This window comes from Micromonospora sp. A202 (assembly GCF_006715105.1).
GTDB lineage: Bacteria > Actinomycetota > Actinomycetes > Mycobacteriales > Micromonosporaceae > Micromonospora > Micromonospora zamorensis.
On sequence record NZ_VFMP01000001.1, the window covers coordinates 2,043,538 to 2,155,164 of the forward strand.

General features: G+C 71.9%; 110 protein-coding genes (2 of these 110 cut by a window edge). 63 read left to right on the forward strand and 47 right to left on the reverse strand.

The window, feature by feature from the left end; translation table 11 throughout:
- From FBZ33_RS09370 to FBZ33_RS09380, 3 genes are all read right to left on the reverse strand, one after another.
- Window positions 1-222, reverse strand: the start of a protein-coding gene (locus FBZ33_RS09370) for a cation:proton antiporter (protein WP_141908736.1). 1,077 nt of this gene lie to the left of the window's left edge; only the first 222 of its 1,299 coding nucleotides appear in the window; it begins with the start codon at window positions 220-222; the stop codon falls past the left edge of the window.
- A 107-nt stretch (window positions 223-329) separates the two neighbouring features.
- Window positions 330-1,007: an HAD family hydrolase gene (locus FBZ33_RS09375; protein ID WP_088947312.1), complete on the reverse strand. Its 678-nt coding sequence runs from the start codon at window positions 1,005-1,007 to the stop codon at window positions 330-332.
- A 10-nt stretch (window positions 1,008-1,017) separates the two neighbouring features.
- Entirely contained in the window at window positions 1,018-3,171 is a 2,154-nt protein-coding gene (locus tag FBZ33_RS09380) for a SpoIIE family protein phosphatase (protein ID WP_141908737.1), read from the reverse strand.
- Window positions 3,172-3,369: 198 nt separating this feature from the next.
- Here FBZ33_RS09380 and FBZ33_RS09385 point away from each other — a divergent pair, with 198 nt between their 5' ends.
- On the forward strand, window positions 3,370-4,179 hold the full coding sequence (locus tag FBZ33_RS09385; protein ID WP_141908738.1) for a hypothetical protein: 810 nt from the start codon (window positions 3,370-3,372) through the stop codon (window positions 4,177-4,179).
- Between the two features lie 67 nt (window positions 4,180-4,246).
- Here FBZ33_RS09385 and FBZ33_RS09390 read toward each other — a convergent pair whose 3' ends face one another.
- A complete protein-coding gene (locus FBZ33_RS09390; RefSeq protein ID WP_141908739.1) occupies window positions 4,247-4,600 on the reverse strand; it encodes a DUF6401 family natural product biosynthesis protein in 354 nt (117 codons plus the stop codon).
- 161 nt (window positions 4,601-4,761) lie between these two features.
- On the opposite strand from FBZ33_RS09390, the gene FBZ33_RS09395 reads away from it, so the two are divergent.
- On the forward strand, window positions 4,762-5,211 hold the full coding sequence (locus FBZ33_RS09395) for a hypothetical protein (RefSeq protein WP_141908740.1): 450 nt from the start codon (window positions 4,762-4,764) through the stop codon (window positions 5,209-5,211).
- Here FBZ33_RS09395 and FBZ33_RS09400 read toward each other — a convergent pair.
- Window positions 5,208-5,411 carry a hypothetical protein gene (locus FBZ33_RS09400; protein WP_099852096.1) on the reverse strand — a complete coding sequence of 68 codons (204 nt, stop codon included), beginning with the start codon at window positions 5,409-5,411 and terminating at the stop codon, window positions 5,208-5,210. The genes FBZ33_RS09395 and FBZ33_RS09400 overlap by 4 nt on opposite strands.
- Window positions 5,412-5,569: 158 nt before the next feature.
- Here FBZ33_RS09400 and FBZ33_RS09405 point away from each other — a divergent pair, with 158 nt between their 5' ends.
- Window positions 5,570-6,817, forward strand: coding sequence for a sugar MFS transporter (locus tag FBZ33_RS09405; protein WP_141908741.1), 1,248 nt, complete (start codon window positions 5,570-5,572; stop codon window positions 6,815-6,817).
- Here FBZ33_RS09405 and FBZ33_RS09410 read toward each other — a convergent pair.
- The 4 genes from FBZ33_RS09410 to FBZ33_RS09425 form a co-directional block, all read right to left on the reverse strand.
- Window positions 6,814-7,077, reverse strand: coding sequence for a hypothetical protein (locus FBZ33_RS09410; protein ID WP_141908742.1), 264 nt, complete (start codon window positions 7,075-7,077; stop codon window positions 6,814-6,816). The genes FBZ33_RS09405 and FBZ33_RS09410 overlap by 4 nt on opposite strands.
- Before the next feature lie 109 nt (window positions 7,078-7,186).
- On the reverse strand, window positions 7,187-7,648 hold the full coding sequence (locus FBZ33_RS09415) for an SRPBCC family protein (RefSeq protein WP_088947319.1): 462 nt from the start codon (window positions 7,646-7,648) through the stop codon (window positions 7,187-7,189).
- 49 nt (window positions 7,649-7,697) lie between these two features.
- Window positions 7,698-8,114: a DUF2795 domain-containing protein gene (locus FBZ33_RS09420; protein WP_141908743.1), complete on the reverse strand. Its 417-nt coding sequence runs from the start codon at window positions 8,112-8,114 to the stop codon at window positions 7,698-7,700.
- A 99-nt stretch (window positions 8,115-8,213) separates the two neighbouring features.
- Entirely contained in the window at window positions 8,214-9,200 is a 987-nt protein-coding gene (locus tag FBZ33_RS09425) for a YihY/virulence factor BrkB family protein (RefSeq protein WP_141908744.1), read from the reverse strand.
- A gap of 176 nt (window positions 9,201-9,376) precedes the next feature.
- Here FBZ33_RS09425 and FBZ33_RS09430 point away from each other — a divergent pair, with 176 nt between their 5' ends.
- Complete coding sequence (locus tag FBZ33_RS09430) at window positions 9,377-9,778, forward strand: ChaB family protein (protein ID WP_141908745.1); 402 nt, start codon at window positions 9,377-9,379, stop codon at window positions 9,776-9,778.
- 57 nt (window positions 9,779-9,835) lie between these two features.
- On the opposite strand, the gene FBZ33_RS09435 is transcribed toward FBZ33_RS09430, so the two are convergent.
- Window positions 9,836-11,269, reverse strand: a complete 1,434-nt coding sequence (locus FBZ33_RS09435) for an aldehyde dehydrogenase (RefSeq protein WP_141908746.1) — start codon at window positions 11,267-11,269, stop codon at window positions 9,836-9,838.
- Between the two features lie 72 nt (window positions 11,270-11,341).
- On the opposite strand from FBZ33_RS09435, the gene FBZ33_RS09440 reads away from it, so the two are divergent.
- Complete coding sequence (locus tag FBZ33_RS09440; RefSeq protein ID WP_141908747.1) at window positions 11,342-12,949, forward strand: NAD(P)/FAD-dependent oxidoreductase; 1,608 nt, start codon at window positions 11,342-11,344, stop codon at window positions 12,947-12,949.
- Window positions 12,950-12,994: 45 nt separating this feature from the next.
- Here the strand turns inward: FBZ33_RS09440 and FBZ33_RS09445 are convergent, their stop codons facing one another.
- From FBZ33_RS09445 to FBZ33_RS09455, 3 genes are all read right to left on the reverse strand, one after another.
- Window positions 12,995-13,762: a polyprenol monophosphomannose synthase gene (locus tag FBZ33_RS09445; RefSeq protein WP_141908748.1), complete on the reverse strand. Its 768-nt coding sequence runs from the start codon at window positions 13,760-13,762 to the stop codon at window positions 12,995-12,997.
- A 185-nt stretch (window positions 13,763-13,947) separates the two neighbouring features.
- A complete protein-coding gene (locus tag FBZ33_RS09450; protein WP_141908749.1) occupies window positions 13,948-14,949 on the reverse strand; it encodes an SDR family oxidoreductase in 1,002 nt (333 codons plus the stop codon).
- Entirely contained in the window at window positions 14,946-15,392 is a 447-nt protein-coding gene (locus FBZ33_RS09455; protein WP_141908750.1) for an SRPBCC family protein, read from the reverse strand. The genes FBZ33_RS09450 and FBZ33_RS09455 overlap by 4 nt, the downstream gene beginning before the upstream one ends.
- A gap of 150 nt (window positions 15,393-15,542) precedes the next feature.
- Here FBZ33_RS09455 and FBZ33_RS09460 point away from each other — a divergent pair, with 150 nt between their 5' ends.
- From FBZ33_RS09460 to FBZ33_RS09495, 8 genes are read left to right on the forward strand one after another with little or no spacing between them, the layout of a single operon-like run.
- Window positions 15,543-17,234: an HAD-IIIA family hydrolase gene (locus FBZ33_RS09460; protein ID WP_141908751.1), complete on the forward strand. Its 1,692-nt coding sequence runs from the start codon at window positions 15,543-15,545 to the stop codon at window positions 17,232-17,234.
- Window positions 17,231-18,205, forward strand: a complete 975-nt coding sequence (locus FBZ33_RS09465; protein ID WP_141908752.1) for a glycosyltransferase — start codon at window positions 17,231-17,233, stop codon at window positions 18,203-18,205. Before FBZ33_RS09460 ends, FBZ33_RS09465 begins: the two co-directional genes overlap by 4 nt.
- On the forward strand, window positions 18,190-19,407 hold the full coding sequence (locus FBZ33_RS09470) for a glycosyltransferase (protein ID WP_141908753.1): 1,218 nt from the start codon (window positions 18,190-18,192) through the stop codon (window positions 19,405-19,407). The genes FBZ33_RS09465 and FBZ33_RS09470 overlap by 16 nt, the downstream gene beginning before the upstream one ends.
- A complete protein-coding gene (locus tag FBZ33_RS09475; protein WP_141912537.1) occupies window positions 19,404-20,108 on the forward strand; it encodes an SIS domain-containing protein in 705 nt (234 codons plus the stop codon). Before FBZ33_RS09470 ends, FBZ33_RS09475 begins: the two co-directional genes overlap by 4 nt.
- 16 nt (window positions 20,109-20,124) lie before the next feature.
- Window positions 20,125-21,597: a PfkB family carbohydrate kinase gene (locus FBZ33_RS09480; protein WP_141908754.1), complete on the forward strand. Its 1,473-nt coding sequence runs from the start codon at window positions 20,125-20,127 to the stop codon at window positions 21,595-21,597.
- Window positions 21,594-22,295, forward strand: a complete 702-nt coding sequence (locus FBZ33_RS09485; RefSeq protein WP_141908755.1) for an SDR family oxidoreductase — start codon at window positions 21,594-21,596, stop codon at window positions 22,293-22,295. The genes FBZ33_RS09480 and FBZ33_RS09485 overlap by 4 nt, the downstream gene beginning before the upstream one ends.
- On the forward strand, window positions 22,292-23,245 hold the full coding sequence (locus tag FBZ33_RS09490; protein WP_141908756.1) for a glycosyltransferase family 9 protein: 954 nt from the start codon (window positions 22,292-22,294) through the stop codon (window positions 23,243-23,245). Before FBZ33_RS09485 ends, FBZ33_RS09490 begins: the two co-directional genes overlap by 4 nt.
- Window positions 23,229-24,212, forward strand: a complete 984-nt coding sequence (locus tag FBZ33_RS09495) for a DNA topoisomerase IB (protein WP_141912539.1) — start codon at window positions 23,229-23,231, stop codon at window positions 24,210-24,212. Before FBZ33_RS09490 ends, FBZ33_RS09495 begins: the two co-directional genes overlap by 17 nt.
- 151 nt (window positions 24,213-24,363) lie before the next feature.
- Here the strand turns inward: FBZ33_RS09495 and FBZ33_RS09500 are convergent, their stop codons facing one another.
- Window positions 24,364-25,398: a helix-turn-helix domain-containing protein gene (locus FBZ33_RS09500; protein WP_141908757.1), complete on the reverse strand. Its 1,035-nt coding sequence runs from the start codon at window positions 25,396-25,398 to the stop codon at window positions 24,364-24,366.
- Between the two features lie 9 nt (window positions 25,399-25,407).
- Window positions 25,408-26,169, reverse strand: a complete 762-nt coding sequence (locus tag FBZ33_RS09505; RefSeq protein WP_141908758.1) for a TetR/AcrR family transcriptional regulator — start codon at window positions 26,167-26,169, stop codon at window positions 25,408-25,410.
- Between the two features lie 82 nt (window positions 26,170-26,251).
- On the opposite strand from FBZ33_RS09505, the gene FBZ33_RS09510 reads away from it, so the two are divergent.
- Window positions 26,252-27,841 carry an MFS transporter gene (locus FBZ33_RS09510; RefSeq protein WP_141908759.1) on the forward strand — a complete coding sequence of 530 codons (1,590 nt, stop codon included), beginning with the start codon at window positions 26,252-26,254 and terminating at the stop codon, window positions 27,839-27,841.
- A 137-nt stretch (window positions 27,842-27,978) separates the two neighbouring features.
- Here the strand turns inward: FBZ33_RS09510 and FBZ33_RS09515 are convergent, their stop codons facing one another.
- The 4 genes from FBZ33_RS09515 to FBZ33_RS33310 form a co-directional block, all read right to left on the reverse strand.
- Entirely contained in the window at window positions 27,979-28,482 is a 504-nt protein-coding gene (locus tag FBZ33_RS09515; protein ID WP_141908760.1) for a hypothetical protein, read from the reverse strand.
- Window positions 28,483-28,570: 88 nt separating this feature from the next.
- Complete coding sequence (locus FBZ33_RS09520) at window positions 28,571-30,202, reverse strand: ATP-dependent DNA helicase RecQ (RefSeq protein WP_141908761.1); 1,632 nt, start codon at window positions 30,200-30,202, stop codon at window positions 28,571-28,573.
- Window positions 30,203-30,295: 93 nt separating this feature from the next.
- Window positions 30,296-31,246 carry a TIGR03557 family F420-dependent LLM class oxidoreductase gene (locus FBZ33_RS09525; RefSeq protein WP_141908762.1) on the reverse strand — a complete coding sequence of 317 codons (951 nt, stop codon included), beginning with the start codon at window positions 31,244-31,246 and terminating at the stop codon, window positions 30,296-30,298.
- Window positions 31,247-31,345: 99 nt separating this feature from the next.
- Complete coding sequence (locus tag FBZ33_RS33310) at window positions 31,346-31,471, reverse strand: hypothetical protein (protein ID WP_255421242.1); 126 nt, start codon at window positions 31,469-31,471, stop codon at window positions 31,346-31,348.
- A gap of 216 nt (window positions 31,472-31,687) precedes the next feature.
- Between FBZ33_RS33310 and FBZ33_RS09530 the strand changes: the two genes are divergently transcribed.
- On the forward strand, window positions 31,688-33,178 hold the full coding sequence (locus FBZ33_RS09530) for a glycoside hydrolase family 3 protein (protein WP_141908763.1): 1,491 nt from the start codon (window positions 31,688-31,690) through the stop codon (window positions 33,176-33,178).
- Between the two features lie 14 nt (window positions 33,179-33,192).
- On the opposite strand, the gene FBZ33_RS09535 is transcribed toward FBZ33_RS09530, so the two are convergent.
- Both FBZ33_RS09535 and FBZ33_RS09540 read right to left on the reverse strand, forming a co-directional pair.
- Entirely contained in the window at window positions 33,193-33,480 is a 288-nt protein-coding gene (locus FBZ33_RS09535) for a GNAT family N-acetyltransferase (protein ID WP_141908764.1), read from the reverse strand.
- On the reverse strand, window positions 33,477-34,703 hold the full coding sequence (locus FBZ33_RS09540) for a cysteine desulfurase-like protein (RefSeq protein WP_141908765.1): 1,227 nt from the start codon (window positions 34,701-34,703) through the stop codon (window positions 33,477-33,479). The genes FBZ33_RS09535 and FBZ33_RS09540 overlap by 4 nt, the downstream gene beginning before the upstream one ends.
- Window positions 34,704-34,799: 96 nt before the next feature.
- Between FBZ33_RS09540 and FBZ33_RS09545 the strand changes: the two genes are divergently transcribed.
- The 7 genes from FBZ33_RS09545 to FBZ33_RS09575 all read left to right on the forward strand — a co-directional run bounded on the left by FBZ33_RS09545 (window position 34,800) and on the right by FBZ33_RS09575 (window position 39,217).
- Complete coding sequence (locus tag FBZ33_RS09545) at window positions 34,800-35,165, forward strand: hypothetical protein (RefSeq protein ID WP_141908766.1); 366 nt, start codon at window positions 34,800-34,802, stop codon at window positions 35,163-35,165.
- Between the two features lie 59 nt (window positions 35,166-35,224).
- Window positions 35,225-36,046, forward strand: a complete 822-nt coding sequence (locus FBZ33_RS09550; RefSeq protein ID WP_088947343.1) for a DUF1206 domain-containing protein — start codon at window positions 35,225-35,227, stop codon at window positions 36,044-36,046.
- Between the two features lie 83 nt (window positions 36,047-36,129).
- On the forward strand, window positions 36,130-37,317 hold the full coding sequence (locus FBZ33_RS09555; RefSeq protein ID WP_141908767.1) for a mechanosensitive ion channel family protein: 1,188 nt from the start codon (window positions 36,130-36,132) through the stop codon (window positions 37,315-37,317).
- 333 nt (window positions 37,318-37,650) lie between these two features.
- Entirely contained in the window at window positions 37,651-38,085 is a 435-nt protein-coding gene (locus tag FBZ33_RS09560) for a phage holin family protein (protein ID WP_141908768.1), read from the forward strand.
- Window positions 38,082-38,456, forward strand: a complete 375-nt coding sequence (locus tag FBZ33_RS09565) for a DUF3618 domain-containing protein (protein WP_141908769.1) — start codon at window positions 38,082-38,084, stop codon at window positions 38,454-38,456. The genes FBZ33_RS09560 and FBZ33_RS09565 overlap by 4 nt, the downstream gene beginning before the upstream one ends.
- A complete protein-coding gene (locus FBZ33_RS09570) occupies window positions 38,453-38,725 on the forward strand; it encodes a DUF4235 domain-containing protein (protein WP_141908770.1) in 273 nt (90 codons plus the stop codon). Before FBZ33_RS09565 ends, FBZ33_RS09570 begins: the two co-directional genes overlap by 4 nt.
- A 288-nt stretch (window positions 38,726-39,013) precedes the next feature.
- Window positions 39,014-39,217 carry a cold-shock protein gene (locus tag FBZ33_RS09575; protein ID WP_030338233.1) on the forward strand — a complete coding sequence of 68 codons (204 nt, stop codon included), beginning with the start codon at window positions 39,014-39,016 and terminating at the stop codon, window positions 39,215-39,217.
- 116 nt (window positions 39,218-39,333) lie between these two features.
- Here FBZ33_RS09575 and FBZ33_RS09580 read toward each other — a convergent pair whose 3' ends face one another.
- Window positions 39,334-39,528: a hypothetical protein gene (locus FBZ33_RS09580; RefSeq protein ID WP_141908771.1), complete on the reverse strand. Its 195-nt coding sequence runs from the start codon at window positions 39,526-39,528 to the stop codon at window positions 39,334-39,336.
- 88 nt (window positions 39,529-39,616) lie between these two features.
- The gene (locus tag FBZ33_RS09585) at window positions 39,617-40,600 is read right to left on the reverse strand and encodes an aldo/keto reductase (RefSeq protein ID WP_141908772.1); all 984 of its coding nucleotides are present in this window, start codon (window positions 40,598-40,600) and stop codon (window positions 39,617-39,619) included.
- Window positions 40,601-40,684: 84 nt separating this feature from the next.
- On the opposite strand from FBZ33_RS09585, the gene FBZ33_RS09590 reads away from it, so the two are divergent.
- Window positions 40,685-41,479, forward strand: a complete 795-nt coding sequence (locus FBZ33_RS09590) for a trans-aconitate 2-methyltransferase (protein WP_141908773.1) — start codon at window positions 40,685-40,687, stop codon at window positions 41,477-41,479.
- A complete protein-coding gene (locus FBZ33_RS09595) occupies window positions 41,476-42,498 on the forward strand; it encodes an adenosine deaminase (RefSeq protein ID WP_141908774.1) in 1,023 nt (340 codons plus the stop codon). Before FBZ33_RS09590 ends, FBZ33_RS09595 begins: the two co-directional genes overlap by 4 nt.
- Before the next feature lie 252 nt (window positions 42,499-42,750).
- Here the strand turns inward: FBZ33_RS09595 and FBZ33_RS09600 are convergent, their stop codons facing one another.
- On the reverse strand, window positions 42,751-44,154 hold the full coding sequence (locus tag FBZ33_RS09600) for a HAMP domain-containing sensor histidine kinase (protein ID WP_172861995.1): 1,404 nt from the start codon (window positions 44,152-44,154) through the stop codon (window positions 42,751-42,753).
- Window positions 44,155-44,183: 29 nt separating this feature from the next.
- Complete coding sequence (locus tag FBZ33_RS09605; RefSeq protein ID WP_099852139.1) at window positions 44,184-44,873, reverse strand: response regulator transcription factor; 690 nt, start codon at window positions 44,871-44,873, stop codon at window positions 44,184-44,186.
- A 73-nt stretch (window positions 44,874-44,946) separates the two neighbouring features.
- Here FBZ33_RS09605 and FBZ33_RS09610 point away from each other — a divergent pair, with 73 nt between their 5' ends.
- Window positions 44,947-45,867, forward strand: coding sequence for an ADP-ribosylglycohydrolase family protein (locus FBZ33_RS09610; RefSeq protein WP_141908775.1), 921 nt, complete (start codon window positions 44,947-44,949; stop codon window positions 45,865-45,867).
- Between the two features lie 116 nt (window positions 45,868-45,983).
- Here the strand turns inward: FBZ33_RS09610 and FBZ33_RS09615 are convergent, their stop codons facing one another.
- Window positions 45,984-46,865, reverse strand: coding sequence for a DUF1775 domain-containing protein (locus FBZ33_RS09615; RefSeq protein ID WP_141908776.1), 882 nt, complete (start codon window positions 46,863-46,865; stop codon window positions 45,984-45,986).
- Window positions 46,866-47,052: 187 nt separating this feature from the next.
- On the opposite strand from FBZ33_RS09615, the gene thrS reads away from it, so the two are divergent.
- The gene (gene thrS, locus FBZ33_RS09620) at window positions 47,053-49,062 is read left to right on the forward strand and encodes a threonine--tRNA ligase (RefSeq protein WP_088947354.1); all 2,010 of its coding nucleotides are present in this window, start codon (window positions 47,053-47,055) and stop codon (window positions 49,060-49,062) included.
- A 210-nt stretch (window positions 49,063-49,272) separates the two neighbouring features.
- Here thrS and FBZ33_RS09625 read toward each other — a convergent pair whose 3' ends face one another.
- Window positions 49,273-50,001, reverse strand: coding sequence for a D-Ala-D-Ala carboxypeptidase family metallohydrolase (locus FBZ33_RS09625; RefSeq protein ID WP_088947355.1), 729 nt, complete (start codon window positions 49,999-50,001; stop codon window positions 49,273-49,275).
- Between the two features lie 176 nt (window positions 50,002-50,177).
- Here FBZ33_RS09625 and FBZ33_RS09630 point away from each other — a divergent pair, with 176 nt between their 5' ends.
- Both FBZ33_RS09630 and FBZ33_RS09635 read left to right on the forward strand, forming a co-directional pair.
- Entirely contained in the window at window positions 50,178-50,690 is a 513-nt protein-coding gene (locus FBZ33_RS09630; RefSeq protein ID WP_172862178.1) for an HIT domain-containing protein, read from the forward strand.
- Window positions 50,691-50,944: 254 nt separating this feature from the next.
- Window positions 50,945-52,003 (forward strand): aldo/keto reductase, encoded by a 1,059-nt coding sequence (locus tag FBZ33_RS09635; protein ID WP_141908777.1) that lies wholly within the window; start codon window positions 50,945-50,947, stop codon window positions 52,001-52,003.
- 251 nt (window positions 52,004-52,254) lie between these two features.
- On the opposite strand, the gene FBZ33_RS09640 is transcribed toward FBZ33_RS09635, so the two are convergent.
- The gene (locus FBZ33_RS09640; RefSeq protein WP_141908778.1) at window positions 52,255-54,408 is read right to left on the reverse strand and encodes an elongation factor G-like protein EF-G2; all 2,154 of its coding nucleotides are present in this window, start codon (window positions 54,406-54,408) and stop codon (window positions 52,255-52,257) included.
- A gap of 251 nt (window positions 54,409-54,659) precedes the next feature.
- Between FBZ33_RS09640 and pgsA the strand changes: the two genes are divergently transcribed.
- The 6 genes from pgsA (at window position 54,660) to pdxT (ending at window position 59,767) form a co-directional block, all read left to right on the forward strand.
- On the forward strand, window positions 54,660-55,289 hold the full coding sequence (gene pgsA / locus FBZ33_RS09645) for a phosphatidylinositol phosphate synthase (protein ID WP_141908779.1): 630 nt from the start codon (window positions 54,660-54,662) through the stop codon (window positions 55,287-55,289).
- Between the two features lie 46 nt (window positions 55,290-55,335).
- Complete coding sequence (locus FBZ33_RS09650; protein ID WP_141908780.1) at window positions 55,336-56,268, forward strand: phosphatidylinositol mannoside acyltransferase; 933 nt, start codon at window positions 55,336-55,338, stop codon at window positions 56,266-56,268.
- Between the two features lie 58 nt (window positions 56,269-56,326).
- The gene (locus FBZ33_RS09655; protein ID WP_141908781.1) at window positions 56,327-57,487 is read left to right on the forward strand and encodes a glycosyltransferase family 4 protein; all 1,161 of its coding nucleotides are present in this window, start codon (window positions 56,327-56,329) and stop codon (window positions 57,485-57,487) included.
- Between the two features lie 81 nt (window positions 57,488-57,568).
- Entirely contained in the window at window positions 57,569-58,072 is a 504-nt protein-coding gene (locus FBZ33_RS09660) for a hypothetical protein (RefSeq protein WP_141908782.1), read from the forward strand.
- Between the two features lie 128 nt (window positions 58,073-58,200).
- Window positions 58,201-59,118: a pyridoxal 5'-phosphate synthase lyase subunit PdxS gene (gene pdxS / locus FBZ33_RS09665; RefSeq protein WP_099852153.1), complete on the forward strand. Its 918-nt coding sequence runs from the start codon at window positions 58,201-58,203 to the stop codon at window positions 59,116-59,118.
- A gap of 43 nt (window positions 59,119-59,161) precedes the next feature.
- Window positions 59,162-59,767: a pyridoxal 5'-phosphate synthase glutaminase subunit PdxT gene (gene pdxT, locus FBZ33_RS09670; RefSeq protein ID WP_141908783.1), complete on the forward strand. Its 606-nt coding sequence runs from the start codon at window positions 59,162-59,164 to the stop codon at window positions 59,765-59,767.
- 16 nt (window positions 59,768-59,783) lie between these two features.
- On the opposite strand, the gene FBZ33_RS09675 is transcribed toward pdxT, so the two are convergent.
- On the reverse strand, window positions 59,784-60,635 hold the full coding sequence (locus tag FBZ33_RS09675; RefSeq protein WP_255509116.1) for a helix-turn-helix transcriptional regulator: 852 nt from the start codon (window positions 60,633-60,635) through the stop codon (window positions 59,784-59,786).
- Window positions 60,636-60,739: 104 nt separating this feature from the next.
- Here FBZ33_RS09675 and FBZ33_RS09680 point away from each other — a divergent pair, with 104 nt between their 5' ends.
- From FBZ33_RS09680 to FBZ33_RS09690, 3 genes are all read left to right on the forward strand, one after another.
- Window positions 60,740-61,378, forward strand: a complete 639-nt coding sequence (locus FBZ33_RS09680; RefSeq protein WP_141908785.1) for an NADPH-dependent FMN reductase — start codon at window positions 60,740-60,742, stop codon at window positions 61,376-61,378.
- Window positions 61,379-61,608: 230 nt separating this feature from the next.
- A complete protein-coding gene (locus tag FBZ33_RS09685; RefSeq protein ID WP_088947365.1) occupies window positions 61,609-62,361 on the forward strand; it encodes a YebC/PmpR family DNA-binding transcriptional regulator in 753 nt (250 codons plus the stop codon).
- 110 nt (window positions 62,362-62,471) lie between these two features.
- A complete protein-coding gene (locus FBZ33_RS09690) occupies window positions 62,472-63,092 on the forward strand; it encodes a DUF402 domain-containing protein (protein ID WP_141908786.1) in 621 nt (206 codons plus the stop codon).
- A gap of 79 nt (window positions 63,093-63,171) precedes the next feature.
- Here FBZ33_RS09690 and FBZ33_RS09695 read toward each other — a convergent pair whose 3' ends face one another.
- The 7 genes from FBZ33_RS09695 to FBZ33_RS09725 all read right to left on the reverse strand — a co-directional run bounded on the left by FBZ33_RS09695 (window position 63,172) and on the right by FBZ33_RS09725 (window position 69,407).
- A complete protein-coding gene (locus tag FBZ33_RS09695) occupies window positions 63,172-64,233 on the reverse strand; it encodes an ABC transporter permease (RefSeq protein ID WP_141908787.1) in 1,062 nt (353 codons plus the stop codon).
- Entirely contained in the window at window positions 64,230-65,123 is an 894-nt protein-coding gene (locus FBZ33_RS09700) for an ABC transporter ATP-binding protein (protein WP_141908788.1), read from the reverse strand. Before FBZ33_RS09700 ends, FBZ33_RS09695 begins: the two co-directional genes overlap by 4 nt.
- Before the next feature lie 81 nt (window positions 65,124-65,204).
- Window positions 65,205-65,924: a response regulator transcription factor gene (locus FBZ33_RS09705; protein WP_141908789.1), complete on the reverse strand. Its 720-nt coding sequence runs from the start codon at window positions 65,922-65,924 to the stop codon at window positions 65,205-65,207.
- Window positions 65,921-67,264, reverse strand: a complete 1,344-nt coding sequence (locus FBZ33_RS09710; protein ID WP_141908790.1) for a sensor histidine kinase — start codon at window positions 67,262-67,264, stop codon at window positions 65,921-65,923. Before FBZ33_RS09710 ends, FBZ33_RS09705 begins: the two co-directional genes overlap by 4 nt.
- A 119-nt stretch (window positions 67,265-67,383) precedes the next feature.
- Window positions 67,384-68,331, reverse strand: coding sequence for a permease prefix domain 1-containing protein (locus FBZ33_RS09715; protein WP_141908791.1), 948 nt, complete (start codon window positions 68,329-68,331; stop codon window positions 67,384-67,386).
- Window positions 68,328-68,669: a PadR family transcriptional regulator gene (locus FBZ33_RS09720; RefSeq protein WP_088947375.1), complete on the reverse strand. Its 342-nt coding sequence runs from the start codon at window positions 68,667-68,669 to the stop codon at window positions 68,328-68,330. The genes FBZ33_RS09715 and FBZ33_RS09720 overlap by 4 nt, the downstream gene beginning before the upstream one ends.
- A 141-nt stretch (window positions 68,670-68,810) precedes the next feature.
- The gene (locus tag FBZ33_RS09725) at window positions 68,811-69,407 is read right to left on the reverse strand and encodes a hypothetical protein (RefSeq protein ID WP_141908792.1); all 597 of its coding nucleotides are present in this window, start codon (window positions 69,405-69,407) and stop codon (window positions 68,811-68,813) included.
- Between the two features lie 133 nt (window positions 69,408-69,540).
- Between FBZ33_RS09725 and FBZ33_RS09730 the strand changes: the two genes are divergently transcribed.
- Window positions 69,541-70,953, forward strand: coding sequence for a serine/threonine-protein kinase (locus tag FBZ33_RS09730; protein ID WP_141908793.1), 1,413 nt, complete (start codon window positions 69,541-69,543; stop codon window positions 70,951-70,953).
- Window positions 70,954-71,007: 54 nt separating this feature from the next.
- Here FBZ33_RS09730 and FBZ33_RS09735 read toward each other — a convergent pair whose 3' ends face one another.
- The 3 genes from FBZ33_RS09735 to FBZ33_RS09745 all read right to left on the reverse strand — a co-directional run bounded on the left by FBZ33_RS09735 (window position 71,008) and on the right by FBZ33_RS09745 (window position 72,807).
- Window positions 71,008-71,562, reverse strand: coding sequence for a hypothetical protein (locus FBZ33_RS09735; protein WP_255508781.1), 555 nt, complete (start codon window positions 71,560-71,562; stop codon window positions 71,008-71,010).
- Window positions 71,559-72,098: an RNA polymerase sigma factor gene (locus FBZ33_RS09740; protein WP_141908794.1), complete on the reverse strand. Its 540-nt coding sequence runs from the start codon at window positions 72,096-72,098 to the stop codon at window positions 71,559-71,561. Before FBZ33_RS09740 ends, FBZ33_RS09735 begins: the two co-directional genes overlap by 4 nt.
- Before the next feature lie 88 nt (window positions 72,099-72,186).
- Window positions 72,187-72,807 carry an L-threonylcarbamoyladenylate synthase gene (locus FBZ33_RS09745; protein ID WP_141908795.1) on the reverse strand — a complete coding sequence of 207 codons (621 nt, stop codon included), beginning with the start codon at window positions 72,805-72,807 and terminating at the stop codon, window positions 72,187-72,189.
- Window positions 72,808-72,955: 148 nt separating this feature from the next.
- Between FBZ33_RS09745 and dnaE the strand changes: the two genes are divergently transcribed.
- Window positions 72,956-76,486 (forward strand): DNA polymerase III subunit alpha, encoded by a 3,531-nt coding sequence (gene dnaE, locus FBZ33_RS09750; RefSeq protein ID WP_141908796.1) that lies wholly within the window; start codon window positions 72,956-72,958, stop codon window positions 76,484-76,486.
- A 52-nt stretch (window positions 76,487-76,538) separates the two neighbouring features.
- Here the strand turns inward: dnaE and abc-f are convergent, their stop codons facing one another.
- Entirely contained in the window at window positions 76,539-78,176 is a 1,638-nt protein-coding gene (gene abc-f / locus FBZ33_RS09755; protein WP_141908797.1) for a ribosomal protection-like ABC-F family protein, read from the reverse strand.
- Window positions 78,177-78,452: 276 nt separating this feature from the next.
- On the opposite strand from abc-f, the gene FBZ33_RS09760 reads away from it, so the two are divergent.
- On the forward strand, window positions 78,453-78,845 hold the full coding sequence (locus tag FBZ33_RS09760; RefSeq protein ID WP_141908798.1) for a type II toxin-antitoxin system RelE/ParE family toxin: 393 nt from the start codon (window positions 78,453-78,455) through the stop codon (window positions 78,843-78,845).
- Complete coding sequence (locus tag FBZ33_RS09765; RefSeq protein WP_141908799.1) at window positions 78,845-79,159, forward strand: transcriptional regulator; 315 nt, start codon at window positions 78,845-78,847, stop codon at window positions 79,157-79,159. Before FBZ33_RS09760 ends, FBZ33_RS09765 begins: the two co-directional genes overlap by 1 nt.
- A gap of 126 nt (window positions 79,160-79,285) precedes the next feature.
- Here the strand turns inward: FBZ33_RS09765 and FBZ33_RS09770 are convergent, their stop codons facing one another.
- Together FBZ33_RS09770 and FBZ33_RS09775 are read right to left on the reverse strand one after the other, a co-directional pair.
- Window positions 79,286-79,981, reverse strand: coding sequence for a response regulator (locus FBZ33_RS09770; protein WP_099852182.1), 696 nt, complete (start codon window positions 79,979-79,981; stop codon window positions 79,286-79,288).
- Window positions 79,978-81,564 carry a sensor histidine kinase gene (locus FBZ33_RS09775; protein WP_141908800.1) on the reverse strand — a complete coding sequence of 529 codons (1,587 nt, stop codon included), beginning with the start codon at window positions 81,562-81,564 and terminating at the stop codon, window positions 79,978-79,980. Before FBZ33_RS09775 ends, FBZ33_RS09770 begins: the two co-directional genes overlap by 4 nt.
- A gap of 100 nt (window positions 81,565-81,664) precedes the next feature.
- Between FBZ33_RS09775 and FBZ33_RS09780 the strand changes: the two genes are divergently transcribed.
- The 4 genes from FBZ33_RS09780 to FBZ33_RS32690 all read left to right on the forward strand — a co-directional run bounded on the left by FBZ33_RS09780 (window position 81,665) and on the right by FBZ33_RS32690 (window position 84,949).
- Entirely contained in the window at window positions 81,665-83,056 is a 1,392-nt protein-coding gene (locus FBZ33_RS09780) for a cation:dicarboxylate symporter family transporter (RefSeq protein WP_141908801.1), read from the forward strand.
- A gap of 171 nt (window positions 83,057-83,227) precedes the next feature.
- The gene (locus tag FBZ33_RS09785; RefSeq protein WP_141908802.1) at window positions 83,228-84,226 is read left to right on the forward strand and encodes an RNA polymerase subunit sigma-70; all 999 of its coding nucleotides are present in this window, start codon (window positions 83,228-83,230) and stop codon (window positions 84,224-84,226) included.
- Window positions 84,227-84,231: 5 nt separating this feature from the next.
- Window positions 84,232-84,510 (forward strand): hypothetical protein, encoded by a 279-nt coding sequence (locus tag FBZ33_RS32685; protein WP_185755260.1) that lies wholly within the window; start codon window positions 84,232-84,234, stop codon window positions 84,508-84,510.
- Entirely contained in the window at window positions 84,494-84,949 is a 456-nt protein-coding gene (locus FBZ33_RS32690) for a DUF6069 family protein (protein WP_185755261.1), read from the forward strand. The genes FBZ33_RS32685 and FBZ33_RS32690 overlap by 17 nt, the downstream gene beginning before the upstream one ends.
- 9 nt (window positions 84,950-84,958) lie before the next feature.
- Here FBZ33_RS32690 and FBZ33_RS09795 read toward each other — a convergent pair whose 3' ends face one another.
- Window positions 84,959-85,954: a helix-turn-helix domain-containing protein gene (locus tag FBZ33_RS09795; RefSeq protein WP_141908803.1), complete on the reverse strand. Its 996-nt coding sequence runs from the start codon at window positions 85,952-85,954 to the stop codon at window positions 84,959-84,961.
- Window positions 85,955-86,032: 78 nt separating this feature from the next.
- Window positions 86,033-86,929, reverse strand: a complete 897-nt coding sequence (locus FBZ33_RS09800) for a DUF4231 domain-containing protein (protein ID WP_141908804.1) — start codon at window positions 86,927-86,929, stop codon at window positions 86,033-86,035.
- 377 nt (window positions 86,930-87,306) lie between these two features.
- Here FBZ33_RS09800 and FBZ33_RS09805 point away from each other — a divergent pair, with 377 nt between their 5' ends.
- The 3 genes from FBZ33_RS09805 to FBZ33_RS09815 all read left to right on the forward strand — a co-directional run bounded on the left by FBZ33_RS09805 (window position 87,307) and on the right by FBZ33_RS09815 (window position 92,107).
- Window positions 87,307-88,719, forward strand: coding sequence for an NAD(P)/FAD-dependent oxidoreductase (locus tag FBZ33_RS09805; protein WP_221629446.1), 1,413 nt, complete (start codon window positions 87,307-87,309; stop codon window positions 88,717-88,719).
- A gap of 88 nt (window positions 88,720-88,807) precedes the next feature.
- Window positions 88,808-90,997 (forward strand): FUSC family protein, encoded by a 2,190-nt coding sequence (locus FBZ33_RS09810; protein WP_141908805.1) that lies wholly within the window; start codon window positions 88,808-88,810, stop codon window positions 90,995-90,997.
- Between the two features lie 72 nt (window positions 90,998-91,069).
- Entirely contained in the window at window positions 91,070-92,107 is a 1,038-nt protein-coding gene (locus FBZ33_RS09815; protein WP_141908806.1) for an aminotransferase class V-fold PLP-dependent enzyme, read from the forward strand.
- Window positions 92,108-92,167: 60 nt separating this feature from the next.
- On the opposite strand, the gene FBZ33_RS09820 is transcribed toward FBZ33_RS09815, so the two are convergent.
- Window positions 92,168-93,340 carry an acyl-CoA dehydrogenase family protein gene (locus tag FBZ33_RS09820; protein ID WP_141908807.1) on the reverse strand — a complete coding sequence of 391 codons (1,173 nt, stop codon included), beginning with the start codon at window positions 93,338-93,340 and terminating at the stop codon, window positions 92,168-92,170.
- 97 nt (window positions 93,341-93,437) lie between these two features.
- Between FBZ33_RS09820 and FBZ33_RS09825 the strand changes: the two genes are divergently transcribed.
- The 5 genes from FBZ33_RS09825 to FBZ33_RS09845 all read left to right on the forward strand — a co-directional run bounded on the left by FBZ33_RS09825 (window position 93,438) and on the right by FBZ33_RS09845 (window position 98,747).
- Window positions 93,438-94,094, forward strand: coding sequence for a TetR/AcrR family transcriptional regulator (locus FBZ33_RS09825; protein WP_088947394.1), 657 nt, complete (start codon window positions 93,438-93,440; stop codon window positions 94,092-94,094).
- 104 nt (window positions 94,095-94,198) lie between these two features.
- Window positions 94,199-95,653 carry an aldehyde dehydrogenase family protein gene (locus tag FBZ33_RS09830; protein ID WP_141908808.1) on the forward strand — a complete coding sequence of 485 codons (1,455 nt, stop codon included), beginning with the start codon at window positions 94,199-94,201 and terminating at the stop codon, window positions 95,651-95,653.
- Window positions 95,650-96,789, forward strand: a complete 1,140-nt coding sequence (locus FBZ33_RS09835) for a zinc-binding dehydrogenase (protein ID WP_255508782.1) — start codon at window positions 95,650-95,652, stop codon at window positions 96,787-96,789. Before FBZ33_RS09830 ends, FBZ33_RS09835 begins: the two co-directional genes overlap by 4 nt.
- 219 nt (window positions 96,790-97,008) lie before the next feature.
- Entirely contained in the window at window positions 97,009-97,374 is a 366-nt protein-coding gene (locus FBZ33_RS09840; RefSeq protein ID WP_099852197.1) for a PadR family transcriptional regulator, read from the forward strand.
- The gene (locus FBZ33_RS09845) at window positions 97,371-98,747 is read left to right on the forward strand and encodes a permease prefix domain 1-containing protein (protein ID WP_141908809.1); all 1,377 of its coding nucleotides are present in this window, start codon (window positions 97,371-97,373) and stop codon (window positions 98,745-98,747) included. Before FBZ33_RS09840 ends, FBZ33_RS09845 begins: the two co-directional genes overlap by 4 nt.
- Window positions 98,748-98,807: 60 nt before the next feature.
- Here FBZ33_RS09845 and FBZ33_RS09850 read toward each other — a convergent pair whose 3' ends face one another.
- Window positions 98,808-99,665, reverse strand: a complete 858-nt coding sequence (locus FBZ33_RS09850) for an SPFH domain-containing protein (RefSeq protein WP_088947400.1) — start codon at window positions 99,663-99,665, stop codon at window positions 98,808-98,810.
- Between the two features lie 224 nt (window positions 99,666-99,889).
- Between FBZ33_RS09850 and FBZ33_RS09855 the strand changes: the two genes are divergently transcribed.
- The 10 genes from FBZ33_RS09855 to FBZ33_RS09900 all read left to right on the forward strand — a co-directional run bounded on the left by FBZ33_RS09855 (window position 99,890) and on the right by FBZ33_RS09900 (window position 110,434).
- Window positions 99,890-100,651 (forward strand): ABC transporter ATP-binding protein, encoded by a 762-nt coding sequence (locus FBZ33_RS09855; RefSeq protein WP_141908810.1) that lies wholly within the window; start codon window positions 99,890-99,892, stop codon window positions 100,649-100,651.
- Window positions 100,638-101,330 (forward strand): ABC transporter ATP-binding protein, encoded by a 693-nt coding sequence (locus FBZ33_RS09860; RefSeq protein ID WP_141908811.1) that lies wholly within the window; start codon window positions 100,638-100,640, stop codon window positions 101,328-101,330. Before FBZ33_RS09855 ends, FBZ33_RS09860 begins: the two co-directional genes overlap by 14 nt.
- A gap of 51 nt (window positions 101,331-101,381) precedes the next feature.
- A complete protein-coding gene (locus FBZ33_RS09865; protein ID WP_185755262.1) occupies window positions 101,382-102,632 on the forward strand; it encodes an ABC transporter substrate-binding protein in 1,251 nt (416 codons plus the stop codon).
- Window positions 102,633-102,642: 10 nt separating this feature from the next.
- Window positions 102,643-103,524, forward strand: coding sequence for a branched-chain amino acid ABC transporter permease (locus tag FBZ33_RS09870; protein WP_099852206.1), 882 nt, complete (start codon window positions 102,643-102,645; stop codon window positions 103,522-103,524).
- Window positions 103,521-104,540 (forward strand): branched-chain amino acid ABC transporter permease, encoded by a 1,020-nt coding sequence (locus FBZ33_RS09875; protein WP_141908812.1) that lies wholly within the window; start codon window positions 103,521-103,523, stop codon window positions 104,538-104,540. The genes FBZ33_RS09870 and FBZ33_RS09875 overlap by 4 nt, the downstream gene beginning before the upstream one ends.
- 209 nt (window positions 104,541-104,749) lie before the next feature.
- Window positions 104,750-106,060: a glycosyltransferase 87 family protein gene (locus tag FBZ33_RS09880; protein WP_141908813.1), complete on the forward strand. Its 1,311-nt coding sequence runs from the start codon at window positions 104,750-104,752 to the stop codon at window positions 106,058-106,060.
- Window positions 106,061-106,115: 55 nt separating this feature from the next.
- Window positions 106,116-107,279, forward strand: a complete 1,164-nt coding sequence (locus FBZ33_RS09885) for an acyltransferase (protein WP_255508783.1) — start codon at window positions 106,116-106,118, stop codon at window positions 107,277-107,279.
- Window positions 107,280-107,492: 213 nt separating this feature from the next.
- On the forward strand, window positions 107,493-108,164 hold the full coding sequence (locus tag FBZ33_RS09890) for a transcriptional regulator (protein ID WP_231927315.1): 672 nt from the start codon (window positions 107,493-107,495) through the stop codon (window positions 108,162-108,164).
- 81 nt (window positions 108,165-108,245) lie between these two features.
- On the forward strand, window positions 108,246-109,814 hold the full coding sequence (locus tag FBZ33_RS09895; protein WP_141908814.1) for a DHA2 family efflux MFS transporter permease subunit: 1,569 nt from the start codon (window positions 108,246-108,248) through the stop codon (window positions 109,812-109,814).
- An 11-nt stretch (window positions 109,815-109,825) separates the two neighbouring features.
- Window positions 109,826-110,434 carry a TetR/AcrR family transcriptional regulator gene (locus FBZ33_RS09900; RefSeq protein WP_141908815.1) on the forward strand — a complete coding sequence of 203 codons (609 nt, stop codon included), beginning with the start codon at window positions 109,826-109,828 and terminating at the stop codon, window positions 110,432-110,434.
- 34 nt (window positions 110,435-110,468) lie between these two features.
- On the opposite strand, the gene FBZ33_RS09905 is transcribed toward FBZ33_RS09900, so the two are convergent.
- Window positions 110,469-111,627: the 3' portion of a helix-turn-helix domain-containing protein gene (locus FBZ33_RS09905; protein ID WP_088947408.1), read on the reverse strand. Its footprint extends 761 nt past the window's final position; only the last 1,159 of its 1,920 coding nucleotides appear in the window; the start codon falls outside the window, past its right edge; the stop codon is at window positions 110,469-110,471.

Here is a 111,627-nt window from a genome sequence, read left to right on the forward strand (position 1 = left end):
CAGCGCGACGATCACCCCGATCTCGGTGAGGTGGGTCGTCAACTCCGGGTGGGCCAGCGGATCCGGTGTCGGTAGCCCCACCGGCAGCAGGAATACCAGCATGCCGAGGGCGAGGAAGGCGATCGGCATGGACAGTGGACGCTGCTCCAACACCCGCGGGAGGATGCCCGCGAGCAGAGCGCCGAGGCCCACCAACGCGAACGCCACATCTACCGGCTCCACGGCACCACCTTTCAGCCCGCACCCGCGAGGCGCGGGCAGGTGGTGACAGACCATGCCCCGCAGGGCCGGTCGCTATGCGCGGACGGGTGGGTGAACCCGAGTGATCCTCACCGGGGTCGGGTGAGCGGCGAGTCCGCCAACTCGCCCAGCAGGGCGGCCGGGTCGTCGTACACCGCCACCGCGCCGGCGCCGGCCAGCTCGCCCCGACTGGTGCCGCCGCAGGTCAACCCCACGCAGGGGATGTTCAACTTGCCGGCCGCGACGACGTCCCACACCGAGTCGCCGACGAAGACCACCCGCTCCGCGGCCAACCCGGACTGCTCCAACGCGGCGACCAGGATGTCCGGTGCGGGCTTGCTCTGCTTCGCGTCCGCCGAGGAGGTGACCGTGTCGATCACGTCGTCAACGCCCAGTGCCCGACGGAGCGCGCCGACCTCGGGCTCCGAGGCGGAGGTGGCGAGCACCACCCGCAGCCCTCGCTCGGCGCAGGCGCGCAGCAGGTCCGCCGCCCCGGGCAGCGGCGTGAGTCGTTCCCAGTACTCGGCATAGAGGGTGTCGTGCGCGTCGCGCAGCTTCGTGTCGGCGTCGCGGTCCCGCTCTGGCCCGAGCAGGTGATCCAGGAGTTTGTCGGAACCCATCCCGATCGACCGGTGCACCATCGCCATCGGCACCGGCTGATCGGTCTGCCGCAGTGCCTCCCACCAGCTCACGGTGTGCAAATAGGTGGTGTCTACCAGGGTGCCATCGACGTCGAAGAAGACTCCGGCGGGCTCGTCGGTACGCATGGGCGTCCTCCTACCCTTCGGGCTCTCGGGAATGCGCGGCTGGCGGCGTGAGGATCTCGAACCAGACCGTGGAGCCGCGGACCGACGGGTCGGTGCCCCAGGCGTCGCTGAGCTCCTCGATCAGGCCGAGCCCGCGCCCACGACTGCTCAACGTGTCGGTGCGGGCCCGGGTCACGGTGCCCCGGGTGCCGGAATCGGCGACCGAGACCAGCAGCCGCTCGGGGCTGAGGTCGATCTCCACCCGGGCGGCGGTGCCGGCGTGCAGCAGCGCGTTGGTCGTCAGCTCGCTGGTGCACAGCACCGCCGCACCGATCACCGACTCGGGCACCTGCCACTCGGTGAGCTGGCCGGTCATCCAGTGCCGGACCCGGCTGGGGGCGGTCGGCTCCGCGGGCACCTCCATGCTCGCCGAGCGACTCGGCTTGAGCGCGTGCTCGACTGCCAGCACGGCCACGTCGTCCTCGGTCCCGCCCGGAACCGCGGCGGTGGCCACCGCGCAGAGGGCGCGTGGGTCGCCACTGCCGGCCTTCGCGACGGCGTCACTGAGGGTGGTCAGCCCGGCGGTCAGGCTCTGCCGGCGACGTTCCACCACCCCGTCGCTGAACAGCAGCAGGGTGTCGCCCGGGCGGAACTCGACAGTCGTGGTGCCCGGCCGGCCGCCCAGACCGAGTGGGGGCCCGGCGGGGACGTCCACGTACTCGGCGTGGGAGCGGCCCTCCGGGTCGCCCCGGCGGATGAGCGGGGCGGGGTGGCCGGCACTGGCCAGGGTCAGCTGCCGCCGCTCCGCGTCGATCACCCCGAACACGACGGTGACGAACAGCTCGTGGGTGCCGGCCTCCACGCCCAGGCTGGTCACCAGCCGGTCCAGCCCGGCCAGCACCGCGTCCGGTGCCGGGTCGGACAGGGCCAGCGCGCGCAGCGCGGCCCGGACCTGCCCCATCCGCGCGGCGGCCTGCACGTCGTGCCCGGCGACGTCGCCCAGCACCACGCCCAGCGTGCCGTCGGGCAGCAGGAACGCGTCGTAGAAGTCGCCGCCGGCCGCGTTGCCGTCGACCCCCGGGTCGTAACGGGCCGCGATCCGCAGCCGGGGCAGGTCTGGCAGGTGCTCCGGCAACATGCTGCGCTGCAACAGCTGGGCCGTGCCGTGCTGGGTCTCGAAGCGGCGGGCCCGCTCCGCGGCCTGGCCGATCAGCTCGGCCGAGGCGGCCAGCAGTGCCCGCTCGGCAGGCGACCAGGTGTGCGGGACCTGGTAGCCGACCGCCAGCCCGCCGCGCACCACCGAGGTGCCCAGGGGCAGGGCCGCCATCGAGCGGATCTTCTGGTCGTGGCGGTCCACAGCGGTCTCCCGCAGCGGTTGCCCGTCCCGAACGAACGACGGGCCGCCGGAACGCGCCGCCTGCACCACCGGGGCCGACCAGTCCGCCGGAGCGCGTCGCCAGAGCGGGGGAAGCCGCTCGTCGGCCTCGTCCAGCAACTCGCCACGGACCCGGCGCACCATGCGCCAACCGCCGCCGCCCTCGTCGACCGCGAACGAGACCTGGTCGGGGTCGAACGTGGTGATCGCGTAGCGCAGCGCCACCCGGGCCACGTCGTCGAGGGTGAGCGTGCCGGCGAGCGCCGCAGCCACCTCGCTGAGGCTCTGCAACTGCTCGGTGACGTGGGTGGTCTCGGCCGCGACCGCCAACACGCCGACGATCTGCCCGGCGCTGTCGCGCACCGGCGAGTAGCCCCGGGTGAAGACCGCCTGCTCCACCGTCGGGGAATACCCACGAACCAACGGCAGGGTGGACTCCTTCTCCAGGAACGGCACGCCCTGCCGGTAGCTGCGTTCGATCACCTCACCGACGCCGGGCAGCGCCCAGATCTCCGCGAACACCTCCGCTGCCGGACGGCCGAGGGCGCTCGGATGCTTGTTGCCCAGCAACTCGGCGTAGCCGGCGTTGTAGAGCAGCACGAGGTCGTCGCCGTACGCGAGGGCCATCGGCATCGGCGAGGTGAGGATCAGCTCGACCGCGGCCCGGATCGCCATGTCCCAACTCTCGGGCGGGCCCAGCGGGGTGCCGGCCCAGTCGTGGGCGAGCACGGCAGCGGCCGCACCGGAGCCGGTGGGTGCGTCCGGGCCCGGGGTTGCTGGCATGGGGACTCGCCCGACCGTTCCTGGCATGTCCGCAGCCTAGTCGGCCGACCGGAAAAGGCATCCGATCATGGCCGTGGGCTGTCGCGGCTCCGGTCGCGGTGGCCGTTCGGGCAGTTCAGGGCCCCTGTTCGGCGGCTTGTCGTAAAAAACGCGGCGCTCTGCGCGGACTGCCGCACCGGTAGCCGGGTATGCGCCCGGCGCAGTCCATGCGACAGGAGGGACATCATGCTGAAAACCCTCGCGGTCCGGCAGGCCGACATCGGCGATGCCATCGCCGACACCTGGAGGTCGGTGCTGCTCTTCATCCCGAAGGCAGTGGCCTTCATCGTCATCCTCGTGGTCGGCTGGCTCATCGCCAGAGCCGTCCTCAAAATCGTGGATACGGTGCTGGAACGGGTGCACTTCGACCAGGCCGTCGAACGTGGCGGCATCAAACGGGCCCTGGAGAGAACGAAGTACGACGCCAGCGACATTCTGGCCAGACTGGCGTACTACGCCGTACTGCTGTTCACGCTGCAGTTCGCCTTCGGAGTCTGGGGGCCGAACGCGATCAGTGACCTGATCAGCGGCGTGGTGTCCTGGCTGCCACGTGCGTTCGTCGCGATCATCATCGTGGTGGTGGCGGCTGCGATCGCCAACGCTGTCCGAGATCTGGTCACCGGGGCGCTGGGCGGGCTCTCGTACGGCAAGGTCCTGGCCGACCTGACGGCGATCTTCATCATCGCTCTCGGCGTGATCGCCGCGCTGAACCAGGTGGGTATCGCCACCACGGTGACCACTCCGGTGCTGATCGCGGTGCTCGCCACTGTGGCTGGCATCCTGATCGTCGGTGTCGGTGGCGGCCTCGTGAAGCCGATGCAGAAGCGCTGGGACGGCTGGCTGGACCGGGCCGCCCAGGAGGCACGGGCGGTGCAGCAGCAGCGTCAGGCCACGGCGGCCGGACGGAGCGACGTGGAGCGGCAGATGGCCGACCGCGGGGGCGACCGCACCCAGGCGATGCCTCGGGTGGACGAAGCCCAGCAGTATCGCTCGTAAGGGTTCGTAACGGTACGGCGGTGGGAGGGTGTTCCGCGTACGACGCGGGGTGCCCTCCCCGCGCGCGTCAGGCCCCGTCGAGCGAGCGGGCCAGCGCGCAGACCGCGAGCAGTCGGGTGAGCAGCCATTCCGGCTCGCTCCAGTCGACCGGCCCACCCGGCGGCGTCCACCCGTGCTCCAGGGCAGCCGCGCGGACCCCCTCGGCATAGCCGGCGAGCGCCGCGGCGGTCAGCGGTTCACGGTCCCCGTCGAGGCTGTCCCGCACGGCGGCCGCGTGCTGGTCGACGAGGGCCAGCAGCCCCGGTCGCGCCGCGGCGGCGGTCAGCCCGACAGTGCCGATGGAGACGGTGAGGGCGGCCAGGGAGGACCGCGCCGAGTCGACGGCGGTCCGGGAGGCGACCCGGTTGAACGGCACACGCATGGTGACCGAGGCTAACCGACGGGTGACCGGGTCGACCTCGGCCGCTCGGCGGATGTCGGCTGTGCCACTGGGTGACCAGTGCTGACCGCGGGGGTTGATCCGGCACAGACGGGGCAGCAGGAGAACACCCGCGGATGACGCGACACGGCACGGAGGCACGGATGGGACAGCAGGTGGACGGACCGGACGAGCAGCACCAGCGGCCACCGGGGGTGAGCGACGAGACGGTCGCCGCGCTCGGCAAGCTCAGCGAGGCGCTGGAGTGTGTGGAGCGGGCCCGGGGGCACCTGTACTCCCTGCACCAGTTGATCGGGCACGCCGACCTGATGCTCGACGACGCGGTGGAGCAGTTTCGCGCCGCCGGGCATCAGCAGCTCGCCGAGCGGATCGACACCGAGTTGCGGGGTCGTAACGTCATCGCCGGGCGGTGGACGTTCCAGATCGTCGAGGACTTCGACGACGGCTACCACGCGCTGTTCCGCGAGGTGGACCAACAGGCCCGTGACGAGCTGGTGGGCGGGCGACGCCACCTCTACGAGGCGGAGATGAAGGAGCGCCGCCGCAGTCGGGGCCGGCCGGGGCACGAGGCCCGACCGGTCAGCGAGGGCTAGTCGCCGGTGGCGGGGCGTCGCCGCGCCGCGTCGTCAGCGATGATCACGATGGCCACCATCAGCGCGACGCAGAGGCTGAACAGCCACGACTCGTCAGCGACGAGCCAGGCGGACACGGGTGCCTGCAGCGCGGCGAGCATGAAGCCGAGCCAGGCGAGCCGGCGCTGACGCGTGGAGAGGATTCCGGAGCCTTGATGCATCCCGAAATTCTTACGCGAACACGCCGGGTTGCCGTCCTCCGATCGGTCGATTCTGGATGAGCTGTCCGCTTTCTCGACCGTCCGGACACGACTTCTTTGCGCCGGGGGCGCTCGGGTGCCCACGGCGCTAAGGTGCCCCTGCGGGAGGATGATGCCTCGTGTCCACCACGCCTCCACGGCCCCATGCCTCGCTGCTCCTGCTGGCCTACCTCGCGTTCGTCAGCCTCGGCCTGCCCGACGGCCTGCTCGGCGTCGCCTGGCCGTCGATCCGGGGCGACTTCGGTGTCCCGACCGAAGCGGTCGGGTGGGTGTTGACCGCCGGCACAGTGGGCTATCTCACCTCCAGCGTCCTTGCCGGGTTCACACTGGCCCGGGTCGGCGTGGGCGCGCTGCTCGCCGGGAGCACAGTGCTGGCCAGCCTGGCGCTGACCGGCTATTCCGTGAGCCCCGTGCTGGCCGTGCTGGTGGGCTGTGCGCTGCTGCTCGGTCTCGGGTCCGGCGCGGTCGACTCCGGGCTCAACGCGTACGCCGCCGGGGCCTTCGGGCCGCGCCACATGAACTGGCTGCACGCCTTCTTCGGCCTGGGCGTGGCGATCGGTCCGCTGATCATGACCGCGGTGCTGAGCGGCGGCTTGGCCTGGCGCTGGGGTTACGGCATCGTGGCCGGAGCCCAGATCCTCCTCGCTATCGCCTTCGCGCTCACCGTGCGAGCCTGGCAACGTCGCGTACCGGCCAGCACGGAGGCGGCCGACGCCACACCCGCCGAGATTCCGGCGGTCGTCCGGCTTCCGGTCCGGGCGACGCTGCGAATGCCGGCGGTCTGGTCGGGGACGGTCGCCTTCGCGCTGTACGTGGCCATCGAGGTGTCCGCCGGCCTCTGGGCGTTCCTGCTGCTCACCGAGGGGCGTGGGCTGAGCGCCGCGGTGGCCGGCGGCTGCGTCTCCGCGTACTGGGGCAGCCTCTTCATCGGCCGGGTCGTGCAGGGGGTGGTGGCCGAGCGGTTGGGGGCCGGCCTGGTGTTACGCGCCAGCCTGGCCGGGATGGCCGTGGGCGCGTTGCTGATCGCCGTTCCCGGGCCGGCCGTGCTGGCGGTGGCCGGCCTGGTCGTGGTCGGGTTCGCCGCCGCGCCGGTGTTCCCGCTGCTCACCCTCACCACCGCCGACCGGGTCGGCGCGGCGCACGCGGACCGGGCCATCGGGCTCCAGATCGGCGCGTCCGGCATCGGCGCCGCGCTCGTCCCGGCCGGCCTCGGTGTCCTGATCGGCAACACGTCGGTGCAGGTGCTGGGCTCGGCCCTGTTGGTGCTCGCGCTGGCGTTGATCGTGCTGTACGAGTGGGGCGCTCGTCGCCCGACCGGCCGGCCGGCCGCACACCCGGTGCCCGCGCAGACCGGAGCGGAGGGTTAGCCGACGTCGGGGCCGGTGCGCCCGGTGGTGGACGGGCGGTAGCGGCGCTCCGGATCGGTGTCCTCCCGGCTGTTGCCCTGGGCCTGTCCCTTACGGTCGTCCGCTGCCGGCCCGTGGCCGAACGTCGCCTCTTCCCCCGCGTCGTTGCCGGTCACGTCGTCAGCCTGCCCGTCGAGGGTGGAGCCGGCCACGGCCTGCTCCAACTCTTCCAACGGAAGCCGTTCCTCGTCCCGCCACACCCTGATGTTGTCGTCGGTCATGTCTTCAGCCGTACCCGGGCGCGATGATCGCAAACGGTGGCGTGCGACAAGGCTCGGACACGGCGATGGCCGCCAGGATTCTGGCGGCCATCGGTGTCACTGCTCACGGTCACGGCTGCGGGCGGTCCACCGACCCACGCCAGGCGCCGGTCTCCTGACCGCGCCGCTCGATGAAGGTCTTGAACCGCTCCAGGTCGCCCTTGGCGCGCCGGTCGACGATGCCGAGTTTGTCACCGGCCTGCTCGACCACCCCGTGCGGCTCGAACTCGAGCTGGAGGGTGACCCGGGTCTTGTCCTCGTCGAGCCGGTGGAAGGTCACCACACCGGCCTGCTGGGTGCCACCGGTTGAGCGCCAGGCGACCCGCTCGTCGGGGAGCTGCTCGGTGATCTCGGCGTCGAACTCACGCTTCACCCCGGCGATGTCCACCGTCCAGTGGGTCATCGTGTCGGAGAGCTGCCGGACCTCCTGCACGCCCTCCATGAACTGCGGGAACTCCTCGAACTGCGTCCACTGGTCGTACGCGGTGCGTACGGGCACTGCAACGTCGACATGTTCGGTTACGCCACTCATCAGAGAACCTCCTTCAGTCGCCAGTGGTCGGATCGGGGGGCGATCCTTCTCACCAGCGAGTCGTCTCGTTCTTGTTGCCAAGCGCGGCCCACACCTCGGAGACCGTCTGGTAAACGGTGCCCTCGGGCAGCCGTTCCAGCGCCGCCACGATGTCGTCGGGCGCCTCGTTCTCCCGGGCGCTGGCGATGAGGACCAGGCGATCGCCCGGCAGTGCGCTCATCGAGATGAACCGGCCGAGCCGGCTGCGCTGCTCGACGTCGGCGGAACTCATCCCCTTCGGGGCGCCGGTGCGCGTCTCGCCGGCCGGCACGGTGGTCACCTCCGGCTGGTCCTCGCCAGCCGGTTCCGGGACCCGCGCCTCATCGACCCGAGAGCCACCGGTCCCCGGCCCCTGCACGAGGCCGCTGACCTCCTGGCTCATCTGTTCGTCGATCCTCGGTCCGTGCTTGCTGTTGCCACGCTCCATGCCTTCTGCGCTACCCGGCACCCCGCCCGCTAAACCGGCACCCGGCCACGAACGGGCCCACGGTCCGACCCCGAACCGGACGACCGGTCCCGAACCCGCTCAGTCCTCGGCCGGCTTGCGGGGCGGCAGCACCGGCTCCTCCGGGTCCTGGTCGCCGGCCTGCAACTGCCGCCCGCGCTGCACCTCGGCGTTGATCTGCACGCCCAGCATCAGCGCGGAGTTGGACAGGTAGAGCCAGACCAGGAACGCGATGGCGGCCCCGAGGCTGCCGTAGGTGGTGCTGTACGAGCCGAAGTTGGCAACGTAGAGGCCGAAACCGAAGGTGGCCACCGCCCAGGAGACCAGCGCCACCGCGCCACCCGGGGTGAGCCAGCGAAACCGGGGCTGGCGCACGTTCGGGGCGATCCAGAACAGCAGCGACAGCAGCGCCATCATGATCATGGCGAGCACCGGCCACTTCGCCACGCTCCATACCGTGCGGGCCAGACCACCGGCGTTGACCAGGTCGCCGACCGCGTCGGTGACCGGCCCGCTGACGATCAAGCCGAGGGCGACCACGGCCAGCAGCACCAGGGTGATGGCGGCCAGGCCGATCTGCAACGGCCGCAGCTTCCAGACCGGCCGGCCCTCGTCCACCCCGTAGATGGCGTTGGAGGCCCGGGTGAACGCGCCGATGAAACCCGACGCGGACCACAGCGCACCGAGCAGGCCGAAGCTCAGCAGCAGCTTGGGGTTGCTCTGGTCGAGCACCACCGTGCGGATCACCCCGACCACGCCGTCCTTGTCGTCGCTGAGCACCGCCCCGGCGCCCACCTGGTTGGCCAGGTCGACGACGGTGTCGACGGTCTGCTCGCCGCTGGAGACCAGACCGACCAGGGCCACGATCACGATGGCGGACGGAAAGACCGCCAGGACCCCGTAGTAGGTCAGCGCGGCGGCCCAGTCGGAGCAGTTGTCGTTGACGAAGTTCTGCACGCTGCGGACCAGCACCCCGCGCCAGGTCCGCCAGCTCAGCTGCCGCATCCGGCGGGGCACACGCGTGCCGTGTGCGCCGTCGCGCGTCGTACCGGGCTCCGTGGTCGTCATGCCCGCTCCCTGCGCCCCGGCCACCGGATGACCGGTCGTCCGGTCGGGCCTGGCCCCCGATACCCGGATCGGGAAATCGAGAAACTCACCCGGCGACCCGCCGGTAGCGCCTAGGGTTTGCCGCCGCGGCACCGGGGAACGGTCAAGGTGACCCTGTCGACACGGAGGAGGACGAGATGCCCGGGCGCGAAGACCTGCCCAGCACGCTGCGGCGCTCCCCGGAGAAGGCGCAGCGCACGTGGGAGAAGACGCACGACTCGGCGGTGGAGACCTACGGCGAGGGGCAGCGGTCGCACCGCACCGCCTTCGCCGCGGTGAAGCACCAGTTCGAGAAGGTGGGCGACCACTGGGAGCCGAAGGGCCGCAAGGGCCCGAGCGACCAGCAGGCCGCCGGCGGCGGGCCGGAACGGCGAGCACCCACCGCCGGTGGGGTGGACGCCAACGCCACCAAGGACCACCTGATGTCGGTGGCCCGCAAACTGGACGTACCCGGTCGGTCCAGCATGACCAAGCCGGACCTGGTCAAGGCCATCGAGAAGGCCAACAACCGGGCCACCCGCAAGGCTCGCGGCGACTGACCGCAGCAGACGACGGTACGGGCGGACACACCACCCCTGCGTCCGTCCGTGCCGTTCTCACCAGTTCCCGCCGCCCGGAGCCTCGATGTGCACCGCCTTCGTGGCGGTGAACTCGTCCAGCAGTTCCGGGCCGTACCCGAAGCCCTGCCCACTGGCCCGGCGCGGATGCGCGGCGCCACCCGGCGCGCCCCCGAACACCGCGTTGACCTTGACCGTGCCCACCGGCAGCTCGCGCCAGGCCCGCTGCGCGTGACTCATCGACGCGGTCAGCACCGTGGCGGCCAGCCCGTACGGGGAGTCCGCGGCGCAGCGCAGCGCCTCGTCGAACGAGTCGACGACCACCACCGGCGCGACCGGCCCGAACGTCTCCTCCCGCACCAGCGGCATGTCGTGGCGGCAGTCCGTGACCACAGTGGCCGGGTAGAACGCGCCCGGCCCGTCCGGCACCTCACCGCCGACCAGCGCCCGCGCGCCGGCCGCCACCGCCGACGCTACCTGCCCGTGCACGTGGTCGCGGTGCCGTCGGTCGACCAGCGGGCCCAGCTCGGTGCCCGGGTCCCGACCCGGCCCGACGCGCAGCGCCTCGGCGTGACGCGCGAGCGCGGCCACGAAGTCCCCGGCCACCTCCCGGTGCACGTAGATCCGCTCCACCGCCACACAGATCTGGCCGGCGTTGGCGAACGCGCCCATCGCGGCCTGACCGGCCGCCCACTCCGGGTCGACGCCCGCGTCAACGATCAACGGGTCGCTGCCCCCGTTCTCCAGGAGCACCTTGGCGCCGGTGCGGGCCGCGGCGGCGGCGATCGCCCGCCCGGTCGCGGTGGACCCGACGTGAGCCACCACGTCGACGTCCTGCGCCGCCAGTGCCGCACCGACCTCCGGGCCGCCGGTGAGCAGTGACAGCACACCGGCCGGCAGCGCCTGGTCCAGCGCACGCGCCAGCAGCCAACCCGTCGCCGGCGTCCGTTCGCTCGGCTTGTACAGCACCACGTTTCCGGTCACCAGGGCCGCGCCGAGCAGCCCACAGGACACCGCCACCGGGTCGTTCCAGGGAGTGATCGCGGCGACCACACCGCGCGGCTGCGGCGCGAGGAAGTCCAGCGCGTCGGCTTCGCCGTTCAGCGTCCGCCCGCCGCGCAGCGGGGCCAGCTCCGCGTACTGTCGCAGGGTGCCGACGCCCGCCTCGACGCCGCCGCGGGCGTCCGCCAACGGCTTGCCCATCTCCGCGGTGACCGCCGCCGCCAACTCCTCGGTCGCCGCCGCCACCGCGTCCGCGGCGCGGTGCAGCGCGGCCGCCCGCTCGGCCGGCGCGGTCGCCGCCCACTGCGCCGCCACGTTGCGGGCCGCCTGGGTCGCCTTGCCGACCTCGTCGGCGGTGGCCACCGGCACGGTGCTGACCGGCGAGTCGTCCGCCGGGTCACGCACCACCAGCTCACCGCCGTCGCCGCCGGCGCCCCACACCCCACCCACCAACTGCGCAACCGTGTACATGCGGCCTTGGATGCCCCGGCCTCGGCGAGGCAAACGCGTTTCGCCCGGTTGCGCGCCGGGTAGGCGGATCGGATGACTACCACCGCCGCGCAGAGCGCGGACGCCGTCGTCGTCGGTGCCGGTCACAACGGCCTGGTGGCGGCCAACCTGCTGGCGGACGCCGGCTGGGAGGTGGTGGTGCTGGAGGCCACCGAGGCACCCGGCGGCGCGGTCCGCTCCGCCGAGGTGACCGCGCCCGGCTATCTGAGCGACCTCTACAGCTCCTTCTACCCCCTCGGGTACGCCTCACCGGTGCTCGCCGGCCTGGACCTGGGTCAGCAGGGGCTGTCCTGGCGGCACTCGCCCGACGTGCTGGCGCACCTGCTGCCGGACGGCCGGGCCGCCGTGATCAACCGGGACCCGGACGTCACGGCAGCCTCGCTGGAGCAGTTCGCCCCGGGTGACGGCAAGCGCTGGCTCAACGCGTACACCGACTGGCTCGACGTGGCCGAGCCGATGCTGGAGACCATCACCACGCCGTTCCCGCCGGTCCGCGGAGGGCTCGGTCTGCTGCGTCAGTTGCGCGTCGCCGGCGCGCTGCGGCTGGCCCGGCGCCTCGTGGTGCCGGTGCGCAAGCTCGGCGACGAACTCTTCGACGGCCCCGGCGGGCCGGCCCTGCTGGCCGGCTGCGCCCTGCACACCGACCTGTCCCCGGAGGAGGCCGGCTCCGGGGTGTACGGCTGGTTGCTGGCCATGCTCGGCCAGCAGGTCGGCTGGCCGGTGCCCGCAGGCGGCGCCCAGCAGATCACGAACGCGCTGGTGGCACGGCTGCAACAGCGCGGCGGCGCGATCCTCTACGGCGCGCACGTCGACCGGGTGCTCACCGCCCGGGGCCGGGCGATGGGCGTACGCACGCGGGGCGGCACGCTGTGGCGGGCCCGCCGAGCCGTGCTCGCCGACGTGCCGGCGCCAGCGCTCTACCTCGACCTCGTCGGCGCGGCAGCGTTGCCGTCGCGGCTGGTGGAGGACTTGGCGCACTTCCGCTGGGACGGTTCGACACTCAAGGTCGACTGGGCGCTGTCCGCGCCGATGCCCTGGACGAACCAGCAGCTGGCCGGGGCCGGAACCGTGCACCTTGGCGCGGACCTGAACGGGCTGACCCACTACGCGGGCGAGCTGGCCCGAGGTGAACTGCCCCGGGACCCGTTTCTGCTGGTCGGGCAGATGTCCGTGGCCGACCCGAGCCACTCCCCGCCGGGCACCGAGTCGCTCTGGTCGTACACCCATCTGCCGTTCCGCCGGGACTGGCGGGCCGAGGACGTCGCCGGGCACGTGCAGCGCATGGAGGACGTGCTGGAGGAGGCGGCCCCGGGCTTCCGGCAGCTCATCGTCGGCCGGCACGTGGCCGGGCCGGCCGACCTGGAGAAGGGAAATCCGAGCCTGGTCGGCGGCACCCTCGGCGGTGGCACCGCTGCCGCGTACCAACAGCTCTTCCTGCGCCCGATCCCCGGCCTGGGCCGGGCGGACACTCCGGTGGACCGGCTCTTCCTGGCCAGCGCGTCGGCGCATCCCGGCGGCGGCGTGCACGGCGCTCCCGGTGCGAACGCCGCCCGCGCGGCGTTGGCCCGCGACCGCGCCCTCACCGGGCGTGCCTACGCCGCGGCCATCGCGACGGCCCACCGCGCCGTCTATCCCGACTAACCCCCCGCCCGGCCCTGCCCACAGGCGGGGTGGGGGTGCCGCGGGTCAGCGGGTGATGTTGCGGTGCTTGCTGCGCAGGCGGAACGGCATCAGGGCGCTCTCCACCTTGGTCGCGGTGGTCATCTTGGAGAGGCCTTCCTGCCGCTCCTCGAAGCGGATCGGCACCTCCAGGATGGTGTGCCCCAGCTTGGTGGCGAGGTAGTGCATCTCCACCTGGAAGCTGTATCCGTTGGACTGCACCCGGTCCAGGCCGATGTCGCGCAGCGCGTCGGCACGCCAGACCTTGAAGCCAGCGGTCAGGTCCCGGATGCGCACCCGCAGCAGGGTGTGCACGTAGAGGTTCGCCCAGCCGCTGAGGGCCCGGCGGTACAACGGCCAGTTCTCGTCCAGCTCGCCACCGGGCACGTAGCGGGAACCGATCACCACGCTGGCCTGGGTGGAGAGCAGCGCGCCCAGCATGCCCGGCAGAGCCTCCGGCGGGTGCGAGAGGTCGGCGTCCATCTGCGCCACGTACTCGGCGCCGCCCTCGATCGCCCGTCCCATCCCGTCGACGTACGCGCGGCCGAGGCCCTCCTTGCCGGCGCGGTGCACGACCTCGATCCGGTCCGGATGCTCGATGGCCAGCTTGTCGGCCACGTCGCCGGTGCCGTCAGGGGAGTTGTCGTCGGCGACGAGGATGCGCAGACCAGGCAGCGGCAGTGCGAGAAGTCGCTCCACCAGCGTGGGGAGGTTGCCCGCCTCGTTGTAGGTGGGCACGACGACGGTCAGACGTGCGTCCTGCCACGGCGACGGCAGCTGCACAGGCTCGATCATGCGGGACATCCTCGGATCGCGGACAGGGCTTACCGCAGAGCCTATCCAGTTGTCACATTCGGTTTGAAGAGGCACCCCGTCCGGGCGTTGCGATGCGCCGTCCTGCCGTGTCCACCAATGGATTCGCCGGTCGCGGCGTTGCCAGGTCAGCGCCCGAGGGGGCCGGCCAGCGCTTCCAGGGTCGGTCAGCGCCAGCGACGCGCCACGGCCGCGAGGGTCAGGCCCGCAGCGGCGAGCGCGACACCGGACAGGGCCGGTTTGTGGGTGCCCACCCAGAGCGCGGCCGAGCGGTCGCGCGCCCGGTCGTGGAACACGCCCGCGGTGCCCCGGTCCGTGTCCTCGTCGCCGGGATGGTCGAGATTGTCCCGCCAGGTGGCCGGGTCGATCTTCTCCCCGGTCTGCTGGCTGTCGTAACCGTCGCGGGCCAACTTCCGGTCCAGCAGGCCGGGGAACAGGATGTCGCCCAGCCGGGCCCGCCACGTCGGGCCGCCCACGTTCAGCTCCCTGGTGCCACGGTCGGCGGCCCACAGGATGGCCCGGGCGGCCAACTCCGGCGTGAAGATCGGCGGCACCGGCTGCGGATGCCGGGGAAGCCGGGTGCGGACCCAGGAGAACTGCGGCGTGTTGACGGCGGGCAGCTGCACCATCGACAGCTTCACCCCCGGGCAGTCGTGCAGCAGCTCGGCGCGTAACGAGTCGTTGAAACCCTGGACGGCGTGCTTGCTCGCGCAGTACGCCGACTGCAACGGGATCCCCCGGTAGGCCAACGCGGAGCCCACCTGCACGATCGTGCCCCGCCCGTGCGCCCGCATGTGCCGCAGCGCCGCCAGGGTGCCGTGCACCGTGCCCAGGTAGGTGACCTCGGTGACCCGGCGGAACTCGCGGGCCGGGATCTCCCAGGCCGGCGCGAACACCGACGCCATGGCGTTGTTGACCCACACGTCGATGCCGCTCCACCGGTGCACCACGTCGTCGGCGGCCTGCTGCACCGCGCCCGCGTCGGCCACGTCGACCCGGTACGCGCGTACGTCGGTCGCACCCCGCAGCCGGCACTCCCGCTCGGCGGCGGCAAGGCCCGCCTCGCCCCGCGCCAGCAGCGCCAGCCGGGCGCCCCGGTCCGCGTACGCGTGGGCGACGGCCCGACCGACGCCGGCGCTCGCCCCGGTCACCACCACGGTCTGGGTCACGGGGACCCCTTCTGCCGGGTGGCGATGTCGGCGAGGCGGTCCAGCGTCTCCCGGTTACGCAGGTGCAGCACCAGATCGTTGACCTTGTTGCGGACCCAGCGCAGCGGGCCGGCGGCGAAGTCCTCCCCGATCCGGATGCGGGTGGCGTTCTCGCCGACCGGCTCCAGCGTGAAGGCCACGATCGCCTCCCCGGCCGGCCAGAGGCCGGCCTTCAGCACGAGCCGGTGCGGCGGTTCGCAGACCAGCACCGTCGACGCGTCCTGCAGGGAGAACGGCCACGGCCCGGCCTTGTGGTGCAGTTGGCTGCCCACCCGGGGCCAGGCGTCGTCCACGTCGCGTACGTGTGTCGTCCCGACCACCCAGTCGCTGTACGTCCACCCGTCGGCGAGCACGTCGAACACCTGCCGCGGGGGAGCGTCGATTACTTTCTCCACAATCGCCACTGGGCTTTCATACCCGCGCTACGGCGGGGCTAACGGCCGGCGGGTTAGCTTCTCCCACGCGGCGGGTAAGGCCGATGCGGGGCACCGCTGGGCGCTGGCCACCCCTCGGCGACGACGTTTACTCCTCGGGGCGCAGGGAACCCGCCGGCTGTGCGACAGGACCAGGAGGATCCGTATCAGCGCAGGTCAGCCCCGGTTTACGCCGCTGCTGACCGCGCCGGTTCCGCCGGGTCCAGTCGCACGACTGTCGGAAGCCCTCGACCCGTCCTGTACGACGCCGTGCTGCTGGACCGCGACGGGACCCTGATCGAGGACGTGCCGTACAACGGCGACCCGGAGAAGGTGCGGCCGGTGCCGGGGGCGCGGGCGGCGCTGGACCGGCTGCGGGCAGCCGGGCTGCGCCTGGCGGTGGTGACGAACCAGTCGGGGCTGGCCCGGGGCTACTTCACCGGGGAGCAGATGCGGGCGGTGCACGCCCGCATCGAGGAGTTGCTGGGTCGGTTCGACGCGTGGCTGGTCTGCCCGCACGACGACGCCGACGGCTGCGACTGCCGCAAGCCGGCGCCCGGCCTTGTGTACGCCGCCGCTGGGGAACTGGGCACCACCGCGTCCAGGTGTGTGCTGGTGGGCGACATCGGGCGGGACGTCGGTGCCGCCCTGGCCGCGGGGGCGGCAGGGGTGCTGGTGCCGACCCCGGTGACCCGACCGGAGGAGATCGCGGCCGCCGGGTGGGTGGCCACCGACCTGCCGGCGGCGGTGGACGAGATCCTGCGCCGCCAACAGGCCGTACGACCGGCGACCCCGACCGGTGACCCGGTGCGCACGGCGCTCGTGGTCCGGTCGGACTCGGCCGGGGACGTGCTGGTCACCGGGCCGGCGATCCGTGCCGTCGCGGCGGGGGCACAGCGGGTGGTGCTGCTGTGCGGGCCGCGTGGCCGCGCCGCCGCCGACCTGCTGCCCGGCGTCGACGAGATCATCGAGCACCCGCTGCCCTGGATCGACCCCACGCCGGGGCCGGTGGACCCGGAGGCGCTGCGGAGCCTCACCGCCCGCCTCAGCGCGATCGGCGCGGACCAGGCGGTGGTGTTCACCTCGTTCCACCAGTCCGCCCTGCCGCTGGCGCTGCTGCTGCGGATGGCGGGTGTCGGCCGGATCGCGGCGATCAGCGACGACTACCCGGGCTCGCTGCTGGACGTCCGGCACCGGGTGCCGGTGGGCGTCCCCGAACCGGAACGTGCCCTCTCCCTCGCCGCCGCCGCCGGTCACCGGCTGCCCGACGGCGACGAACCTGTGCTCCGGCTCCGACGCGACGCCGTGCCGCCGCGCCCGGCCGACCTCGGCGACCCGGGGTACGTGGTGCTGCACCCCGGCTCGGCCGCGTCGAGCCGGGCCTGCCCGCCCGAGGTGGCGACCCGGATCGCCGGGGCGCTGACCGCCGCCGGGCATCGGGTGCTGGTCACCGGCAGCTCCGACGAGCGTGACGTCACCGCCCGGGTCGCGGCGGCCGGCGGCACCGACCTGGGTGGGCGAACCGACCTGGCCGGGCTGGCCGGGATCGTGGCGGACGCCAGCGCGGTAGTGGTCGGCAACACCGGGCCCGCGCACCTGGCCGCCGCGAGCGGAGTGCCGGTGGTGAGTCTCTTCGCGCCGACCGTCCCGTTCGGTCAGTGGGGGCCCTACCGGGTGCCCACCGTTCGGCTCGGCGACGCCGCCGCGCCCTGCCGGGACACCCGTGCCGCCAGCTGCCCGGTCCCCGGGCACCCCTGCCTCAGTGGCATCGACCCGGACGAGGTGGTCGACGCGCTGCGGATGCTCGCCGTCAGTGGTGGTGGCGGCCGATGAACATCCTGCTCTGGCACGTGCACGGCTCGTGGACCACGTCGTTCGTGCACGGCAGCCATCGCTACCTGATCCCCACCACACCCGACCGCGGCCCCTACGGCCTCGGCCGGGCCCGGACCTACCCCTGGCCGGACAGCGCGGTCGAGGTCGCCCCGGAGGACCTGCCGGGCGCCGACATCGACCTGGTCATTCTGCAACGGCCAGAGGAGATCGACCGGGCCGAGGCGTGGCTGCGCCGCCGCCCCGGCCGCGACATCCCGGCGATCTACGTCGAACACAACACCCCGAAGGGCGACGTGCCCAACACACGGCACCCCATGGCCGACCGCGACGACCTGCTCATCGCCCACGTCACCGGGTTCAACCAGATCTTCTGGGACACCGGCGCCACCCGCACCACAGTGGTCGACCACGGCATCGTCGCCCCCACCGTGTCCTACACCGGCGAACTCGACCGGCTCGCCGTGGTGATCAACGAGCCGATCCGGCGAGGACGGGTCACCGGCACCGACCTGCTGGCCCAGTTCGCCGAGATCGCGCCGCTGGACGTTTTCGGCATGGGCGTCGCCGGCCTGGCCGACCACCTCGGGCTGCCCGCCGACCGGCTCACCAGCCACGACGACGTACCTCAGCACCGGATGCACGCCGAACTGGCCCGGCGGCGCGCGTACCTGCACCTGTGCCGGTGGACCTCGCTCGGGCTCAGCCTCATCGAGGCGATGGCGATCGGCATGCCGGTCGTCGCGCTCGCCACCACCGAGGCGGTGATGGCGGTACCCCCGGAGGCGGGCGCCCTCGCCACCCGGACGGACACCCTGCTCGACGCCGCCCGCCGGTTCATCGCCGAACCGGCGATCGCGCGCCAGGCCGGCGCGGCGGCGCGAACGGCCGCACGCGACAGGTACGGCCTCGACCGTTTCCTCGCTGACTGGGACCGGCTGCTGGAGGAGGAAGTATGCGGATCGCGATGATCTCGGAGCACGCCAGCCCGCTCGCCGTCCTCGGAGGGGAGGACGCCGGCGGCCAGAACACGCACGTCGCGGAGCTGTCCGCCGCGCTCGCCGCCGCCGGGCACGAGGTACGGGTCTACACCCGGCGGGACGCGCCCGACCTGCCGGTGACCGTCCGCAGCCCGGACGGGTACGACGTGGTGCACGTCTCCGCCGGGCCGGCCGAGCCGGTGGCCAAGGACGCGCTGCTGCCGCACATGCGGGAGTTCAGTGCCTGGCTGATCGAGCGCTGGCGGGGCGGGGACTGGGTGCCCGAGGTGATCCACGCGCACTTCTGGATGAGCGGCCTGGCGGCGTTGACCGCTGGCCGGCAGACCGGGGTGCCGGTGGTGCAGACGTACCACGCGTTGGGCACTGTGAAGCGCCGCTACCAGGGCGTGCAGGACACCAGCCCGGCCCGCCGGGTGTCCTACGAGCGCGAGCTGGGCCGCTCGGTGGACCGGATCGTCGCCCAGTGCCGTGACGAGGTGGGCGAACTGGTCCGGATGGGCGTGCCCCGGTCCCGGATGACCGTCGTGCCCTCCGGAGTCAACCTCGCCACGTTCGCCCCGCTCGGACCGGCCGCCGACCGCGAGCCGAATCGGGCCCGGATCCTGACCGTGGGCCGACTGGTCGAACGCAAGGGCTTCCAGACCGTGGTCCGTGCGATGGCCCTGGTCCCGGACGCCGAGTGCGTGGTGGTCGGCGGCCCGCCCGAAGGGCTGCTGGAGACCGACCCGTACGCCCGGCGGCTTCGGGCACTGGCCGAGTCGTGCGGGGTGGCCGACCGGGTGCACCTGGTCGGCGCGGTGCCCCGGGAGGAGATGGGCCGCTGGTACCGCTCGGCGGACCTGCTGGTCGCCGCACCCTGGTACGAGCCGTTCGGGTTGACCCCGCTGGAGGCGATGGCCTGTGGGGTGCCGGTTGTCGGCACCGCGGTCGGCGGCATCCGGGACACCGTCGTCGACGGGACGACCGGTGACCTCGTGCCGGCGCGGGACCCGCAGGCGCTGGCCGCCGCGATCCAGGGGTTGCTCGACGACCGGATCAGGCGCTTCGCGTACGCGACGGCGGCGCGCGAGCGGGCCCGGACGCGGTACTCGTGGGCGGCCACCGCCGAGCGGCTGGTCGAGGTCTACAGCGAGGTGGCCGCCGTGCGTCGCCCCACCCGGGTGGTGGCCTGATGCCGGCGGGAAGCCTGCTCGACACCCACCTGACGAACCTCGCCGCGGCGCTGGCGTCGTACCGGCGGTGTGAGTCCCAGCTGGCCCGCTGGGGTGCGGACCTGGCCCACCGGCTGGCCGGCGGGGGTCGTCTGCTGGTCGCCGGCAACGGCGGTAGTGCCGCCGAGGCGCAGCACCTCACCGCCGAGCTGGTCGGCAAGCTGCACCACGACCGGCAGCCGTTGTCCGCGATCGCGCTGCACGCCGAGACGAGCGCGCTCACCGCCATCGCCAACGACTACGGCTACACCGACGTCTACGCCCGCCAGGTGCGCGCACATGGTCGTCCCGGTGACGTCCTGCTGCTGCTGAGCACCAGCGGCAGCAGCGCCAACCTGATCACCGCCGCGCTGGCCGCCCGGGAGGCCGGCCTGACGAGCTGGGCGCTCACCGGGGCGACGCCCAATCCCCTCGCCGACGCCTGTGACGAGGTGCTGGCTGTCGCGTCCCCCGACACCCAGGTCGTCCAGGAGCTGCACCTCGTGACCAGCCACCTGCTGTGTGAGTACCTCGAACAGGAGCTGCCCGCCGCCCTGGCCGCGGTCGCCGACCCGGCGGCGGTCCACCACGACCCGACCGAGCCCGCTCCGCCGGCCCGGTCGGTGCGTACCGGGGTCGAAGTGGTGCTCGACGGTGGGACCGGACAGCAGGTCGACGCGTGAGGATGAGGAGGCAAGCGTGAGAGGACCCGTGGTGGTGCTCGGCGACACCCTGCTCGACCGGGACGTGGAAGGGGTGGTGAACCGGCTCTGCCCGGACTCCCCGGTGCCGGTGCTCGACGAGACCGTGGCCACCGACCGACCCGGTGGCGCCGGTCTGGCGGCGGTGTTCGCCGCCGCGCAGGGCGCCGAGGTGGTGCTGGTGACCGCGCTCGCCGACGACGCTGGCGGAGCCCGACTGAGCACGCTGCTCGCCGCCGCCGGTGTGCAGGTGTATCCCCTGGCTCTCTCCGGCGCGACGCCGGAGAAGATCCGGCTACGCGCTCGGGGCCGGGTGCTGCTGCGCCACGACCGCGGTGGCGCGTCCGGGGAGCCGGGTCAGCCCTCCGACGAGGTGCTGCGGGTGATCGCCGGAGCGTCGGCGGTGCTGGTCAGCGACTACGGCCGGGGGGTGGCCCGGCAGCCCGCGCTGCGTGACGCGTTGGCCGCGACCCGCGCGCCGGTGGTGTGGGACCCGCATCCGCGCGGTCCGGCGGCGGTGCCCGGCGTCCACCTGGCCACCCCGAACGAGGCGGAGGTGCGGGAGCTGGTTCCCGCACTGCCCGGTGCCTCCCGGCTGGCCACCGCTTCGCGTGGTGCGCAGGGGCTCCGCCGGCGCTGGCGGGCCGGCGCGGTCGCGGTGACGCTGGGCGGTGACGGCGCGCTGCTCTGCCACGCCGGGTCGACGCCGCTGGTGGTGCCGACCCCCGGCAGCGCGGAGGGGGACACCTGCGGAGCTGGGGACCGCTTCGCGGCCGCTGCCAGCCTCGCGTTGGCTCAGGGCGCCCTGGTCTCCGAGGCGGTGCAGGCGGCGGTCGCCGAGGCGTCTCGGTTCGTGGCGGGTGGAGGAGTGGCCGCGGCGCTTCCGGCGGCGAACGCGAGGAGGGAGTCCGGGTTGCGATCCGCGCAGTCGCGAACGAGGGGTGGCCCTGCGAACGCCGCTCTGGTCAGCCCCGGTGGGGACCGGGTCGGAGTCGCGGCGGTCGCCACGCTCCTGGGTGAGGTACGGGCCGCAGGTGGCACGGTGGTGGCGACCGGTGGTTGCTTCGACCTGCTGCACGCCGGGCACGTGGCCACCCTGGAGGCCGCCCGGCAACTCGGCGACTGCCTCATCGTCTGCCTGAACTCCGACGCCAGCGTGGCAGGGTTGAAGGGCCCGGAGCGGCCGGTGATGTCCGAGGGTGACCGCAGTCGGCTGCTGGCCGCTCTGAGCTGTGTCGACGCGGTCCTCGTCTTCGACGAGCCGACCCCGGACGCGGCGCTGTCCTGGATACGACCCGACGTCTGGGTCAAGGGTGGCGACTACGCCACCGGCGGCGGTGACGCCTCGGCCACCCTGCCGGAGGCGGAGGTTCTGCGCCGGTGGGGCGGAAACACGGTGGTGGTGCCCTATCTGGACGGTCGTTCCACCACCGACATGATCGTCCGGACGCTCGCGGAGCGGGTCCGATGACCGCCACGCGGCCCGGAGCCGGGCCCACCGTCCTGGTCACCGGCGGCGCGAGCGGGCTCGGCGCGGCGGTGGTCGCGGCGGTGGCCGCGTCCGGTGGCCGACCGATCGTGCTGGACCGGCAGCCGCCGGCCGACGGGGTGTCCTGGACCGAGTGCGACCTGGCCGACACGCGGGCCGCCGAGGTGGCCACCCAGCACCTCGCCGAGCAGGCCGGCGGCCTGGACGCGGTGGTGACCGCGGCCGGTACGGACGTGCCGGGTCGACTCGCCGACGTGCCGGGGGAGACCTGGGACCGGATCGTCGCGGTGGACCTGCTGGCCACGGCGGCGGTGATCCGGGCCGCGCTGCCGTTCCTGCTGACGTCCCGGGGACGCATCGTCACTGTCGCCTCCACCCTGGGCGTCAAGGCGGTCAGCGACGCGACCGCGTACTGCGCGGCCAAGTTCGGCGTGGTCGGCTTCACCCGCGCCCTCGCCGCCGAGCTCGCCGGGCAGGTCGGTGTCACGCTGCTGATCCCGGGCGGGATGCGCACCGCGTTCTTCGACGAGCGCGACCCGCAGTACAAGCCGGGGCCGGACGCGATCCTCAACGATCCCGCCGACACCGCCGCCGCCGTCATGTTCGCGCTCAGCCAGCCGCCCGGCTGCGCGGTTCGCGAGCTGGTGGTCTGCGCCGAGCAGGAGACGTCGTACCCGTGATCCTCGTGCTGCGCGCCCTCGGCGTCGGCGACCTGCTCACCGCCGTGCCCGCGCTGCGGGCGCTGCGGACCGCGTACCCGTCCCGGGAGCTGGCGCTCGCCGCGCCCGCCTGGTTGGCCCCACTGGTCGACCTGGTCGGCGGCGTCGACCGGCTGGTGGACACGGCCGGGCTGGACCGGCCCATCCGGGTCGGGGCGGCCCCGCAGGTCGCGGTCAACCTGCACGGGCGGGGCCCGCAGTCGCATCGGCTGCTCGCGGCCACCCGGCCCGGCCGGCTGTTCGCCTTCGCCAACCCGGAGGCTGGCCACACCGATGGTCCGCGGTGGTCCGCGGACGAGCACGAGGTGGACCGGTGGTGCCGGCTGCTGTCCTGGTACGACATCGCGGCCGACCGCGCCGATCTCGACCTGCGCCGGCCCGGGGCGGCCGGGTTGCCCACGGGTGTGACAGTGCTGCATCCCGGCAGCAAGGTCCCCGCCAAGCGGTGGCCCGCCGAGCGGTTCGCCGCGCTGGCCCGGGCGCTCAGCGAGCAGGGGCACCGGGTGCTGCTCACCGGCTCGGCCGACGAGCGGGCACTGGCAGGGAGGGTGGCCGAGGCGGCCGGCCTGCCGTCCGACGCCGTGCTGGCCGGCCGCACCGACCTCGGCGTGCTCGCCGCGCTGGTGGCGCACGCCCGGCTGGTGGTCAGCGGGGACACCGGGGTCGCCCACCTGGCCACCGCGTACGGCACCGCCTCGGTCGTGCTCTTCGGGCCGGTGCCGCCGGCGCACTGGGGGCCGCCGCCGGACCGGCCCCGGCACCGGGTGCTCTGGGTCGGCGAGGGGGATTGGCCCAGGTGGGACGGGGTAGGAAGCCACCCGACGATGGCGGCCCTGCGTCTCGGCGAGGTGCTGGCCGCCGTGGCTGAGGTGGAGAGGCTGGTGCGTGTCTCCGGTGCGGTTGCGGCGTAGCGACCCGGGTGGACCGGGGTACGGGCGGCGTCGGCGCGGACGGGGCTGGACCTTCGTCGACCCGGCCGGCGATCCGGTCCGTGACCCGGAGGTCCTGGCCCGGCTGCGGGAGCTTGTCATTCCTCCGGCCTGGCAGAACGTCTGGATCTCGCCGCACGCGAACGGGCACATCCAGGCGATCGGGATCGACGCGGCCGGGCGCAAGCAGTACGTCTACCACCCTCGGTGGCGGGAGAAGCAGGACGAGGCGAAGTTCGACCACATGCTGGAGGTGGCACGCCGGCTGCCGGTGCTGCGCGAGCGGGTGGGGCGTGACCTGGACGGTCGAGGGCTGGGCCGGGACCGGGTGCTGGCGACGGTGGCCCGACTGTTGGACATGGGGATGTTCCGGGTCGGCAGCGACCAGTACGCGGCCGGCGACGACCCGACGTACGGGGTGTCCACCCTGCGTCCCGAGCATGCCCGGTCCCGGCGCGGCTGCGTGGTCTTCGAGTTCCCCGCGAAGGGTGGCATCGAGCAGGTACGCCGGATCGAGGACCCCGAGCTGTGCCAGGTGCTGGTCAATCTGCGTCGTCGTCGGCGGTGGGCGGACCGGCTGTTCGGCTACTGGGACGGCCGGGAGTGGCGCGACGTGCGCAGCGACGAGGTCAACGGGTACCTGCGTGACGCCAGTGGCGGGGAGATGACCGCGAAGGACTTCCGCACCTGGCACGCCACAGTGCTCGCCGCCACCGAGTTGGCGACCGTCGGCCCGGCCCGCTCGGTCACCGCCCGGCGCAAGGCGGTGGTCGCGGTGATGCGCGAGGTGGCCGAGCTGCTGGGCAACACCCCGACGGTGGCGCGGACGTCCTACGTGGATCCGCGGGTCGTCGACCTGTACCACGACGGGGTGGTGGCGTCGGTGGACCCGCAGGCGCCACGCGAGGAGGCCGAGCGGGTGGTCCTGGAGCTGCTGGAGAAGACCTGACCGGCCCCGCCAACGATCCTGGGGGGAGGTGGCGGGACCGGGGCCTCAGGCATGAGGGCGCACCGGGCGGCCGCCCGCCGCGTTTTCGCGGCGGGCGCCGCGCCACGGCCCCCGTTGGCGGCCCACCGATCGAACGGTGGACGCGCTGGTGTCAGTCTGCCGGCAGTGAGTTGACCGTTGATGCCGGCCGGTTGACGATCCGCGCCGGATGCGAGCCGCCGTCGCGGTGTTCCTGCGGGCTCACCCCGTATGCCGCCCGGAACGCCCGGCTGAAATGAGCTTTGTCGGAAAACCCCCAACGCGCCGCGATGGTCTGTACGGGTTGGTTGCGCAGCGCCGGGTCGGACAGGTCACGCCGGCACCGGGCCAGTCGCAGGCCCCGGACGTACGACGCCACGGTGCTGTGCTCGGCCTCGAACAGCCGGTGCAGCGACCGCACCGAGATGTGGTGGGCGTCGGCGAGGAACTGTGGGCCGAGCGTCGCGTCACCGAGGTGCCGGTGGACGTACGCCTGCACCTGGGTGAGCAGCGCCCGTCGGCGGACCTCGGTGGGCACGGCGTCCTCGGCGACCAGGTGCCGGCCGAGCATGGTGGTGGCCAGGTCCAGTCCCACGGTGCCGAGCCGGCTGGCGTCGGCGGCATGGTACTGCTCGGGATGCCCCGTCACCTGCAACAGGAACTGCGCCAGCAGCGCCCCGACCCCCTCGCTGCCGGACATCCGACCGCCGTAGAGCGCGGCCATCCGCTGCGGCGGCAACGGCAGCGCGGCGTGCGGGATCAACGTGATGATCGAGCTCGCCTGGTCCCGCTCCGGCTCGGTCGCGTGGTGGCAGACGTCGTGCGGTCGGGACCCGTCGTAGAAGGTGAACTCGCCGGTCAGGATCTCGCTACGGCGACCGTCCTGGCTGGACGTGCCGATGCCGCCGGTGGTGAAGGCGAGGATGTACAGCTCCGGGTCGGACTGGCGGACCAGCTTGCGGGTGCGGGTGGCGTCCAGCGACGGGTACTGGTATTCCACCAGCTGGATCGGGCCCAGCTCGATGAAGTCCGCGCGGGCGGCGAAGTCGTCGGCGTGCGCGGACTGGATGCGCAGCGGCGCGGAGGTGCGCGCGACGAGGTCGAGCCACATCCCGAACCGCTCGCCCGGGGGCAGGACCGTGGTGTCGATGGTGTCTCTCGGCAGCATCCGGTTCCCTCAGCTGGCTCGGCGCTGGATCAGGGCCTCGATGCCGTCGAGGATCCGGTCCAGGCCGAAGGCGAACTCGTCGTCGGGGTCGTCGTCCTGGGTGAGCACGCCGGCGGTCAGCACCCGGTGCAGCGCCGGAAAGCGGGCCGGGTCGATGAGTCGGGCCACCGTCCGACCGTACGCTGGCATCATCTCGCTGGGCGCGACGCCGGCGGCCTTGCTGCCCTCGGCTATCTGGGACGTGAGGGTGGCCTCGTTGCGGACGTACCCGGTGAGCAGCAGCAGCACGGACATCTTCTCGCCCTCACCGAGGGCGGTGCTGTCGAGGCAGCGCAGCCCGTCCTCCATCCAGCCGAGCTGCTGCGGGGTGATCGGCGGGCCGGTGATCGGCACGTGCAGCAACCAGGCGCGGTGCCGCAGCACCCTGTGCTCGGCCCAGGCCCACCGGGTCAGGCCGGCGCGCCAGTCGGTCTCCGGCGGAGGCGGTCCCGGCGACGGGCCGTAGCCGGTGTCCACCATGAGCATCAGCAGCTCGTCCTTCGAGCCGACGTAGCGGTAGAGGGCCATGGTGGCGGCGCCCAGCTCCTTGGCGACCCGGCTCATCGAGACGGCTGCCAGCCCGTCGGCGTCGGCCACCCGTACGGCGGCGTCCACGATGGCGGGCACGCTCATCCCCGGCCGGGGGCCCTTGGGTGGTCGTTCCCGCAGCCCCCAGGCGCTCTCGATGGAGGCCGGGATCGCTGGCCCGCTGTCGTCCGTCTGTGCCGCCACATTTCCTCCTTGCCTCGCCATCCTAGTTCTGCGTATGGTCTACGCATAACAGCGTACGACATACGCAGAAGGGGGACTGCTCATGATGGCGACGACGACCACACCGGCACCACGGGCGGGCCGACGGGAGTGGATCGGGTTCACGGTGCTGATGCTGCCGCTGCTCCTGGTCTCGATGGACGTGTCGGTGCTCTACTTCGCCGTCCCGTTCATCAGCGAGGAGCTGCGCCCCACGGCCACCCAGCAGCTCTGGATCTTCGACATCTACGGCTTCGTGCTGGCCGGGCTGCTCATCACCATGGGTGCGCTGGGCGACCGGATCGGCCGACGCCGGCTCCTGCTGATCGGCGCCGCCGCTTTCGGGGCGGCGTCGCTGCTGGCCGCGTACGCCGACAGCGCCGCGACGCTGATCGCCGCGCGCGCCGTGCTCGGCATCGGTGGGGCCACCCTGATGCCGTCCACGCTCGCCCTGGTGCGCAACCTGTTCCACGACGCCAAGCAGCGGGGCACCGCCATCGGCATCTGGACCGCCACTCTCACCGGCGGCATCGCGCTCGGCCCGGTGCTCAGCGGCATCCTGCTGGAGCACTTCTGGTGGGGCTCGATCTTCCTGATCAACATCCCGGCGATGCTGATGCTGCTCCTGCTCGCCCCGGTCCTCGTGCCGGAGTCGCGCAACCCGGCGACCGGGCGGTTCGACCTGTTCAGCGCCGCGCTGTCCCTCGGCGCGCTGCTGCCGGTGATCTACGGCATCAAGGAGATGGCCCGCGACGGCCTCAGCCCGGCGCGGTTGCTCGCCATCGTCGCCGGCCTGCTGATGGGTGCGCTGTTCCTGCACCGGCAGCGGACCCGGGCGTACCCGATGATCGACCTCGCGTTGTTCCGCCGCCGCGGCTTCGCCGGCTCGCTCGCGGTCAACCTGCTGGCGATGTTCGCGCTGGTCGGCTTCGCCATCTTCACCACCCAGCACCTCCAGCTGGTGCTCGGCCTGAGCCCGCTGCGAGCGGCGCTGTGGAGCCTGGTGCCGTCGCTGGCCGTGGGCGGTGTGGCGCCGGCCGCCGCCGCGCTCGCCCAGCGCGTCGAGCGGGCGTACCTGATCGGAGCGGGGTTCGGGATCGCCGTGCTCGGCTTCGCGGTGCTGACCCGTGTCACGCCGGAGTCGCCGCTGTGGCTGCTGCTCGTCGGCGCCAGTGTCTACGCCGGCGGCCTGGTGATGGTGATGTCGCTCGTCACTGAGTTGGTCCTCGGCGCGGCGCCGCCCGAGCAGGCCGGAGTCGCGTCGGCGCTGACCGAGTCCAGCAGTGAGCTGGGCGGCGCGCTGGGAATGGCGATCCTCGGCAGCGTGGGCGCGGCGGTCTACCGGCGCGAGATCCTCGACGGCCTGCCGGCGGGGTTGCCCGCCGACAGCGGTGACGCTGCCCGGGAGACCCTGGGCGGCGCGCTCGCGGTGGCCCAGGAGTTGCCGGCGGATCTGGCCGACGCGGTGCTGCACGCCGCCCGGGTCGCGTTCACCGACGGGTTGCACCTCGCGGCGGTCGCCGCCATGGTGGCGATGGTGCTGGGCGCGGTCGCCGCGCTGGTCACGCTGCGCGGCGCCCAGCCGGCCGACCCGACCGCGGCCCTCCCGAGCGACCCGAAGCCGACCGCGCTGCCGGCGTCGGCCGAGGCGTAGCCGCCCCAAATGATCGACTCGGTTTCCCGGAAGTCGGGGCGTCCCGAACGCGGGGATGCCACGGTTTCCAGCAAACCGAGTCGATCAACGTGGCGCACCACGGGCGGTCGCGCCACCAGGGTGGCTGCTCGGGGGCGTCAGTCGTTGAGCACGTGCGCGAGCCGGTCGCGGAAGCGCCGCTCGGAGTCGCTGACGGACTCGCCTCCGATGCCCAGCAGCCCACCGCTGGACGCGGCGCCCACGACCTGCTCGGCGATCTTCACGAGCCAGTGCTTGTACGCACCGGCCTCGCCCTCGTCGACCCGGGCGGCCAGCAGCGCGGAGGCCTCGCCGGCGCGCAGCAGCACGTCGTCGATCATGGCCTTCGGGTCGGCGGGCGCGATGACCGGCAGCTCCGCACCGGTCTCCGGGTCACCGACCCGGGTCACGATCTCGCCGGCCACGGCCGCGACCAGCGGGCTGGCCGACTCCCGGCCGGCGGCGATGGTCTCCAGGCCGGCAGCGGTCTCCGCCATGGTCCGGCGGGTGCCGTCGGACTCGGCGGCGCTCGCCGCGGTCAGAACCGACTGCGGCAGGCCGACCAGCAACCCCCACTCCCCGTCGGAGAAACCGAAACCGGTGTACGCCGGCTGCTCGATCACGGCAATGCCCCTTCCGCCCTGCTCTGCTTAGTCACTCGGTGCTTCGCTTGGTCGATCAACGGGCCCGACAACGGGAGCCCGGGTCAGGCTAGTCCAGGGTCAACAGGCCCTGTTCGGACACCACGCGCACCGACAACGTCTTGTACCCGACCTCATCGAAGAGAACCGTCATCTTGTCCTCCTCGTAGGAGAGCACCATGCCGCGCCCCCACTCCGGGTGACGCACCTGGCTGTGCACCGGGAACGGCCCGACCGCACCCTGGTCGGCCACGCTGGTGCCGTTGTGGCAGTTGTCGCAGTGGCCGCACACCTGCGTCATCTGCTCGCCGAAGTAGGCCAGCAGCGTCTGCCCCCGGCAGGCGGTGGTCTCGGCGAAGGCCCGCATCATGTCGGTGCGGGACCGGGTCACCGTCTGCTGGCGTTCCGCCTCGGCCAGTGCCGCCGCGGCGGCGTCCGCCGGGGCGGGGGAGTAGCGGGGAGCGCCGATGCGCTGCCGTGCGCGCGGCTCGGCGGCGCCGATCTGCTCCAGCAGGGAGAGATACTGGCCCAGCTTGCGCGGCCCGAGGCCGGTGGTCTCGCGCAGCTCGGTCTTGGTAGCCGGCTTGCGGCGCAGCAGCGCGGCCAGGTCGCGCAGCTCGTCGACGTCGGGCAGGCCGCCGCTGAAGAACCGCTGCAGGCCCACGTCCTCGGCCTGCCAGAGCAGCAGCACCCGGGCCGGTTGCCCGTCGCGACCTGCCCGGCCGATCTCCTGGAAGTAGCTGTCCGGTGAGTCGGGCAGCGCCATGTGCGCCACCCAGGCGATGTTCGGCTTGTCGATGCCCATGCCGAACGCCGACGTCGCCACCATGATGGGAACCTGGTCGGCGAGGAACGCCTCGTGCAGCTCGGAACGCGCGCCGGCCGCCATTCCACCGTGGTAGAACTGCGCCGGGAAGCCGGCGTCGGTCAACCGGGTGGCCAGTTCCTCGGCGGCGCGGCGGGTCGGGACGTAGATGATCCCCGGCCGCTCGTCGTCGCTCAGCAGCGCGACCAGTCGCCGCCACCGGTAGTCCTCGGTCGGGCAGTGCGCGACCTCGAGGAACAGGTTCGACCGGTCCAGCCCGGAGACCACGACCTCCGGGTCGCGCAGCCGCAGCCGGGCGATGATGTCGTCGCGTACCGGTGGGGAGGCGGTGGCGGTCAGCGCGACCACCGGCGGCCGACCGATGCCGTCGATGAGGTGCCCGAGCGCCAGGTAGTCGGGGCGGAAGTCGTGCCCCCACGCCGAGATGCAGTGCGCCTCGTCGATCGCCACCAGCGCCGGCTTCAGATCGGCGACCTCGGCCATCCGGTCCGGGTTGCTGAGCTGTTCCGGGGTGATGAACAGGAACTCCGCCCGGCCCTCGCGGATCTCGGTGATCGCCTCCGCCTGCTGGGTGGGCGACTCGTTCGAGCTGATCCGCACCGCTCGCAGCTCCGGGCGTTGCCGCTCGTTGAGGGAGGCGATCTGGTCCTGCTGGAGGGCCAGCAGTGGGGAGATCACCACTGTGGGGCCGGGGATCAGGCTGGCCGGAATCTGGTAGATCGCCGACTTGCCGGCCCCGGTGGGCAACACCACCAGGGCGTCACGTCGCTTCATGACCGCGCGCATGGCGGCCAGCTGGTTGGGCCTCAGCGCCTTCCAGCCGAAAAGGCTGCGGGCCGCGCGGCGCAACGTCATCGAATGCGTGGACAGTTTCATCGAGGGCCGGAGGTACCCGGGCCCATGACCGCCGAAACTCATTCGGGCGATCATGGGCGGGGCATCGGGTAGCCGGCTCGTCTGATCCGGGGCTCAGCGCAGGCGGGGCAGGACCTCACGCTGGTACAGGTCGAACAGGCCCTGGTAGTGCGGGCCGGTGTTTGCCACGTACACCTCGTCGAAGCCGGCCTTGGCGTACTTGTCGATCATTTCCAGGTGCGCGTCGACGCTGTTGCCGCAGACGAACGCGTCCCTGACCATCTCCGGCCTGACCAGCTCGGCGGCCTGCTCGAAGTGGCGCGGTGAGGGAAGCACCTGGGACAGCTCGCCCGGCACCCCCGCGTTCGGCCAGCGCTCGTACGCGATGCGCATGCCTTCGTCCTCGCTGTCCGCGTACGCCGCCTTGAAGCCGGCCTGGCACGGCTTGTCGCCGCCGCCGTTCTCACGGAAGCGCCGGACCATCTCGCCGTCGGGCATGGTGCTCACGTAGCCGTCGCCGATCCGGGCGGCCAGGTCGATGGACTTCGGCCCGAAGCCGGAGACGTAGATCGGCGGGGGAGTGTCGGGCAGCGTGTAGATCCGGGCCTGCTCGACGGTGTAGTGCTTGCCGTGGTGGCTGACGAAGCCGCCGGCCCACAGCGCGCGCAGCACCTCGACGGCCTCCTCCAGCATCTCCAGGCGGACGTCGGCCTGCGGCCAGGCGTCACCGAAGATGTGCTCGTTGAGCGCCTCGCCGGTGCCGACGCCGAGCACGAACCGCCCGCCGTGCAGCACCGCGCTGGTCGCCGCCGCCTGCGCGATCACGGCCGGGTGGATCCGCACGGTCGGGCAGGTCACCGCGGTGGTCACCGGGAGCGAGCAGACCTGGCTGAGCGCGCCGATCATCGACCAGACGAACGGGCTCTGGCCCTGCGCGTCCACCCACGGGTGGTAGTGGTCGGAGATCCACAGCGCCTCGAAGCCGGCCCGTTCGGCACCGCGCGCCTGCTCCAGCAGCTCGGCTGGCGTGAACTCCTCACTGGACAGAAAGTATCCGATCTTCATCGTTTCCCCTTCGGCGCGCGAATCTGCTGATGGGGAATGCCGTACCCCGGGCGCGGTCGGCCACACACGGCTCGCCGGGCCCGGATCGGTGTGCGGCGCTCAGCGTCGACCGAACATCGCCCGGATCGCCGCGAGCAGCAGCAGCGCGCCGACCACCAGGCCGAGCAGGCGTACGCCGGGGATGTCGGCCGGGCTCGTCGCGTCGGCCAGCAGGGCGGGGTCCATCCCCGCACTCTCCCGGGGAGCGGGCCGCCAGGCAACTGTAAGGTTTATTGACTATTGAATCGCCCGGTGTGACCATGGCATGACCGCCTGCCGGTGGCGGTGCGCCGAGGGCGCGCGAGAGATGGGGTACGGGGGCCGCATGAGCGAGCGCGACCAGTGGTTTGACGGGGGCGCACCGACGCCGGTGCTGGAGACAGACCGTCCTGAGGGGGCGGCGTGACCGGGTCCGCCGGGCACCTCCCGGCGCTCGCCTCCGCCGTCCTGCAACCCGGGTTCGTCGGCACCACCCCGCCGCCGTGGGTGTGTCGCTGGCTCGGTGAGGGCCTCGGCGCGGTGGTGCTGTTCGCCCGCAACGTCGTCGACCCCGCGCAGGTGGCGGCACTCACCGCGACGCTGCGCGCAGAGCGGCCGGACGTCATCGTGGCGATCGACGAGGAGGCCGGCGACGTCACCCGACTCGAGTCGGTGCACGGCAGCACCCGGCCCGGCAACTTCGCCCTCGGCGCCGTCGACGACCCGGCGCTGACCGAGGCGGTCGCCCGGGACCTCGGCGTCGAGCTGGCCGCCGCGGGGGTCACCCTCAACTACGCCCCGGACGCCGACGTCAACTCCAACCCGGAGAACCCGGTGATCGGCGTGCGGTCCTTCGGCGCCGACCCGGCGCTGGTCGCCCGGCACACCGCCGCCTGGGTACGCGGCCTCCAGGCCGGCGGTGTCGCGGCCTGCGCCAAGCACTTCCCCGGCCACGGCGACACCCGCGTCGACTCACACCATGACCTGCCCCGCATCACCGCCGACCGGGCCCGGCTGGACGCCTGCGAGCTGGCCCCGTTCCGGGCCGCCGTGGCCGCCGGGGTGCAGGCGGTGATGACCGGCCACCTGCTGGTGCCGGCTCTGGATCCGGAGCTGCCTGCCACGCTGAGTCAGCGCATCCTGGGTGGGCTGCTCCGCGACGAGATGGGCTTCTCCGGCGTGGTGGTGACCGACGCGGTGGAGATGCGCGCGGTCGCCGATCGCTACGGCTTCGCCGGGGCGACGGTTCGCGCCCTCGCCGCCGGAGCCGACGCGATCTGCGTCGGTGGCGAACGGGCCGACGAGCAGGCGGTGCGCGAGCTGCGCGACGCCATCGTGGCCGCGGTCGTCTCCGGCGAGCTGCCCGAGGAACGACTCGCCGAGGCCGCCAAGCGGGTCGGGCAACTCGCCGCGTGGACGATGGCCGCCCGCACCGCCGGGCCGGCCGGAGTGCGCGGCGCCGCCGACGTCGGGCTGGTCGCCGCCCGCCGGGCCGTTCGGGTCACCACCGCACGAGCCGCTGCCGGGACGCTGCCGTTGACCCGCGCGGCGCACGTTGTCGAGTTCGAGCCGCTGCGCAACATCGCCATCGGCGCGGAGACCCCGTGGGGCATCGGTGCGCCACTGGGCGAGCTGCTGCCTGGCACCAGCACGGTCCGCTACGCCGAGCCCGACGTGCCGGCCGATCCGGGCGCCGGGGCCGGCACCCGCCCACTGGTCCTGGTGGTCCGCGACCTGCACCGGCACGACTGGATGCGCTCCGCCGTGCAACGCGCGCTGGCCGCCCGCCCCGACGCGGTGGTGGTCGAGCTGGGCGTGCCGGAACTGGTGACCGGGTCGGTGCACCTGGCCACCCACGGCGCGACCCGGGTCAGTGGCTGGGCCGCCGCCGAGGTGCTGACCGGCACCCGCTGAGCCGACCGTCCCGCCTACGGCAGGTCGGCGACCAGGTCGGCGTACTCGGGGTGCTTGTCGATGAACGCGGCCATGAAGGAGCACTGCGGCACCACGGTGCCACCCCGGGCGCGGACCTCGTCCAGGGTGCCCCGGATCAACGCACCGCCCACGCCCTTGCCCTGGAAACCCCGGTCCACCTCGGTGTGGGTGAAGACCAGGACCTCCCCGCGCATCACGTACGCGGTGAAGCCGGCCAACGCGTCGTCGACCAGGATCTCGAAGCGGTGCTTCGCCGGGTTGTCCTCGACCAGGGTGCTCATCCGGCCATTCTCCCCGCGCTGCCGGTCAGCGCGTCGAGTTCGCCGAGCAACCGGTCCACCTCGTCGGCCGTGTTGTAGTGGTAGAGGCTGGCCCGCACCGCGCCGCCGCTGTCCCGCAGACCCATCATCTGGAAGTACTCGTAGGCGTAGTAGTCGCCGACCGACAGGCAGAACCCGGCGGCGCCCAACGCCTCCTGGGTGGCCGCCGGCGACAGCCCGGCGACCCGGAACGACACCGTCGGGCAGCGTCGGGCCGGCGAGCCGTACACGGTGACCGCCGGCCGCTCCGCCAACCCGGCGAGCAACCGGTCCAGCAGCGCCTCCTCGTGCGCCTGGGCGGCGGCCAGACCGGCCCGCAGCCGCGCCCGCCGGTCCCCGACCGCGTCCGGGTCCAGCCCGGCCAGGTGATCGACCGCCGCGGTCACCCCAGCCAGCAGCGGGAAACTCGGGGTGCCGTACTCGAACCGGTCCGGCACCGCGTCGGAGGACGGCACCAGCTTCGCCGGGTGCAGCGCCGTCCAGCGGGCCGGGTCGGCCACCATCGCCGCCAGGTGCGGCCCGGACCACTTGTACGCGCTGGTCACCAGCACGTCGGCGCCGAGTGAGGTCAGGTCGGTCGGCCCGTGCGGAACCGAGTGCACCCCGTCCACGTGTACGAGTGCGCCGACGGCGTGCGCGATCTTGGCGATCGCCGGCACGTCCGGCATGGTGCCGATGGCGTTGCTGCCGGCGGTCACCGCGACCAGCCGGGTCCGCTCGCCGACCAGGTCGGCGTACTGGGCGGCGGGCAGCTCACCGGTGTGCCGGTCGACCTCCGCCCAGCGCACCGTCGCACCGGCCGCCTCGGCGGCCTGCACCCACGGCCGGATGTTGGCGTCGTGGTCGAGCCGGGACACCACCACCTCGTCACCCGGGCGCCAGGTCGCGCCGAGCGTGCGGGCCAGGGTGTACGTCAGCGCCGTGGCACTCGGGCCGAGCACCACCCCGGCCGGGTCGGCGCCGAGCAGGTCGGCCACCGCCGAGCGGGCCTCGGCCACCAGCTCCAACGACCGGCGGCCCGGTACGTTGGCGGCGCTGCGGTTGCCGACCGCCGCGCGCATGGCGTCGGCGACCGCGTCGATCACACCGGCGGCGGTCTGGGTGCCGCCGGCCCCGTCGAAATGGACGAAGCCCTCGGTCAGGGCGGGGTACGCGGCCCGGGTGCGGGCGATGTCGAACGGCATGTCCCGGACCCTAGCCGGTGCTCCCGCGACCCCGTCCGGCCACCGGCTGATCACCGATCGACTGTGACATCGCGGGCGTCTCGTACTCTTGGCGAGGTGACGAACCGACCCGCCACCATGCCCATGCCCACCGTCCGCCGCGCCGCCGGTCTGTTCGCCGGTCTGGCGCTCGGCATCGCCGTGCTCGCCGGCTGCAGCTCCCAGGGCGCCTCCACAGACTGTTCGGTGGACGCCTGCACCGTCACCTTCGATCGAGGTGTCGACGCGAGGACCACCATCCTGGGCGTCGAGGCCAAGCTGGTCGGCGCCGAGGGTGACCAGGTGACCGTCGAGGTCGCCGGCGAACAGCTCACCCTCACCACCGGCCAGCAGGCCGCCGAGGCGGGGGGTTTCGGGGTGACCCTGGACAGCGTGACCGACCAACAGGTCAAGATTCGCGTAGCGCGTAACCCGGGCAGCTGACCTGGGCGGGCGGCGGTGGCCGACGTTTGAGAATCTTCGCAATCGGAGATTGTGACGCCATGTCACTTACCCGTAGCGCCGAAGCCACCGCCTCCCGTACGGCGGACAGCCGGTGGCTGGAACTCCTCGCCCGGGCCGGCTTCATCGGCTACGGCATCGTCCACCTCCTCTTCGCCTGGCTGGCATTGCAGATCGCCTTCGACAAGTCGTCCGACGACGGCGACCAGTCCGGCGCGCTGCGTACCCTCTCCGCACAGCCCCTCGGTAAGTTCCTGGTCATCGCCGTCGCGGTCGGCCTGCTCGCGATGGCGATCTGGCAGGCGCTGGAGGCGGCGGTCGGGCACCGCGCCGAGCGGGGCAAGGAGCAGGTCATCGAACGGCTCGCCTCGGCCGGCCGGACCATCGTCTACCTCTACTTCGCCTGGACCGCGTTCAAGGTCTTCAAGGACGCCGGGTCGAACAGCGCCGACCAGCAGGAGGCGCTGACCGGCAAGCTGATGACCTCCAGCGGTGGTCGCTGGCTCGTCGGCCTGGCCGGGCTGGTGCTCGCCGCGATCGGTGTCGGCCTGGTCATCTACGGCGCCCTCAAGAAGTTCGAGAAGCACCTGAAGACCGGTGAGATGAGCCCGAAGACCCGCCAACTGGCCCGCCGTCTCGGCATGGCCGGATACGTGGCCAAGGGCGTCGCGTACGGCATCGCCGGTCTGCTGGTCATCGTCGCGGCCGTGAACTACGACCCGGAGAAGGCCCGTGGTCTGGACGCCGCGCTGCACACCCTGCGCGAGCAGTCGTACGGCACCTTCCTGCTGACCCTGGTCGCCCTGGGCATCGCCGCCTTCGGCGTCTACTGCTTCCTCCAGTCCCGGTACCGCAAGGTCTGAGCTGGTCGATACCACGGTCGTCGGGCACTCTTGGGCTTTTGCCCGGAGTGCCCGACGCCTGGTCGAAGGGGAGCACTGAAGCCTTGCAGAACTATGTCGAAACGGCCGTCGCCGCGCTCGTCGCGGCGGCGGTCGCCCTGTTCCTGGTCGAGGTCGTCCACCGGCTGACCCGGCGGTTCGGCCGTCGCTCGCTGTTGATGACCGAGCTGACCGACCACGCGCACCGCCCGTTCCAGGTCGCCGGGACGGTCCTCGCCGTGCAGTTCGCCGTCCGTTTCAGCACCGGGTACGCGGTCGGCGAGAGCTGGCGTCGCCTGCTGCTGCACCTGCTCATCCTCGCCGTCATCGCCACCGCGGCCTGGCTGGTGGCCTCGCTGCTGGTCGTCGTGGAGGACACCGCGCTGGCGCGGTTCCGGGTCGACGTGCCGGACAACCGGCACGCCCGGCGGGTTCGGACCCAGGTGGTGATGCTGCGCCGGCTGACCATCGCGGTGATCGTCATCCTGACCATCGGCGTGATGCTGATGACGTTCCCCAGTGTGCGGGGCATCGGCGCCGGTGTGCTGACCTCGGCCGGTGTGGTCGGTGTGGTGGCCGCGCTCGCCGCCCAGAGCCTGCTCGGCAACGTGTTCGCCGGCCTCCAGCTCGCGTTCAGCGACGCCGTCCGGCTCGATGACGTGGTTGTCGTCGAGGGGGAGTGGGGTCGGATCGAGGAGCTGACCCTCAGTTACGTGGTCGTGCAGATCTGGGACGACCGGCGGTTGATCCTGCCCACCTCGTACTTCACCAGCAAGCCGTTCCAGAACTGGACGCGGACCGAGGCGGCGGTGCTCGGCACCGCCGAGTTCGACGTGGACTGGGCGGTGCCGGTGCAGACGATGCGCGAGGAGCTTCGCCGCATGGTCGAGGGCACCGAGCTGTGGGACGGCCGGGTCTGCGTCCTTCAGGTCACCGACGCCACCGGCGGGATGGTACGAATGCGCGCGCTGGTCAGCGCCGCCGACGCGGGCAGCCTGTGGGACCTGCGCTGCCTGGTCCGTGAGCATCTGGTGGCCTGGATCCGGGACAACCGCCCGACCGCGATGCCCCGGATGCGCACCGAGCTGGGCGACTCCAGCAGCAACCTGCCCTGGCAGTGGGTGCAGCCGAGGCGGCCGGCACGCCGCCTGTCGGAGACCGAGGCACCGGACGACGCTCGCGTCTTCGGTGGCAGCGACGACGGCGACGCCCGCAGTGAAGCCTTCGTGGGCCCCGAAGAAACCCGCCCCTGACCCGTCCGCGCCCGGCCGTTGCGCCGCGCCGCCCGAGTGCTGCCCGCAGGACCGTGGCGATCATGGACTTGCCGGGACGGTGTGCCCGGTTTGTCCACGTCAACCTCATGATCACCGCTGCGCGACCGGGTTTGGTGGTCCGTTCCGAGAGGTTTGGTCGGGCTTGGGTGGGGGATGTGCTGCCGGACGTCTCTGGCGTGATCAGGGTGGGACGGTGCGCCGGTCCTCGGCGCGGCGTCCGGACAACGCGGACGGTGAGCTGCTCGGCGCGCTTTAGGATTGACGGGCGGCGACTCCGGGCATACAGCGCGGTGATGAGGAAAGGAGGACAGCATGGCTGACGTGGCGAACGCCCGCACATCCCAGAACGGGAGCGAGCCCTCCACCGCCGAGTTGGTGCAGCGGGCCACCGAGCAGGTCTCCCGTCTCGTACGGGACGAACTGGCGCTGGCCCGAGCGGAGTTGACCGAGAAGGGCAAGCACGCGGGCATTGGCATCGGGCTCTTCGGCGGCGGCGGCGCACTGGCGTTCTACGGCCTGGGCGCGTTGGTCGTCACGGCGATCCTGCTGCTCGACCTGGTGTTGCCCGCCTGGGCCGCCGCGCTGATCGTGGCGGTCGCCTGTTTCCTGGTGGCCGGCATCCTTGCCCTGGTGGGCAAGAAGCAGGTCAGCCGTGCGGTCCCACCGATGCCGGAGGCGACGGTCCGCAGCCTCCGGGCCGACGTGGACACCGTCACCGCCGCGCTGAAGGACAGGGGGCGGCAATGACCGGCAACGGGACCGGCGACACGGAGGCGCTCCGCGAGGAGATCCGCCGCACCCGGGTCGAGTTGGGCGAGACGATGGAGGCGCTGGCCGCCAAGGCCGACGTCAAGGCGCGCCTGAAGGTTTCCGCCGAGCAGGCGAAGGAGCGGATGCGCGAGCAGGCGGCGCAGACCGTCGCCCGGGTTCGCGGGCAGGCCGTGCGTGGTGCCGAAATGGCCCGCGCACAGGCCTACGAGAAGGGCGAGTTGGTGCGCGCACAGGCGCACGACAAGGGCGAGTTGATGCGACGCAACCCGGTGCCGTGGGCGGCGATCGCCGCCGGTGCGGTGGCCACCGTGGTGGTGCTGATGATCGTGCGGGGGAGGCGTAGGTGAGCAAAAACATCGGCAGGGTCGCGTACCGGCCGGTCGGCGTGTTGTTGGGTATCGCCGCGGGCACGGTGGCCGGGGCGATCTTCCGGCAGGTCTGGAAGGTCACCGCGGGCGACGGTGAGGCGCCCAACGCCATCGACGAGGATCGCGGCTGGGGCGAGATCCTGGCCGCGGCGGCGTTGCAGGGGGCCATCTTCGCGGTCGTCCGGGCCGCTGTGGACCGGGGCGGCGCGGTCGGCGTCCGCCGGATGACCGGCAGCTGGCCGGACTGACCACACAGCGACTTCAGCCCCCTTCCCGCATCGATGGGAAGGGGGCTTTCGCATGGCTTCGGACGCCGCCCAGCGGAACCGAGGCATCCGTCAGGTCACATGTCGGAGAAATTCGTCGGAGAGGTCGTGACAGACTTTTTACCTCCGTGATTTGCTGGTCCCCGCTGTTGCGAGATGGCGTGGGTTGAGAGAAGTCTCCTTCGTGGGGCCGCCTCAGGCACCGCTGCTCGAAAACGGCCAATCGGCCGGACGGCGTGCACGGCCGCCAGTTTTTAGAGGGAGATACACATGGCTCAGGGAACCGTGAAGTGGTTCAACGCTGACAAGGGCTTCGGCTTCATCACCGTCGATGGTGGGGGTGCTGACGTGTTCGTCCACTTCTCGGCCATCCAGACCAGCGGCTACCGCTCGCTGGAGGAGAACCAGCGGGTGGAGTTCGAGATCGCTCAGGGTCAGAAGGGCCCGCAGGCTGAGCAGGTCCGTCCCATCTGAGTGAGATGGCCGGCCCCCGCCGGTCAGTGGGACGGTCCGGCACAGGGCCGTTGAAAGGCCCCGCACCCTTCCAGGGATGCGGGGCTTTTCCGTGCCAGGCCACCAGGGCCAGTTGGTCAGCGTCGGCGGCGCGAGCGTAGGCCGAGCCAGAGCACCACCAGCCCGACCAGTGCCACGATCGGACCTATCACCGCCCAGATCTTCTCGTCGGTCATCACGCTGCCGCTGACATAGCCGAGGCCCTGCACCGTCCACACGGCACCGATCACGACGGCCAGCAGGCCGAGGGTGAGCGAGAGCCAGCCCCTCATCGCGTCCCCTCTCCGACACCCGAGGCGGTGCGTCGCCCTCCAGCATGGTCGGCCGGGTGGCGCGACGCGAGCACCCCGGGCGTGCGGGTCACCACCGGTCGTGCACCTGCGGGCGGATCAGCTCGTCGTAGGTCTCGCGTACGGCTGCCAGTTGGTCGTCGCTCAGCGACGACAGGTCCGCCGCAGCGGCGTTGCGCCGGGCCTGGTCAGCGTCGCGGGCACCGGGGATGACCACGGTGACGCCCGCCTGGTCGAGCACCCAGCGCAACGCGAACTGCGCCATCGTGCGGTCCGCGTCGACCAGCGGCGCCAGCCGGCGTACGGCGGCGAGGCCCTGCGCGAAGTCGACGCCGGAGAACGTCTCGCCGACGTCGAAGGCCGCGCCGGTGCGGTTGAAGTTGCGGTGGTCGTCGGCGGCGAACTCGGTGTGCTCGTCGTACCGGCCGGAGAGCAGGCCGCTGGCCAGTGGCACCCGGGCGATGATGCCCACGCCGGCCGCCGCGGCTGCCGGCAGGACGCGCTCCAGCGGCTTGTGGCGGACCGCGTTGATGATGATCTGGACGCTCGCCACGCCCGGCCGGGCGATCGCGGTGAGGGCCTGGTCGCAGGTCTCGACGCTGACCCCGTACCCGGCGATGGCCTTCTCGGCGACGAGGGTGTCGAGGCCGTCGAAGACCTCGTCGGAGGAGAACACGGCGGTGGGCGGGCAGTGCAGCTGGACGAGGTCCAGCGTGTCCATGCCCAGGTTGGCTCGGGAGCGGTCGGTCCACTGCCGGAAGTTGGCCAGGGTGTACGCCTCCGGCCGCTGCTCGACGCGGCGGCCCATCTTGGTGGCGACGGTGAGCCCGGCGTCGGGTCGGGAGCGCAGGAAGCGGCCGATCAGCTGCTCGCTGCGACCGTCGCCGTACACGTCGGCGGTGTCGAGGAAGGTGACTCCGGAGTCCACGGCGGCGGCGAGCACCGCCATCGCGTCGCCCTCGCTGACGGTGCCCCAGTCGGCGCCGAGCTGCCAGGCGCCCAGGCCGACCGCGCCGACGGTCCGGCCAAGCCGGTTGAAGCTGCGCTGTTCCATGCCCCGAGCCTAGTGATCGGGTTGCCGGCCTGCCACGCGAGCCGTATCTTGAAACAAGACGGACGTACGGTTTGGGAGGCTGCGATGTGGGACCCGACAACCTATCTGCGCTTCGGCGACGAGCGGTCCCGGCCGTTCCACGACCTCGTCGCGCGGATCCCCGCCGAGCGGCCCCGGGCCGTGGTCGACCTCGGCTGCGGCCCTGGCCAGCTCACCGCCACCCTCGCCCAGCGCTGGCCGACCAGCCGGGTGCTCGGCCTGGACTCCTCACCCGAGATGATCGACCGGGCCGCCGCCCTCGGCACTCCCGTCGACTTCGCGGTCGCCGACCTGCGCGACTGGCATCCGACCGGCGACGAGGACGTGGTCGTCAGCAACGCCGCGCTCCAGTGGGTGCAGGGTCACCAGGAGCTGCTGCGCCGCTGGGCCAGCGAGCTGCCCGCCGGGGCGTGGCTGGCCATGCAGGTCCCCGGCAACTTCGCCGCCCCGTCGCACCGCGCTCTGCGCGAGGTCGCCGACCAGCTGGCCTGGCGGGCCGAGATCGCTCCGCTGCTGCGCGCGGACCCGGTCGACGACCCGGCCGACTACGCGGCGCTGCTGACCGCCGCCGGCTGCGCCGTGGACGCCTGGGAGACTACCTACGTGCACCTGCTGCCGGCTCGGCCCGCCGCCGCGCACCCGGTGCTGACCTGGATGGAAGGCACCGCGCTGCGCCCGGTCCGGGCCGCGCTGGACGCCGCCGGCTGGTCGGCCTTCCGGGCCGAGCTGGGGGTACGGCTCACCGCGGCGTACCCGGTGCGGCAGGGTCAGGTGTACTTCCCGTTCCGCCGCGTCTTCGTCGTCGCCCGCACCGGCGACCATGCCCAGGAGAACCCGTGACCGACCTGCCCACCTTCATCGCCGGCCTGCCCAAGGTGGAGCTGCACGTGCACCACGTCGGTTCCGCCTCGCCCCGGATCGTCGCCGAGCTGGCAGCCCGCCACGAGGGACGCACCCCCGTGCCGGCCGACCCGGAGGCGCTCGCCGCCTACTTCGAGTTCCGCGACTTCGCGCACTTCATCGAGGTCTACCTGAGCGTGGTGGACCTGATCCGCGACCCGGAGGACGTCTGGATCCTCACCCACGAGGTGGCCCGGGAGCTGGCACGCCAACAGGTCCGGTACGCGGAGCTGACCATCACCCCGTACTCGCACGTGAGCCGGGGCATCCCCGCGCCGGCGTTCTGCGAGGCGATCGAGGACGCCCGCCGGCGCGCCCTGGCCGACTTCGGCCTCGAACTGCGCTGGTGCTTCGACATCCCCGGCGAGGCGGGTCTGCCCTCCGCCGCGGAGACGCTGCGCATCGCCCTGGAGGAACGCCCGGACGGGCTGGTCAGCTTCGGTCTGGGTGGCCCCGAGATCGGCGTACCCCGACCGCAGTTCCGGCCCTACTTCGACCAGGCCCGCGCGGCCGGCCTGCGCTCGGTGCCGCACGCCGGGGAGACCACCGGGCCGCAGACGATCTGGGACGCGCTGAACGAGCTGGGCGCCGAGCGCATCGGGCACGGCATCTCCGCCGCACAGGACCCGGAGCTGCTCACACACCTGGCCGAGCGGCAGATCGGGATGGAGATCTGCCCGACGTCCAACGTACGGACCCGGGCGGTGGCCAGCCTCGACGAGCACCCGCTGCCCCAGCTGGTCGAGGCCGGGCTGCTGGTCACCATCAACTCCGACGACCCGCCGATGTTCGGCACGACCCTCAACGACGAGTACGCGGTGGCGGCCCGTCTGCTCGGGGCCGGTCGCGAGGGTCTGGCCGGGCTGGCCCGCAACGCGGTGACCGCGTCCTTCCTCGACCCCGCCGGCAAGCAGCGGATCAGCGCCGAGATCGACGCGTACCTCGCCGCCGCCGGCTGAGCTGGGCGGCCGGAGCGCGGCTGAGCCGCTGGGCCGTTCGGGGGAGCGGGGCGCGCGGCGGGAGCGTGGGTGTGGGGGGACCTGAGACTCCCGCCGCGCGCGCGGCTTCACCGGCCGGGGGTGCGTGGTGCGCTCGACCGGTGAAACTGGTGGGTTCGTGCACTGATCCTGTCAGCCCGAAGCCGGTCACACGCGATCGTTAACCGCGATCTAAGGAAGACTTGCGCCGGCCCACAACCCGGGCCGTTGCGGTCACTCGTCGGTGGGGCGCTGGCGGGGCCAGCGACGTCCGCTGGACTTCGTGTCCCGGGCGTCGCGGGCCATCCGGCCGACCAGACCGAAGCGGCTCACCTGCCGGGGCGTCGCCTCCGGGTCGGCGAGCAGCATCACTACGCTGGCCCCGCCCAGCCGGGCGCGGTCGATGCTCACCGACCCGTTGGCCTGCAACGCCACCCGCTTGGCGATGTCCAGTCCCAGCCCCGTCGAACCCTGGTCGCTGGTGCCCCGGCGCAGCGCCCGGTCCGGGTTGGTGATGCCGGGACCAGCGTCGTCGATCCGGATCGCCACGTAACCGTCCCGTCGGGACACGGCCACCTCGAACGCGGTGCCCTGCGGCGTGTAACGGAAGACGTTGCCGATGACCGCGTCCAGCGCGGCGGCCAGCTCGGCCCGCGGCACCGGCGCCGGGATGCGCAACTGCGCGCCGTTCACCCGGTGCGGCCGGTTCTGGTCGCCGGCCAGGGCCGCCCAGAACACCATCCGGTCCCGGACCACCTCGCTGACGTCGCACATCGCCGGACCGGCCTCGTGCGCCACCGACTTGCGGGTCGTCTTGATCAGCACGTCGATCTCACCCTCCAGGGTGACGATCGCCTGCCGGATCCGCCGGATGCCCCGGAGCCGGTCCAGCTCCGCCGGGCTGAACGAACCCACGCTGGTGTCGTCGGACTCCAACGCCTCCGCGTCCAACCGCAGCACCGTCAACGGGGTACGCAGACGGTGCGACAGGTCGGCCACCAGCTCCCGCTCATCGGTGCGGGCCGCGTCGAGCCGGTCCGCCATCCGGTTGAAGGCGTACCCGGCCTCGGCCAGCTCGCGGGGACCGGTCGGCTCCACCCGTACGCCCAGGTCGCCGTCGCCGATGGACAGTGCGGCCTTCACCAGACCTCGGGTCGAGTCCACCGCGCGGGCGGCGACCCGGTCGACAACCAGCACCGCCGCGCCGGCCATCGCCGCGCCGACCGCGAACAGCAGCAACCAGGTGCCGCCGGCACCCTCGCCTAGCGTCGAATCCGGGAGGAACACCTCGACCACGGCCGTCCGGTCACCGAGGACCACCGGGTCGAGCCGGACCACGCCGCCGTCGACGTCCACTACCAGCGACCGCCGGTCGGCACGGGCCCGGTCCAGGTCACTGCCACTGGCTCGGCCCGCGGATTCGTCCAGACCCAACCCGTGCACCACCGGCCGGGTCTGGGCGCCCTCGGCGCTGGCCACCACGGCACGCTCGACGACCGTCGGGTCGGTGCTGACCGCCAGCGCGCCGGTCACCAGCGCGCTGCGCCGGGCGGCGTCGGCGATCGCCTCGTCCCGGCTCTGCTCACGCAGGCTGAGGCCGAGCGGGATCAGGAACGCGAGCGCGACGAGACTGCACATGCCGGCCGTGAGCAGGGCCAGCGCCGTCCTCAGTCCGGTGCCACCAGCCGGAACCCGACCCCCCGCACGGTGCGCAGGTAGCGCGGCTTCGCCGCGGACTCGCCCATCTTTCTGCGGAGCCAGTACAGGTGAACGTCGATGGTCTGATCCTCGCCGACCGATGGCTGCCGCCATACCTCCTCCAAGAGTTCCCGGCGGGACACTACCCGCCCAGGTCGCGCGGCGAGATACGCCAGCAGGTCAAATTCCTTGCGGGTCAGCGCCAGTGGCTCCCCGTCGAGCTGGGCACTGCGTTCGCCCACGTCCACCTTGAGCCCGCCGACGCTGTGCACAGCGGGTTGCACCGTCCGGCTGGCCCGCCCGGCCCGGCGTAGCACCGTGGTGATCCGCGCGTCCAGGTGCGCCCCGGTGAACGGTTTGACCATGTAGTCGTCCGCGCCGGCACGCAGCAGCTTGACCACCGACTGCTCGTCGTCGCGGGCGGTGGCGATGATGATCGGGACGTCGGTGATGCCGCGCAGCATCCGCAGCGCGTCCGAGCCGTCCAGGTCCGGCAGACCCAGGTCGAGCACCACCAGGTCGGGTGTCTCCGCGGCGACCCGGCGCAGCGCGTCCAACGCCGTACCCACGGCGTGCACGGCATGCCCCCGGTCGGTGAGGGACCGCAGCATCGCGCCGCGTACGACGTGATCGTCTTCGACCAGGAGCACGGAGGCCACGACAAGACCGTACTGGGCCTGGCAAGTTGATCGCGTTGCGACGTGCCTGGCGAGGGGGCAAGCTGGTACGACGATGCCGTTCACCCTGTTCGCCGATGCCCGCCTGGCGCTCGCCCGGGACAGCCTCGCCGGTCTCTCCACCGGCGACGCGCTCGGCGCTCAGTTTTTCCTGCCGGGGTCGGCACCTGCGGATCTCACCCCGCAGGCGTTGCCGCCGTCGCCCTGGGAGTGGACCGACGACACCGAGATGGCCTGCTCGGTCCTCGCCGAGCTCGCCGACTCCGGCAGCATCGACCGGGACAGGCTGGCCCTGGCCTTCGCCGAGCGCTGCGAGCCGCGCCGGGGCTACGGCGCCGGCGCGACGCTGATCCTCCGGCTGATCCGCACCGGCACCCCGTGGCCGCTGGCCGCCGCTTCCGCGTTCGACGGTCAGGGTTCCTGCGGCAACGGCGCGGCCATGCGGGTCGGTCCGCTGGGCGCGTACTTCGCCGACTCGACCGCTCGTGCCGCAGCCCAGGCCCGCTCCTCGGCCGAGGTGACGCACGCGCACCCCGAGGGCATCGCCGGGGCTGTCGCGGTCGCTGTCGCCGCCTCGTTGGCCGCCCGAGCCCGCCTCGACGGGCACCGGCCATCCCCGGAGCGGCTGCTCGCCGGGATCGCCGCCGCGCTCGATCCGGGCACCGAGGTGCACCGGAGCGTGAACCGGGCGGCCGGGCTGCTCGGCCGGCCACTGCCCCGGGTGGTGGCGGCGCTCGGCAACGGCTCCCGGGTGACCGCGCAGGACACCGTCGGGTTCACGCTCTGGGTGGCCGCCACCCACCTCGACGACTATCCGACGGCGATCCGGACATGCGTGCGGGCGGGTGGGGACGTGGACACCACGTCCGCCATCGCCGGGGCGGTGGTGGCGGCGTACACCGGTGTCGGCACCCCCGGGGGCGTGCCTGAGCCGTGGCTGGCCGCCCGCGAGCCGCTACCCACCTGGCTGCCCTGACCACCCGGCCTGTCCGGGCGGCCGGCCTGGCCGCCCTTGTCATGATCGACTCGGGTTTCTGTAAATCGGGGTGTCCGTGCGACGTTGATGCCGCGGTTTCAGGGAAGCCGAGTGGATCACCGAGATGACGTGGAAACCGCCGGGGTCTGGTCATTTTCCGTGCGGCCGGTGACCTCGGCGAGCGTCGGGGTCTGGTCCTCGTCCGCTCCGCCGGTCACCTCGGCCAGTGCGGTGGCCTCGCCCGGGTCGCGTCGGCGCCACCGGCTGACCAGCCAACCGATCGCCGCGCCGCCGCCCAGGCCGGCCAGCAGGCCGGCGGCCAACATCCCGTCGGCGCCGCCGGACTCCTCGCCCGCGCTGCCCGCCCCAGTGGCCGGGGCGTCGGCACCGCTGTCCGCAGCGGCTGGCGCACCGGCCGCCGGACCGCCGTGCCCGCCGTGTGCGGCCTGGCCCGCCGCGCCGGGCGCCGCCGGCAGCAGGGTGAGCGCCGGGGCCCGGTGCGGGCCGGCGGCGTCCGCCCACCGGACCACCGTGCCATCGGCGTACGTCTGGACCACCTCGAAGGTGAGCCGCTCCGCCTGCGGCATCGGCCCCATGGACAGCGCCAGCCGGGCCGGGCCGGGATCGCTCTCGCCCACCCGGACCCAGGTCACCGCTGTGGTCACCGTGCTCACGCCGGACGAGTGGATGCCGGCCACCGGCTTGTCCAGGGTGCGGGAGCTGATCCGGGGCGCCCAGCCGTTCACCGACATCGGGTAGACCTCGGCGATCGGCGCGTCGGCCGGCAACCGGACCTCGATCTGGTTGGTCTTCGTGCCGGCCCGCTCCTCCGGCACGCTGAACTCCAGGCGTACGGCGTCGCCCTGCCGGGCCTCCGTGGGGGTGGTCGTCACGTCCACCGCGTGCGCCGTGCCGGGCCAGAGCAGCAGCCCGGCGGCGGTCAGCGCGGTCACCGCCGTGATCCGCCGTCGGCGCTCGCCGCCGTACGTGCTCGCCATCTCGTGCCCCCATCCGTGTCCGCGCGACCGGCACCGGTTCCGGCCACACTCTGTAGTTCGGCTGCGAGGCGCGAAAGGTTCAACGCGGACGTGAGGAAGGTGCCCTTCCCGGTCGAGGGTGGGGCGACCGATAGCATCGGCAGGAGCCGAGGATCGGCACCGTTTCGTACCACTTGGAGGAGTCACCGTGTCCGCACCCCGTACCCCCGCCGTGGCCGACCCTGTCGTCGTCGCCGCCGGGACGACGGCGGCCGACGCGGTGGCCGCGGCCGGACTGCCCGCGAACGGCCCCAAGGCGATCGTCGTGGTCCGCGACCCGCAGGGCCAGCTGCGTGACCTGGACTGGTCGCCGGCCGAGGAGACCGTCGTCGAGCCGGTCAGTCTGGACTCGCCCGACGGGCTGAACGTGCTGCGCCACTCCACCGCACACGTGCTCGCCCAGGCAGTGCAGGACATCTTCCCCGAGGCCAAGCTGGGCATCGGCCCGCCCATCGAGAACGGCTTCTACTACGACTTCGACGTCGACAAGCCGTTCCAGCCCGATGACCTCAGCAAGCTCGAGAAGCGCATGCAGGAGATCATCAAGTCCGGGCAGCGGTTCCGTCGCCGCCGCTTCGACAGCCTGGACGAGGCACGCTCCGAGCTGGCCGACGAGCCGTTCAAGCTGGAGTTGATCGAGGTCAAGGGCGAGGGCCTGGACACCGACGAGGTGATGGAGGTGGGCGGCGGCGAGCTGACCATCTACGACAACCTCGACGCCAAGGAGGACAAGGTCTGCTGGTCGGACCTGTGCCGGGGCCCGCACCTGCCGACCACCCGCATGATCGGCGCGTTCAAGCTGATGCGCTCGGCCGCCGCGTACTGGCGTGGGTCGGAGAAGAACCCGCAGTTGCAGCGGGTGTACGGCACGGCGTGGCCGACCCGCGACGAGCTCAAGGCGTACCTGAAGCTGTTGGAGGAGGCCGCCCGGCGCGACCACCGCAAGCTCGGCGCGGACCTCGACCTGTTCAGCTTCCCCGACGAGATCGGCTCCGGCCTGGCGGTCTTCCACCCCAAGGGCGGCATCATCCGCCGCGAGATGGAGCACTACTCCCGCCAGCGGCACGAGCAGGCGGGGTACGAGTTCGTCAACACCCCGCACATCTCCAAGGCGCAGCTGTTCCAGACCTCCGGTCACCTGCCGTACTACGCGGACACCATGTTCCCGCCCATGCAGCTGGAGGGCGCGGACTACTACCTCAAGGCGATGAACTGCCCGATGCACAACCTGATCTTCAGGTCGCGCGGGCGGTCGTACCGGGAGCTGCCGCTGCGGATGTTCGAGTTCGGCACTGTCTACCGGTACGAGAAGTCCGGCGTCGTGCACGGCCTGACCCGGGTCCGTGGCCTGACCCAGGACGACTCGCACATCTACTGCACCCGTGAGCAGATGGCCGGGGAGCTGTCCGCGCTGCTCAGCTTCGTGCTGGACCTGCTGCGCGACTACGGCCTGGACGACTTCTACCTGGAGCTGTCGACGCGGGACGACTCGCCCAAGTTCATCGGGGCCGAGGAGGACTGGGCCGAGGCGACCGAGGCGCTGCGGACCGCCGCCGCGACCTCGGGTCTGGACCTGGTGCCCGACCCGGGCGGCGCGGCGTTCTACGGGCCGAAGATCTCCGTGCAGGCGCGGGACGCGATCGGCCGGACGTGGCAGATGTCCACCATCCAGGTCGACTTCAACCAGCCGGAGCGGTTCGGGTTGGAATACCAGGCCGCCGACGGCACGCGCCAACGGCCCGTCATGATCCACCGGGCGTTGTTCGGGTCGATCGAGCGGTTCTTCGGGGTGCTCACCGAGCACTACGCGGGCGCGTTCCCGGCCTGGCTGGCGCCGGTGCAGGTGGTGGGCATCCCGATCCGGGAGGACCACACCGACTACCTGCACGGTTTCGTCGCGGCGCTGCGCGCCGAGGGGATCCGGGCCCAGGTGGACGCGGGTGACGACCGGATGCAGAAGAAGATCCGTACGGCGCAGCAGCAGAAGATCCCGTTCATGGTGATCGCCGGTGACGACGACGTGGCCGCCGGCACGGTCTCCTTCCGTTACCGCGACGGCTCGCAGCGCAACGGGGTGCCGGTTGCCGAGGCGGTGACCCACGTGCTGGACGTGGTCAGCTCGCGTACCAACATCGGCCCTTCGGCCGCCGCGGAGTAGCGCCGCCCGCACGCCCGCCGCGCGGCCCGCCCGCCCGCGCGCCCGCCGCGCGGCCCGCCCACCCGCGCGCCCGCCGCGCGGCCCGCCCGCCCGCCGCAAGATCGCGCTCGATCCAGGAAGTAGTGGCCTCCCCGGCGTGGGGAGGCCACTACTTCCATTTTTGGGCGCGATCATCGCCCGGAGGTCGGCGCCAGGAGTCGGCGCCTGCGGTCAGATGCCGCAGTTCGGTGCTGACCAGCCGCCGACCGCCGCCACGTGGGTGTGGTCGTTGTGGTCCGGGTAGCCGGGGCCGAGGATCTGCCCGAAGCCGTGGTAGCGGGCCTGCTGGGCCAGCCGGCAGAAGGACGGGGACCCGACCAGGTCGACCCCGTCACCGTAGAGGTGTCGACTGTTCGACGCGCCGCCAACCGCGCTGTTGCAGGTGTAGCTGCGGAAGCTGCTGCTGATCGCGATGTTCACGTCCCCGAGGGCGTGCCGCATGGCCTGGAGCTTCCACATCGACACGAGCGCGTTGAACCGCGCGGTGCTCGCCGAGACCGCGCCGCCGGCCCAGGTGCTGTTGCAGTTGTTCAGCTCGGCGTAGCTGAAGTTGACCGGTGTGCAGTCGTCGTCCTGGAGGGCGTAGAGGCGGTTGAACGTCTGCGCGCCGGCGACGCCGTCCGCCGACATCCCGTACGCCTGCTGGAAGCGGATGACCGCGGACCGGGTGGCCGGGCCGAACGCGCCATCGATGGTGAGCACGGCGCCATAGCCGGGGTAGCCGGCGACCCGGATCTGGAGTTGCCGGACGTCTTCGCCGGACATCCCCTGGGACAGGGCGCGACCCCAGGTGTAACAACCGTCCGCCTGTGCGGCGCCGGCGGTGAGGGTGACGCCGGCCACTGTGGTGGCGGCAGTCAGGGCGAGTGCGGCGAGGAGCCGGCCGAGCCGTCGGATCATGGAGCCCTCCATCAATGCATGGAAGTTCTTGGATGCAGAAAGTTTCAGGTTTAGGCATTGATCCGTCAAGAACTTGCAGCAAAGAGTTTTCCCGACAGCGGGTGTCGCGGCCCGCCTGGGTGGCTCCGTAGGATCGGCTCGTGACAGGGGCGGAACGGCACACGGACATCGACGGCATGGCGGACGGTCTGGAGCGGCTCTGGACGCCGCACCGGATGACCTACATCTCCGGCGAGGACCGCCCGGCCGAGGGCTACGAGAAGCCGACCGGCTGCCCGTTCTGCCGGGCCCCCAAGCTGCCGCCGGAGGAGAGCCTGGTGGTGGCCCGCGGCGAGCACGTCTTCGTGGTGCTCAACCTCTATCCGTACAACCCAGGCCACCTGCTCGTCTGCCCCTACCGGCACGTCGCCGACTACACCGACCTGGACGTGCCGGAGACCACCGAGCTGGCGTCGTACACCCAGACCGCGATGCGGGTGATCCGCAAGGTGAGCAACGCGCACGGCTTCAACCTGGGCATGAACCAGGGCGGGGTGGCCGGCGCCGGCATCGCCGCGCACCTGCACCAGCACGTGGTGCCGCGCTGGGGCGGTGACGCGAACTTCATGCCGGTGATCGGCCGCACCAAGGTCCTGCCGCAACTGCTCGGTGACACCCGCGACCTGCTGGCCCGCGCCTGGCCGTCCTGACCGCCGGCGGAGCGCGAGGGCCGCGCCGGTCCGGCTAGCCGGCGCGCAGCAGCGGGGTCAGCTCCAGCCAGCTCTCCACCCGGTGTACGCGCGGCAGCAGCGCGGCGTACGGCTCGATGATCACACCGCCGATGTCCACAACCAGCCGTGTCGCATGGCGTCGATCATGCCGCACCCCACCGGTGGGTGCGCATCCTCAATTCCGCCTCGGGATCTGCTACGCCCCAACCCGGCGAAGGTGGCACGATCGGCCGATGGCAGTCACGACACGGACGTTGGGACGCAGCGGCATCGAGGTCAGCGCCCTCGGCATGGGGTGCTGGGCGATCGGCGGCCCCTGGGCGGAGGGGGCCCAACCGCTGGGCTGGGGCGCGGTCGACGACGACGAGTCCGTGCGGGCGGTACGCCGGGCGCTCGACGAGGGCATCACCCTCTTCGACACCGCCGACACGTACGGCGCCGGGCACAGCGAGCGGGTGCTCGGCCGCGCGCTCGCCGGCCGCCGGGACGAGGCCGTGATCGCCACCAAGTGGGGTTACACCTTCGACGAGGCGAGCCGACAGGCCACCGGGGAGGACGCGTCGCCCGCGTACCTGCGCCGGGCCGTCACAGACTCGCTGCGCCGGTTGGGCACTGACCGGATCGACCTCTACCAGCTGCACCTGGCCGACCTGCCGGTGCCGCGGGCGCAGGCGCTCATCGGCACCTGCGAGGACCTGGTCACCGAGGGCCTGATCCGGGCGTACGGGTGGAGCACCGACCGTCCCGACCGGGCCACCGCCTTCGGGCAGGCCGCCGCCGGTGCCACCGCCGTGCAGCACACCCTGTCGGTGCTGCGGGACGCTCCCGAACTGCTCGCCGTCTGCGAGAAGTACGACCTGGCCAGCGTCAACCGGGGCCCGCTGGGGATGGGTCTGCTCACCGGCAAGTACTCGTCCGGGTCGACCCTGCCCCGCGACGACGTACGCGGGTTGGCCCCCGGCTGGTTGGAGTGGTTCCGTGGTGGTCGGCCCGCGCCCGAGTGGCTGCGCCGGGTCGGCGCGGTCCGTGCGGCGCTCACCGCGGACGGGCGCACCCTCGCCCAGGGCGCGCTGGGCTGGATCTGGGCCCGCAGCGGTCGCACCATCCCGATCCCCGGCTGCCGTACGGTCGCCCAGGTCGAGGAGAACGCCGCTGCCCTGCACCGGGGCCCGTTGCCGGCGGACCAGTTCGTCGAGGTGGAACGCCAGTTGGCCGCTCTGCGGACCGCAGCCCTCCGCGACGCCGACCGCCCCCACTGGCCCCCTCCCACGCACCCCACCATCCACCCCTGAGCGGGGCATCCGCACCCGTCCGGCGCATCCGTCCGGATACCTGTCCGGTCCGTGCCGCCGTTCCGTCCTGGACTTGGGTGCCGACCCCACCTGTGAGTGCGGCACCCTGTAGAGCTGCCCCGCATCTGGGGCAGCTCTACAGGGCGCGCGACATGCCATGCCAACCCGCCGAACCGCCGCTGTCGAGCACGAGTTGTGCCTCGCGGTTCGCGGTTCGCGGTTCGCGGTTCGCGGGCTCGGTGGGGCGATGGTCAGGGGGTGTGTTCCTTGCGGATCTGGTCGGCCAGGTGCGCGGGCATGGGGTCGTGCCGGACGAAGTGACGGCGGAAGGTGCCGGTGCCAGCCGTCATCGAGCGCAGCTCGACGGCGTAGCGCAGCAACTCGGTGGCCGGCACCTCGGCGCGGACGAGGGTGCGGCCCTCGGTGTCCGGGTCCGGTTCGGTGCCGAGCACCCGGCCACGCCGGCTGGACAGGTCACCCATCACGGGGCCCACCGAGCCGTCGGGCACCCGGATGGTGACCTCGTCGATCGGCTCCAGCAACGCCGGCTGGCCACGGTCGGCGGCGTCGCGCAACGCCAGCGCACCGGCGGTCTGGAAGGCCGCGTCGGAGGAGTCGACGCTGTGCGCCTTGCCGTCCACCAGGGTCACCCGCAGGTCCACCACCGGGTGACCGGCGACCAGGCCACGTTCGAGCTGGGCGCGGACACCCTTCTCGACCGAGGGGATGTAGTTGTGCGGCACCGCGCCGCCGACGACCCGGTCGACGAACTCGAAACCGCTGCCCGGGGGCAGGGGCTCGACCTCGATGTCGCAGACCGCGTACTGGCCGTGGCCACCGGACTGCTTGACGTGCCGGCCGTGCCCCCTGGCGGGCGCGGTCATCGTCTCGCGCAGTGACACCTTGACCGGCTCGGTGTCCAGTTCGACGCCGCCGGCGCGCAGCCGGTCGAGCACCACGTCAGCGTGTGCCTCACCCATGCACCAGAGCACCAACTGGTGGGTCTCCGGGTTGCGCTCCAGCCGCAGCGTGGGATCGCCGGCGACCAGGCGGGCGAGGTTGCGGGCCAGGGCGTCCTCGTCGGCGCGGCTGTGGGCGACGACCGCCACCGGCAGCAGCGGTTCCGGCATCTCCCAGGGTGCGATCAGCAGCGGTTCGTCCCGGGCGGAGATGGTGTCGCCGGTCTCGGCGCTGCCCGACTTGGTGATCGCGCAGATGTCGCCGGCCACGCAGAGCGGCACCTCCCGCAGGGTGGCGCCCAGCGGGGTGAAGATGTGCCCGACCCGCTCGTCGGCGTCGTGGTCGGGGTGCCCGCGTTCGGCCATGCCGTGGCCCGAGACGTGCATGGTCTGGTCGGGGCGCAGCGTGCCGGAGAACACCCGGACCAGCGACACCCGGCCGACGTGGCGGTCGATGGTGGTCTTGACGACCTCCGCGACGAGCGGCCCGGCCGGGTCGCAGGTCAGCGGCGGACGCGGCGAGCCGTCCACGCCGGTCACCGCCGGCAACTCGTGCTCCAGCGGCGACGGGAACGCGGCGGTCAGCACCTCCAACAGCACGTCCAGCCCGACACCGGTCGCGGCGCAGACCGGCACCACCGGGTAGAAGTGGCCCCGGGCGACGGCCTTCTCCAGGTCGTCGATGAGCACCTCGGTGCTGATCTCCTCGCCGTCGAGGTAACGGTCCATGAGGGTCTCGTCCTCGCTTTCGGCGATGATCCCCTCGATCAGCTCGTCGCGGGACTCGTCGATGGCCCGCTGGTGCTCCGGGTCGGGATCGCGGACGTCGGCGGGAAGCCCGGCGGAATAGTCGAAGACCCGGCGGGTGATCAGGCCGAGCAGACCCTCGGTGGACACGCCGTCGTCGCCGAGCATCGGCAGGTAGAGCGGCATCACGTTGTCGCCGAAGAGGCGCTGGCAGAGCGCCACCGTCTCGTCGACGTCGGCGCGGGGCTGGTCCAGTCGGGCCACCGCGACCGCGCGGGGCATGTCGACGGCCGCGCACTCCTCCCACAGCGCGACGGTGGCCGCGTCCATGCCGCCGGCCGCCGAGACGACGAAGAGCGCTGCGTCGGCGGCCCGCAGCCCGGCGCGCAGCTCGCCGACGAAGTCCGCGTACCCGGGGGTGTCCAGCAGGTTGACCTTGATGCGGTTGTGCAGCAGCGGCGCGCAGGACAGGCTGACCGAGCGCTGCTGGCGGACGGCCGCGGGATCGTGGTCGCCGACAGTGGTGCCGTCGACGACGCTGCCGGCCCGGCCGATCGTGCCGGTGGCCGCGAGCAGCGCCTCGACCAGTGTCGTCTTGCCCGCTCCGGAGTGCCCGACGAGCACCACGTTGCGGACCCGCTCGGGCTCGGTCAGCACGGGCGTGCCGCCGGTGGAACCCTTCTCATGCTTTTGCGCCATGGGGCGCACCTCCCTCAGCCGGTGGTGGGTGGCGACCGCCGCGCGAGGTGGAAGCGGCCCGGGGCGAGAGCGCGGCGATATCCTCCGGTGGTCTGCTGCACAGCGGGAACGGGACGGGCGGACGGGTGAGCTGGCTCACCTCCCGGCTCGATCTCACACCCCTCGTCGGGTAGGCACAAGCCTCTCGCAGGCGCGTCGGCGGGACCGGCCGTATCGGCGGAGCTGGGGCGACCGTTATCGTGGGGACCGCCATGGCGAAGATCTTCCAAGTGTCGGCCCGCGCGGGGATGACCCGCGTCGTCGAGCCGATTGCCCGCGCCCTTCTGCGCGCCGGCGTCACCCCCAATGCCGTCACCGTCGCGGGCACCGTTGGTGTGCTCGTCGGCGCGCTCGGCTTCGGTGCCCGAGGCCATCTGGTCGCGGGCGCGTTGATCGTCACCCTGTTCGCGCTCACCGACCTGCTCGACGGGACGATGGCCCGAATGAGCGGCGGCTCCACCAGGTTCGGCGCGTTCCTCGACTCAAGCATGGACCGGGTCGCCGACAGCGCCGTCTTCGGCGCCGTCGCGTACTGGCTGGCCACGCAGGGCAACTACTCCGGGGTGGCCGCCGCGTTGGTCTGCCTGGCCGCAGGCAGCCTGGTCTCCTACGTGAAGGCTCGCGCCGAGGGGCTCGGCATGACCTGCAACGTGGGCATCGCCGAGCGCACCGAGCGGCTGCTGATCGTCGGGGTCGGCGGCATCCTCACCGGCCTGAACGTGAAGCCGGCGCTGGAGATCGCGCTCTGGCTGCTCGCCGCAGTGTCGATCTTCACGGTGGGGCAGCGGATGGCGCACGTCTACCGTCAGGCCCAGCAGCTCCAGCCGGACGGTCAGGCGTGAGCGGCGCGGCGGGGACCCGGCGCCGGACGACCGGCGGCCGGGCCGCGTGAACCTCACCGAGCTCGGCTACGTCGCCGGCTGGCGGGTGGTCCGCGCGTTACCTCGGCCGTTGGTGGCGGCGGCGTTCCAGGCGGGCGCGGACCGCGCCCACCGCACCGGCGGTGGGGGTACGGCCCGACTGCGCGCGAACCTGCGCCGGGTGGTCGGTCCGGACCTGCCCGACGCCGAGCTGGACGATCTCGTCAAGCGCGGGTTGCGCTCGTACGCCCGGTACTGGATGGAGGCGTTCCGGCTGCCCTCGCTGAGCCGCGCGCAGATCCTGTCCGGTTTCCGGCTCGACGGCGCCGAGTTGCTCGCCGCGGACGTGGCCGCTGGCCGGGGCGCGGTGGTGGCGTTGCCGCACGCCGGCAACTGGGACGCCGCGGGCGCCTGGGTGGCGGCCACCGGTTGGCCGATCGCCACCGTCATGGAGCGGCTCAAGCCGGAGGGCGTGTACAAGCGGTTCCTGGCCTTCCGAGAGGTCCTCGGGATGGAGATCCTGCCGACGCACGGTGGGCCACGTCCGGCGTTCGACGTGCTGCTGGACCGGGTACGCGCCGGTGCGGTGGTGCCGCTGCTGGCCGACCGGGACCTCTCCGCCCGCGGGGTGGAGGTGGACTTCTTCGGCGGGAAGACCCGGATGCCGGCCGGGCCCGCACTGCTGGCGCTGCACACCGGAGCGCCGCTCTACGTGGCCTCGATGTGGTACGAACCGGACGCCGCGTGCGCGTCGCTCGCGGGCCCGCTGCCGGTCCCCGGACCCGAGGTGGGGCCTTTGGACCAGCGGGTCCGTTCGCTGACCCAGCTGATCGCCGACCGTCTGGCGGCGGGCATCGCCCGGCATCCGGAAGACTGGCACATGTTGCAGCGGATGTGGCTGGACCAGCGGAGGACGGGGGACGGCACAGAGCTGCCCTCGTCGGCGTCCGGTCAGGTCTGAGGGGGTGGTGGGTGCGGTGGGATGGTGTCCCACGGTCACGGACAGGGGGCGCTGACGCATGCGGATCGGCATCGTGTGCCCGTACTCCTTCGACGTCCCCGGCGGGGTGCAGAACCACGTCATGGACCTCGCCGAGGCGCTGATCGCGCTCGGCCACGAGGTCAGCGTGCTCGCCCCGGCCGACGAGGATTCGCCGCTGCCGGCGTACGTGGTGTCCGCCGGCCGTGCCATGCCGCTGCCGTACAACGGATCGGTGGCCCGGATCGCGTTCGGCCCGGTCTCGACCGCCCGGGTCCGGCGTTGGATCACCAATGGCGACTTCGACGTGCTGCACGTGCATGAGCCGCTCACGCTGAGCCTGTCGCTGCTGGCCGTGCTCTCCGCTCGCGGCCCGGTGGTGGCCACGTTCCACACCGCGATGACCCGTTCGCGGGTGTTGGCGGCGGCGCAGGGTGTGCTCCAGATCGTGTTGGAGCGGATCACCGCCCGGATCGCGGTCAGCGCGCTGGCCCGCAAGGTGCAGGTCGAGCACATGGACGGCGGCGCGGTGGAGATCCCCAACGGGGTGGCGGTGGCGAAGTTCGCCGACGTCGAGCCGTTGCCGGGCTGGCCGGGTGAGTGTGCCCCGGGCTCCGGCGGCACGCTGGGCTTCCTGGGCCGGTTCACCGAGGCGCGAAAGGGCTTCCCGGTGCTGCGCGACGCGTTCGTGGCGCTGGCCGCCACCAGGCCGGGGCTACGGCTGCTCGTCGCCGGCCCGGGTGCTCCCGACGACCTGTACGACCAGTTCCCGCCCGACCTGCACGAGCGCGTCACGTTCCTCGGCCTGGTCACCGAACCGGACAAGGCGCGGATGCTGCGCAGTGTGCACCTCTACGTGGCACCGAACACCGGCGGCGAGTCCTTCGGCATGATCCTCACCGAGGCGTTGGCGGCCGGCACGACGGTCGTCGCCAGCGACCTGGACGCGTTCCGGCGGGTGCTCGACGGTGGGCGTGCTGGCCGGCTGTTTCCCACCGGTGACCCGGCGGGGCTGCGCGACGCCCTGGCCGAGCTGTTGGACGACCCGGCGGGTCGGGCCGCACTGACCGCCTGCGGGGATCAGGTCGTGGCGAATTTCGACTGGCCCGTGGTTGCTCGCCGCGTTCTGGAGGTATACGCAGCGGCGATCGAAGCAACCGACGGGCGGGTCATCGACCAGGAATGGGTGGGGCTGGGCTGACCGGTGTGACGGATGGTGCGGCAGCGACCGGTTGTCCGGCGTGACCGCACCCACTCGGAGCTGAAACGGAGCAGCACTACGATGCCGCACATGTGGTGGGTGGTGGCCGCGAGCGTGGTCGTGGGGCTGGTCGCGGCGTACCTCATCTGGACCGCCGGCCGGGTCGAGAGGTTGCAGAGCCGCGCGGAGCTGGCGGCCCGGGCTCTCGACGCTCACCTGCTGCGTCGGGCGGCCGCGGCGGCCGTGCTGGCCGAGCGGCGCTTCGGCGTGGAGCTGTACGCGGCGGCCCGCATCGCCCTGGACGCCAGCCCGGACGAGCGGGAGGCGGCGGAGAACGACCTGACCCGGCAGCTGCGTTCCGTGCCGTTGGATCAGGGCGATCCGGACTGCGGGGCGGTCATCGCCGCCAGTCGCCGGCTCGCGCTGTCCCGCCAGGTGCACACCGACCTGGTGCGGGACGCCCGTTCGGCGCGCAGCCGGCCGCTGGTGCGGTTGTTGCGGATGGGGCGGGGTCGGGAGTGGCCGCGCTACTTCGACATCGACGACCCGACCCTGACGGTGCCTGCGGACGTGCCCGCGAGCTGACCCGGTGGGCCGGTGATCGGTGCCACAGAGCAGGCCACCGGGGGTCTGATTGGCTGTCGGTGCGGCGTTGAACCGCGCGTAGCATTTTCGCTGCCACCCCCAGGAGCCCGTCCAAGGAGCGATGACCCGTGCCCGAAAACACCGTCTCGAACACCGGTACCGCCCCCGTCGTCGGCACCGCCCGCGTGAAGCGTGGCATGGCCGAGATGCTCAAGGGCGGCGTGATCATGGATGTGGTCAATGCCGAGCAGGCCAAGATCGCTGAGGACGCCGGCGCCGTCGCGGTGATGGCCCTGGAGCGGGTGCCCGCCGACATCCGCGCGCAGGGCGGGGTGTCCCGGATGAGCGACCCCGACATGATCGACGGGATCATCGAGGCGGTCTCCATCCCGGTGATGGCCAAGGCCCGCATCGGTCACTTCGTCGAGGCGCGGATCCTCCAGTCGCTCGGCGTGGACTACGTCGACGAGTCCGAGGTGCTGACCCCGGCGGACTACGCGAACCACATCGACAAGTGGGCCTTCACGGTGCCCTTCGTCTGCGGCGCGACCAACCTGGGCGAGGCGCTGCGCCGGATCACCGAGGGCGCGGCCATGATCCGCTCCAAGGGTGAGGCCGGCACCGGTGACGTCTCCAACGCCACCACCCACATGCGGAAGATCCGTCAGGAGATCGCCCGGCTGTCCTCGCTGCCGACCGACGAGCTGTACGTCGCGGCCAAGGAGCTGCAGGCCCCGTACGACCTGGTCAAGGAGGTCGCCGAGAGCGGCAAGCTGCCGGTGGTGCTGTTCACCGCCGGCGGGATCGCCACTCCGGCCGACGCGGCGATGATGATGCAGCTCGGCGCGGAGGGCGTCTTCGTCGGTTCCGGCATCTTCAAGGCCGGCAACCCGGCCCAGCGGGCCGCCGCGATCGTCAAGGCCACCACCTTCCACGACGACCCGGACGTGCTGGCAAAGGTTTCCCGGGGTCTCGGCGAGGCGATGGTCGGCATCAACGTCGACGAGATCCCGCAGCCGCACCGCCTGGCCGAGCGCGGCTGGTGAGCGCTCCTTCGGGCGGCGTGAACCGGAGAGGAACTGTGTGAACGTGACGGCACCCGTGATCGGCGTTCTCGCGCTCCAGGGGGACGTCCGCGAGCACGTCGCGGCACTGGTCGCGGCGGGCGCGGACGCCCGCCCGGTCCGGCGTCCGACCGAGCTGGACGCGGTCGACGGCCTGGTCATTCCCGGGGGCGAGTCCACCACCATCAGCAAGCTCACCGACATCTTCGAGATGCGCGAGCCGATCGACAAGCGGATCGCCGACGGCATGCCGGTCTACGGATCCTGCGCGGGCATGATCATGCTGGCGACGGTGGTGTTGGACGGCCGACCGGACCAGCGGGGCTTCGCCGGCATCGACATGACCGTCCGGCGCAACGCGTTCGGCCGGCAGGTCGACTCGTTCGAGGCGCCGGTGGAGATCACCGGGGTGCCGGGGGAGCCGTTCCACGCGGTGTTCATCCGCGCGCCCTGGGTCGAGCGGGTCGGTGCCGGCGTCCAGGTGATCGGGACGGTGACCGACGGCCCGGCCGCCGACCGGATCGTGGCCGTCCGGCAGGGCAACCTGCTGGCCACCTCGTTCCACCCGGAGCTGACCGGTGACCTGCGCGTGCACGCGTACTTCGTGGACCTGGTGCGGGCCGCCTCCTGACGGCGTGCCCCGTTGCTCAGCCGGCGACCGCCCGGAGCTGCCCCGGGCGGCGGCCGGCCAGCTGGTCGAGCGCGATGGCCGTGGCGGCGTCGGCGGGCAACTGCACCACCAGGCGCTGCGGGTCGGCATCGGCCAGCTCCAGGGTCTCGACGTTGAGGCGCAACAGCCCCGCCGCCGGATGTCGCACCGTCAGCAGACCGGTACGCGCGGCGGTGACCGGTCGCTGCCGCCAACGGTCGACGAACGGCGCGCCCACCGTACGGGCCAGCCGCTCGGCGAAGGCGTCGCTGGCCGGATCGCCCCGGCGCAGCAGGTGCAGCTCCGCGACCTGCTGGTCGGCCAGCGCCGACCACTGCGGATAGTGCGCACGGGCCCGCTCGTCGGTCAGCACGAACCAGACCAGGTTCGGTCGCGACCCGTCCAGCAGCCCGAGCGGGCGGGCGAGCACGTCGAATGGCTCATTCCAGGCCAGCACGTCGCCGAGCCGGTTGAGCACGTACGCCGGGGTGTCGCGCAGCGCGTCGAGCATCGCGCGGACCGTGGGCCGGACGGTGCGGGACACCGTCGGCCGGTCACCCGAGCAGAGCTGTCGGGCGTGCTGAGCCGAGGCGAGTTGCCGCAGGTGTTCGCGGTCGGCGCTGTCCAGGCGCAGCGCGTCGGCGAGCGCGGCGAGGATCTCCGGCGATGGTCGGGTGTCGCGGCCCTGTTCCAGTCGGGTCAGGTATTCCACGCTGACCTGCGCCAACGTCGCCAGCTCGGCCCGGCGCAGCCCGGGGGTGCGTCGGCGGGGGCCCTCGGGGAGGCCGACCTCGGCCGGCCGCCGCGCCTCGCGGCGACTGCGCAGGAAGGCGCCCAGCTCTCCGTCCATCACCGAGCCAGTCTGGCAGTCGGCGTCGGCCGGTGGGTGGCCCTGGCAGGGCCATCCTCGCGGCGGTCTCCCCCCACCGCCGCGTGGCTCGCAGGATCGGGGGCATGAGAAACGCACAGAGCACAGGACCGCTGCGGATCGGTGTGATCGTGGGCAGCACCCGTCCGGGTCGGCGCGGCGCGGCGGTCGCCCGTTGGGTCATGGAGGTGGCCGAGCGGCACGAGGCGGTACGCGCCGGGGACGCCGTCTTCACACTGGTGGACCTCGCCGAACAGGCATTACCACTGTTGGACGAGCCGGTGCCGGCGCTGTTCGGCGACTACCGGCACCCGCACACCCGGCGGTGGGCGGAGGTGGTGGACGGCTGCGACGCCTTCGTCTTCGTCACCCCGGACTACAACCGCTCGATACCGGCAGCGCTCAAGAACGGCATCGACTTCCTGTACGCGGAGTGGACCGACAAGGTGGCCGGCGTGCTGAGCTACGGCGTGCAGGGCGGCACCCGGGCCGCCGATCACCTGCGGGCGATTCTGACCGAGGTGCGGACGGTGGTGGCGCCGACCGGAGTGGCGCTGTCGATCTTCACTGACTTCGACTTCACCGGCGCCGACCCTGGTGACCGGACCGCCGGCCGCTTCGCGCCGGGTGACGGTCGGGAAGCGGAGCTGTCCACGATGCTCGCCGAGATCGTGACCTGGTCGCGGGTGCTTCGGCCGGCAGATCGTGCGCTGTTGGGGTCGTAGCCCATCGCGGATTTCGTCCCGTCTGCCCCGGTCTGGGGGGACGGGACGGAGTCGCCGCGCGCGGTGCATGACAGCGACCCGGGGGACGTCGGTAGGATTGCGGAGATTCGGCAGGGCCATCTGCCCGCCAGGCTTCCGCCAGAGCTGACCGGCACCTCCGCGTGCGCCGGCGGGAGTGGGGCGTGAGCGGTGCGGTCGATGCAGACGGCGGGTAGCAACGGAGGTAGAAGATGTCCGGCCACTCAAAGTGGGCGACGACCAAGCACAAGAAGGCCGTCATCGACGCCAAGCGCGGCAAGATGTTCGCCAAGCTGATCAAGAACGTCGAGGTGGCCGCGCGGATCGGCGGCGGCGACCCCACCGGCAACCCGACTCTCTTCGACGCGATCCAGAAGGCGAAGAAGAGCTCGGTGCCGAACGACAACATCGACCGCGCCGTCAAGCGCGGCTCCGGCCTGGAAGCGGGCGGCGCCGACTGGCAGACGATCATGTATGAGGGGTACGGCCCGAACGGCGTGGCCATGCTCATCGAGTGCCTCACCGACAACCGCAACCGGGCGGCCACCGAGGTGCGGACGGCGCTGACCCGCAACGGCGGCTCGCTCGCCGACGCCGGCTCGGTGTCGTACATGTTCTCCCGCAAGGGCGTGGTGATCGTGCCCAAGGAGGGCACCAGCGAGGACGACGTGATGATGGCCGTCCTCGACGCCGGCGCCGAGGAGGTCAACGACCTCGGTGAGGCGTACGAGGTGGTCTCCGAGCCGACCGACCTGGTCCCGGTGCGGACTGCGCTGCAGGACGCCGGCATCGAGTACGAGTCGGCGGAGTCCTCGCTGATCCCCAGCATGAACATCCCGCTGGACGAAGAGGGCGCCCGCAAGATCTTCAAGCTGATCGACGTCCTGGAAGACTGCGACGACGTGCAGAACGTCTACGCGAACTTCGACATCAGCGACGACGTGATGGCGGCGGTCGACGCCTGAGAGCGGTCCACTCGGAACCACGGAGGTCGGGGTGTCCCTCGCGCTGGGACACCCCGACTTTCGCAAAGCCGGGTGGACCGGGCGATGGCGTCGAACGTGGAGGTGGGAAGGTGGCGGCAGACCGGTTCGCGCCAGGTGACACGGTGGTGCGCCGTGAGGTGCTGCGGGGCGAGGTCTGGTTCGCCTGCCCGACGATCTGCGTCCAGGACTCGCCCGACCTGCTCGCCCTCTACCTTCCACCGGGAGCCGAGTTCGGCTTCCCGAAGACCGGCGTCTTTCCCTGCGGACGGCACCCGTGGGAGACCGCCGGGCACCGCTCCTGGTCCGGCCACGGCAAGCTGATGCTGCAACGCCCCGGCGAGGCGCACTCGGTCGACGTGTTCTGGACGGGGCCGGGGCGCGACTTCGCCGGCTGGTACTTCAACCTCCAGGACCCGGTGCGTCGTACGCCGATCGGGGTGGACACCCTCGACCACGAGCTGGACCTGTGGTGGGGCGCGGACGCCGACCGGTACGTCTGGAAGGACGTGGAGATGTTCGCCCAGCGCCTCGTCGAGGGGCGCTACCCCGGGATGGCTGACGCGATCCAGGCCGAGGGTGACCGGATCGCGGCGCTGCTCGACGCGAGCGAGCGTTGGTGGGACCCGGCGTGGGCGCAATGGCACCCCGATCCGGCCTGGTCGGTGCCCCCGCTGCCCACCGGCTGGGACCAGGTGCCGCCCGCCCGCTGAGCACTCGGAACCGGGCCGTACGGCGGCGGGCGCCGGCATCCGTCAGGACACCGGCGCCCGCGTGGGGCGAACCGTCGACTCAGCCGATCGTCTCGCGCTCCCGCCAGGCGGCGCGCAGCGAGGTCCGGCCGTTGGTGCGCAGGAGTGAACCCTCGTAGACCCGGGCCCCGGCGATCACGAACGCTCCGGCGGCGACCAGCAGGATGACCAGCGAGACGATCGGTTCCCAGGTGGCCGCGTCACCGGTGAACAGCCGCAGGGGCATGGCCGTCGGCGACGAGAACGGCAGGTACGACAGCACCCGCATCGCTGTGGCGTTGTCGTTCAGGAAGATCACCGCGAAGAACGGCAGCATGACGGCGAACTGCACGGGTGTCGACACGGCGGCGATGTCCTCCTGCCGGTTGGCCAGCGCGCCGGCTGCCGCCCACATCGCGGCGAGCAGCACGAAACCGAGCAGGAAGAACGGCACGAACCAGCCGATCGCCGGCGCGAGCAGGCTGAGCAGTCCGCCGCTGTCGCCGATCTGCATGCCGAGCACCGCCACCACGGCGATGAGCGCGATCTGTGCGAACGCCAGGATGCCGCCGGCCACCACCTTGCCGGCCAGCAACGCCCGCACCGGCACCGCCGCGACCAGGATCTCCACGATGCGGGTCTGCTTCTCCTCGGTGACGCTCTGCGCGATCTGCAGGCCGAAGGTCTGCGACGTGATGAAGAAGACGAACGCGAAGACGAACGGCACCAGGAACGCCACCACCGGGTCGACCGCGTCCGGGTCAAGCAACTGCACCGGCGGCGAGGTGCTCAGCGCCTGGACCACGTCGGTGGGGGACTCGTCCATCGCGAGAACCTTCGGACCGGAGACCACCGCCGCGTCCACGTCACCGTCGCGGACGGCCTGCTCGGCGGCCCGGTCGTCGGCGACCACGCGGACGTCGAGTCCGGCGTCCCGCAGCGGCCCGGCTGCCTCCTGGGTGACGGCCACAGAGTCCGGACCGCCGGAGAGCAGCGGCGGCAGGATGGTGCCCGCCGCCGCGATCAGCAGGAAGAAGAGGGTGCCGAACAGGAAGGTGCGGTCGCGGAGTTTGACGCGGATCTCGCGTTCGGCGACCAGCCGGGTGGCCTGGGTGACGTTCACTGGGTGACCTCTCGGAAGATCTCGGTGAGCGAGGGGCTGACCGGGCGGAAGGCGCGGACCGGGCCGCGGGCGAGGGCCGCCTGCAGCACGGGCTGTTCGTCGGCGCCGGCCGGCAGGTCGAAGACGACCCGAGCACCGTCCAGTTCGACCAGGGTGACCCCTGGCTGGTCGCGTACCCAGCCGGCGTCGCCGGCCACCACCAGCTCGTAGCGGGGCACGGTGTACGAGTCGCGCAGTTGCTGCCGGCTGCCTGCGGCGCGGATCACCCCGTCGCCGATGATCACCAGGTCGTCGCAGAGGCGCTCCACGACGTCGAGCTGGTGGCTGGAGAAGAGCACCGGCGCTCCGGCCGAGGCGCGTTCCCGCAGCACGGTGACGACGGTGTCGACGGCGAGGGGATCGAGGCCGGAGAACGGCTCGTCGAGCACCAGCACCTCGGGGTCGTGCACCAGCGCGGCGGCGATCTGGGCCCGTTGCTGGTTGCCCAGCGACAGCGTCTCCAGCAGGTCGTCGCCGCGCGCACCGAGCCCGACCCGTTCCAGCAGGGTGTCGGTGGCGCGCCGAGCCGCCGGTGCGTCCAGGCCGTGCAGCCGGCCCAGGTAGGTCACCTGCTCCCGGGTGGTCATCTTGGGGTAGAGGCCGCGCTCCTCCGGCATGTAACCGAAGCGCTGGCGGTCCTGCCGGGTCAGCGTCCTGCCACCCCAGCTCACCTCGCCGGCGTCCGCGGACAGCACACCCAGGATGATCCGCATGGTGGTGGTCTTGCCGGCGCCGTTGGCGCCGACGAAGCCGGTCATCCGGCCGGCGGCCACCTCGAAGGACACGTTCTTGAGCACCTGCCGGTCGCCGAAACTGCGGTCGACGCCGTCGAGGCGAAGCGTTCTGGTCACGCATCCACGCTAGATCGAATGCGGTGTCACGCCGTCCGTCCGAGGACTGAGCGGGTGGGTCCGTCCTACGACGGATGGCGGTCACCCGCCGGGCCGGACCACCCCGTTCTCGTACGCGAACACCACCGCCTGGACCCGGTCGCGCAGGCCCAGTTTGGCCAGCACCCGACTCACGTGCGTCTTCACCGTCGCCTCGCCCAGGTGCATGCTCGCGGCGATCTCCGCGTTGCTCGACCCGCCGGCGAGCAGCACCAGCACCTCCCGTTCCCGCGGGGTCAGCCCGGCCAGCGCGGCGTCGGCCTCCGGTCCCCGGTGGGCGGTGCCCGCCGGGTCACCGGGACGGGCGAACGTGGAGATCACCCGCCGGGTGATCTCCGGGGCGAGCAGGCCGTCGCCCCTGGCCAGCACACGAATCGCCTCGATCAGCTCCTCCGGCGTGCCGTTCTTCAGCAGGAAGCCACTGGCACCGGCCCGCAGCGCGGCGAAGAGATAGTCGTCCCGGTCGAAGGTCGTGAGGATCAGCACCGCCGGCCCACCGGGCCCGTCGGCGGTGATCTGCCGGGTGGCCTCCAGGCCGTCCATCCCGGGCATCTCCACGTCCATGAGTACGACGTCCGGGCGGGTGGCTCGGGTCATGGTGACGGCCCGTTCGCCGTCGGCCGCCTCGCCGACCACCTCGATGTCGTCCTCCACCTCGAGGATGACCCGGAAGCCGGTGCGGACGAGGTGCTGGTCGTCGGCGAGCAGCACCCGGACGGTCGGACCCGGGGCCGACGGCTCGCCGGTCGGTGCGGCGCTCATGCCGAACGCGCCGTGTCGACGACCGGCTGCTGCTCGTCGCTCGGCGCCCGCTGCGCGCCCACCGGCGGGTCCGCCGCTGCCGGCAGTGGGAAGCGGGCGCGTACCCGCCAACCGCCACCGGCGCGCGGCCCGGCCTCCAGGTCGCCGTCGTGGGCGCTGACCCGTTCGTGCATTCCGATCAGGCCCAGCCCGAGGGCGTTGACCTGGCGGCCACCTCGTCCGTCGTCGGTCACGTCGACCTCCACCTCGCGGGCCAGGTACCGGACCCGCACGTCCAACACGTTCGCTCCGGCGTGCTTCAGGGTGTTGGTCACCGCCTCCTGCGTCACCCGGTAGGCCGCCTGCGAGACCGACTCGGGCAACGCGACCGCGTCGCCGTACACCCCGAGGGTTGCCGTCAGGCCCGCGGCTCGGGCCCGCTCGACCAGCTCGCCGATCCGTTCGACGCCGCCGGTCGCCGGCGGCTCGGCGTCGGCGTTGGCGTTGGCGGGGGCCCGCAGCACGCCGAGCATCCGACGCAGCTCGTCGACGGCGGTGCGGGCGCTCTGCTCGATGGCGGTGAGGGCCGTGCGGGCCTTGCCAGGGTCGCGGTCGAAGACCCGGCGGCAGGCGGACGCCTGCACCCCCATGACCGACACGTGGTGGGCGACCACGTCGTGCAGCTCCCGGGCGATCCGGACCCGTTCGCCGAGCACCGCCCGTTCCCGAGCCTCGGCCTGGGACCGGCGCAGGTCCTCGGCCTGGGTCCGCAGCTCGTGCTCGCGGCGCGCGGCGACCCAGGCGGTCTCGCCGAAGAAGTACGCGAAACCGAAGACCAGCACGTTGACCAGGACGCCGGTGACCATCGCGGCGAGCACCGGTGGCACCGGCCCGACGGCGTCGGCGAAGGCGCCGGGCGGGATGTGGTCGATGGACACCGCGTAGTAGATCCCCAGCCAGGCGAACATCGTGGCGATCACGCCGATCCGCAGCCTGCGGGACCGCTGACGGTCCTGTCCCCAGGCGCCCACCGTGTAGAGGGCGCAGAACAGGGCCCACGAGGAGAACTGGGTCTCCGGGGCCGAGCGCGCCTGCGCGGCGATGAAAGCCACCGAGATGATCAGCAGGGTCGCGGCCGGCCAGCGTCGCCGCCAGATCAGCGGCAGGGTCACCGCGACGGTCCAGAACAGCTGCTCCGGCCCGGACGGCGGTGGACCCAGCAGGAACGCCCCGGTGCTGCGGGCCAGGGTGAGGCTCACCAGGGCCAGTGCGGTCACGCCCAGGCCGAGCCAGAGGTCGACCCGACGTTGCTCTGCCGTCGGGCCGGGTCGGCGCCAGTCCTCTCGCGATGACGTGCTCATCCAGGAACGATGCCACGGAACCCCCGGCGTCCGTCCACCGGGCGGGGCCGTCGCCAGCTCCTGCCGACGGGCGACGGCCCGGCGCGGGGTGCGCGCCGGGCCGTCGTGTCGGGTGTCACTCACGCCGTCTGGCGGCGCGTCTTCAGGGCGGTGTCGATCAGGTCCCAGACCAGGATCGCGGCCGTGCCGACCGCGATGGCGACCCCGATGAGGTTGCGGTTGTCCGCGTCCGCCAGCCAGCTCAGCCGCTCGCCCAGGTCCGCGTTGAGCAGCCGGTCGGAGAGAGCCAGCCACACCAGCGGCACCGAGAACGCGAGGTTGAGCAGCGCCTTGGTCCCGAACAGCGCCCAGTTCCACTGCCCGATCCGGTACTTGACGATCTCGAACACCAGGGTGCCGAGCAGGACGACGATCAGTGCCGGCAGCCAGAAGGACCACAGCGCCGGGTCGAGGATCGGGATGTTGTCGCCGTCGGTGTCGCGTACCCAGGACCGGTAGTGCTGGAACGGTAGGTAGCCGATCGTGCCCACCAGAACGACCACCGACGCGATGGTGTCGGCGAGGGACACGTCGCGGTGCGCCGGGACGTCGGGCAGTTGGTCGACCGTCCAGTCCGGCAGGTCCATGACCGGTTGGGAGCGCTCGATGATCGCAAAGGTCAGGGTGAGCCAGAAACCGATGTGCACGCCCACGTGCAGGGCGACGACGAGACCTGGCCCGATGGCGCCGAAACCGCTTCCCTCGGCGACCTTGACGATGGCGACGATCGTGCCGACGAGCGCCGGGATGAAGCTGAGCAGCAGTTTCAGCAGGCGCAGCCAGACCAGGTAGTAGGTCGGGCCGATGAGCTGCAACCGGCGATCGGCGTACCGGGCGGCCAACTCGTCCGGGTTGCCCAGCTCGGTGAGCACCTCCCGCTCGGCGGTGGGGGCGTCCCGGCCGCTGCCGGTCCGATCCTCGATCATGTCCTCGATCGAGGCGCGTAGCTCGCTGGCGATCTCGTCCCGGCGCTGGGTGGGCACCGAGCGCAGGGTGGCGGCGAGGTAGCGGTCGGTCAGGGTGTTCATCGGTCGGCTCCTTGAATCAGCCCGGTGATGGAGGTCTGTACGGCGGCGAGGTCGTCGAGGAGCCGGGTCAGCATCGACTCGCCCTCGTCGCTGGTCCGGTAGAACTTGCGCGGCCGGCTCTCCGCGGTGTTCCACTCGCTGGTCAGCAGCCCCTGGTCCTCCAGGCGGCGCAGCAGCGGGTAGAGCGTGTTGGCGTCGACCGGGAAGCCGTGGTCGGTGAGCCGTTGCAGCAGTGCGTAGCCGTAGTCCGGTCGGCGCAACGCGACCAGGCTGGCCACCACGACGGTGCCTCGACGTAACTCCTGTAGGTGCGTCCGTAGAACGTCCTCGCTAACCATGTGTCACACCATACTGTGTGGCACACAGTGTTGTCTACGCCAATAGCATCGTGTCACTCACAGATGCACTGGACGGGTGGCCGTGCCGGGCAGCACGAGGGGCGCCCGGCACGGGCCGGACGCCCCGAGATCTGACACGGATCAGCAGGTCGAGCCCTGCCGGAAGTTCCGCTCGACGAAGCTGGCCGGGCCGACCTGGAAGTAGCCCACGCCCGGCCGGATCGGATGCCCGGTGAACAGCTCGACCCGCGAGCCGACCCGTACGAGGTAAGCCTCGGCGTCCCCGGCGTCGTTGCGGATCAGCGAACCCCGCCGGCCGTAGATGTCCTCCAACTCGTCGAAGGACATGCCGACCATCGCGCCGGCGGGGGATCGTGGCGGCGCGGTGGCCGTACCGACCTCCACCAGCCGGCCGTCGCGGAAGGCCAGGATGAGCACCCCGGCCCAGGAACCGGTCACGCCGGCGTGCACCACCCCGCCACAGGCCGTCGCCGTCCAGCCAATGCGCCCGGCCGCGGTGAGCGCCGCCAGGTCGGCGCCGATCCGGTACGCCCCGGCGCCGCCGACGCCGAGCACCTGCGGGTGGCTGTGCCCGGCCGCGGCGAGTGGTCCGTGCGTCGAGGCCGGCGCGGTGCCGCCCGACACCGGAGCCGCCGAGGCCGGACCGGCGCCGACCAGCGGGACGAGTGTGCCGAGCGCCAGCGCGGCGGTGGTGAGGAGGATCGAGGGTCGGTTCATCATGCGCTCCTTCGGTGATGGGTCTCTGCCCTGTTAGTCACCGCGCCCAGCCCAACGGTTCGTCGGCTTTCCGACCAGCCCGGTCTACTGTGCAGAGAGACGCCGACCGACCGTGCTGGCCGGGGGTGACGCGGTGACGGCTCCGCAACGGATCGGGCCCTACTCCATCGAGCGGCTGCTGGGCGTCGGATCGTTCGCGACCGTCTGGCTGGGCTACGACCCGCTGCTCGACGGGTACGTGGCGATCAAGGTGCTGGCCGAGAACTGGAGCCACGACCTGCGGGTCCGGGAACGCTTCCGAGACGAGGCCCGGCTGCTGCGCCGGCTGGAGCACGAGCGGTTGGTTCGGGTGCACGCCGTCGGTGAGCTGCCCGACGGACGGCCGTACGCCGTGCTGGCCTGGGCGAACGGGGGCAGCCTCCGGGACCGGCTGGCTCTCGCTGAGATTTCCGTGCCTGCGGCGCTGCGCCTGCTCGGCGAGATCTGCGCGGGCGTGAGCGTGCTGCACCGCCACGGCGTCGTGCACCGCGACCTCACCCCCGGCAACATCCTGTTCCACTCCACTCCGGCGCCCTCCGGCGCGGAATCCACCGGGTCGCCCTCCGGCGTCGAGTCCACCGGTGCGACCTCCCGCGCCGAGCGGGTGCTGATCGCCGACCTGGGTCTCGCCAAGGCGCTCGCCGCCGCCTCCGGCCTCACCGCCCGGGCCGGTACCCCCGGCTACATGGCGCCGGAGCAGGACGACCCGGGCGCGGTGATCGACACCCGTGCCGACGTGTACGGGCTCGGACGGCTCGGGATCCGCCTGCTCGCCGCCGCCCCCGGGCCCGACCCGCCCAGGTCGGCCGGCGCCCTTCGACTGCGCGACGGCGTGCCGGCGCGGGTGGCGGCGGTGCTCCTCCGGGCCACCGCTCACCGGCCCGCCGACCGCTATCCCGACGCCGCCGCGCTGCACACCGCGCTCGACCGGGCCGTCGATCCCGTTCGGCAGTCGTCGCCGGCGGGTCGTCGCCCGTACCGGATGCTGCTGGCCGGGGCGGCCGTCGCGGCCGTCGCCGTCGTGGGCGCCGAGCCGGGCGGCACCGGGGCCGAACGCGACACCTACACCGCCGGACCGCTCACCGTGACATTGCCGGACGGCTGGTCGGCCACCGGGGCGACCTGGGCCGGTCAGTACGACGCCGACGGCCAAGCGGAACCAGCGCTGGTGATGTCGCCGCAGCCCCGCCGCTGGGCCGCCGACCCCGGGCTGCCCGGCGCGTTCGTCGGCGTCTCCGTCAGCACGGCGGCGCGCACCACGCCCGCCGGGTTCCTGGCCGAGCGCACACACGGGGACTGCACGTCCGCGCCGGTGCGCACCACCCGCCAGGCGGGCGTCGAGTGGACCGTGGTGGCGTACCGCTGCGACCGGGACCGGCCGCGGATCGTCGAGTCGGCCGGCCTGCATCCCGCCCGCGGCGCTCTGGTGTACGTGCAGGTCGTGCCACCACTGGACGGCGGACCCGACTTCGTCGACGGGCTGCTCGCCGGCGTGCGGGTGCGCTGAACGGCGCTCCGTGGCGACCGGCGACCATGCGCCGGCCGGTCAGATCGCGGCGGGCTAGCGGACCACCACGGTGATGATGTGCTCCCGGTCCTGCTGGGGGATCGTGACGTCGACGGTGCCGGGGCGGACGAACCGGATGTCCACCACGCCGGCCTCGTAGTGCTGCGAGACCAGCTCCGGGCGGTCGACGGTGACCAGGCCCGGGCCGATGCCCTGGATCCGCAGCACCGCGCCGGTGGCGAAGCAGAGGGACCGCAGCAGTTCGAGCTCGGTCTCGGCCAGCGGCAGGTCGTAGCGCACGGCGCCCTGGCAGCTCGTGGTCGGCCCGGTCGACGTGGCGGCCGGGCGGTGCGGCGTACCCCTGGCGGTGGTCGGCGCGGGCGGTGCCGCGATCGGACGCCCGCTGGTCGGCGGCGGTCGGGACGGAGATGCTGTGGGCGCCGGGATCGCCGAGGGGGTCGGCGACGGTCGGGACTCGGCGGGTGGTTGCACCGGCAGCGGCGCGACCGCGTCGGTGCCGCCGCAGGCCGCGACCGCCACGGCGGCCACGAGGACGATGCCACCGGCGAGGAGCCGGCGGATCCAGGGGAGTCGCCCGGCGGTGCTCACTCGGAGCCGAGTCGTTGCCGGACCTGCCGCCGGGCCAGGTGCAGCCGGGACTTCACGGTGCCCACCGGCACGTCGAGCAGCGCCGCGATCTCGGGATAACTCAGCCCGAGGACGTCGCGCAGGGCAACCACCTCGGCGAGGTCGGGGCGGACCGCGTCGAAGGCGTCGAGCAGGTCGAGGCGGGTGCCCGCGACCACGCTGGTCCGTCGTGGGTCGGCCTGCTCGGGCACGGGTACGCCGCCGGCCTCCAACCGCCAGCGGCGGCGCAGCGTGCGGTACGTCGAGCGGGCCCGGTTGGCGGTCAGCCGGTGCAGCCAGGTGCGGAACGAGGAGCGCCCCTCGAACCGGGTGATCCCGTTGGCCAGCGCCAGCAGGGTGTCCTGGCAGGCCTCCTCGGCGTCCTCCCGGTTGGGCAGGAAGCGTGCGCACAGCCGCAGCACCTCGGGGCGCACCGCGAGCAGCAGGGCGTCCAGGGCCGCCGGGTCGCCGTGCCCGGCGGACCGGGCCAGCGCGTCGATGTCGTCCGCGTCGGGCATGCCGGGTGTCCAATGCTCGCCGGTGCCGATCCCCGAGCGTACGACCGGTGCGGCCGCCGCGACCCGGTACGGTCCGGCACCCGACGCGTTACTCGAAGCGGGACACGTCGCCGGCACCCCGGCGCAGGATCTCCGGCTCGGGGCCGGACAGGTCGATCACGGTCGTCGGCTCCTTGCCGCAGTCGCCGGCGTCGAGCACCGCGTCGAGCTGGTGGTCGAGCCGTTCCTTGATCTCCCACCCCTGGGTCATCGGCTCGTCGTCGCCGGGCAGGACCAGGGTGCTCGACACCAGTGGCTCGGCCAGCTCGGCCAGCAGCGCCTGGGTGACGGTGTGCCGGGGTACGCGCACCCCGACGGTGCGCTTCTTCGGGTGCAACATCCGACGGGGCACCTCCTTGGTGGCCGGCAGGATGAAGGTGTAGCTGCCCGGGGTGGACGCCTTCACCAGCCGGAAGACCGCGTTGCTGATCCGGACGAACTGGCCGAGCTGCGCGAAGTCCCGGCAGACCAGCGTGAAGTGGTGCCGGTCGTCGAGGTGGCGGACCTGGCGGATCCGGTCCAGCCCGTCCTGGTTGCCCAGCTGGATGCCCAGGGCATAGCAGGAGTCCGTGGGGTAGGCGACCAGCCCACCACGGCGGATCAGGTCGGCGACCTGGCCGATGATCCGGGGCTGGGGGTTCTCCGGGTGCACGTCGTAGTACCTCGCCATCCTGAAGAGCCTAGGCGCACTCGCGGGCGAGCAGGAGACGAGGGCCACGACCGTCGGCGCGGACGGTGGAGCCGCCGAGATCACCTCGGTAGGGTAGGTCCCGGTCGGCTCCGACCAACAAGATCCACACCGCCGGGGGGCGCCAGGCATGGCCGATTCGTTCGCGCATCTGCACGTGCACACGGAATACTCGATGCTCGACGGAGCGGCCCGCCTCAAGGACCTGTTCGCCGAGGCCAAGCGGCTCGGCATGTCCGCCGTGGCGATCACCGACCACGGCAACATGCATGGCGCGAACGACTTCTACAACCAGGCGATGGCCGCCGGGATCACCCCGATCCTGGGCGTCGAGGCGTACGTGGCGCCGGAGTCGCGCTACCACAAGGCGCGGGTCAAGTGGGGTCGGCCGGAGCAGAAGAGCGACGACATCTCCGGTAACGGCGCGATCACCCACAAGACGATGTGGGCGAAGAACGCGCGGGGCCTGAAGAACCTGTTCACCCTCAACTCGCGCGCGTCCATGGAGGGGCACTACGTCAAGTGGCCCCGGATGGACATGGAGCTGATCGCCGAGCACGCCGAGGGGATCATGGCCACCACCGGCTGCCCGTCCGGCGCGGTGCAGACCCGGCTGCGGCTGGGCCAGTTCGACGAGGCGCTCAAGGTCGCCGCGAGCTACCAGGACATCTTCGGCAAGGAAAACTACTTCCTGGAGATCATGGATCACGGCCTCTCCATCGAGAGTCGGGTCCGCGAGGGTCTCACCGAGATCGCCCGCAAACTGGACATCCCGCCGGTGGTCACCAACGACTCCCACTACACCCACGAGGCGCAGGCCACCGCCCACGACGTGCTGCTCTGCGTGCAGACCGGCAGCAACATCGACGACCCGAACCGGTTCCGGTTCGAGGGTGGCGGTTACTTCATCAAGAGCGCCGACCAGATGCGCGCTGTGGACTCGTCGGAGCTGTGGCAGGAGGGCTGCCGCAACACCCTGCTGGTCGCCGAGAAGGTCGACCCGACCGGCATGTTCGAGTTCCACAACCTGATGCCGCGCTTCCCGGTGCCCGACGGGGAAACCGAGGAGTCCTGGTTCCGCAAGGAGACGTTCGCCGGCCTGGCCCGCCGCTACCCGAACGGCATCCCGGAGGGGCATGTCGTCCAGGCGGAGTACGAGCTGGGCGTCATCAACCAGATGGGCTTCCCGTCCTACTTCCTCGTGGTCGCCGACTTCATCCAGTGGGCGAAGAACCAGGGCATCGCTGTGGGCCCGGGTCGTGGTTCCGCCGCCGGGTCGCTCGTCGCGTACGCGCTGGGCATCACCGACCTTGACCCGATCCAGCACGGCCTGATCTTCGAGCGGTTCCTCAACCCCGAGCGGGTCTCGATGCCGGATGTCGACATCGACTTCGACGAGCGTCGGCGCGGTGAGGTGATCAAGTACGTCACCGACAAGTGGGGTGAGGACAAGGTCGCCCAGATCGCCACGTTCGGCACGATCAAGGCGAAGGCCGCGATCAAGGACTCGGCCCGGGTCCTCGGCTTCCCGTACGCGGTCGGCGACCGGATCACCAAGGCCATGCCACCGGCGGTGATGGGCAAGGACATCCCGCTCACCGGCATCTTCGACAACAAGCACCCCCGCTACGCCGAGGCGGGTGAGATCCGCGGCCTGTACGACTCCGACCCGGACGTCCGCAAGGTGATCGACACGGCCAAGGGCATCGAGGGGCTGATCCGGCAGACCGGAGTGCACGCCGCCGGCGTCATCATGTCCGCCGAGCCGATCATCGAGCACATCCCGCTGACGCGCCGCGACGCCGACGGGGCGATCATCACTCAGTTCGACTACCCGACCTGCGAGTCGCTCGGGCTGCTGAAGATGGACTTCCTCGGCCTGCGCAACCTGACGATCATCGACGACGCGGTCAAGAACATCGAGCTGAACCACGGTCGGAAGCTCGACCTGCTGGGCCTGCCGCTGGACGACAAGGCCGCGTACGAGCTGCTGGCCCGCGGTGACACCCTGGGCGTGTTCCAGCTCGACGGTGGGCCGATGCGGTCCCTGCTGCGGCTGATGAAGCCGGACAACTTCGAGGACATCTCCGCCGTCCTGGCCCTGTACCGACCCGGTCCGATGGGCGTCGACTCGCACACCAACTACGCACTGCGCAAGAACAAGCTCCAGGAGATCACGCCGATCCACCCTGAGCTGGAAGAACCGCTGCGGGAGATCCTGGAGCCCACCCACGGCCTGATCGTCTACCAGGAGCAGGTGCAGCGCGCCGCGCAGATCCTCGCCGGCTACACCCTCGGCCAGGCGGACCTGCTGCGCCGGGCCATGGGTAAGAAGAAGAAGGAGATCCTCGACAAGGAGTTCATCCCGTTCCGGGACGGCTGCCGCGAGCGCGGCTACTCCGACGAGGCGATCCAGGCGGTGTGGGACGTCCTGGTGCCCTTCGCCGGCTACGCCTTCAACAAGGCGCACTCCGCCGCGTACGGCCTGGTCTCCTACTGGACCGCGTACCTGAAGGCGCACTACCCGGCCGAGTACATGGCCGGGCTGCTGACCAGCGTCGGCGACGACAAGGACAAGATGGCGCTCTACCTGGCCGAGTGTCGCCGGATGCGCATCCAGGTGCTGCCGCCGGACGTGAACACCTCGGCCGGGCCGTTCACCCCGGTCGGCAAGGACATCCGCTTCGGTCTGGCCGCCGTGCGCAACGTCGGCGCGAACGTCGTCGCCTCGATCATGCGGTGCCGGGAGGAGAAGGGCGACTACGCCGACTTCTACGACTTCCTGTCCAAGGTGGACGCGGTGGTCTGCAACAAGAAGACCATCGAATCCTTGATCAAGGCTGGTGCGTTCGACTCGCTGGACCACCCCCGCAAGGGTCTGCTCGCGGTGCACGCGGACGCCATCGACGCGTACGCCGATGTCAAGCGCAAGGAGGCGGTCGGCCAGTACGACCTGTTCGGCGCCGGCTTCGGAGACGCCGACACCGGCAGCACGACGGTGATGCCCGTCATTGGCGACAGCGAATGGGACAAGCGTGACAAGCTGGCCTTCGAGCGCGAGATGCTCGGCCTGTACGTCTCCGACCACCCACTGTTCGGCCTGGAGCACATCCTCAACGCGGCAGCCGACACCACCATCGCCTCCCTGGCCGAGGACGGCGCGGTGCCCGACGGGGCGGTGGTCACCCTCGCCGGCATCCTGTCCGGGGTGCAGCGCCGGGTCACCAAGCAGGGCCGTGCCTGGGCCTCGGCCACCCTGGAGGACCTGGCCGGTGGGGTCGAGACGCTGTTCTTCCCCAACACCTACGAGGTGATCGGGCAGTACATCGCCGAGGACGCCATCGTGGTCGTCAAGGGCCGGGTGGACCGCCGCGACGACACCCCACGGATCATGGCGATGGACATGTCCATGCCGGACGTCAGCACCAGCGCCACCAACAAGCCGGTCACCCTCACCATCCCGGTGCACCGCTGCACACCGCCGCTGGTGGAGAAACTCAAGGAAACCCTGGTGCTGCACCCCGGCGACACCGAGGTGCACGTCAAGCTCCAGAACGGCGGGCGCACCACCACCCTGCGGCTGGGCCCGTTCCGGGTGGCGGCGACGACCGCGCTGATGGGTGACCTGAAGAGCGTCCTCGGCCCGGCCAACGTGAGCTGACCGCGCCGCGGCCCAGCCGGCGCACACCGGCCGGGCCGCGGACGGCCGACGGTCAGCCCCGCTCGGGGGCGCTGATCTCCCGTAGTTGGCCGTCGGCCAACCGCAACCAGCGCTGCACGCCGATCTCGGCGAGGAACCGTTCGTCGTGGCTGACCACCACGAACGCCCCCTGGTACGCGGACAGCGCGCTCTCCAACTGGGCGACGCTGACGAGGTCCAGGTTGTTGGTCGGCTCGTCGAGCAGCAGCAGTTGCGGCGCCGGCTCGGCGCAGAGCACACACGCGAGGGTCGCGCGCAGCCGCTCACCGCCGGAGAGCACCCCGACGGGCAGGTTCACCCGGGAGCCCCGGAACAGGAACCGGGCGAGCAGGTTCATCCGCTGCGCGTCCGGCAGGCTCGGCGCGTACGCGGCGAAGTTCTCCGCCACCGTGCGGTCGAGGTCCAGCAGGTCCAGCCGCTGCGACAGGTACGCGATCCGCCCGTCGCCGCGTTTCAGCTCGCCGCCTGCCGGTTCCAGGTCGCCGTTGACGAGGCGCAGCATTGTCGACTTGCCGACCCCATTCGCCCCGGTGAGCGCGATCCGCTCCGGCCCCCGGATCACCAGGTCGGCGCCGTCGCCGCCGAACAGTTCCCGGTCGTCGAAGCGGGCCCGCATCCCCTGGCCGGAGAAGACCGTGCGCCCGCCGGGGACGGTGGTGTCCGGCAGGTCCACGGTGATCCGGTCCTCGTCGCGGACCGCCCGGCCGGCCTCGTCGAGGCGCGCCTGGGCCGAACCGACCCGGTTGGAGTGGGTTTCCTGCGCCCGGCCCGCCGACTCCTGCGCACTGCGCTTCAGCCCACCGGCCACGATCCGCGCCAGGCCGGCGTTCTTGAGGTTCTTCGAGGCGTTGCTGGCCCGCCGGTCGGCCCGCTCCCGGGCCTGCTGCATCTCCCGCTTCTCCCGTTTGACCTCCTGCTCGGCGTTGCGCAGGTTGCTCTCGGCCACCTCCCGCGCCGCCTGCACCGCCTCGGTGTACGCGGTGAAGTTGCCCCCGTACCAGCGGATTTCCCCGCGGTCCAGCTCGGCGATGCGGTCCATCCGGTCCAGCAGTTCCCGGTCGTGGCTGACCAGCAGCAGGCAGCCGGACCAGTCGGTGAGCACGTCGTAGAGCTTGTGCCGAGACTCCAGGTCCAGGTTGTTGGTCGGCTCGTCGAGCAGCAGCACGTCCGGGCGGCGCAGCAGTTGCGCCGCCAGACCGAGGGAGACCACCTGGCCACCGCTGAGGGTGTGCAGCCGCCGGTCGAGTGACAGCTCTCCGAGGCCGAGCCGGTCCAGCTCGGCGCGGGTGCGTTCCTCGATGTCCCAGTCGTCGCCGATCGTGGCGAAGTGCGCCTCGCTGGCGTCGCCGGCCTCGATGGCGTGCAGGGCCGCGATCCGCTCGGCGACGCCGAGGACCTGCGCCACGGTCAGGTCGCCGACCAGCGGCAGGGTCTGCGGGAGGTAGCCGAGCAGGCCGTCGACGGTGACACTGCCACCGCTGGGCCGCAGCTCCCCGGCGAGCAGCCGCAGCAGGGTGCTCTTGCCGGCGCCGTTGGGCGCGACCAGGCCGGTGCGCCCGCCCGGGACGGTGAAGGACAGCTCCGAGAAGACCGGAGTGTCGTCCGGCCAGGAGAAGGACAGGTTCGAGCAGACGATGAACGCATCAGACATGCGAGTGACCTCAAAGGGTGGGGTGGGCGCGCCTAGGTCGCCCGACGACAACGGGAACCGGTGGAACGACGGCATGGCCTCGGCGGCTGCGCCTACGCGCGCCGAACCGATGGCCGAACACATCCGGTCTCACCCGGAGATGTCGTCGTCACCCGCCATGTCTGGTCTCCCTGGTCGTGCCACCAACCCAACTCGGCCAAGTCTAACAACGGATCTTCACCCCGCCACCGCAATAGGGTGCAGCGCTCGGTGTATAGTTCAGGCTATAGTTGGTCCATGTCTCATGAGCCGCCACGTCGCTGGGCGATCAGGACGACAACGGATGTCCGCGACTGGCTGCGATCCCTGCGTCAGGCCGACCCCGCGACGTACCGGTCGGTCAACGTGGCGATCGACATGCTCGCGGAGACCGGTCCGGGCCTGGGGCGTCCGCTGGTTGACACCCTCAGGGGTTCGACCATCAGCAACCTCAAGGAACTGCGACCGAGATCTGGAAGGGACGTCGCCGTTCGCGTGCTGTTCGTCTTCGATCCTTGGTCTCAGGCCGTGCTGCTGGTGGCCGGTAACAAGGCAGGCGACTGGAATCGATGGTATGAGAAAGCGATCCCGGTCGCTGAAATCGCGTACGAGGGCTGGCTTGCCTTCGAGAGGAAACGGAGGGACGGCTGATGAGCGACTTCCATGACTGGAACGACATCCGGGCTGAGTTGCACGACGGGGACGATGAAGCGCTCGACGGAGAACGTGCCCGTACCGAGGCGTGGATCAGCGCTTTCCATCTTGCCGAAGAGCGGAAGCGGCTGGGCCTGACCCAACGGCAGGTGGCCGAGTTGATGGGTGTCACGCCCGGCCGGGTCAGCCAGATCGAGAACGGCGATCTGGAGGCCAACGAGGTCGCGACGTTGAGCCGCTATGCACGGGCGCTCGGCGCCCGGATGCGGATCATCTTCGACTACGGCGATGACCTCCGTCAGATCGCCTGACAGCGCGTCTCGCGTGCTGCTGGCGACAGCAGACGTCGATCATGGAGTTGTGGTGGGAGCAATGCCCCCTGATGCTCCATATGCGAGGCACCACAACTTCATGATCGACGCTGGAAGCGGGGTCGCTCAGCGGGGTCGGTATTCGACTTCGGGGCGGCCGGGGGTGCCGTAGCGGGGGCTGCGGGCCGCCCGGTCGACGGTCACCAGATATTCCAGGTAGCGGCGGGCGGTCACCCGGGAGATGCCGGTCAGCCCGCTCACCTCGGTCGCGGACAGCCCCGCCTGGGCGCCGGTCCCGTCGGTGAGGGCGGCGCGTACCCGATTGAGGGTCTGCGCGTCGAGCCCCTTGGGCAGGCTGTGTCCGGCGGTGCCGCGCAGGGTGGCGAACATCCGGTCCACGTCGTGCTGGGCGGCCACCTCGCCGTCGGCGAGGGCCTGCGCGCGGTAGTCCGCGTACCGCTCCAGCTTGTCGCGGAACGCGGCGAACGTGAACGGTTTGAGCAGGTAGTGGGTCACCCCCAGGGATACCGCGGTGCGCACCACCGCCAGGTCCCGTGCGGAGGTCACCGCGAGCACGTCGACGCTGCTGCCGGCCGCGCGCAGCGCCCGGCAGACGTCCAGGCCGTGCAGGTCGGGCAGCCGAAAATCCAGGAGTACGAGGTCGACGTCGCCGCCGTCGTTGGCGCGCAGGGCAGCCATCGCCGCCCGCGCGGTGTGCGCAACGCCGACCACCACGAACCCGGGAACCCGCTCGGTGTACGCGGAATGCGCCTCGGCGAGCAGCGGCTCGTCCTCGACGACCAGCACCCGGATGTCGGTCACGACCGCTCACCTCCATTGGGCAGGCGGACGGTGAACAGGCTGCCGCCGTCGTCCGAGCGAGTCACCTCGGCGCTGCCGCCGTGCCGGCGGACCACCTGCCCGACCAGCGCCAGACCGAGGCCGCGGCCGGTGCTCTTGGTGGACCAGCCACGCCGGAACGCGTCGGCCACCCGCTCCGGGGCCAGCCCGGGGCCGCTGTCCGCGACCCGGATGACCAGCTCCTCGTCGACGGCGCCGACGAAGACCCGCACCCGGCGTGGCGCCGGCGTGCCGGCCACCGCCTCCAGGGCGTTGTCGACCAGGTTGCCGACCACGGTGAGCAGGTCGCCGCTCGGCAGTGGGCTGTCGTCGAGGCGGCAGTCCGGCTCGATGACCAGGTCCACCCCGCGTTCGCCGGCCCGCGCGGACTTGCCCAGCAGCAGCGCGGCCAACGCGGGCTCGGTCACGGCGCCGACCACCCGGTCGGTGAGCTGCTGGGCGAGGGCCAGGTCCCGGGTGCCGAGCCGGACGGCCTCGTCGGCGCGTCCCAACTCGACCAGGGTCAGCACGGTGTGCAGCCGGTTGGCCGACTCGTGGGTCTGCGCCTGCAACGCCTCGGTCAGCGCGCGCACCGAGTCCAGCTCGCTGGCCAGCGTGCGCAGCTCGGTCTGGTCGCGCAGGGTCAGCACGGTGCCGAGCACCGCGCCCTCGAAGCGGGTGGTCCGCTGGTTGGCCACGAGCACCCGGTCGCCGGCGACGATCGGCTCGTCGCGGGCGTCGCGCCCGGAGCCGAGCAACTCGGCCGCCGCTGGCGGCAGGTCGATCCCGGCGACCGGTTGGTCGATCACCGGCGTGTCCGCGTCGAGCCCCAGCAGTCGGCGGCCCTCGTCGTTTACCAGTGCCACCCGCCGGTCGGTGGTCAGCACGACGAGACCTTCGCGGACGGAGTGCAGGACCGCGTCGTAGTACTCGTACATGCGGGTCATCTGCGCCGGCCCCAGGCCGTGTGTCTGGCGGCGAAGTCGGCGGCTGAGCAGCCAGGAGCCGGTCGCGGCGAGCGCCAGGGCCGGCGCGGCGACACCGAACAGCACCGGCAACTGGCCGAGCAGCTTGCGGTTGATGGCGCGGGTGGTGATGCCCACCGAGACCAGACCGACGATGCGCCGCTGCTCGTCGTACACCGGAACCACCGCGCGCACCGACTCGCCGAGCGTCCCGACGTTCGTGGTGGTGAACGCGCGGCCCGCCAGGGCGGGGCCGATGTCGCCGACGAACGGCTCGCCGATCCGCTCCCGGGTGGGGTGCGAGAAACGGGTGCGATCGGGGGCCATCACCACCACGAAGTCGGTGCCCGTCGCCTCCCGGGTCGCTTCGGCGTACGGCTGGAGGATGCTGGCCGGGTCGACGGTCGCGAGGGCCGCGCGGACGTCGGGGGAGCCGGCCACGGTCTGCGCCACCGCGAGCACCTCCTCCTGCGCGGCCTGGCGGGAGTCGCTGCGGGCCAGCCAGACGGCGCCCGCCGCGCCGGCCAGCACGAGCAGCGTCACCACCACCGCCTGGAGGGCGAAGAGTTGCGCCGCGATGCTCCACTGGCGTCGGGCCACCTCCACCACCTCCTCATTGCGCCGCTGCCGTTGTCTCCTCAGCGGTGAACAGAATGACCGCAAGGCTGTCAACGGGTGAGACACGCTTCACATTGTCGACATGGACACCACCGCATCCACCACCTCACCGGCGCCCCCGGCCCGCCGGGACCGTACCCGTTACCTGTACATCGCTGTCATCGTGGCCGTGCTCGCCGGCATCGTGGTTGGCCTGGTGGCCCCCGATTTCGGCAAGGAACTCAAGCCGATCGGCACCGGCTTCGTCAACCTGATCAAGATGATGATCAGCCCGGTCATCTTCTGCACCATCGTGCTCGGTGTCGGGTCCGTCCGGCAGGCCGCGAAGGTCGGCAAGGTCGGCGGCCTCGCCCTCGGCTACTTCCTCACCATGTCGACGGTGGCGCTCGCCATCGGCTTGGTCGTCGGCAACCTCATCCACCCCGGCTCCGGCCTGAACCTGGGCTCGGACCTCGCGGGCGCGGGCAAGGCCGCCGCCGGTGACGAAGCCGCCAGTACGACGGAGTTCCTGCTCGGGATCATCCCGACCACGATGCTGTCCGCGCTCACCGAGGGCGAGGTCCTCCAGACACTGCTGGTGGCCCTGCTGGTCGGTTTCGCCGTCCAGGCCATGGGCCGGCGCGGCGAGCCCGTGCTCGGCGCGATCGCCGTCATCCAGCGCGTCGTCTTCAAGGTCCTCGCCATGATCATGTGGCTGGCGCCGGTCGGTGCGTTCGGTGCCATGGCCGCCGTGGTCGGCGCGACCGGGGTGGACGCGCTCAAGAGTCTCGCCCAGATCATGCTGGGCTTCTACGCGACCTGTCTGATCTTCGTGCTGGTGTTCCTCGGCGCGCTGCTCTGGTTCGTGGCCCGGATCTCGATCTTCTCGCTGCTGCGTTACCTCGGCCGGGAGTTCCTGCTGATCCTGTCGACCTCGTCGTCGGAGTCGGCCCTGCCGCGGCTGATCGCGAAGATGGAGCACTTCGGGGTGAGCAAGCCGGTCGTCGGCATCACGGTGCCGACCGGGTACTCGTTCAACCTGGACGGCACGGCGATCTACCTGACGATGGCGTCGCTGTTCATCGCCGAGGCAATGGGCAACCCGCTCTCCATCGGCGAGCAGGTGTCGCTGCTGCTGTTCATGATCATCGCGTCGAAGGGTGCGGCGGGCGTGACCGGCGCGGGCATCGCGACGCTGGCCGGTGGGCTCCAGTCGCACCGACCGGACCTCGTCGACGGTGTCGGGCTGATCGTGGGCATCGACCGGTTCATGTCAGAGGCCCGCGCGCTGACCAACTTCGCGGGCAACGCCGTGGCGACCGTGCTGGTCGGAACCTGGACCGGCGAGTTCGACCGGGACCGGGCGGTCGGGGTGCTCAGGGGCGACGACCCGTTCGACGAGGCCACGATGCTCGACGAGCACGACGACGCCGACGAGACGGCCGCTGCGCGTTCCGACGAACAGAAGCCCGCGACGGCGGGAGCGCCAGCCTGAGTCACGGCGTGGACATCCCCCGGCAGGGTGCGCGGGCATGCGCCAGTGCCCCCTGCCGGGGGTGAACCGTGCCTGCCTGGATCACCGCGTTCGGACCCCCGGGGTGATGAGTTCCGGCGTCCGCGCCCGTCATACCTACGACAGGACATGACGAGGCGGAAGGATGACGCGATGAGTGCGGACACGCGGCTGAAGGAGCTGGGCGTGAGCAATCTGGGTGAGGTCGACGAGCCGGCGTTCTCGGGGCTGGCGCAGCGGCACCGGCGGGAGCTGCACGTGCACTGCTACCGGATCCTCGGGTCGTTCGAGGACGCCGAGGATGCCGTGCAGGAGACGTTCCTGCGTGCCTGGCGGCGGCGGGAGACCTTCGAGGGGCGGTCGACGTTCCGGGCCTGGTTGTACCGGATCGCCACCAACGCCTGCCTGGACCTGCTCGCCAAGCGTCGCCCGGAGCCGGCGACCGGCGGCGAGGTGCTGTGGTTGCAGCCCTACCCGGATCGGCTGCTCGACGAACTGCCCGCTGGCGACGCGGACGAGCCGGAGGCCGTCGCCGTCGCGCGGGAGACGATCGAGCTGGCGTACCTGGTCGCGGTCCAGCACCTCGCGCCGCGTCCGCGGGCGGTGCTGATCCTGCGGGACGTGCTCGGTTGGCCGGCGAAGGAGGTCGCTGATCTCCTCGGGGACTCCGTCAACTCGGTGAACAGCGCGTTGCAGCGGGCTCGCGCCGGCATGCGGGAGCACCTGCCCGCCGAGCGGCAGGACTGGACCGGCGGCGAGAAGGACGCCGGGACACGTGAGCTTGTGCGCCGCTTCACCGACGCCAGCGTGGCCACCGACATCGACGTGCTCGCTACCATGCTGCGGGACGACGTCCGCTACTCGATGCCGCCCACGCCCGGCCTGCACCTCGGCCGCGACGCGGTGGTGAACGACTGGGTCCAGGACGGATTCGTCGGCATGAAGGGCCTGCGTGGGATCCCCACGTCCGTGAACCGGCAGCCGGCGGTCGCCTTCTACCTGTGGCGGCAGCAGGAGGGCGCGTACCTCCCGCTGACGCTCGACGTCCTGCGCGTCACCGGCGGAGCGATCACCGAGATCACCGTTTTCCACGACGACCAGTTCCCGCGGCTCGGGCTGCCGGAGCGACTGCCGGCGGACGGCACGGAGTAGTCCCGATGTGGACGCTCACGCTGCGCGGGGGCGAGCGTGTCGTCGTGGACCCGGCGCAGTGGCGCGACGCGTTCGGCGTCGTCACCCACGGGCGGGTGCAGCTGGAGCTGCGCGACGGCGAACCCGGGCCGGTCCTCGGCCGCGACGCCGGGTTCTGGCTGCGCGGCACCGGCGTCCGCGCCCTGCGCAACCCCAGCCGTCGTACGGCGAGGGTGCGCATCGTCGCGCCCAGACACCCCGTATCCCAGTTACCGATGGAGGATCGACATGAGCAGCACGAATGACACCGGAGTCGTCGCAGGCCCGGCACCGGCCCGGACCACCCACACCCACCGGTTCCGCGGGCTCGTCGGCACCGGCCTCGTCGCCGCGCTCGCAGCGGTGGTGGCCACCACCCTCGCCGCCGCGCTCGCCCAGGGCGCCGGCGTCGACTTCGAGATCCCCGATGGTGGCGAGGCGATCCCGTTGTCCGGCTTCGCCGTGGTGACCGGCTTCTTCTCGGTCGTGGGCATCGTCATCGCCGCCGCTTTTCGCCGGTGGAGCGCTCAGCCCGCCAGCCGATTCGTGTGGACGGCGGTGTCGCTGACCGCGATCTCGCTGGTTCCGGCCCTCATCTCCGGGGCGAACACCGCCACCATCGCCGCTCTCCTCGGGCTGCACCTGGTGCCCGCGGCGGTGATGATCCCCACCCTGGCGCGCAGCCTGCGCACCCGAACCGACTGACTGGTCTCGTCAACGATGCCGACGAGGTGCCGAGGGATCGCTGCGGAAAGCTCGGGGAGACATGCCGAAGGCAGCCGTGAAAAGCCTGCTGAAGTGGGCCTGGGAGGGAAAGCCCCAGCGGGCGGAGATGCTGAGAATGGGCCGCCCGCGTTGCAGGGGGTCGCGCAGGTCGCGCGCGCACCGGTCCAGGCGCCTCGTCCGGATGATCTCGGCGACGGTCTGGTCCTCGGCCTCGAACGCTCGATGCAGGCTGCGGAGCGAGACGTGGTGCGCGGCCGCGACAGTGCCGGGGGAGAGGTCCGGGTCGCCGAGGTGCTCGTCGATGAACGCCTTGACGCGCACGCGCAGGCTGTGTCCGCGTACCTCGGTCGGTAGAGCCTCCGTGAGGTCCAGGCGCTGGGCCAGCATCGCGGAGATCAGGTCCCGGGCGACAGTGCCCAGGAGCGGAACGTCGCTCTCCTGGTACTGCTCGGGGTGGGTCAACACCTGGCGTACGAAGTGGTTGAGCAGCACGCCCATCCCCTCGGCAGCGGAGATGGTCGTGCCGAGGAGCTGCGCGACCTTGTTGGGATGCAGCGGTATGAAATCGTGCGGAACGAGGATCGTCAGGGTGGTCAACAGATCCTCGTGCTGCGACCGCCCCTGATGGGACGACTGATGCGGTCGCGACGTGTCGACGACGGCGAAGTGCCCCGGCGCGAAGCGGTTCGTCCGCCGCTCCTGTTCCACCCCGCCGTACCCGGACAGCGGCAGCGCGAACTCGTACATCTCCGGGTCGCCGCGGCGGATGAACGTGCTGGTCCGCTGCATGTCCAGGGATGGGTACTGCCAGGACGACAGGACGATCTCGCCCAGGCTGATGACGTCGGCGCGGGCGCGGAAGTTTGCCGCGTGGGCACTGTGGATCCGCATCGGGACCGACTCGCGTGCCACCAGGTCGTGCCAGTACCCGAATCGTTCACTCTCGGGCACCGAGATCGTGTCCGCCGAGCCTACGGTGAGCACTGGCTGCCTCGTTTCCTGTCGATGTGTTGACGTGGCGACGGCAGCGCTGCCGATCGGGTGGCCCGGCCTTCGGTCCGGTCAGCGCCGGCGTGCTCGCCACATCGTGTGTTCCCTGGAAATCGCCGTCTCCGTGTCGTTCACGAACTGCGACAGGTCGGCTTCCGACCTGATCCGGGTGGCGAGCGACCCCATGGCGGCAAGCTCCTGACTCGCCAGGGCGTAGGCCGTCGCCACCGCACCGTGTTGCCGGGTCTGCGTCCATGCCGCGCCGGCCGCGACCGCCGCGGCGGCCACGCCGAGCAGGTCGACGTCGGTCAGGCCGGCAGCCCTCGACACGGCCAGGGTCACCCCCACGATCTCCAGGACGAGCATGCTGACCGACCAGCGCGTCGCCCGGGCGCGGTTCGACAACGACCGCTCGGCGTACCAGGCCCGCTGGCTCTCCAGGCGGCCGGTCAGGTACGCGGCACGGCGGTCCTCAAGGGAGGATGAGCGGAGAGCCCGCATCCCCTCGGTGATCTGTTGCCCGGTCATCGCGGGCGCCGCCAGCCCGGCCGCCGACATGTCCCTGGTGAGGCCCAGCAGCCGGCCGGTGAATTCCTCGGTGCTGTCCGAGTCGCTGCGCGACCGGGGAAATGGTTCTGCCGCTGTCGCGAATCGCCAGGTGAGCGACTTGACGGATTCGGAGAGGGCCCTGCCGACGTACCACCGCTCGTTGGGACGATTGGTGAGCAGGAAGACCTCGACGATCGAGGTGGCGGCGAAGGCGCCCGCCGCCAATGCCGGGCCCAGGGCGAAGTCGTCGAGTTTCCAGGTGGCGACGCCCGCGACGGCGGCCAGCAGGAGCAGGGACAACCGCAGTGCGATCAGGGTCGTGAACACTCGTTGGCCGCGTTGCGACTCGTGGGACACGGCGCGCTGAAACGGGGGAAGGTCCTCGGCATTCAGCATGGCGTTGGCCTCTCGACAGATCATTCACTGTAGATGGTGCCGCCCACACTGGTTGTCCGAAGATCGACGCGTGTCGCCGTCCGTCGCGGCGCTTTCGGCTCTACGGCGTGGTCGTGGCGCAGGCCACGCCGATGCCGAGGTCGACGCAGTGGTCCTGGCCGTTCGAGGTCACGATGACGGGTAAGCAGCCCGCCCGCGCGACCCAGGTGCCGCCGCCAGACACACAAGGCCCCACCGTGCGATCGGCCCGGGCACCGGGTGGACCGGAACGCGTGGGGTCCGGATGGTCGTCGTGCTCGCACTCATCCGACATTCATAGCTGGTTGCCGCACTGACGGTAGGCCCGGAGATGGTTACGGTCGTGGATGTTGTGGTTCCCCGACCGTTCGAGGAGTGATCGCATGGCCCCCTCTGCGTCCCGGTTGTTCTCGGAGATAACGACGTCCGAACGACCAGCCGAGACCACAGTGGTCATCCGACGGGCGGTGGTGCTCGGCGGCAGCATGGCCGGGCTGATGGCGGCCCGGGTGTTGAGCGACCACGCCGAAGAGGTGCTGATCATCGAACGGGACCCGTCCGACGTCGATGCCGGGCCTCGGCCGGGTGTGCCCCAGGGCAGCCAGGTGCACGCCCTGCTGCCCGCCGGTCAGGTCCAGTTGGAACGCTGGTTTCCCGGCATCGTCGACGAGGCGCTGGCGCTCGGTGCCCCGCCGCCGCCGAGCGACCCGGGCACGGCGAAGATCTTCGTGAACGGCGAACTGGGGCTGCCGCCGGCAGCGACCGGCACCGGGCCGGCGCTGATCACCACGCGTCCGTTCCTGGAGGCGCTGGTCCGACGGCGGACGCTCGCCGTCGACAACATCCGCATGGTGTACGGCCGGGCCGGGGGTCTGCTCTTCGACGAGCGGCGGGTCACCGGCGCGCGATACGTGCCCGAGGGCGGCGGCGAGGCCGTCGTCGAACCGGCGGACCTGGTGGTCGACGCGATGGGTAGGTCCAGCCGGCTCAGCGACTGGCTGGCCGAGCACGGGTGGCCCCGCCCGCCGATGCAGCGCATGCCGATCAAGCTGAACTACGCGACGGCGCTCTTCACGCGAGACGAGAAGGTCAGCGACGCCTGGGTCGCGGTCTTCCACACCATGGCCGGCAAGGGACGTACCGCGCGGATCGGTGGCATCAACTCGGTCGAGGGAGAACGGTGGATCATGCTGGTGGCCGGCTACGACGACGACCGGCCCAGCCGCGACGTCGCCGACTTCACGGCGCGGTGTCGGGAGCACTACCCGCAGATGTTCGGCGACATCGCCGAGCGCGGGGAGATGCTGGGCGGGGTGGTCACGTACCACCAGGCGGACAGCCGACGCCGCGACTTCCACAAGCTCGACCGCCTGCCCGCCGGGTTGGTCGCGGCCGGCGACGCCGTCGCGTCCTTCAACCCGGTGTACGGCCAGGGCATGACCTCTGCGACCCTGCACGCCTCCTGCCTGTCGGCGTACCTGCGGTCCGGCCCGACGCCCCACGACGAGCCCGCGCGGGCGTACTTCGACCAGGTTCGGGTGGTCGTCGACGCCGCCTGGCAGATCTCCACCACCGCCGACATCGAGCTGCCGCACGTCGACGGGCCGTACCCGCCCGGGTACAAGGTCACCAAGTGGTTCGGGGATCTGCTCTTCCGGACGTCGCTGACCGATCCGGTGCTCAACGCCCGGCTGGGTCGGGTCACCACCATGCTCGACCACCCGGCGACCCTGAGCCGCCCCGGCACTCTGCTGCGGGCCCTGCGGCTCGGCCTGTTCCGGGGTTCTCGGCGCTGATTTCGTCGCGAAACCCGCCGGTGCCGGGACGCCCCGGAGCAGAATGGTGGACCGGGGAGGGGTGCCGCGACGAGCCGGGGGAGCAGGCGTGCTGGCAACCAGCCTCCTCGGCCGGCTCCGCAGCCGTGACCCGGGGGACGCCATCCTGCGGCGCGCGGCGCGACTGACGATCGTCGCGTCCGTCGTCTTCTACGGCTGCCGGTACGGCGCGGGCAGTCCGATGCTCGCCACGTACGGCCTGTTCGGCACGATCGCGGCCGGGTCGTTCGCGCAACTGCCCGGTCCCGCGCCGCAACGGGCGCGGATCCTCGTCCTGTCGCTGCCGGGGGTCTGGGCGCTGATCGTCGCGGGATCGCTGTTGGCGTGGAGCACGTGGGCGGCCGCCGGCGGGATGCTGGTCATCGGGTTCGTCGTGGCGTTCGCCGGGGTTGGCAACCCGCGCCTGGTGGGGTTGGCGAGCGCGTTCCAGCTCTTCTACATCCTGGCGTCCTTCCCGCCGTACCAGCCGGGCACCCTGCCGCAGCGACTCGGCGGGGTCACGTTCGCGATCGTGCTGCTCGCCGCCGCCGAGGTTGTTCTCTGGCCCGATCCGGTGCCGGTCTCCTACCGGCAGCGTCTCACCCAGGCGGCGGACGGCGTCGCGGCGCTCCTGGACGCCACCGCCGACGGGTTGACCCACCCGCACGCCGGTCCGGGTGATCGGGACGCGCGGCGCGAGCGGGCGTACGACGTGGTGGCCGCCATCGAGTTGGGCCGCAACCCACCGGAGTGGGCCCCCACCGCGGCGGGCGTCCAGGACCGGGCGCTGCGGATCTGCGCGGCCGCCCTGCGGGAGGTGCTCGTCGAGGCGGACCGGCTGGTGACGGACGCCCCGCCGGAGCCGGCCGGGGACCTGGCGGCGGCAGGTCTGCTGCGCTCGTGCGCGGACACCACCCGCGCCGCGGGTCGCAGCCTCTCTCCAGGTGCCCCGGCAGTGCTCATCGACGGCTTGGACACTGCGGTCGGGCGAGCCGAGACGGCGTACCCCGTGGGGGAGGGCGACGGCCGCGACACGTCGGACGTACCCCGGTTGTGCCGGGACGCGACAGCGCTGGCCCTCGCCGACCAGGTGCGGGTCTTCGCCGTCGGCGCCCGGGTGGCCACCGGGGCGCCGCTGCACGGCGAGGACGCGACCTCGGGGCTCTTCGAGTACGCGCGACATAGCCCGTGGACGCTGTACTGGTGGCAGTTCCGCTCCCACCTGGCACCCCGCTCGGCCCACCTGCACAGCTCGATCCGGCTGGCGGTGGCGCTCGCCCTCGCCCGGGTCGCCGCCGGGGTGTTGCACCTGACCCACGGCTTCTGGGTGCTGCTGGCCACCCTCACGGTCCTGCGTACCTCGGCCTCGGACACCCGCACCGCGCTGCGGCCGGCCGTGCTGGGCACGATCGCCGGTGCCGCCGTCAGCGGCGGGCTGATGGTCGTCGTCGACCAGCCCGTCGTGTACGCCGTCGTCCTGCCGGTCACCCTGATGCTGGCCTTCGGCGTCGGTCGCCTACTCGGTCCGGTGTGGCAGCAGGCGCTGTTCACCCTGCTGCTGACGGTCGTCTTCGCCCAGCTCAGCCCGGAGGGGTGGCGGCTCGCCGAGGTCCGTCTCGTCGACGTGCTGCTCGGCGCGGTGATCGGTGTTCTCGTCGGCGTGGCGATGTGGCCACGTGGCGCGGCCCACGACCTGCGGCACAACGCCACCCGCTACCTGGCCGCCAACGCGGACGCGGTCGAGCAGACCGTCGAGGCGATGCTCGGTGACGCTCCGTCTCCGGACCGCGCCCTCGACCGGGTGCGACGTCGGATGATCCTGATCGACTCGTCGTACTGCCAGTACCACTTCGAGCGGCACGACCCGCACCGTCAGCAGGTGAACTGGTCCGCGATCCTGAGCGCCGGGCACCACGTGGTGCCCGGCGCCGAGTCGCTGCTGCGGCGCAACCCGCCCGGCTGCCTTGCCGGCTGGCCGGCGGCTGCGGTGCTGCTGCGGGACTCCGCCGGGCACCTGCGATCGGCGTACGCGGCCCTCGCCGACGAGGTCGCGCACGACCGGCCGGCTGGTCCCACGCCCCTCCCGACCGGCTGTGCCGCCGAACTGGACCGGATCCGTCCAGCCCTCGGCAAGGCTGACCCCCGGTCCGTCCGGCACCTGGTGGAGGTCGACCGGTGGCTCGCCGGTCTCGCCGACACCCTCGCCCGGATCCACCCGCCGGCTCAGGGCGACTCGGCTGGCCGCCGTGGGCAGCCGTGACCCGGTCCGCCCAGGCCGCCGGTTGCCGATTGGCCGTGCCCGTTCGGGGCCGTGCCGCCTAGCGTCGAGCACATGGAGATCGAGCAGGCACAGAAGCTGTGGCAGCCGGAACCCGGCTGGCTGAACACCGCCTCCTACGGGTTGCCGCCCGAGCCGGCGTGGACGGCGTTGCAGGACGCTCTCGCCGCGTGGCGGGTCGGCAGCACGTCGTGGGAGGGGTGGGGCGAGTCGGTGCAGCGCTCCCGTACCGCGGTCGCGGGTCTGATCAACGTGCCGGACAGCGACGTGGCGGTCGGTGCCGCCGTGTCCCAGATCCTCGCGCCGGTCGCGGCGGCGCTGCCGGCCGGTGCCACGGTGGTCGTGCCGGACGTCGAGTTCACCTCCAACCTGTTCCCCTGGCTGGTCCAGGAGGGCCGGGGCGTCACGGTCCGCACGGTGCCGGTGGACGGGCTGGCCGACGCGATCGACGCCGACACCGACCTGGTCGCGTTCAGTCTGGTCCAGTCGGCCGACGGTGCTGTCGCCGCGTACAACGAAATTGTCGCGGCGGCCCGCGCGCACGACGCGTTGGTGGTGGTGGACGCAACCCAGGCGTGCGGCTGGCTGCCGTTCGACGGGAGCCGGGCCGACGTGGTGGCGGTGGGCGGCTACAAGTGGCTGATGAATCCGCGCGGCACCGCGTACGCCTATCTGGCCCCGGCGCTACGCGAGCGGCTGCGCCCGGACGCGGCCGGCTGGTACGCGGGCCGCGACCCGCACGCCTCCTACTACGGCCCGCCGCTGCGGCTGGCCGACGACGCCCGCCGGTTCGACATCTCGCCGGCCTGGTTCAGCTGGGTTGGTGCGGCGCCCGCCCTGGAGCTGGTCGCCGAGATCGGTGTGCCGGCGATTCGGGAGCACAACGTGGCGCTGGCCAACCGGTTCCTGACCGGGCTGGGCCGGCCGCCGGGGGACAGCGCCATCGTCAGCGTCGACGTGCCCGACGCGGAGCAGCGCCTCGATGCGGCCGGCATCCGGGCGGCGGTGCGCGCCGGGCGGGTCCGTGCCTCGTTCCACCTCTACTCCACAGAGGCCGACGTGGACGCCGCGCTGACCGCGCTCGTCGGGTGAGGCCGGCCGCGCCCGCGGCGGGGCACGGCCGGCCGGTGGCCTGAGACCACTCACGCGGGCTCAGGCCAGGTGGCCACCGATCTTCGTGTAGCCGCGCAGCAGGTCCCGGGAGATGATCAGTCGCTGCATCTCGTCGGTGCCCTCGAAGATCCGGTAGAGCCGGACCTGCCGGTACCAGCGTTCGATGGGCAGCTCACGGGTGTAGCCCATGCCGCCGTGGATCTGGAGCACCCGGTCGACGACCCGGTTGACCATGCCGGCGCCGTAGAGCTTGCCCATCGACGACGCGTGCCGGGGGTCCAGGCCCTGGTCGACCGTCCACGCCGAGCGCAGCACCAGCCAGCGGGCCGCCTCCAGCTCGGTCTCCGAGTCGGCGATCATCCACTGGATGGCCTGGTTGGTGCCGATCTTCGTGCCGAAGGTCTCCCGGGTGTTGGCGTAGTCGATGGCCATCTGGAGGACCCGTTCGGCGATGCCGATGGCGTGCGACGGGATGGTGTAACGGCCCTTGCCGATCCACTCCATGCCCAGCGTGAAGCCCTGCCCGATCTCGCCGAGGATGTTGCGGTGCGGCACGCGTACGCCGTCGAAGATGAGCGACGCGGGCCCGCCCTCGCCCATGGTCTGGATGAACTCCGAGCGCCAGCCCATCGAACGGTCCACCAGGAACGCGGTGGCCCCGCCGTTGCGGGCGCCCTTCTCCCGGTCGGTCACCGCGACCACGATGGCGAAGTCGGCGTCGTGGCCCCCGGTGATGAAGGTCTTCTCGCCGTCCAGGATCCAGTCGTCGCCGTCGCGGCGGGCGGAGAGCCGGATGTTCGCGGCGTCGGAGCCGGCACCCGGCTCGGTGATCGCGAAGCAGGAGCGCCGTTCACCCTCGATGGTCGGGACGAGGAACTCCTGCTTCTGCTCCTCGGTGGCGTGGAACAGGATGTTGTCCGCCTCGCCGCCGAAGCGGAACGGCACGAAGGTGTGGCCCAGCTCCGTCCAGATCAACGACTGGAGCACCGCCGGCAGGTTCATCCCGCCGTACTCTTCGGGGGTGGCCAGGCCCCAGAAGCCGAACTTGCGCGCCTTGAGTTGCAGCTCACGCACCTCGGAGTGGTCCAGGCCCGGCTGGTGCGCCCTCTCCCGGCGGAGCACCTCCGCCTCCAGGGGCATCACCTCGCGGCGGATGAACGATCGGACGGTGTCCCGCACCGCCCGCTCCTCGTCGGTCAGCGAAAAGTCCACGTGGTCCTCCTGGCGTCGGCGCAGCCGGTCACCCTTAAACTAGCGGTGCAAGTTTTGCCGCGTCCAGACCTGACGGCCGAGACCCGCGAGGAGCGCAGTGCCCCGACCCCGCCAGCCCCGGCTGACCCGGCAGCTGATCGTCGAGACAGCCACCGCGCTCATCGACGCCGAGGGCCTGCCAGCCTTCTCCACCCGGCGGCTCGCCGCCGAGCTGGGCGTACGCGGGCCGTCGCTCTACAACCACTTCGCCACCAAGGACGAGATCCTCGACGCGGTCGCCGACACGGTCACCGGCGCCGTCGACACCAGCGGCTTCGCCAGCCGGGACTGGGCCGCCGCGCTGCTCGACTGGGCCTGGTCGTACCGGCGGGCGCTCACCGCGCACCCGAACATCGTGCCGTACCTGGCGCAGGGGCCGGGCCGTCGACCTGCCGCGCTGGCCATGGCCGACGCGGTCTACGGCGGGCTGGTCCGCGCCGGTTGGCCGCCCGCGCGGGCCACCCACATCGGCGCGGCCCTGCGCTACTTCGTGGCCGGGTCGGCGCTCGGCTCGTTCGCCCGTGGTTTCGTCGAGGACCCGGAGCTGTACGCCGCGCACTACCCGCACCTGCGCCAGGCGCACCGGCTCGCCGAGCACCAGCAGAGCGTGGACGAGGGCGCCTTCGCGCTGGGCCTCGACGCCCTGCTGTACGGCCTGGCCGCCGAGTACGCCCGCACCGTCGGCACTGTGGAGTCCGGGCGGCCCAACGGGTAGCGTCCAAACTCCCAGCGCTAGTTTCATCGCCCGCCGCGACGTCGTCGCCACCCCCATCGCGACCCCGTCGCCATCGCCCATCGACCACCCCCCGAAGGGACGACATGGACCTCGCCGCCCCGCCGTCGCAGCTGTCCGACGCCCTGCGCCTCCGGCGCCACCTGCACCTGGGCGGCGAATGGTCGTCGCCCGCCGGCACCGACCTGATCGACGTGGAGAACCCGAGCACCGGCGAGCTGATCGGGCAGGTGCCGGCCGGCACCCCGGCCGACGTGGACCGCGCCGTGGCCGCGGCCCGCGCCGCCTTCCCCGGCTGGTCGGCCACCGCTCCCGCCGAGCGCTCCGCCCACCTCGACCGGCTGCACACCGCGCTCGCCGCACGCGCCGACGACCTCGCCCGCACCATCGCCGTCGAGCTGGGCTCGCCGCTCAAGCTCGCCACCCGGGTGCAGGTCGGACTGCCGCTGACCGTGCTGCGCGACCACGTCGCGCTCGCCGCCCGCGCACCGGTCGACGAGACGATCGGCAACTCCCTCGTCGTCCGCGAGCCGATCGGCGTGGTCGGTGCGATCACCCCGTGGAACTACCCGCTGCACCAGGTGATGGCGAAGCTGGCGCCCGCGCTGGCCGCCGGTTGCACTGTGGTGCTCAAGCCCAGCGAGATGACCCCGTTGACCGCGTACCTGCTCTTCGACGCGGTCACCGAGGCCGGCCTGCCGCCGGGGGTGCTCAACCTGGTGACCGGCACCGGGCCGGTGGTCGGCGAGGCCCTGGCCGGGCATCCCGACGTCGATCTCGTTTCGTTCACCGGCTCCACCGCCACCGGTGCTCGGATCATGCGGCTGGCAGCCGACCGGATCGCCCGCGTCGCGCTGGAGCTGGGCGGCAAGTCCGCCAACGTGATCCTCCCCGACGCCGACCTGGCCACCGCGGTCAAGGTGGGCGTCGGCAACGCCCTGCTCAACTCCGGGCAGACCTGCACCGCGTGGACCCGGATGCTCGTGCACCGCGACCGGTACGACGAAGCACTCGACCTGGTCGCCAAGGCGGTTGCCGGCTACCGGTTGGGCGACCCGTTCGATCCGGCCACCCGCCTCGGCCCGCTGGTCTCCGCCGCCCAGGCCGAGCGGGTCCGCGGTCACATCGACCGGGCCCTGGCCGATGGCGCCCGACTGGTCGCCGGTGGTCCCGACGCCCCGGTGCCGTCTGCGGGGCACTTCGTGGCCCCTACCGTCTTCGCCGACGTGCACCCGGACAGCGCGCTCGCCCAGGAGGAGGTCTTCGGCCCGGTGCTCGCCGTCCTCCCGTTCGCCGACACCGACGAGGCGGTCGCCATCGCCAACAACTCGAAGTACGGGCTGGCCGGCGCGGTGTGGTCCGCCGACACCGACGCGGCGCTCGCGGTGGCCCGCCGGCTGCGCACCGGGGCGGTCGACATCAACGGCGCCTCGTTCAACCCGCTCGCCCCGTTCGGCGGCTACAAGCAGTCGGGCCTGGGTCGGGAGCTGGGCGTGCACGGGCTCGCCGAGTTCTGCGAGCTGAAGGCGATCCAGCGATGAGCGCCCCCGAGTCGTCCCCGGCCGCGTCGGGCGGCGGCGAGCCGGCGGGCGCGCCGGTCACCGTCCGCGCCCTGGTCGCGCGTGGGGCCGGCGCCGAGCTGCGAATCGAGCAGGTACGCCTGCCCGCGCCCGGCCCCGGCGAGGTGCGGGTGACGATCCGGGCCGCCGGTGTCTGCCACTCCGATCTGTCCATGGTGAACGGCACCCTCGCCGCGAGGTTCCCGCTGGTGCTCGGGCACGAGGCGACCGGGGTGGTGGCCGAGACCGGGCCCGGCAGCCGGCTGGCGGTCGGCACCCCGGTGGTGCTCAACTGGGCGCCGGCCTGCCGGGCCTGCTGGTGGTGCCGACACGGCGAGCCCTGGTTGTGCGCCGCCACCACCGCGCCCACCGTGGCGCGTGGCGAGACCGACGACGGCACCCCGCTGCACCTCACCCTCGGCCTCGGCGCGCTCGCCGAGGCGGTGGTGGTGCCGGACAACGCCGTCATCGAGGTCCCCGCCGGGCTGCCCCCGGAGCAGGCCGCCCTGCTGGGCTGCGCGGTGCTCACCGGCACCGGCGCGGTGCGCAACACCGCCCGCGTCGCACCCGGTGAGTCGGTCGCGGTGATCGGCCTCGGCGGGGTCGGCCTCGCCGTGCTCGCCGCCGCCCGCCGGGCCGGCGCCACCACGATCCTCGCCGTGGACGTCGCCGAGGCCAAGCGCGACCTGGCGCTCGCCGCTGGGGCGACCGACTTCCTGCTCTCCGACGACCGGCTGTCCAAGGAGGTGCGGGCGCGCACCGAGGGCCGCGGCGCCGACCACGCCTTCGAGTGCGTCGGTCGCGCCGCCACCATCCGGGCGGCCTGGCGACTCACCCGGCGCGGGGGAGCGGTGACCGTGGTCGGCATGGGCGCCAAGGACGACATGGTCAGCCTCGGCGCGCTGGACATCTTCCACTCCGCGCGGACCCTGCGCTCCTCGGTGTACGGCTCATCCGACCCGAACCGGGAGGTGCCCGTGCTGGCAGCCGAGCTCGCCGACGGTGCACTGGATCTGGGTGTGCTGGTCAGCGGCACGCTCCCGCTGGACGACGCGCCCTCGGCGTTCGACCGGCTGGCCCGGGGCGAGGGCGCTCGCTGGGTGGTGACGCTGGACTAGCCGAGGCTGCTCGGCGCCGGTGCCCGTCGAACTCGGCGTGACCCAGCCTCATTCATCCGCCACACCTGGCGATCTTGGACAGCTGCCGTTCAGCGGCAGGACCGTTCCGGGCGGCCTCGTCGCCGACACCAGGTGATTGGCCCGTTGCACCCTCCGATACCTAGCACTACTATGCATAATGGTTCTAGGCTTGGGTTTGGGGGAGCGTGGTGAGGTCTGGTGAAGGTCGCTAAGGATCTGGTGGCCGCCTCGGCGACGCCGATGGTGCTCGGCATTCTGGCCGAGGGTGAGAGCTACGGCTACGCCATCCTCCGGCGGATCAACGAGCTGTCCGGCGGCGAGCTGGACTGGACCGAAGGGCTGCTGTACCCGTTGCTGCACCGGCTTGAGCGCCTCGCCTATGTGGAGGCGAGCTGGCAGTCGGCCGTCGGCGAGCGGAAACGCAAGTACTACCGCATCACCGACAAGGGCCTGGCCGAGCTGGCCGAGCAGCGCCGGCAGTGGGACACCGTCGTGGGCGCGCTCAAGGAGATCTGGCATGACCGTGCACCGCTGACGGTGAAACCGCTGGAGGGCCTCGCATGACGGCACACGACGGGCCGGAGCAGGTGGAAGCGCAGTTCGCGCAGTGGCGCCAGTACGTGCTGCGCCGCAGGGAGTTGCAACCGTCCGACGCCGACGAGCTCGAAGACCACCTTCGCGGCTCCGTCGACGAGTTGGTCGCGGCGGGCCTGAGCCCGGATGAGGCGTTCCTGGTCGCGGTGAAGCGGATGGGCAGCCTCGACGACATCTCCCGCGAGTTCGCCCGGGAGCATTCGGAGCGCCTGTGGAAGCAGTTGGTGCTGACCGACGACTCTGGCAGTCCGGTTACCGGCGCGCGCTCCCGGCGGGACCTGTGGGTCATGTTCGGCTGCGCGGCGGGTGCGGTGGTGTCCGTCAAGGCGCCAGCGCTGTTCGGGCTGACCTTCGACGACGACGGTTCGTTCTACGCGCGGAACGCCACCCTGTTCGCGCTGCCCTGGCTGGCGGCGTTCCTGGCCTGGCGCCGGCAGGCCCGACCGGTGATGATCGCGGTGCTGGTGGCGCTGTTCGCCCTCGGCGCGGTGGCGGCAAACGCCTATCCCCTGGCGGACGACTCGCAGTCCGTGGTCGTCAGCAGCGTCCATCTCCCCATTGCCCTGTGGCTCGTGGTCGGTCTGGCCTACGTCGCCGACGACTGGCGCTCGTCTCGTCGACGCATGGACTTCATCCGCTTCACCGGGGAGTGGTTCATCTACTTCGTACTGATGGCCCTCGGCGGTGGCGTGCTCGCCGCATTCCTGTTCAACACCTTCGCGGCCATCGGAATCGTCCCGGAGGCGTTCATCTCGCAGTGGCTGCTGCCCTGCGGCGCCGCGGCCGCGGTCGTCGTGGCCGGGTGGTTGGTCGAGGCCAAGCAGAGTGTCGTCGAGAACATCGCGCCGGTCCTCACCCGGCTGTTCACCCCGCTCTTCACGGCCGCCCTGCTCGCCTTCCTCGTCGCTGTCGTCTGGACCAGCCACGGCATCGAGGTCGAGCGCGAAGCTCTGATCCTGTTCGACCTGCTGCTCGTCGTGGTGCTGGGGCTGCTGCTCTACTCGCTCTCGGCCCGCGATCCGCTGGCCCCGCCCGGCCCGTTCGACAAGCTCCAGCTCGCGCTCGTGGTCAGTGCGTTGGCCATCGACGTGCTGGTGCTGTGGGAGATCACCGGACGCATCACCGACGAGTACGGCGGAACGCCCAACCGGGCGGCCGCGCTCGGCGAGAACGTCATCCTGCTGGTCAACCTCGCGTGGTCGGCGTGGCTCCTGCTGGCCTTCATCCGGCGGCGCACACCGTTCGCGGCGCTCGAACGGTGGCAGACCGGCTATCTGCCGGTGTACGCCGCGTGGGCGTGGATCGTGGTCCTCGTCTTCCCACCGTTGTTCAGCTACGCCTAGTCGGCGCCACCGACGCGACGCGGAAGCCGGCCCACCCGCCACTGTGGGCCGGCTTCTCCGTCACTTACCGGTGACGATGCCCGGGTTGATGCAGAGCCCCGGGTTGGCGCCGTTCTTCTCGGCGATCTCCAGGCAGCGGGTCACCTTGTCGACCTTCGCGTTGGTCTCGGTGATCTGCTTGGAGATCTCGGCGTTCTTGCGGTCCTGCTCCAGGTTGCGGGTCTGCGCCAGCTTGTCCTGGAACGCCTTGATGTTGCCCTCGGTCTTGTCGTCGTGGTTCACCCGGGTGATGGTCACCGAGAGGATGTCCACGTCGGCGGCGAGCCGGGTTTCCGCGCTGGTCTTGATGTTCGCGGCGAACGGCTTGAGGTCGACGTTGAGGTCACCGGTCTGGGCGTCGATCTTCTCCAGCGGGTTGTACGCGGCGAACGCGTCGTTGACAGCGCTGTCGAGCTGCACACCCACCCGCTGGCCCCGGAAGCTGACGAAGTCGCCCTTGTAGTCCATGAACTGCTTCGGCGCGTTCTCCGGCTTGACCTGCCACTCGATGAGCACCTCGACACAGGCGTCGGCGAGCGTGCCGGTGCGCACCCGTACGCAGTTGTTGCCGCCGATGTGGTCGTACTTCTGCCGGCCGGCGTCCCACTCGCCGACCTTCTGCCACGGCGCCACCCACTTGAGGCCGGAACCGGTCACCTCGCCGGTGGGCTTGCCGAAGCTGGTGACGATGCCGACCGAGCGGATGGGCACCGAGTGGGCGCTGGAGGCGATGCCGACCACCAGGGTGAGGGCGAGAAAGCCGAGCGCCGCGAGGGCGGCCATCCGCTTCAGCGACCGTGCGGGGGCGACGAGGGCGACGACGGCGGTGACCGCCAGGGCGACGGCGAAGACGATCGCCATGGTGAAGCCGACGGGCATGGGGTGAGGGCCTTCCGGTGGGCTGTGTGGATCATCAACCTAGGGGGTCATGTCAAATCGGCGGCACGGGGAGGTGGAGTTCGCGCACGTCAATTGCGGGGCGAATATGGATCCCATCGACATGGCTCGACTCCCACGGCCGGCCGTAGGTTTCGTCCACGCGACGGGCCTGTGACCACGGTCACCGAACCGACCGTCGCGGCGACGGTGCGGAGGATGAGGCGATGGCCGGGCAAGCGCTCCTGTCGGCCCGTGGGCTGACCCGCGACTTCCGGGGCTTCCGGGCGGTCGACGACGTCGACCTCGACGTCGCGCCGGAGAGTGTGCACGCGCTGGTCGGCCCGAACGGCGCGGGCAAGACCACCCTGTTCAACCTGCTCACCGGCTTTCTGCGCCCCAGCGCCGGGCGGATCGAGCTGGACGGCCGGGACGTCACCGGCCTGCCCCCGGAGCAGGTGGCCCGGCTCGGTGTCGCCCGCTCGTTCCAGATCACCAGCCTCTTTCCGCAGCTCTCCGCCCGGGAACACGTCGCGCTGGCCCTCCAGTCGCCCAGCGGGCTGGGCTGGCGGTTCTGGCGGTCGGCGAAGCTGATGGGTCGCTACACGGCGCGGGCGGACGAGCTGCTGGCCATGGTGGGGCTGGACGACCTGGCGCAGGCACCGTCCGAGTCGTTGGCGTACGGGCGCAAGCGGGCCCTGGAACTGGCCATCGCCCTGGCGTTGGACCCGAAGGTGCTGCTGCTCGACGAGCCGACCGCCGGGATGGGCATGGAGGACGTCGACCGCACCGTCGAGCTGATCAGCACTGTCCGCCGGGGCCGGACCGTGGTGATGGTCGAGCACAACATGAGCGTGGTCGGCCGACTCGCCGACACCGTCACCGTCCTGCAGGCCGGCAAGGTCCTCGTCGAGGGCCCGTACGAGCAGGTCCGGGCCGACGAGCGCGTGATCACCGCCTACCTGGGAGCCGCTGATGCTGCGCATTGAGAACCTCTCCGCCTTCTACGGCGAGGCGCAGGTGCTCCGCGACGTCAGCCTCGACGTCGCCGCCGGCGAGGTGGTCACCCTGGTCGGGCGCAACGGCGCCGGCAAGTCCACCCTGCTGCGCTGCGTCATGGGGCTGCACCCCGGTCAGCGCGGCACTGTCGAGCTGGACGGCCGCGACATCTCCCGGCTGCCGGCGCACAAACGGGCCCGCCTGGGGCTGGGCTGGGTGCCGGACGATCGGGGCAGCTACGCCACCCTGACCGTCACCGAGAACCTCACCCTGCCGCCCACTGTGGGCCCCGACCCGTGGCCGCTGGAGCGGGTGTACGAGGCGTTTCCCGCCCTCCACACCCGGCGGGACTCCGCGGCCACCATGCTCTCCGGCGGCGAGCAGCAGATGCTCGCGCTGGCCCGGGTGCTGCGGATGGGTGCCCGGCTGCTGCTCTGCGACGAGCCCACCGAAGGGCTGTCGCCCCTGCTGGTGCAGCAGGTCGGTGAGCTGCTGCGCGAGGCCAAGCGGCACGGGGTGACCGTGCTGCTGGTCGAACAGAACCTGCACTTCGCCACGGGTGTCGCCGACCGGCACTACCTGCTGGCCGAGGGGCGTGTCGCCGAGGCGATGGACAACTCCGAGGTGCGCTCGCGCGAACGCGAACTGCTCGCGTACCTCGGCATCTGAATTCTCTCAACGACGACCCGCGCGACGACGCGCCGGATGGATGGAGTGGGCATGCGCAGGACGGTGGGTGTGGCCGTGGCGTCAGTCGCGGTGGTGCTGGTCGCCGGTTGCGGCGGCGGTGGCCCCCAGTCGGGTGGCGACCAGAAACTGACCGGCGACAAGATCGTGCTGGGCGTGCTCAACGACCAGTCCGGGGCGTACTCGGAGCTGTCCGGGAAGAACTCGGTGGCGGCGGTCGAGCTGGCCATCGCCGACTTCACCGCGAAGTACGGCGACAAGGCGGTGACCAGAAACATCACAGTGGAGACCGCCGACCACCAGAACAAGCCGGACGTGGCCAACTCCAAGGCCCAGGAGATTTACGACCGCAGGGGCGTCGACCTGATCCTGGACGTGCCCACCTCGTCCGCGGCGCTGAAGGTCGCCGACGTGGCGAAGGAGAAGAAGAAGCTCTACTTCAACATCGGCGCGGCGACCACCGACCTGACCGGCAAGAGCTGCAACAAGTACACGTTCCACTACGCGTACGACACGTACATGCTGGCCAACGGCACCGGAAAGACCACCACCGAGCAGATCGGCAAGAACTGGTACATCCTGTATCCGAACTACGCCTTCGGTCAGGACATGGAGAAGAGCTTCTCCACCGCGATCACGGCGGCCGGCGGCACGGTGGTCGGCAAGGACGGGGCGCCGTTCCCGAACACCAGCGGTGACTTCTCCACCTTCCTGCTCAAGGCGCCGAACCTGAACCCGAAGCCGAACGTGCTGGGCACCATGCAGGCCGGTGCCGAGCTGGTCAACGTGGTGAAGCAGTACAACGAGTTCAAGCTGCGCGACAAGGGCGTCGGCCTCGCGGTGGGGCTGATGTTCCTCACCGACATCCACTCGCTCACCCCGGCCGCGCTGGCCGGCACCACGTACACCGACGCCTGGTACTGGAACTTCGACGCGAAGAACCGGGAGTTCGCCGACCGCTTCCAGCAGAAGGCCGGCACCCGGCCGACGTTCGCGCACGCGGCCAACTACTCGGCGGCGTTGCAGTATCTGGAGGCGGTGCAGGCCGCCGGCACCGACGACGCGGACGCCGTGGTCAAGGGGCTGGAGGGCAAGACGGTCGAGGACGTCTTCCTGCGCAACGGCAAGATCCGCGCCGAGGACCACCGGGTGGTGCACGACGCGTACCTGGCCCAGGTGAAGCCTCAGGCCGAGGTCACCGAGCCGTGGGACTACGTGAAGGTGCTCAAGACGATCCCCGCCGCGGAGGCGTTCCGCGCGCCCTCCGCGGACTGCAAGCTGTGAGCGGCTCGCTGTGAGCGGCTTCGCGCAGAACACGTTCAACGGGTTGGTGAGCGGGGCGTTCTACGCCCTGCTCGCCCTCGGGCTCGCCGTCATCTTCGGCATGCTGCGGGTGGTCAACTTCGCGCACGGCGCGTTCTACATGCTCGGCGCGTTCGGGGCGTACGTGCTGCTCACCGAGGCGGGAGTGCCGTTCTGGGCGGCCCTGGTGATCATGCCGGTGGGGCTGGGACTGCTCGGCATGGCGCTGGAACGCGCCGTGATCCAGCGGCTGACCAGGCTCGACCCGCTCTACAACTTCCTGCTCACCTTCGGCCTGACGCTGATCCTCCAGGATCTGGTGAAGCTGCGCTACGGCGTGCAGTCCAGCCCGTACGAGACCCCGTCGCTGTTGAGCGGGTCGGTCAACTTCGGGCTCTTCGACTTCCCGACGTACCGGGTGTTCATCCTCGGCTTCGCGGTGCTGCTCTGCGTCGCCGTGTGGTGGGTGCTCACCCGTACCCGGATCGGGATGGTGGTCCGGGCGTCCACCGAGCGGCCCGACCTGACCCGCGCCTTCGGCATCGACGTCGGGCGGTGGGTGACACCGGTCTTCGGCTTCGGGATCGGGCTGGCTGGTCTCGCCGGCGTGCTGGCCGCACCGATGCGCGCGGTGAACCCGCTGATGGGGGCCGACCTGATCATCGTGGTGTTCGCGGTGGTCGTGATCGGCGGGCTGGGCTCGATCTTCGGTTCGGTCGCCGCCGGCTTCGGCATCGGCCTCGTGCAGGCGTGGGGTGAGGCGTACCTGTCGGCCTTCCCGATCGTCTCGCAGACCATCGTCTTCGTCGTGATGGCCGGCGTGCTGCTCTGGCGCCCGGCCGGCTTGTTCGGTCGTGAGGAGGCTCCCGCATGACCAGCACCGTGGACACTGCCGCCGCCGACGCGTCCCGCTCGACGCCGCCGTCCGGGTTGGTCGCCGTGGCCCGGGCTCCCGGCTGGGTGCGGTACGCGCTGCTCGCCGTCGGGCTGGCCGTCGCGGCGTGGTTGCCCAACGGCCTCTACCCGGCGGTCGCGGTGGACATCCTCTGCTGGGCGCTGTTCGCCGTCGCGGTGGACCTGCTGCTCGGCTTCACCGGGCTGATGTCCTTCGGTCACGCCGCGTTCTGGGGCACCTCGGCGTACGTCACCGGCCTGATGGCCATCCACGCGGGCCTGCCGTTCCCGCTCGCGGTGCTGGCCGGCGCGCTCGCCGCGGCCGTTCTGGCGGTGCCGATCGGATACCTCGCGGTCAAGCGGACCGGCATCTACTTCGCGATGGTGACCCTGGCGTTCGCGCAGATGGTCTACTACGTGGCCAACGAGTGGCGCTCGGTCACGCAGGGTGAGAACGGCCTCCAGGGGGTGCCCCGTTCGTTCTTCGGCCTGGATCTGACCGACGACTACTTCTTCTACTACGCGATCCTGCCGATCGTGCTGCTCGGGCTGGCCGCCGCCTGGCGGATCGTGCACTCGCCGTTCGGTCGGGTGCTGGTCGGCATCCGGGACAACCCGGCCCGGGCGCGGGCACTGGGCTACCCGGTGCACCGCTACAAGCTCACCGCGTTCGTGCTCTCCGGGTTCATCGCCGGCCTCGGCGGCGGGCTGTTCGCTGTCGGCCACCGGTTCGTCTCGCTGGACGTGCTGCACTGGACCACCTCCGGCAAGGCGGTCATCGTGGTGGTGCTCGGTGGGATCGGCACCCTCTGGGGTGGGGTGCTCGGCGCCGGGATCGTGGTGCGGCTGGAGGACTGGCTGTCGTTCTCCGGGTTCGAGGCGATCGGCCTGGTCACCGGCGGCATCTTCGTCCTGGTCGTGGTGCTGTTCCGGCGCGGCATCTGGGGGACCGTGGCCGACCTGGCCCGGCGCTGGGCCGTCACCCGCCGCAGATAACTCTGGCGTGCGTCGGTGGCCTGGGCGACGAGCCCGGGTCACCGGCTCGGCCTCGTCGCCGCCAGGCCGGTTACGCGCTATTACCAGGGAGTTTGCCAGCCCCTCGGCCATCGATGCGACCGATCGTAACGTTCCGGCTACGGTAGCCGCCGAAGGCGCGGGGGGTCGTCACCCACAGGGGCGGCGACCCGACTACGATCCAGCCCACTATGACCATAGAGCGCATCCGCCGGCTCGCCACCGGCGTACCGGCCGATCATGCCCCGCAACCGCGGACCCCCCTGCCGAACTGGCTCCTCGTCCCGGGCCTGGCCCTGCTGGCCATCTCGCTCGCGGCGTACGGCGCGTTCGTGCGCGACCGGCCGTTCCGTGGGACGGACTTCAACATGTACCTCGGGGCCGCCCACGCGTTCATCGATGGGCAGCCCGTCTACCAGCTCGGGTACACCGGGCTGGCCCTTCCGTACACCTATCCGCCGATCACCCTGCCGTTCCTGACGCCGCTGACGCTGCTCGATCCGCGGACCGCGCTCACCGTCTTCAACATCGTGGGTATCGCGGCAATGCTCCTCGCTCTGTGGTTCACCACCAAGATGCTCGGCTACGAGGGCACCCCGGGCCGGCTCGGTCTCGTCGCCGCCGTCGGCGCGGTGCTGCTCTGGACCGAGCCGCTGCAGCGCAACCTCGACCTCGGCCAGATCAACATCTTCGTGATGCTGCTGGTCGTGGCGGACCTCGCCCTGCCCGGCCGGAGCCGGTTCAAGGGCGTCGGCATCGGCGTCGCGACCGCGACCAAGCTGCTGCCCGGACTCTTCGTGGTCTACCTGCTGCTCACCCGGCGAATCCGGGCCGCCATCGTCGCGACCGGCACCTTCGTCGGGCTCACGTTGCTGGGCGCGATCATCCAGCCGGGCGGCTCGTACGACTACTGGCTGACCGGGCGGGCGTTCGACTCGCACCGGGTGCTGATGTCCTCCGGCCCGCGTTACGGGGGCAACCAGTCCCTGCAGGGGTTCACCGCCCGACTGCTCGGGACCGACCAGCAGAACACCATCTGGTGGATGCTCTCCGTCGCCGTCGTGCTGGTCGGTGGCCTCGCCCTGGCCACCGCGCTCCAGCGGCACGGCGAGGAAGCGATGGGCATGCTCGTCGTCGGCTTCACCATGCTGCTCATCTCGCCCGTCAGTTGGTCGCACTACTGGATCTGGATCGGCCCGATGGCGGTGGTGTTGATCGACGTAGCGCGTCGCTCACGCGGCGCGGCACGTCTGATCGCCGGCGTCGTCGCGGTAGCCGCGATCGCACCGTTTCTCATGTGGCCGGGCCCCTACTATGGCGGACTTACCCCGCGCGGCCTGATCTGGCAGGCTAACCGGTTTGAGGGGCTGGCCCAGCGGTTCGCGGTTGATCCCTATGTGTCGACGACGCTGGTGCTCTTCGCGCTCGCCGCGTTGTGGCTGTACTGGCGGTCCCGTGCGGAACGGACGGTCCTGCCGGCCGTCGGCACCGCAAACCCGTGATCAATTCCCTACGGCGACAGCGGCTCGGAACCGCCGCGAACACCAGGAGACGTCGATGACGCAGGCGATGGACGAGCACGCGGTCGCAGCGCAGACCACCGAGCCGATGCAGGCCGGCCAACGCGCGGACCTGCCCCGGCAGGACGGCGTGGAGGCGCCGGCCGTCGAGCGGGCAGCGGGCGGGCGGCGGCCGCGCCTGCTGGTCCTCGACGGACTGCGCCTTGGCGCTGCGCTCATGGTCGTCGCGTACCACCTCGTCGGTGACAAGATCGGTGTTTGGCAGCCCTCCGCCGCGTCCCATTTCGGGCTGCTGCACTCCGTCTCCCAGTACGGCTTCCTCGGCGTGCAACTCTTCTTCATCATCAGCGGCTTCGTCATCTGCATGAGCGCCTGGGGACGCTCCGTCGGTGACTTCTTCGTCTCCCGCGTCGTCCGGCTCTACCCCGCCTACTGGTTCGCCGTCCTGGTGACCGCGGCCGTGCTCGTGGCCGTGCCGAGGGGTGTCGACCTCAAGCTCCGCGAAGTGGTGGGCAACCTGACGATGATGCAGGAGTTCCTCGGCATCCGGCACCTCGACCTGTCGTACTGGACGCTCACCGTCGAGATGATCTTCTACCTCCTTTTCGCCATCCTCGTGGCGCGCGGCCTGACCTACCGCGGTGTGGTCGCCTTCTGCGCCATCTGGACCGTCGCCTCGCTGGTCGTGCCCAAGTTCGGCAGCCCGTGGTTCAGCGCCGTCGTGGCGGCCGGCTACTCCAGCTACTTCATCGCGGGCATCGCCCTCTATCTCATCTACCGCTTCGGCCCGAACCTGCTGCTGTGGTCGATCATCGGCCTCTCCTGGCTGATCGCGATCACCCGGCTGCCCAGCCTGGCCCAGGCCCGCGACGTCGCCTTCGCGCCGACGGCCGTCATCGTGACGGCCTTCGTCGTGGTGATGGCGGCGGTCGCTCTCAACTTCTTCTCCTGGGTGAAGTGGGGCTGGGTCGCGACGGCCGGTGCCATGACCTACCCGCTGTACCTCATTCACCAGACGGTCGGGCTCGCCGTCATCGACCGGCTCCAGGACCACCTGTCGCCGTGGTTGCTGATCACTACGCTGATCGCCGGCCTGCTCATCGCCGCCTGGCTGATCCACCGGTTCGTCGAACGGCCCGCCGCTCGCTGGATGAAGCGGCAGCTCAACGACTCGATGCGCCAACTGCGGACCACTCGCTGACATCGGGGCCCGCTCTTTGAGCTGCTTCAGACCCTTCTGGAACGCCTTGACGTTGGCGGTCTGTTCGTCGTCAACCTGGGTGGCCTGGGGCAGCGTCGCCGCGCTGGCCCATCGGCTGGCGGCCCGTCGCCGGTAAATCTCACGACGGCGCATCCGCCGCGCGCCGTTTCAGCGAACCCCCGGGTAGGGAACGTCTACCCGGGGGTGCGTCTGGTGCTGATCGAGCCGATGCCGGCCGAGGCCGTGGAGATCGCGCACAAGCAGGTGTCGCTGGCTGCCGAGGACCTGGACGGCAACGCCGTCGCGACGCTGGTGCTGGAGTTGGCCGAGGCCTGGGGCGTGCCGGCGCTCTGGGAGCAGGTCTGTCGTCCGTTGCTGGCCGGGCTGTCGGGGCGTACCGCCGCCGAGGTGGTCGTCGAGCACGCCCTCAGCGAGGGTGTCCGGGTCGGGCTGGACGTCTACCGCCGGGAGCCGGGCCGGTCGCTGCCGACCGGTGGCGTGCTGCTGGCCGGTGCCGAGAAGGAGGCGCACAGTCTCGGCCTCCAGGCGCTGGCCGCCGCGCTGCGCGAGCAGGGCCGCGGGTGTCTGAATCTCGGCCCGGCGCTGCCCTGGTCGGCGCTGACCAGCGCGGTGTACCGGGCACGGCCGCACACCGTCGTGCTCTGGTCGCAGACGCCGGTCACCGGCCGCGCGTACCGTCTGGTGCGCTTCGCCCGAGAATTCGCACGCCTGCGGGTGTACGGCGCGGGGCCGGGTTGGATCGAGCCGCTCACCGCGCCGGTGGCGCATCTCGACTCGCTGCCGAGGGCCGTCACCGCCTGCCTCGCGGGCGTTCCCGGACGTGACGCCCACCACATACGATACGGATCGGTGCCGTATCGTTAATGCGCGTCGTAGGCTGACCCGCGTTACGAGTCTGACCCGTATCGTATTGCGTCGCGGGGAAAGCGTGGGGGGAAATCAGGCATGGAGCTGCACAACAACACGGGCCACCCGAGGAGGTGGGCGATCCTCGGGGTGCTGGTGATCAGCCTCCTCGTGGTCGTCCTCGACAACACGATCCTCAACGTCGCCCTGCGCACGCTGGCCGACCCGGTGCACGGCCTCGGTGCCACCCAGGGCGAGCTGGAGTGGTCCATCAACTCCTACACGCTGGTCTTCGCCGGGCTGCTGTTCACCTTCGGGGTGCTTGGCGACCGCGCCGGCCGCAAGCGCTTCCTGATGATCGGTCTGGTGCTGTTCGGTCTGGCGTCGCTGCTCTCCGCGTACGCCCAGAGCCCCGGCCAGCTCATCGCGGCCCGCGCCCTGATGGGCGTCGGCGGCGCGGCCATCATGCCGGTGACGCTGTCGATCATCTCCAACGTCTTCGACCCGCGTGAGCGTGGTCGGGCCATCGGTGTCTGGGCCGGGGCGGTCGGTCTCGCCGTGGCCATCGGCCCGATCCTCGGCGGCGCGCTGCTGGAGCACTTCTGGTGGGGTTCGGTCTTCCTGATCAACGTGCCGGTGGTCGTCGCCGGCGTGATCCTGGTGGCGCTGCTGGTCCCCGAGTCGCGTGACCCGCGGCCGGGCCGGGTCGACGTGCTCGGTGTGCTGCTCTCCGTGGTGGGCCTGGTCGCCCTCTCCTACGGCATCATCGACGGCGGCGAGCACGGCTTCGGCCGCCCAGTGGTCTGGGGCTCGATCCTGGTCGGCATCGCGGTGCTGGCCTGGTTCGTGCAGCACGAGCGGCGCAGCGACCACCCGTCGCTGGACGTCCGGCTGTTCAAGGTGCCCCGCTTCGCCGCGCCGGTCGCCATCGTCGGTCTGGTGTTCTTCGCCGCGATGGGCTCGCTGTTCTTCGGCTCGTTCTACCTGCAACTGGTGCGGGGCTACAGCCCGCTGCAGACCGGTCTGCTCTTCCTGCCCTTCGCCGCCGCCCAGCTGGTCTTCGCACCGCGCAGCGCCGCGATGGTCCGCCGCTACGGCGGCCGGGCCGTCGCCACCGTCGGGTTGGCGCTGACCGTGGTGTCACTCGCCGCGTTCGTGTTCATCGGTGCCTCCACCCCGATCTGGGTCGTGCTGCTCGCCTTCCTCATCCAGGGCGCCGGGATGGCCAACATCATGCCGCCCGCCACCGAGTCGATCATGTCGGCGCTGCCCCGCGAGAAGGCCGGTGTGGGCTCCGCAATCAGCAACACCGTCCGCCAGGTCGCTGGTGCGCTCGGCGTGGCGATCCTCGGCTCGGTGCTCTCCGCCGTCTACCGCAGCGACATCGGTGACGCGCTGACCGGCCTGCCCACGCAGGCCCGCGACACGGCCAACGAGTCGATCTCCGGGGCGTACGCTGCGGCGGGCCAGCTCGGCCCGGACGCGCCGGCGCTGATCTCGGCGGCCAACGACGCCTTCGTCACCGCCATGCACTGGGCGGCCGGGCTCTCCGCGGTGATCGCCGCACTGGGGGTCATCGTGGTGCTGCGCTGGATGCCGGGTCGGGAGGACACCAGCGTCGCCCCTGTGGCGCCGGTCGCCGAGCCCGAGTTGGCCGGCACGGCGTAGGTGCGGGAAGAATGTCGGACATGATGTCCACTGCCGATGCTCCGCGGTCGCCCGGGCGACCGCGGAGCGTCCGCGCCGACGAGGCGATCATCGAAGCGACCCTCGACCTGCTCGCCGAGGGCAGCACCATCGAGGCGCTGTCGATCGAGGCGATCGCCGCCCGGGCCGGGGTCGGCAAGGCCACCATCTACCGCCGCTGGGCCGGCAAGGACGCCCTCCTGCTGGACGCGCTGCGGCGACTCAAGGGCGTCATGGCGCAGCCGGCCGGGCACTCCGTCCGCGACGACCTGGTGCTGCTGGTGGGCGCGATCGGCAAGAACGTCGACCCGCGTGCGGCGAAGATCATGCCTTGTCTGGTGCCCGCGGTGAACCGCAGCGCGGACCAGTTCCAGCTCTACCAGAACATCATCGGGCCCCGGCGGCAGCTCATGCGCGAGGTGCTGCGGCGCGGCATCGCCGAGGGGGTGCTCCGGGCCGACATCGACGTCGAGGTGACGATGGCGCTGCTCACCGGGCCGATGCTGATCCAACGGGTGCTCCAGTGGAACCCGGACCTGGACGAGCAGACCCTGCCCGAGCGGGTCGTCGACGCCGTGCTGGAGGGCATTCAGGTCCGCTGAGCCGGCCGCGAGCCCGCCCGCTGGCCGGTCCTGGTCAGCCGGCCGGTGCGCGCAGCCGGTGCAGGCGCAGTGCGAGCTGCACCTCCAACGCCCGCTCGGGCCGCTGCCAGTCGGCGCCGAGCAGTTGCCCGACCCGCTCCAACCGCTGGGTCACCGTGTTGACGTGCACGTGCAACTGCTCGGCGGCCCGGGCCAGGCTGCCACCCACCCCGAAGTACGCCTCCAGCGTCTTCACCAGAGCCGTGCCCCGCCGGGCGTCGTAGTCGACCACCGGCCCGACGGTCGTGGCGAGGAACTGGGTCACGTCCTTCTCACCCCGATCGCCGACCGTGCCCAGCAGCAACCCGACGAAGCCCAGCTCCGCGGTGCTCGCACCCTGCCCGTCGCGACCCAGGGCGCCCAACGCCGTCAGGCACCGATCCGCCTCGTGGAACGTGGCGGCCAGCGCCGCCGGCCCGTTCGACGGACCACTCGCCCCGGCGGTCACCGGCCGGCCGGTCACCCGGGACAGGTCCCGCGCGACCGCGCGGGCGCTGCCACCGGCGTCCAGCCCCGGCAGCATCAGCACCACCCGGCCGTCCCGCGCCGCGGCCAGCCCGCTGCGCGCCGAGGCGTACGTGGTGGCCCAGGAGAGCACCCGCTGCCTCGCCGAGCCGGTCGCGGCGATCGCGTCGTCGCCCACCGCCACCAGCACGTGCGGCGCGTCCAGGTCGACCCCGAGGCGGCGGGCCCGACTGCGCAACGCGTCGGTGTCCCGCAACGGGCGGGCGATCAGGTCGTCCAGCAGCTCACCCCGGACCCGCCCCTCCGCCTCGGCGACCGTACGGCGGAACAACAGCAGCAGCGCGGTCACCAGCGCGGCCCGCTCCAGGATCCGCTGGTCGGCGTCGACCAACTCGTCGTCCGGACGCAGCACCAGCGCACCCAGGTTCTCCGCGCCGGCCACCACCGCCGCGTACCAGAGTGGGCTGCGGCGCACGCTGCGCCCCTCGGTGCGCGACGCCGCGACCGCCTCCACGATGTCCGCCCGGTCCGGCTCGTCGATCTCACCCACCCGGGCCAGCAGGCGGCCCTCGGCGTCCAGCGCCAGCAGGGCACCGCCCAGCACCTCGGTCACCGCCGCCGCCACGTCCTCCACACCGCCGCCGCGCAGCACCAGCGCCGTCATCCGGTCGTGCGCCGCCGCGGCCCGC

Bases quoted from the DNA above. Each gene is read 5' to 3' on its own strand.
- FBZ33_RS09540 (WP_141908765.1), bottom strand. From the start codon at position 34,703: ATGCCGTTCGACATCGCCCGCACCCGGGCCGCGTACCCCGCCCTGACC.
- FBZ33_RS09420 (WP_141908743.1), bottom strand. From the start codon at position 8,114: ATGGAGCGTGGCAACAGCAAGCACGGACCGAGGATCGACGAACAGATG.
- FBZ33_RS09850 (WP_088947400.1), bottom strand. From the start codon at position 99,665: ATGCCCGTCGGCTTCACCATGGCGATCGTCTTCGCCGTCGCCCTGGCG.
- FBZ33_RS09625 (WP_088947355.1), bottom strand. From the start codon at position 50,001: ATGATCCGACGGCTCGGCCGGCTCCTCGCCGCACTCGCCCTGACTGCC.
- FBZ33_RS09855 (WP_141908810.1), top strand. From the start codon at position 99,890: ATGGCCGGGCAAGCGCTCCTGTCGGCCCGTGGGCTGACCCGCGACTTC.
- FBZ33_RS09845 (WP_141908809.1), top strand. From the start codon at position 97,371: ATGACGGCACACGACGGGCCGGAGCAGGTGGAAGCGCAGTTCGCGCAG.
- FBZ33_RS09535 (WP_141908764.1), bottom strand. From the start codon at position 33,480: ATGAGCACCCTGGTCGAGGACAACCCGGCGAAGCACCGCTTCGAGATC.
- FBZ33_RS09710 (WP_141908790.1), bottom strand. From the start codon at position 67,264: ATGAGCACGTCATCGCGAGAGGACTGGCGCCGACCCGGCCCGACGGCA.
- pgsA (WP_141908779.1), top strand. From the start codon at position 54,660: ATGGCGAAGATCTTCCAAGTGTCGGCCCGCGCGGGGATGACCCGCGTC.
- FBZ33_RS09685 (WP_088947365.1), top strand. From the start codon at position 61,609: ATGTCCGGCCACTCAAAGTGGGCGACGACCAAGCACAAGAAGGCCGTC.
- FBZ33_RS09680 (WP_141908785.1), top strand. From the start codon at position 60,740: ATGAGAAACGCACAGAGCACAGGACCGCTGCGGATCGGTGTGATCGTG.
- FBZ33_RS09860 (WP_141908811.1), top strand. From the start codon at position 100,638: ATGCTGCGCATTGAGAACCTCTCCGCCTTCTACGGCGAGGCGCAGGTG.
- FBZ33_RS09760 (WP_141908798.1), top strand. From the start codon at position 78,453: ATGTCTCATGAGCCGCCACGTCGCTGGGCGATCAGGACGACAACGGAT.
- FBZ33_RS09585 (WP_141908772.1), bottom strand. From the start codon at position 40,600: ATGGAACAGCGCAGCTTCAACCGGCTTGGCCGGACCGTCGGCGCGGTC.
- FBZ33_RS09835 (WP_255508782.1), top strand. From the start codon at position 95,650: ATGAGCGCCCCCGAGTCGTCCCCGGCCGCGTCGGGCGGCGGCGAGCCG.
- FBZ33_RS09635 (WP_141908777.1), top strand. From the start codon at position 50,945: ATGGCAGTCACGACACGGACGTTGGGACGCAGCGGCATCGAGGTCAGC.
- FBZ33_RS09600 (WP_172861995.1), bottom strand. From the start codon at position 44,154: ATGTGCAGTCTCGTCGCGCTCGCGTTCCTGATCCCGCTCGGCCTCAGC.
- FBZ33_RS09640 (WP_141908778.1), bottom strand. From the start codon at position 54,408: ATGGCGCAAAAGCATGAGAAGGGTTCCACCGGCGGCACGCCCGTGCTG.
- FBZ33_RS09800 (WP_141908804.1), bottom strand. From the start codon at position 86,929: ATGATCTGTCGAGAGGCCAACGCCATGCTGAATGCCGAGGACCTTCCC.
- FBZ33_RS09580 (WP_141908771.1), bottom strand. From the start codon at position 39,528: ATGAGGGGCTGGCTCTCGCTCACCCTCGGCCTGCTGGCCGTCGTGATC.
- FBZ33_RS09565 (WP_141908769.1), top strand. From the start codon at position 38,082: ATGACCGGCAACGGGACCGGCGACACGGAGGCGCTCCGCGAGGAGATC.
- FBZ33_RS09780 (WP_141908801.1), top strand. From the start codon at position 81,665: ATGGACACCACCGCATCCACCACCTCACCGGCGCCCCCGGCCCGCCGG.
- FBZ33_RS09715 (WP_141908791.1), bottom strand. From the start codon at position 68,331: ATGAACACCCTGACCGACCGCTACCTCGCCGCCACCCTGCGCTCGGTG.
- FBZ33_RS09895 (WP_141908814.1), top strand. From the start codon at position 108,246: ATGGAGCTGCACAACAACACGGGCCACCCGAGGAGGTGGGCGATCCTC.
- FBZ33_RS09815 (WP_141908806.1), top strand. From the start codon at position 91,070: ATGGAGATCGAGCAGGCACAGAAGCTGTGGCAGCCGGAACCCGGCTGG.
- FBZ33_RS09745 (WP_141908795.1), bottom strand. From the start codon at position 72,807: ATGGCGAGGTACTACGACGTGCACCCGGAGAACCCCCAGCCCCGGATC.
- FBZ33_RS09500 (WP_141908757.1), bottom strand. From the start codon at position 25,398: ATGCTGCCGAGAGACACCATCGACACCACGGTCCTGCCCCCGGGCGAG.
- FBZ33_RS09575 (WP_030338233.1), top strand. From the start codon at position 39,014: ATGGCTCAGGGAACCGTGAAGTGGTTCAACGCTGACAAGGGCTTCGGC.
- FBZ33_RS09865 (WP_185755262.1), top strand. From the start codon at position 101,382: ATGCGCAGGACGGTGGGTGTGGCCGTGGCGTCAGTCGCGGTGGTGCTG.
- FBZ33_RS09630 (WP_172862178.1), top strand. From the start codon at position 50,178: ATGGCGGACGGTCTGGAGCGGCTCTGGACGCCGCACCGGATGACCTAC.
- dnaE (WP_141908796.1), top strand. From the start codon at position 72,956: ATGGCCGATTCGTTCGCGCATCTGCACGTGCACACGGAATACTCGATG.
- FBZ33_RS09520 (WP_141908761.1), bottom strand. From the start codon at position 30,202: ATGAAACTGTCCACGCATTCGATGACGTTGCGCCGCGCGGCCCGCAGC.
- FBZ33_RS09465 (WP_141908752.1), top strand. From the start codon at position 17,231: ATGAACATCCTGCTCTGGCACGTGCACGGCTCGTGGACCACGTCGTTC.
- FBZ33_RS09400 (WP_099852096.1), bottom strand. From the start codon at position 5,411: ATGCATCAAGGCTCCGGAATCCTCTCCACGCGTCAGCGCCGGCTCGCC.
- FBZ33_RS09880 (WP_141908813.1), top strand. From the start codon at position 104,750: ATGACCATAGAGCGCATCCGCCGGCTCGCCACCGGCGTACCGGCCGAT.
- FBZ33_RS09785 (WP_141908802.1), top strand. From the start codon at position 83,228: ATGAGTGCGGACACGCGGCTGAAGGAGCTGGGCGTGAGCAATCTGGGT.
- FBZ33_RS09590 (WP_141908773.1), top strand. From the start codon at position 40,685: ATGTGGGACCCGACAACCTATCTGCGCTTCGGCGACGAGCGGTCCCGG.
- FBZ33_RS09885 (WP_255508783.1), top strand. From the start codon at position 106,116: ATGACGCAGGCGATGGACGAGCACGCGGTCGCAGCGCAGACCACCGAG.
- FBZ33_RS09380 (WP_141908737.1), bottom strand. From the start codon at position 3,171: ATGCCAGGAACGGTCGGGCGAGTCCCCATGCCAGCAACCCCGGGCCCG.
- FBZ33_RS09375 (WP_088947312.1), bottom strand. From the start codon at position 1,007: ATGCGTACCGACGAGCCCGCCGGAGTCTTCTTCGACGTCGATGGCACC.
- FBZ33_RS09705 (WP_141908789.1), bottom strand. From the start codon at position 65,924: ATGAGCGCCGCACCGACCGGCGAGCCGTCGGCCCCGGGTCCGACCGTC.
- FBZ33_RS32690 (WP_185755261.1), top strand. From the start codon at position 84,494: ATGAGCAGCACGAATGACACCGGAGTCGTCGCAGGCCCGGCACCGGCC.
- FBZ33_RS09560 (WP_141908768.1), top strand. From the start codon at position 37,651: ATGGCTGACGTGGCGAACGCCCGCACATCCCAGAACGGGAGCGAGCCC.
- FBZ33_RS09615 (WP_141908776.1), bottom strand. From the start codon at position 46,865: ATGGCGAGCACGTACGGCGGCGAGCGCCGACGGCGGATCACGGCGGTG.
- FBZ33_RS09660 (WP_141908782.1), top strand. From the start codon at position 57,569: ATGCCGCACATGTGGTGGGTGGTGGCCGCGAGCGTGGTCGTGGGGCTG.
- FBZ33_RS09675 (WP_255509116.1), bottom strand. From the start codon at position 60,635: ATGGACGGAGAGCTGGGCGCCTTCCTGCGCAGTCGCCGCGAGGCGCGG.
- FBZ33_RS09440 (WP_141908747.1), top strand. From the start codon at position 11,342: ATGACTACCACCGCCGCGCAGAGCGCGGACGCCGTCGTCGTCGGTGCC.
- FBZ33_RS09900 (WP_141908815.1), top strand. From the start codon at position 109,826: ATGTCGGACATGATGTCCACTGCCGATGCTCCGCGGTCGCCCGGGCGA.
- FBZ33_RS09415 (WP_088947319.1), bottom strand. From the start codon at position 7,648: ATGAGTGGCGTAACCGAACATGTCGACGTTGCAGTGCCCGTACGCACC.
- FBZ33_RS09830 (WP_141908808.1), top strand. From the start codon at position 94,199: ATGGACCTCGCCGCCCCGCCGTCGCAGCTGTCCGACGCCCTGCGCCTC.
- FBZ33_RS09510 (WP_141908759.1), top strand. From the start codon at position 26,252: ATGATGGCGACGACGACCACACCGGCACCACGGGCGGGCCGACGGGAG.
- FBZ33_RS09435 (WP_141908746.1), bottom strand. From the start codon at position 11,269: ATGTACACGGTTGCGCAGTTGGTGGGTGGGGTGTGGGGCGCCGGCGGC.
- FBZ33_RS09610 (WP_141908775.1), top strand. From the start codon at position 44,947: ATGCCGTTCACCCTGTTCGCCGATGCCCGCCTGGCGCTCGCCCGGGAC.
- FBZ33_RS09805 (WP_221629446.1), top strand. From the start codon at position 87,307: ATGGCCCCCTCTGCGTCCCGGTTGTTCTCGGAGATAACGACGTCCGAA.
- FBZ33_RS09445 (WP_141908748.1), bottom strand. From the start codon at position 13,762: ATGATCGAGCCTGTGCAGCTGCCGTCGCCGTGGCAGGACGCACGTCTG.
- FBZ33_RS09765 (WP_141908799.1), top strand. From the start codon at position 78,845: ATGAGCGACTTCCATGACTGGAACGACATCCGGGCTGAGTTGCACGAC.
- FBZ33_RS09410 (WP_141908742.1), bottom strand. From the start codon at position 7,077: ATGACCGACGACAACATCAGGGTGTGGCGGGACGAGGAACGGCTTCCG.
- FBZ33_RS09425 (WP_141908744.1), bottom strand. From the start codon at position 9,200: ATGACGACCACGGAGCCCGGTACGACGCGCGACGGCGCACACGGCACG.
- FBZ33_RS09525 (WP_141908762.1), bottom strand. From the start codon at position 31,246: ATGAAGATCGGATACTTTCTGTCCAGTGAGGAGTTCACGCCAGCCGAG.
- FBZ33_RS09430 (WP_141908745.1), top strand. From the start codon at position 9,377: ATGCCCGGGCGCGAAGACCTGCCCAGCACGCTGCGGCGCTCCCCGGAG.
- FBZ33_RS09550 (WP_088947343.1), top strand. From the start codon at position 35,225: ATGTCACTTACCCGTAGCGCCGAAGCCACCGCCTCCCGTACGGCGGAC.
- abc-f (WP_141908797.1), bottom strand. From the start codon at position 78,176: ATGTCTGATGCGTTCATCGTCTGCTCGAACCTGTCCTTCTCCTGGCCG.
- FBZ33_RS09485 (WP_141908755.1), top strand. From the start codon at position 21,594: ATGACCGCCACGCGGCCCGGAGCCGGGCCCACCGTCCTGGTCACCGGC.
- FBZ33_RS33310 (WP_255421242.1), bottom strand. From the start codon at position 31,471: ATGGACCCCGCCCTGCTGGCCGACGCGACGAGCCCGGCCGACATCCCC.
- FBZ33_RS09720 (WP_088947375.1), bottom strand. From the start codon at position 68,669: ATGGTTAGCGAGGACGTTCTACGGACGCACCTACAGGAGTTACGTCGA.
- FBZ33_RS09740 (WP_141908794.1), bottom strand. From the start codon at position 72,098: ATGCCCGACGCGGACGACATCGACGCGCTGGCCCGGTCCGCCGGGCAC.
- FBZ33_RS09395 (WP_141908740.1), top strand. From the start codon at position 4,762: ATGGGACAGCAGGTGGACGGACCGGACGAGCAGCACCAGCGGCCACCG.
- FBZ33_RS09385 (WP_141908738.1), top strand. From the start codon at position 3,370: ATGCTGAAAACCCTCGCGGTCCGGCAGGCCGACATCGGCGATGCCATC.
- FBZ33_RS32685 (WP_185755260.1), top strand. From the start codon at position 84,232: ATGTGGACGCTCACGCTGCGCGGGGGCGAGCGTGTCGTCGTGGACCCG.
- FBZ33_RS09390 (WP_141908739.1), bottom strand. From the start codon at position 4,600: ATGCGTGTGCCGTTCAACCGGGTCGCCTCCCGGACCGCCGTCGACTCG.
- FBZ33_RS09655 (WP_141908781.1), top strand. From the start codon at position 56,327: ATGCGGATCGGCATCGTGTGCCCGTACTCCTTCGACGTCCCCGGCGGG.
- FBZ33_RS09725 (WP_141908792.1), bottom strand. From the start codon at position 69,407: ATGAACCGACCCTCGATCCTCCTCACCACCGCCGCGCTGGCGCTCGGC.
- FBZ33_RS09875 (WP_141908812.1), top strand. From the start codon at position 103,521: ATGACCAGCACCGTGGACACTGCCGCCGCCGACGCGTCCCGCTCGACG.
- FBZ33_RS09470 (WP_141908753.1), top strand. From the start codon at position 18,190: ATGCGGATCGCGATGATCTCGGAGCACGCCAGCCCGCTCGCCGTCCTC.